The 115,343-nt window shown below is 30.7% G+C and carries 95 protein-coding genes and 1 pseudogene (2 of these 96 running past the window's edge); 51 read left to right on the top strand and 45 right to left on the bottom strand.

Annotated elements, in window-relative coordinates; translation table 11 throughout:
- On the top strand, window positions 1–819 hold the 3' portion of the coding sequence (gene glyA, locus BTO06_RS08110; protein ID WP_100924821.1) for a serine hydroxymethyltransferase. 456 nt of this gene lie to the left of the window's left edge; 819 of the gene's 1,275 nt are visible here — the last part of the coding sequence; its start codon lies beyond the left edge, outside the window; the stop codon is at window positions 817–819.
- Window positions 820–913: 94 nt separating this feature from the next.
- Here the strand turns inward: glyA and BTO06_RS08105 are convergent, their stop codons facing one another.
- The 6 genes from BTO06_RS08105 to rmuC all read right to left on the bottom strand — a co-directional run bounded on the left by BTO06_RS08105 (window position 914) and on the right by rmuC (window position 8,631).
- Window positions 914–3,508, bottom strand: coding sequence for a starch-binding protein (locus BTO06_RS08105; RefSeq protein ID WP_100924820.1), 2,595 nt, complete (start codon window positions 3,506–3,508; stop codon window positions 914–916).
- A 290-nt stretch (window positions 3,509–3,798) separates the two neighbouring features.
- Window positions 3,799–4,107, bottom strand: a complete 309-nt coding sequence (locus tag BTO06_RS08100; RefSeq protein ID WP_100924819.1) for an S-adenosylmethionine decarboxylase — start codon at window positions 4,105–4,107, stop codon at window positions 3,799–3,801.
- Window positions 4,108–4,109: 2 nt separating this feature from the next.
- A complete protein-coding gene (locus BTO06_RS08095; protein ID WP_100924818.1) occupies window positions 4,110–5,669 on the bottom strand; it encodes a polyamine aminopropyltransferase in 1,560 nt (519 codons plus the stop codon).
- 1 nt (window position 5,670) lies between these two features.
- The gene (locus tag BTO06_RS08090) at window positions 5,671–6,570 is read right to left on the bottom strand and encodes a DUF350 domain-containing protein (protein ID WP_100924817.1); all 900 of its coding nucleotides are present in this window, start codon (window positions 6,568–6,570) and stop codon (window positions 5,671–5,673) included.
- 6 nt (window positions 6,571–6,576) lie between these two features.
- Complete coding sequence (locus BTO06_RS08085; RefSeq protein ID WP_100924816.1) at window positions 6,577–7,278, bottom strand: DUF4178 domain-containing protein; 702 nt, start codon at window positions 7,276–7,278, stop codon at window positions 6,577–6,579.
- A gap of 18 nt (window positions 7,279–7,296) precedes the next feature.
- Complete coding sequence (gene rmuC, locus BTO06_RS08080) at window positions 7,297–8,631, bottom strand: DNA recombination protein RmuC (RefSeq protein WP_100924815.1); 1,335 nt, start codon at window positions 8,629–8,631, stop codon at window positions 7,297–7,299.
- Between the two features lie 46 nt (window positions 8,632–8,677).
- Between rmuC and BTO06_RS08075 the strand changes: the two genes are divergently transcribed.
- Window positions 8,678–9,238 carry a 1-acyl-sn-glycerol-3-phosphate acyltransferase gene (locus tag BTO06_RS08075; RefSeq protein ID WP_335755678.1) on the top strand — a complete coding sequence of 187 codons (561 nt, stop codon included), beginning with the start codon at window positions 8,678–8,680 and terminating at the stop codon, window positions 9,236–9,238.
- A 42-nt stretch (window positions 9,239–9,280) separates the two neighbouring features.
- Here the strand turns inward: BTO06_RS08075 and gcvT are convergent, their stop codons facing one another.
- On the bottom strand, window positions 9,281–10,363 hold the full coding sequence (gcvT, locus tag BTO06_RS08070) for a glycine cleavage system aminomethyltransferase GcvT (protein WP_100924814.1): 1,083 nt from the start codon (window positions 10,361–10,363) through the stop codon (window positions 9,281–9,283).
- 183 nt (window positions 10,364–10,546) lie between these two features.
- Between gcvT and BTO06_RS08065 the strand changes: the two genes are divergently transcribed.
- Window positions 10,547–12,190 carry a M1 family metallopeptidase gene (locus BTO06_RS08065; protein WP_100924813.1) on the top strand — a complete coding sequence of 548 codons (1,644 nt, stop codon included), beginning with the start codon at window positions 10,547–10,549 and terminating at the stop codon, window positions 12,188–12,190.
- Window positions 12,191–12,262: 72 nt separating this feature from the next.
- Here the strand turns inward: BTO06_RS08065 and BTO06_RS08060 are convergent, their stop codons facing one another.
- From BTO06_RS08060 to BTO06_RS08045, 4 genes are all read right to left on the bottom strand, one after another.
- Window positions 12,263–14,035, bottom strand: coding sequence for an AMP-dependent synthetase/ligase (locus BTO06_RS08060; protein ID WP_100924812.1), 1,773 nt, complete (start codon window positions 14,033–14,035; stop codon window positions 12,263–12,265).
- 225 nt (window positions 14,036–14,260) lie between these two features.
- Window positions 14,261–15,862, bottom strand: coding sequence for a hypothetical protein (locus tag BTO06_RS08055; RefSeq protein ID WP_157811779.1), 1,602 nt, complete (start codon window positions 15,860–15,862; stop codon window positions 14,261–14,263).
- A 157-nt stretch (window positions 15,863–16,019) separates the two neighbouring features.
- Window positions 16,020–17,201 carry an aspartate aminotransferase family protein gene (locus BTO06_RS08050; RefSeq protein WP_100924810.1) on the bottom strand — a complete coding sequence of 394 codons (1,182 nt, stop codon included), beginning with the start codon at window positions 17,199–17,201 and terminating at the stop codon, window positions 16,020–16,022.
- Entirely contained in the window at window positions 17,201–18,829 is a 1,629-nt protein-coding gene (locus BTO06_RS08045; protein ID WP_100924809.1) for an OstA-like protein, read from the bottom strand. The genes BTO06_RS08050 and BTO06_RS08045 overlap by 1 nt, the downstream gene beginning before the upstream one ends.
- Before the next feature lie 139 nt (window positions 18,830–18,968).
- Here BTO06_RS08045 and BTO06_RS08040 point away from each other — a divergent pair, with 139 nt between their 5' ends.
- Complete coding sequence (locus tag BTO06_RS08040) at window positions 18,969–19,724, top strand: HesA/MoeB/ThiF family protein (protein WP_100924808.1); 756 nt, start codon at window positions 18,969–18,971, stop codon at window positions 19,722–19,724.
- Here BTO06_RS08040 and BTO06_RS08035 read toward each other — a convergent pair.
- Window positions 19,721–20,482: a response regulator transcription factor gene (locus BTO06_RS08035; protein ID WP_100924807.1), complete on the bottom strand. Its 762-nt coding sequence runs from the start codon at window positions 20,480–20,482 to the stop codon at window positions 19,721–19,723. The genes BTO06_RS08040 and BTO06_RS08035 overlap by 4 nt on opposite strands.
- A gap of 217 nt (window positions 20,483–20,699) precedes the next feature.
- On the opposite strand from BTO06_RS08035, the gene BTO06_RS08030 reads away from it, so the two are divergent.
- The 11 genes from BTO06_RS08030 to BTO06_RS07990 all read left to right on the top strand — a co-directional run bounded on the left by BTO06_RS08030 (window position 20,700) and on the right by BTO06_RS07990 (window position 34,969).
- Window positions 20,700–21,302 carry a hypothetical protein gene (locus BTO06_RS08030; protein ID WP_157811778.1) on the top strand — a complete coding sequence of 201 codons (603 nt, stop codon included), beginning with the start codon at window positions 20,700–20,702 and terminating at the stop codon, window positions 21,300–21,302.
- A 43-nt stretch (window positions 21,303–21,345) separates the two neighbouring features.
- A complete protein-coding gene (locus BTO06_RS08025) occupies window positions 21,346–23,748 on the top strand; it encodes an outer membrane beta-barrel family protein (RefSeq protein WP_100924805.1) in 2,403 nt (800 codons plus the stop codon).
- Between the two features lie 94 nt (window positions 23,749–23,842).
- Window positions 23,843–24,001, top strand: a complete 159-nt coding sequence (locus BTO06_RS08020) for a class I lanthipeptide (RefSeq protein ID WP_157811777.1) — start codon at window positions 23,843–23,845, stop codon at window positions 23,999–24,001.
- A gap of 101 nt (window positions 24,002–24,102) precedes the next feature.
- Window positions 24,103–24,261 carry a class I lanthipeptide gene (locus tag BTO06_RS18445; RefSeq protein ID WP_157811776.1) on the top strand — a complete coding sequence of 53 codons (159 nt, stop codon included), beginning with the start codon at window positions 24,103–24,105 and terminating at the stop codon, window positions 24,259–24,261.
- Window positions 24,262–24,366: 105 nt separating this feature from the next.
- Window positions 24,367–24,525 (top strand): class I lanthipeptide, encoded by a 159-nt coding sequence (locus tag BTO06_RS18440; protein ID WP_157811775.1) that lies wholly within the window; start codon window positions 24,367–24,369, stop codon window positions 24,523–24,525.
- Between the two features lie 229 nt (window positions 24,526–24,754).
- Window positions 24,755–25,903 (top strand): lanthionine synthetase LanC family protein, encoded by a 1,149-nt coding sequence (locus BTO06_RS08015; RefSeq protein ID WP_100924803.1) that lies wholly within the window; start codon window positions 24,755–24,757, stop codon window positions 25,901–25,903.
- Window positions 25,897–27,069: a lanthionine synthetase LanC family protein gene (locus BTO06_RS08010; RefSeq protein ID WP_100924802.1), complete on the top strand. Its 1,173-nt coding sequence runs from the start codon at window positions 25,897–25,899 to the stop codon at window positions 27,067–27,069. Before BTO06_RS08015 ends, BTO06_RS08010 begins: the two co-directional genes overlap by 7 nt.
- A 12-nt stretch (window positions 27,070–27,081) precedes the next feature.
- Window positions 27,082–28,035 carry an LLM class flavin-dependent oxidoreductase gene (locus tag BTO06_RS08005; protein WP_100924801.1) on the top strand — a complete coding sequence of 318 codons (954 nt, stop codon included), beginning with the start codon at window positions 27,082–27,084 and terminating at the stop codon, window positions 28,033–28,035.
- A 1-nt stretch (window position 28,036) separates the two neighbouring features.
- On the top strand, window positions 28,037–31,144 hold the full coding sequence (locus BTO06_RS08000) for a lantibiotic dehydratase (RefSeq protein WP_100924800.1): 3,108 nt from the start codon (window positions 28,037–28,039) through the stop codon (window positions 31,142–31,144).
- Window positions 31,141–33,375 carry a peptidase domain-containing ABC transporter gene (locus BTO06_RS07995; RefSeq protein WP_100924799.1) on the top strand — a complete coding sequence of 745 codons (2,235 nt, stop codon included), beginning with the start codon at window positions 31,141–31,143 and terminating at the stop codon, window positions 33,373–33,375. The genes BTO06_RS08000 and BTO06_RS07995 overlap by 4 nt, the downstream gene beginning before the upstream one ends.
- Window positions 33,376–33,526: 151 nt before the next feature.
- Complete coding sequence (locus BTO06_RS07990) at window positions 33,527–34,969, top strand: pyridoxal phosphate-dependent decarboxylase family protein (protein ID WP_100924798.1); 1,443 nt, start codon at window positions 33,527–33,529, stop codon at window positions 34,967–34,969.
- Between the two features lie 65 nt (window positions 34,970–35,034).
- On the opposite strand, the gene BTO06_RS07985 is transcribed toward BTO06_RS07990, so the two are convergent.
- The 7 genes from BTO06_RS07985 to BTO06_RS07955 all read right to left on the bottom strand — a co-directional run bounded on the left by BTO06_RS07985 (window position 35,035) and on the right by BTO06_RS07955 (window position 46,377).
- Window positions 35,035–36,306 carry an adenylosuccinate synthase gene (locus BTO06_RS07985; RefSeq protein ID WP_100924797.1) on the bottom strand — a complete coding sequence of 424 codons (1,272 nt, stop codon included), beginning with the start codon at window positions 36,304–36,306 and terminating at the stop codon, window positions 35,035–35,037.
- A 29-nt stretch (window positions 36,307–36,335) separates the two neighbouring features.
- The gene (locus tag BTO06_RS07980) at window positions 36,336–36,785 is read right to left on the bottom strand and encodes a Fur family transcriptional regulator (RefSeq protein WP_100924796.1); all 450 of its coding nucleotides are present in this window, start codon (window positions 36,783–36,785) and stop codon (window positions 36,336–36,338) included.
- A 74-nt stretch (window positions 36,786–36,859) separates the two neighbouring features.
- Entirely contained in the window at window positions 36,860–39,076 is a 2,217-nt protein-coding gene (locus tag BTO06_RS07975) for a RelA/SpoT family protein (RefSeq protein WP_100924795.1), read from the bottom strand.
- 1,024 nt (window positions 39,077–40,100) lie between these two features.
- A complete protein-coding gene (locus tag BTO06_RS07970) occupies window positions 40,101–40,901 on the bottom strand; it encodes a TrmH family RNA methyltransferase (protein ID WP_100924794.1) in 801 nt (266 codons plus the stop codon).
- A gap of 87 nt (window positions 40,902–40,988) precedes the next feature.
- Complete coding sequence (locus BTO06_RS07965; RefSeq protein WP_100926748.1) at window positions 40,989–42,284, bottom strand: amidohydrolase family protein; 1,296 nt, start codon at window positions 42,282–42,284, stop codon at window positions 40,989–40,991.
- Between the two features lie 19 nt (window positions 42,285–42,303).
- On the bottom strand, window positions 42,304–45,255 hold the full coding sequence (locus tag BTO06_RS07960; RefSeq protein WP_100924793.1) for an amidohydrolase family protein: 2,952 nt from the start codon (window positions 45,253–45,255) through the stop codon (window positions 42,304–42,306).
- 81 nt (window positions 45,256–45,336) lie between these two features.
- Window positions 45,337–46,377: a WD40/YVTN/BNR-like repeat-containing protein gene (locus BTO06_RS07955; RefSeq protein ID WP_100924792.1), complete on the bottom strand. Its 1,041-nt coding sequence runs from the start codon at window positions 46,375–46,377 to the stop codon at window positions 45,337–45,339.
- Window positions 46,378–46,427: 50 nt separating this feature from the next.
- Between BTO06_RS07955 and BTO06_RS07950 the strand changes: the two genes are divergently transcribed.
- Both BTO06_RS07950 and BTO06_RS07945 read left to right on the top strand, forming a co-directional pair.
- Window positions 46,428–47,369 carry a patatin-like phospholipase family protein gene (locus BTO06_RS07950; protein ID WP_100924791.1) on the top strand — a complete coding sequence of 314 codons (942 nt, stop codon included), beginning with the start codon at window positions 46,428–46,430 and terminating at the stop codon, window positions 47,367–47,369.
- On the top strand, window positions 47,366–48,253 hold the full coding sequence (locus tag BTO06_RS07945) for a DUF72 domain-containing protein (RefSeq protein ID WP_100924790.1): 888 nt from the start codon (window positions 47,366–47,368) through the stop codon (window positions 48,251–48,253). The genes BTO06_RS07950 and BTO06_RS07945 overlap by 4 nt, the downstream gene beginning before the upstream one ends.
- 72 nt (window positions 48,254–48,325) lie before the next feature.
- On the opposite strand, the gene BTO06_RS07940 is transcribed toward BTO06_RS07945, so the two are convergent.
- Complete coding sequence (locus tag BTO06_RS07940) at window positions 48,326–49,786, bottom strand: S41 family peptidase (protein WP_100924789.1); 1,461 nt, start codon at window positions 49,784–49,786, stop codon at window positions 48,326–48,328.
- 163 nt (window positions 49,787–49,949) lie between these two features.
- Between BTO06_RS07940 and BTO06_RS07935 the strand changes: the two genes are divergently transcribed.
- From BTO06_RS07935 to BTO06_RS07910, 6 genes are all read left to right on the top strand, one after another.
- Entirely contained in the window at window positions 49,950–50,459 is a 510-nt protein-coding gene (locus tag BTO06_RS07935; RefSeq protein WP_100924788.1) for an RNA polymerase sigma factor, read from the top strand.
- A complete protein-coding gene (locus tag BTO06_RS07930) occupies window positions 50,446–50,922 on the top strand; it encodes a hypothetical protein (protein ID WP_100924787.1) in 477 nt (158 codons plus the stop codon). The genes BTO06_RS07935 and BTO06_RS07930 overlap by 14 nt, the downstream gene beginning before the upstream one ends.
- A 43-nt stretch (window positions 50,923–50,965) precedes the next feature.
- Window positions 50,966–51,469 carry a DUF4252 domain-containing protein gene (locus BTO06_RS07925; RefSeq protein WP_100924786.1) on the top strand — a complete coding sequence of 168 codons (504 nt, stop codon included), beginning with the start codon at window positions 50,966–50,968 and terminating at the stop codon, window positions 51,467–51,469.
- An 84-nt stretch (window positions 51,470–51,553) separates the two neighbouring features.
- Complete coding sequence (locus BTO06_RS07920; RefSeq protein WP_100924785.1) at window positions 51,554–52,129, top strand: DUF4252 domain-containing protein; 576 nt, start codon at window positions 51,554–51,556, stop codon at window positions 52,127–52,129.
- 123 nt (window positions 52,130–52,252) lie between these two features.
- Window positions 52,253–54,694 (top strand): M1 family aminopeptidase, encoded by a 2,442-nt coding sequence (locus tag BTO06_RS07915; protein WP_100924784.1) that lies wholly within the window; start codon window positions 52,253–52,255, stop codon window positions 54,692–54,694.
- Window positions 54,695–55,280: 586 nt separating this feature from the next.
- Window positions 55,281–55,886: an alpha-ketoglutarate-dependent dioxygenase AlkB family protein gene (locus BTO06_RS07910; protein ID WP_100924783.1), complete on the top strand. Its 606-nt coding sequence runs from the start codon at window positions 55,281–55,283 to the stop codon at window positions 55,884–55,886.
- Here the strand turns inward: BTO06_RS07910 and BTO06_RS07905 are convergent.
- The 4 genes from BTO06_RS07905 to BTO06_RS07885 form a co-directional block, all read right to left on the bottom strand.
- Window positions 55,883–56,608: a head GIN domain-containing protein gene (locus BTO06_RS07905; protein WP_100924782.1), complete on the bottom strand. Its 726-nt coding sequence runs from the start codon at window positions 56,606–56,608 to the stop codon at window positions 55,883–55,885. The genes BTO06_RS07910 and BTO06_RS07905 overlap by 4 nt on opposite strands.
- A 703-nt stretch (window positions 56,609–57,311) precedes the next feature.
- Complete coding sequence (locus BTO06_RS07895; RefSeq protein ID WP_100924780.1) at window positions 57,312–58,394, bottom strand: hypothetical protein; 1,083 nt, start codon at window positions 58,392–58,394, stop codon at window positions 57,312–57,314.
- Window positions 58,381–58,911: a hypothetical protein gene (locus BTO06_RS07890; RefSeq protein WP_100924779.1), complete on the bottom strand. Its 531-nt coding sequence runs from the start codon at window positions 58,909–58,911 to the stop codon at window positions 58,381–58,383. Before BTO06_RS07890 ends, BTO06_RS07895 begins: the two co-directional genes overlap by 14 nt.
- Window positions 58,901–59,470 (bottom strand): RNA polymerase sigma factor, encoded by a 570-nt coding sequence (locus BTO06_RS07885; RefSeq protein ID WP_100924778.1) that lies wholly within the window; start codon window positions 59,468–59,470, stop codon window positions 58,901–58,903. Before BTO06_RS07885 ends, BTO06_RS07890 begins: the two co-directional genes overlap by 11 nt.
- 142 nt (window positions 59,471–59,612) lie before the next feature.
- Here BTO06_RS07885 and BTO06_RS07880 point away from each other — a divergent pair, with 142 nt between their 5' ends.
- The 9 genes from BTO06_RS07880 to BTO06_RS07840 all read left to right on the top strand — a co-directional run bounded on the left by BTO06_RS07880 (window position 59,613) and on the right by BTO06_RS07840 (window position 72,021).
- Window positions 59,613–60,485, top strand: coding sequence for a hydroxymethylglutaryl-CoA lyase (locus BTO06_RS07880; protein ID WP_232731536.1), 873 nt, complete (start codon window positions 59,613–59,615; stop codon window positions 60,483–60,485).
- The gene (locus BTO06_RS07875) at window positions 60,485–61,297 is read left to right on the top strand and encodes a hypothetical protein (RefSeq protein ID WP_100924776.1); all 813 of its coding nucleotides are present in this window, start codon (window positions 60,485–60,487) and stop codon (window positions 61,295–61,297) included. The genes BTO06_RS07880 and BTO06_RS07875 overlap by 1 nt, the downstream gene beginning before the upstream one ends.
- Window positions 61,298–62,467: 1,170 nt before the next feature.
- A complete protein-coding gene (locus BTO06_RS07870) occupies window positions 62,468–63,769 on the top strand; it encodes a DUF4856 domain-containing protein (RefSeq protein WP_157811774.1) in 1,302 nt (433 codons plus the stop codon).
- 119 nt (window positions 63,770–63,888) lie between these two features.
- Complete coding sequence (locus tag BTO06_RS07865) at window positions 63,889–65,022, top strand: imelysin family protein (protein ID WP_100924774.1); 1,134 nt, start codon at window positions 63,889–63,891, stop codon at window positions 65,020–65,022.
- Window positions 65,018–66,376 (top strand): HTTM domain-containing protein, encoded by a 1,359-nt coding sequence (locus tag BTO06_RS07860; protein ID WP_443081490.1) that lies wholly within the window; start codon window positions 65,018–65,020, stop codon window positions 66,374–66,376. Before BTO06_RS07865 ends, BTO06_RS07860 begins: the two co-directional genes overlap by 5 nt.
- On the top strand, window positions 66,357–68,864 hold the full coding sequence (locus BTO06_RS07855; protein ID WP_100924772.1) for a TonB-dependent receptor domain-containing protein: 2,508 nt from the start codon (window positions 66,357–66,359) through the stop codon (window positions 68,862–68,864). The genes BTO06_RS07860 and BTO06_RS07855 overlap by 20 nt, the downstream gene beginning before the upstream one ends.
- A gap of 82 nt (window positions 68,865–68,946) precedes the next feature.
- Window positions 68,947–69,669, top strand: a complete 723-nt coding sequence (locus BTO06_RS07850) for a hypothetical protein (RefSeq protein WP_100924771.1) — start codon at window positions 68,947–68,949, stop codon at window positions 69,667–69,669.
- A gap of 139 nt (window positions 69,670–69,808) precedes the next feature.
- Window positions 69,809–70,303, top strand: a complete 495-nt coding sequence (locus BTO06_RS07845) for a hypothetical protein (protein WP_100924770.1) — start codon at window positions 69,809–69,811, stop codon at window positions 70,301–70,303.
- A gap of 206 nt (window positions 70,304–70,509) precedes the next feature.
- Window positions 70,510–72,021 (top strand): tetratricopeptide repeat-containing sensor histidine kinase, encoded by a 1,512-nt coding sequence (locus tag BTO06_RS07840; RefSeq protein WP_157811773.1) that lies wholly within the window; start codon window positions 70,510–70,512, stop codon window positions 72,019–72,021.
- Between the two features lie 58 nt (window positions 72,022–72,079).
- On the opposite strand, the gene BTO06_RS07835 is transcribed toward BTO06_RS07840, so the two are convergent.
- The 3 genes from BTO06_RS07835 to BTO06_RS18985 all read right to left on the bottom strand — a co-directional run bounded on the left by BTO06_RS07835 (window position 72,080) and on the right by BTO06_RS18985 (window position 73,344).
- Complete coding sequence (locus BTO06_RS07835) at window positions 72,080–72,274, bottom strand: hypothetical protein (protein WP_100924768.1); 195 nt, start codon at window positions 72,272–72,274, stop codon at window positions 72,080–72,082.
- A 40-nt stretch (window positions 72,275–72,314) separates the two neighbouring features.
- Window positions 72,315–72,710 carry an ATP-binding cassette domain-containing protein gene (locus BTO06_RS18780; RefSeq protein WP_232731544.1) on the bottom strand — a complete coding sequence of 132 codons (396 nt, stop codon included), beginning with the start codon at window positions 72,708–72,710 and terminating at the stop codon, window positions 72,315–72,317.
- Between the two features lie 520 nt (window positions 72,711–73,230).
- Window positions 73,231–73,344, bottom strand: coding sequence for a cysteine peptidase family C39 domain-containing protein (locus tag BTO06_RS18985; RefSeq protein WP_100926747.1), 114 nt, complete (start codon window positions 73,342–73,344; stop codon window positions 73,231–73,233).
- 135 nt (window positions 73,345–73,479) lie between these two features.
- Between BTO06_RS18985 and BTO06_RS18435 the strand changes: the two genes are divergently transcribed.
- The 3 genes and pseudogenes from BTO06_RS18435 to BTO06_RS07815 all read left to right on the top strand — a co-directional run bounded on the left by BTO06_RS18435 (window position 73,480) and on the right by BTO06_RS07815 (window position 76,127).
- On the top strand, window positions 73,480–73,626 hold the full coding sequence (locus BTO06_RS18435) for a hypothetical protein (protein ID WP_157811772.1): 147 nt from the start codon (window positions 73,480–73,482) through the stop codon (window positions 73,624–73,626).
- Between the two features lies 1 nt (window position 73,627).
- Window positions 73,628–75,337 (top strand): annotated as a pseudogene (locus BTO06_RS07820) (tetratricopeptide repeat-containing sensor histidine kinase).
- A gap of 46 nt (window positions 75,338–75,383) precedes the next feature.
- Window positions 75,384–76,127, top strand: coding sequence for a LytR/AlgR family response regulator transcription factor (locus tag BTO06_RS07815; protein WP_100924765.1), 744 nt, complete (start codon window positions 75,384–75,386; stop codon window positions 76,125–76,127).
- A 66-nt stretch (window positions 76,128–76,193) separates the two neighbouring features.
- On the opposite strand, the gene BTO06_RS07810 is transcribed toward BTO06_RS07815, so the two are convergent.
- On the bottom strand, window positions 76,194–76,598 hold the full coding sequence (locus tag BTO06_RS07810) for a DUF1842 domain-containing protein (protein ID WP_100924764.1): 405 nt from the start codon (window positions 76,596–76,598) through the stop codon (window positions 76,194–76,196).
- A 222-nt stretch (window positions 76,599–76,820) separates the two neighbouring features.
- On the opposite strand from BTO06_RS07810, the gene guaB reads away from it, so the two are divergent.
- From guaB to BTO06_RS07780, 6 genes are all read left to right on the top strand, one after another.
- The gene (gene guaB / locus BTO06_RS07805) at window positions 76,821–78,296 is read left to right on the top strand and encodes an IMP dehydrogenase (RefSeq protein WP_100926746.1); all 1,476 of its coding nucleotides are present in this window, start codon (window positions 76,821–76,823) and stop codon (window positions 78,294–78,296) included.
- A 326-nt stretch (window positions 78,297–78,622) separates the two neighbouring features.
- On the top strand, window positions 78,623–80,482 hold the full coding sequence (locus BTO06_RS07800; RefSeq protein WP_100924763.1) for a DNA topoisomerase IV subunit B: 1,860 nt from the start codon (window positions 78,623–78,625) through the stop codon (window positions 80,480–80,482).
- Between the two features lie 24 nt (window positions 80,483–80,506).
- A complete protein-coding gene (locus tag BTO06_RS07795; protein ID WP_157811770.1) occupies window positions 80,507–81,403 on the top strand; it encodes a hypothetical protein in 897 nt (298 codons plus the stop codon).
- A gap of 3 nt (window positions 81,404–81,406) precedes the next feature.
- On the top strand, window positions 81,407–84,085 hold the full coding sequence (locus BTO06_RS07790) for a DNA gyrase/topoisomerase IV subunit A (RefSeq protein WP_100924761.1): 2,679 nt from the start codon (window positions 81,407–81,409) through the stop codon (window positions 84,083–84,085).
- Complete coding sequence (locus BTO06_RS07785; protein ID WP_100924760.1) at window positions 84,086–84,421, top strand: DUF2834 domain-containing protein; 336 nt, start codon at window positions 84,086–84,088, stop codon at window positions 84,419–84,421.
- Window positions 84,414–85,265, top strand: a complete 852-nt coding sequence (locus tag BTO06_RS07780) for a mechanosensitive ion channel family protein (protein ID WP_100924759.1) — start codon at window positions 84,414–84,416, stop codon at window positions 85,263–85,265. Before BTO06_RS07785 ends, BTO06_RS07780 begins: the two co-directional genes overlap by 8 nt.
- Before the next feature lie 26 nt (window positions 85,266–85,291).
- Here BTO06_RS07780 and BTO06_RS07775 read toward each other — a convergent pair whose 3' ends face one another.
- The 11 genes from BTO06_RS07775 to BTO06_RS07725 form a co-directional block, all read right to left on the bottom strand.
- A complete protein-coding gene (locus BTO06_RS07775) occupies window positions 85,292–85,984 on the bottom strand; it encodes a hypothetical protein (protein WP_100924758.1) in 693 nt (230 codons plus the stop codon).
- Window positions 85,985–86,079: 95 nt separating this feature from the next.
- Window positions 86,080–86,490 carry a hypothetical protein gene (locus BTO06_RS07770; protein ID WP_100924757.1) on the bottom strand — a complete coding sequence of 137 codons (411 nt, stop codon included), beginning with the start codon at window positions 86,488–86,490 and terminating at the stop codon, window positions 86,080–86,082.
- A 19-nt stretch (window positions 86,491–86,509) separates the two neighbouring features.
- Complete coding sequence (locus tag BTO06_RS07765; protein WP_100924756.1) at window positions 86,510–87,391, bottom strand: pirin family protein; 882 nt, start codon at window positions 87,389–87,391, stop codon at window positions 86,510–86,512.
- Window positions 87,392–87,475: 84 nt separating this feature from the next.
- Entirely contained in the window at window positions 87,476–88,762 is a 1,287-nt protein-coding gene (locus BTO06_RS07760; protein ID WP_100924755.1) for a carboxypeptidase-like regulatory domain-containing protein, read from the bottom strand.
- Between the two features lie 20 nt (window positions 88,763–88,782).
- Entirely contained in the window at window positions 88,783–89,997 is a 1,215-nt protein-coding gene (locus tag BTO06_RS07755) for a peroxiredoxin family protein (protein ID WP_100924754.1), read from the bottom strand.
- Window positions 89,998–90,106: 109 nt separating this feature from the next.
- The gene (locus BTO06_RS07750) at window positions 90,107–90,454 is read right to left on the bottom strand and encodes a hypothetical protein (RefSeq protein ID WP_157811769.1); all 348 of its coding nucleotides are present in this window, start codon (window positions 90,452–90,454) and stop codon (window positions 90,107–90,109) included.
- A gap of 48 nt (window positions 90,455–90,502) precedes the next feature.
- Window positions 90,503–91,837 (bottom strand): DUF58 domain-containing protein, encoded by a 1,335-nt coding sequence (locus BTO06_RS07745; RefSeq protein ID WP_100924752.1) that lies wholly within the window; start codon window positions 91,835–91,837, stop codon window positions 90,503–90,505.
- Window positions 91,838–91,853: 16 nt separating this feature from the next.
- Window positions 91,854–92,852, bottom strand: a complete 999-nt coding sequence (locus BTO06_RS07740; protein WP_100924751.1) for an AAA family ATPase — start codon at window positions 92,850–92,852, stop codon at window positions 91,854–91,856.
- A 2-nt stretch (window positions 92,853–92,854) separates the two neighbouring features.
- On the bottom strand, window positions 92,855–94,066 hold the full coding sequence (locus BTO06_RS07735) for a hypothetical protein (RefSeq protein ID WP_100924750.1): 1,212 nt from the start codon (window positions 94,064–94,066) through the stop codon (window positions 92,855–92,857).
- Window positions 94,067–94,069: 3 nt separating this feature from the next.
- Window positions 94,070–94,798, bottom strand: coding sequence for a hypothetical protein (locus BTO06_RS07730; protein WP_100924749.1), 729 nt, complete (start codon window positions 94,796–94,798; stop codon window positions 94,070–94,072).
- On the bottom strand, window positions 94,798–95,763 hold the full coding sequence (locus tag BTO06_RS07725) for a stage II sporulation protein M (RefSeq protein WP_100924748.1): 966 nt from the start codon (window positions 95,761–95,763) through the stop codon (window positions 94,798–94,800). Before BTO06_RS07725 ends, BTO06_RS07730 begins: the two co-directional genes overlap by 1 nt.
- 21 nt (window positions 95,764–95,784) lie before the next feature.
- Between BTO06_RS07725 and BTO06_RS07720 the strand changes: the two genes are divergently transcribed.
- On the top strand, window positions 95,785–96,600 hold the full coding sequence (locus tag BTO06_RS07720; RefSeq protein ID WP_100924747.1) for an RDD family protein: 816 nt from the start codon (window positions 95,785–95,787) through the stop codon (window positions 96,598–96,600).
- Here BTO06_RS07720 and BTO06_RS07715 read toward each other — a convergent pair.
- On the bottom strand, window positions 96,597–97,100 hold the full coding sequence (locus BTO06_RS07715; protein WP_100924746.1) for a phosphoglycerate mutase family protein: 504 nt from the start codon (window positions 97,098–97,100) through the stop codon (window positions 96,597–96,599). The genes BTO06_RS07720 and BTO06_RS07715 overlap by 4 nt on opposite strands.
- Window positions 97,101–97,181: 81 nt before the next feature.
- The gene (gene clpB / locus BTO06_RS07710) at window positions 97,182–99,788 is read right to left on the bottom strand and encodes an ATP-dependent chaperone ClpB (protein WP_100924745.1); all 2,607 of its coding nucleotides are present in this window, start codon (window positions 99,786–99,788) and stop codon (window positions 97,182–97,184) included.
- 156 nt (window positions 99,789–99,944) lie between these two features.
- On the opposite strand from clpB, the gene ytxJ reads away from it, so the two are divergent.
- Both ytxJ and BTO06_RS07700 read left to right on the top strand, forming a co-directional pair.
- Complete coding sequence (gene ytxJ / locus BTO06_RS07705) at window positions 99,945–100,358, top strand: bacillithiol system redox-active protein YtxJ (protein ID WP_100924744.1); 414 nt, start codon at window positions 99,945–99,947, stop codon at window positions 100,356–100,358.
- A gap of 52 nt (window positions 100,359–100,410) precedes the next feature.
- Window positions 100,411–101,964 (top strand): DEAD/DEAH box helicase, encoded by a 1,554-nt coding sequence (locus BTO06_RS07700; protein ID WP_100924743.1) that lies wholly within the window; start codon window positions 100,411–100,413, stop codon window positions 101,962–101,964.
- 74 nt (window positions 101,965–102,038) lie between these two features.
- Here BTO06_RS07700 and fahA read toward each other — a convergent pair whose 3' ends face one another.
- Window positions 102,039–103,322: a fumarylacetoacetase gene (fahA, locus tag BTO06_RS07695; RefSeq protein WP_100924742.1), complete on the bottom strand. Its 1,284-nt coding sequence runs from the start codon at window positions 103,320–103,322 to the stop codon at window positions 102,039–102,041.
- Between the two features lie 173 nt (window positions 103,323–103,495).
- On the opposite strand from fahA, the gene typA reads away from it, so the two are divergent.
- The 4 genes from typA to BTO06_RS07675 all read left to right on the top strand — a co-directional run bounded on the left by typA (window position 103,496) and on the right by BTO06_RS07675 (window position 109,593).
- The gene (typA, locus tag BTO06_RS07690) at window positions 103,496–105,265 is read left to right on the top strand and encodes a translational GTPase TypA (protein WP_100924741.1); all 1,770 of its coding nucleotides are present in this window, start codon (window positions 103,496–103,498) and stop codon (window positions 105,263–105,265) included.
- Between the two features lie 215 nt (window positions 105,266–105,480).
- A complete protein-coding gene (locus BTO06_RS07685) occupies window positions 105,481–106,875 on the top strand; it encodes a fasciclin domain-containing protein (protein WP_157811768.1) in 1,395 nt (464 codons plus the stop codon).
- Window positions 106,876–106,994: 119 nt separating this feature from the next.
- Window positions 106,995–108,425, top strand: coding sequence for an SLC13 family permease (locus BTO06_RS07680; RefSeq protein ID WP_100924740.1), 1,431 nt, complete (start codon window positions 106,995–106,997; stop codon window positions 108,423–108,425).
- 13 nt (window positions 108,426–108,438) lie between these two features.
- On the top strand, window positions 108,439–109,593 hold the full coding sequence (locus BTO06_RS07675) for a class I SAM-dependent methyltransferase (protein ID WP_100924739.1): 1,155 nt from the start codon (window positions 108,439–108,441) through the stop codon (window positions 109,591–109,593).
- Here BTO06_RS07675 and BTO06_RS07670 read toward each other — a convergent pair.
- Genes BTO06_RS07670 through BTO06_RS07660 form a run of 3 tightly spaced genes read right to left on the bottom strand, consistent with a single transcriptional unit; the run spans window position 109,562 to window position 112,422 of the window.
- Complete coding sequence (locus BTO06_RS07670) at window positions 109,562–110,011, bottom strand: hypothetical protein (RefSeq protein WP_100924738.1); 450 nt, start codon at window positions 110,009–110,011, stop codon at window positions 109,562–109,564. The genes BTO06_RS07675 and BTO06_RS07670 overlap by 32 nt on opposite strands.
- A gap of 6 nt (window positions 110,012–110,017) precedes the next feature.
- Window positions 110,018–110,764 carry a protein phosphatase 2C domain-containing protein gene (locus BTO06_RS07665; protein ID WP_100924737.1) on the bottom strand — a complete coding sequence of 249 codons (747 nt, stop codon included), beginning with the start codon at window positions 110,762–110,764 and terminating at the stop codon, window positions 110,018–110,020.
- Between the two features lie 26 nt (window positions 110,765–110,790).
- Complete coding sequence (locus BTO06_RS07660; protein ID WP_100924736.1) at window positions 110,791–112,422, bottom strand: ABC-F family ATP-binding cassette domain-containing protein; 1,632 nt, start codon at window positions 112,420–112,422, stop codon at window positions 110,791–110,793.
- Window positions 112,423–112,898: 476 nt separating this feature from the next.
- Here BTO06_RS07660 and hisG point away from each other — a divergent pair, with 476 nt between their 5' ends.
- The 3 genes from hisG to hisC all read left to right on the top strand — a co-directional run.
- On the top strand, window positions 112,899–113,756 hold the full coding sequence (gene hisG, locus BTO06_RS07655; protein WP_100924735.1) for an ATP phosphoribosyltransferase: 858 nt from the start codon (window positions 112,899–112,901) through the stop codon (window positions 113,754–113,756).
- A 101-nt stretch (window positions 113,757–113,857) separates the two neighbouring features.
- Window positions 113,858–115,147: a histidinol dehydrogenase gene (gene hisD, locus BTO06_RS07650; RefSeq protein WP_100926744.1), complete on the top strand. Its 1,290-nt coding sequence runs from the start codon at window positions 113,858–113,860 to the stop codon at window positions 115,145–115,147.
- On the top strand, window positions 115,140–115,343 hold the 5' portion of the coding sequence (hisC, locus tag BTO06_RS07645) for a histidinol-phosphate transaminase (protein WP_100924734.1). It continues 822 nt past the right edge of the window; 204 of the gene's 1,026 nt are visible here — the first part of the coding sequence; the start codon lies at window positions 115,140–115,142; its stop codon lies beyond the right edge, outside the window. The genes hisD and hisC overlap by 8 nt, the downstream gene beginning before the upstream one ends.

Raw genomic sequence — 115,343 nt, 5'->3', positions numbered from 1 at the left:
GAACAAGCTCAAAAGCATAAACCAAAAATGATTATTGCTGGAGCATCTGCTTATTCAAGAGATATGGATTTTAAACTTATCCGTGAAGTAGCGGATAGTGTTGGAGCTATCTTATTAGCAGACATTTCTCATCCATCAGGTTTAATCGCGAAAGGTATTTTAAATGATCCATTACCACATTGTCATATCGTGACAACAACTACTCACAAGACATTGAGAGGTCCTCGAGGTGGTATGATTATGATTGGGAAAGACTTTGAAAATCCATTTGGACTAAAGTTAAAGAGTGGAAAATTAAAGAAAATGTCTACCTTATTAAACGGAGCGGTTTTTCCTGGAAACCAAGGTGGACCGTTAGAACATGTTATTGCTGCTAAAGCAGTAGCTTTTGGAGAAGCGCTAACAGATGAATTCTTAGAGTATCAAATTCAAGTAAGAGCAAATGCTCAAGCGATGGCAGCGGCTTTTGTAAAAAGAGGATACGATATTATTTCAGGAGGAACAGATAACCATATGATGTTAATAGACCTGAGGAATAAAAATATAACAGGCAAAGATGCTGAAATTGCTTTAGGTAAGGCTGAAATTACGGTTAATAAAAATATGGTGCCGTTTGATACAGAATCTCCATTTGTAACCTCGGGTATTAGAATAGGTACTCCTGCTATCACTACAAGAGGTTTGGTAGAAGAAGATATGGAAGCTGTTGTTAATTTAATTGACGAAGCAATTCAAAATGCTGAAAATGAAGAAAAATTACATGGAATTGGAGAAAAGGTGTATGACTTAATGCACCAAAGAAGACTATTTGTAATGTAATCATAAGCAAGTCTTAAAATATATTTAGTAAAAAACCGGTAGTTTCATAACTACCGGTTTTTCTTTAGGGATTACTTAAATATTAAACGAACTATTACTGTTTAATAATTTTTATAGGCTTCGATATTGGAGCATCATTTAATGTTGTATTAATGATGTAAATACCTTTAGCACCAAAATCTGAATTGGATAATTCAATTCTATGATTTCCTTTTTGTTTTTCACTATTAAAAATAACTTTAGTTTGTCCGAGTATGTTAGAAATACTCACTTTTAAAGTTCCGTTTCGACTAGTAGAAATATAAAGATTTGATTTATTTCTAATAGGGTTTGGAGCAATCGAAACATTGTCTAAAATAGATAATTCGGTTTTTGAATTTGCTGAACTTCTTGAAGAAGTACAGTTTGTAGAGCAATTATCTGTCCATACACCAGTCGATTTTCCATTGCTAGTTCCAGTAATTCTAAACCAACCATCAGTTCCTCTTGTTAAATCAACTGTTTGTTGTCCATTTCCATTATTAAAAACAACACCAATATTATTTGACGAAACTCCACTAGGAACAGTAAATGTATAATTAGACCAGTTTGTTTCGTTATTCATTTGTTGGCCAGGCCATCCTGGAGTACCAGAAAGAGTTGTATTTGAAGCTCTATTAAATAAATATGCGTTCACTGTATTTCCCCAAGAAGAAGTTCTTAAAAAGTTTATTGTAACTGTATTCGTTGGAGGAGGAGGTGTATTGGTACAGTCAGAAGAGCAATTACTTGTCCAAGTTCCCTTATCGTACCAACCATCAGTTCCTCTTGCTAAATCATCTGTTTGATTGGATCCATCATTAAATATTACTCTTATATTATCTGGAGAAGTACCTGAAGGAACATTTAAAGTATATGCGTACCAAGGTGTTCCAGAAATATTTGACATAGTCTGGCCCGGCCATCCCTGAGTTCCAGAAATTGTAGAGTTGCTAGAAGCATCGAAGAAATAAACATTTATATTAGAGCTCCAGTTACTTGGTTTTTTAAATTGATAAGTAACATTTCCTGTAGGCGGCGGCGGAGGAGTACTAGTGCAATCAAGAGGACAATTATTTGTCCAAGTTCCATTATCATACCAACCATCTGTACTTCGACTTAAATCATCTGTTTGGTTACTTCCATCATTAAAAATTACTCGAATATTTTCAGCGGCAACACCTTGAGGAGGACTAACTTGGAATGAGTACCATGGAGTTCCAGCAATATTGGTCATAGATTGTCCAGGCCAAGCAGCTGTTCCTGGAATGATTGCATTGCTAGATGCATCAAATAAATATACATTCACATTATTATTCCAAGAGTTTGGTTTTTTGAAGTTTACCGTAAAAGGATCAACTTGTGTTGGAGGAGGAGGAGGAGTTCCGCCTTGAGTCCAAACTGCATAATCCGTTCCAGATGTTCTTAATATCCATCCAGTTCCGTTTGGAGCCCAGTTTCCACTACCTAATTTCATAGCAATAGTCCCATTTCTTCCGTCTATATAAGCTGCGTATAAATCATTGCGGGCTTCCACAATGTTAATAGATGATCCTGCAAATATCCTTGTGTCTTTTCTAATTGCTATTAAATCTTTAATAGCGTTTCTAACTCCTATCCCAGTATCAAAGTAATGAGTCCAAAATACCATTGGATTTCCTGGATGTGTTAAAATATAAGCGTATCCTTTGCGTAAGTTTGTTTCTCCACCTGGAAAAACATAACCTGGTCCACAACATTGCTGTGCAGCTCCAGTATCATGATTATCTAAAAAAGTAACAGATTTTGCTGGGTTGATACCAATCATACCCGAAGGGTTCCCACCACCATCTCTTAAATAAGAAAGGTTATTATCTCGAAAAGCATTTTGTAATGTAACTTTTGTATTGAAATCAAAAGCAGAAGAAGATTGTTGCGTAAAATTAACCCAATTATTCGTTTGAACTCTACTACTCTCTAGTAATTCTCCTACTGCGAAGTATGGATTTGTAGCATCATTATATTCCTTATTGAATATTGGATCATAACCATGTACAAAGTCATATCTCCAACCATCAAATCCAAGGTCGTTTTTAAGGAAATTCATCCAGTTTTTGATTTCTTGACGAACTGCAGGATTATAATGATCTAAGTCTCTTGCAGGTCCATAGGTTCCGTTAGAGCCATCAGCTTTCAGTGCAGTACCAGGGAAATAATCATTATTTATACTAAATTGCACTGGGAAATTGACAAAGTTTCTACCTTCGTCATCTGCCGTAATGAAAGTAGTTGGCCATGCCGGGTTGGTAAAAGTAACAGCGTCCGCAGTTCCAACACGGTGATTAATAACAATATCTCCGATAACTTTTACGCCAGCGCTATGATAAGTATTAATTAAGTTACGTAGTTGCACCTCCGTACCGTAAGCACTATCAAAGTTGTACAATTCTCGTGGTAGATATCCTTGAGGAGCTCCAGAATCACTGACAGGTGGGAGCCAAATCATATCAAAACCGGCATTGCTAAGCTCATTACTGTTTTGTGTAACAACGTTGAACCATGTTTGACCAGCTGGTTGATTTTGCACATTCCAATCAAAAGCTTGGAAGAGTACATCTTCATCTTGCGCTAAAACATTCAGGGAAAAAATGAATAGCAAAATAAATTGAAAGTTTTTTAGGTTTTTTTTCATTGTAATTAAGTTGTTGTATTTGAAATGTTGATTGGAATAATAATTAACACTTTTATCTTATGATACTTATTGTTTCCAGTGTTAATTGTTGAATTATTCATTATTATATAACGAATTTATTATGAATTACTTAATGAAAAAAAAAGAGCACCTCACTAAATCGATTTCGTGTTGATAACTAAATCGATTTCATGAATTTTTAATGAGAAATAATAAAAAAATGAAGTAATAAAGTAGTATTTCTGTATTTCGAAACCGTTGTCGTTTTTTAATTTTACAATAAAACTCAGTTAATATAAACTTGGTAATTCCTCTTTTAGTATTTGTAGCTTATTATTATTACAACTGCTTATTTGTAGATAGGTTTTTTCTTGGTCTGGAAAGGTATGAATTGCAAGATGACTTTCTGCTAAAAGCCAAACAGCTGTATAACCCTTTATAGGAAAATGATGTTCGATAAAATTTACAATGGTAAACTTACTTTTTTCTAACATTAAAGCAATTTCAGTTTTCAATTTTTCAGGATTTGATTGATTAATCCATAAATCGAAATGAAACATTTGAGCATCTAAGGCTATATATTCTTCTTTTCTTTTCATAATTAATAAATATCCCAGTTTCCTTTGTTATAATAATGATACAATACAGGATTACTGATTTGATTCGTTTCAAGTGAATCTAACTTTGTTTTACTATAAAAACCCTTTCCAAATGACGTTATTAAACTCATACTATCAGAATTCAACCATTTGGTTGAAATTACAGATTCATCAAAATTTCCTAACCTGTTAATCATTTCATCTTTTGAAAGAGGTGCTTTAGTTCCTAAAATCCAACCCCATTCGCCCATAGATAAAATTTGATTATGAATCGGTAAAACACTAAAGTTTGCCTGATTCATTGTTTGTTGAATACATTTAAACGCGTATGGTGTATAATACGGACTTCCTGCTTGTGTAATTAAACCACCGTTTGGAATTAATTTTAACCTACATAACTCATAAAATTCCTTAGAATATAAGCGTGCTAATTCTACATTTCTTGGATCAGGTAGATCAATAATTATCAAATCAAAAAAATATTGAGTTTCACTTACATATTTGAAACCATCTGTATTTATGATTTGTACTTTCGAATTCGTTAATGAGTTATTGTTAATGTTAGTTAGTTCTGGTTCATTAACAAATAGATCAGTTAGTTTCTTGTCTAAATCGACCAAAGTAATCTTATTGATAGATGGATATTTCAAAAGTTCTCTAGCAGCACAACCGTCACCACCACCGAGAATAAGTATGTTCCTCGGTTTATTCAGGATTTGCATTATTGGGTGAACTAACACTTCATGATATAATGGTTCATCAAATGTTGAAAATTGTAAATTATCATTCAAATACAGCCAGTAATCCTTTTTCCATTTGGTGACTACTATTTTTTGATATATGGATTGTTCTTGAAATACAATTTTGTCTTTATATTTTGTTTGTTCTCCGTAAAGAATGATTTTACTAGAAAGTAGAGTACCGATAATTAAAAGAACAACTATAAATCCAGCTGCACTATATAAAGTGTTTTTTTCCTTCTTTTTGAGTTTGTTTTTAAAGATAAAGAGTAATAAAATGGCAACCATTAAATTGATAAAACCAAGTATAAATGGAGTATGAGATAATCCTAAATAGGGTAAACCAATAAAAACAAAAAATAACCCGCCAATTAAACTTCCGTAGTAATCTTTTTCCAAGATATTAGCTACGTTTAATTTTAAAGACTGAAAATCTTTATTAAGCCTCATAGCAAGAGGTAATTCCATTCCTATTAGCATTCCTGTTAGAATAGCCATTGAATAAATGTAAATCGAAATATACTCCACCTGAGTAGCTAAATAATAAGTCGTAACAGCCGAAAAGGAAACCAAGATAGATAATGTAAATTCGGTATAAATGAACAATTTAAATACATTCCCATCGAACGATTTAGTAATTCTACTACCTAATCCCATGCTAAAAAGCATCAATGAAATTATTATAGACCATTGCTTTACTGAATCACCAATAAAATATGTAGATAATGTGGCAAAACAATACTCAGCCACAATCCCAGATAATCCGGTTGCAAAAAGAGCAAGGAATAAAATTCGTTTTTTAAGTTTGGTTGATGATGCCATTTTACATACAGAAACTAATTATTATTGCACTTCCGATATAGGCAAAAGCTTCAAGTATAGCAGCTCCTTTATTTGGGATTTCTTGATTTACAATTTCATCTGTAAGATTACTTTTTGGAAGTATAACCTTTTCAACAAAAAGTCTTGATAATGGCAAAAGAATTATAGCTAAACCAAGATGATACAAAATATCTTCAAGAGTAGTTTCCCATGAATTTATATCTCCTTTTGAAGCAAATGAGTATAAAAAAGCTACTGATATTAAAATACTTGCATATACAATTCCTATGGCATTATTATCTTCTTGAATTTCTTTGATAAAATCATAAGAAACAATTTTTTTGTACACTTTAAGAAATACAAAGATGATTATTTGTCCTAAAGCCCAGAAAAACAAAAGACTTAAAAAATCTGATGCATAATGACCTAATTCTCCATATTCTGGAAATAGATTTATATTCCTTCCAGAGATGGCTCCGAAAATAATTAATCCAGATCCTATAAAGTTTGCAGCTTCAATAAATCCAGTTCCAACGTTTTCATCACGAATAACTTCACGGTAAAATTTGAACTTCTTTCCAAAGACTATTTTTTCATTGATAATAGATGATAAAATCAATAAGAAGTTCCCAAAAATACTGTAGAGCAGTATAAGAATAACATCTGTGAGTAAACCATGAGATTCTCCATGCAAAACACCTAAAAATATAATGGTAGTTCCAATAAAATAGCCTGTAGCTATTACGGCAAAAGCTACATTATCCTTTATGGTAAGTTCGTTTTCAATATTAATTTTTCTATTCTTAAGCTTAAAGAATAATTTGGCAATTACGAACGAAATATAAAATAACGTAACGTAAGTAACTGTATGTGTTAACCAAGTAAGTGTATTTTCTTCCATAATCTTTTATTTTCCGAATCCTCGTGAACTTCTTCCTCTGTAATAATTATTACTATTTCTGTAAACCTTTGTGGAATCATTAGGATCTCTGTTACCATCCCAAGAATTACTAGAACATTTGTTCAGTAAAAATGTCATTAACATGAATAAAGTAAATATTATACCAACAAAATATTTACTTATAAAGTCCCAAACAGAATCACTAGATATGAAGGTAGTTCGTTCTTGAATGTTAGAGATTTGAGATTTTAAAATACTTATTCCTGTAGAAATTTCTATTTCGTCATCCCATAACTGAATAGCGAAGAATTTACTATCGTCGTCATTTGTATAATCAAGAGAATTTACACGTTCAGTTTCATAATCATAATGACATGTACCATCACATCTTTCATCAAAAGTATATGTTACATTCTTGTACTGAAATTGTTTTGGGAATTTTGCACTACCAATAGATACAAAGTCAGCTTCTGTTTTAGAGATTGTTTTTAGAAATTGATTGATATCTGCAATCTTTTCCCAAAATGTAAAGCTTGTTTTTTGTTTACGAACAAACTCTAACATAAGGTAACGTACTTCACCTTTTTTATTCTTTACTTGATATTCTGTAGTTTGAGAGCCATCGTCCCACTTAATCTTATAGATATCAGTAACTTTCCAAGTCTGTTTTTTATAATCAAATAAGTAACCTCTTTTTAACTTTTGCATTTACATTTCAATTTTAGTTTATGAATCGTCACTAGCTCTTTCAATAATACTTTCTGGTAACGCTTTTTTAGCTTTTGCACCCATTTTCTTCAGCTTTTCTACACTAGTAATTAAGTTTCCTCTTCCTTCTACTAATTTATTCATAGCTAAGCTATAATCATTCTTAGTGGCATCAATCTTTTTACCGATGTTGATAAGATCTTTCAAGAGACCTTCAAATTTATCGTAAAGAGCTCCCGCTTGTCTGGCAATTTCAAGAGCATTTCGTTGTTGCTTTTCGTTGTTCCACATCGTATCAATGGTACGTAGAGTAGCCAATAGAGTAGTAGGTGTAACAATTACAATATTCTTTTCGAACGCTTTGTTGTAAAGTGTATTATCTTCATTTAAAGCCACTGCAAAAGCAGGTTCAATAGGAACAAATAACAATACAAAATCTGGTGATTCTATTTTATAAATATCTTCATACTTCTTTTCAGAAAGCTGATCTACGTGTCGTTTTAAAGAATTTGTGTGTTCTTTTAATAAACGTTCTTTTTTGCTATCGTCTTCAGAGTTCACCAATTGTTCATAAGCAGTTAAAGATACCTTACTATCAACAATCATTTTTTTGTTGTCTGGTAAATGAATAACAACATCGGGTAGAATTCGTTTTCCATCATCATTAGTAAAAGATTGCTGAACAAAATACTCACGATCTTTTTCTAAGCCAGATTTTTCAAGAACACGTTCTAAAACTAATTCTCCCCAGTTCCCTTGAGTTTTACTATCTCCTTTTAATGCTTTCGTAAGATTTAAAGTTTCCTTACTCATTTGAGCATTTAACTCTTTTAAACCAAGTATTTGTTGACGTAATGCAGAATGGTAATCAATACTTTCTTTATGAGTTTTATCTACTTTTTCCTCGAAGTCTTTAATTTTCTTTTCTAAAGGATCAAGAATGTTTTTAATATTCTCTTTATTCTGAGCTGTAAATTTGTTCGACTTCTCATCTAATATTTTATTCGCCAGGTTTTCAAATTCTTTAGTAAACTTCTCTTGAAGACCTTCAATTTCCTTTTTATTATCCTCAAGCTTAGCGTTAAGATTTTTCAACTTTACATCCTGTTCCGTATTAACCTTAATTAAGCTTTCTTTTTCAGTTTGAATAAACTTTAGTTCATCTTTAAGCTCGTTAATTGCATTTTCACTTTCCTTTTTACTTTCTTGTAATAAGTTATTTCTTTCTGATAAGCTTGAATTGTTCTTTTCTAAAACGCTTGCTTTGTTTTTTTGAATAATATAACCGACAAGAAATCCTAAGGTAATACTCAGTAAACCAGTAAGTAAAATGTATAGCAGTTGATCTGACATTCGATAAAAAATTAAAACGCTAAATTTACCCTTTTAAAGTCAATTTATGATACATCGCTTATCTAAATTTATCTTCCATAATATTCTTGGTTGGAAGTTAGTTGGTAATTTTCCGAAAGATCTCAAAAAGTACATTGTAATTGGTGCTCCACATACGAGTTGGAAGGATTTTCCTATTGCTATTTTAGCAAGAACGGTTACAAAAATAGAGATCAATTATATTGGAAAGGCAGCTTTGTTTAAACCGCCTTTTGGTTTCATTTTTAGGAAACTTGGAGGAACACCAGTAGACAGAAGTAAGAGTACAAACTTGGTTGATGCTATTGTAAGCATTTTCAATGAAAAGGAGCAGTTTCGTTTAGCCTTGTCTCCTGAAGGAACTAGACAATACACGGATAAATGGAAAACGGGATTCTATTATATTGCTAAAGGAGCGAATGTACCAATTGTTATGTTTGGTTTTGACTTTAAAAACAAACAAATTATAGTTGCAGATCCATACTATTTAACTGATGATATGGAGAAAGATTTCGATCATTTTTTAAATTTTTATAGAGATATTATACCGGCTAAACCTGAGTTGTTTAATAATAAAAACCTACTTTAAAAAGTAGGTTTTTATTATTATATGATATGTAGTTTACTTTTATTATCCTTTGTAAAAAGGCAACTTAACTACTTTAGCAGCTACTTGCTTCTTACGGATTTGAATTTTAATTTCAGAGTCAACTTTTGAATTATCAATAGTAACATATCCTAAACCAATACCTTTTCCTAAACTTGGACTCATTGTTCCTGAAGTAACATTACCAATAACAATCCCATCAGTATCCACTATTTCGTAATCTTTTCTAGGAATTCCTTTTTCAGTCATTTCAAACGCAACTAATTTACGAGAAACACCTTCTTCTTTTTGCTTCTTTAAACCTTCTGCATTTACAAAATCCTTAGTGAATTTTGTAATCCAACTTAAACCAGCTTCGATAGGAGAAGTAGTATCGTCAATATCATTTCCATATAAACAATATCCCATTTCTAAACGTAATGTATCACGTGCAGCTAAACCAATTGGTTTAATTCCCCAGTCAGCTCCAGCTTCAAAAACATTTTTCCAAAGTTGTTCAACATCTTCATTTTTTACATATACCTCAAATCCACCAGATCCAGTATATCCTGTTGCAGAAACTACCACATTAGGAATTCCAGCAAAGTCTGTAATCTCAAATGTATAAAATTTGATTGCTGATAAGTCTACAGAAGTTAATGATTGCATCGCTTCGGCGGCTTTTGGACCTTGAATTGCTAATAATGACCAATCTTCTGAACGGTTTTCCATTTCAACGTTTAAATCGTTGTGTTGTGAAATCCAACTCCAATCTTTTTCAATATTAGAAGCATTTACCACTAACATGTATTCTGTTTCAGAAATCATATAGATAATTAAATCATCTACAATTCCTCCATCACCGTTTGGCATACATGTATATTGAGCTTTTCCTGGAACTAATTTAGAAGCATCATTTGTAGTAATTTTTTGAATTAAAGCCAATGCATTTTCTCCTTTTAAGAAGAATTCCCCCATGTGACTTACATCAAATACACCAACTCCATTTCTTACAGTTTCATGCTCAGCATTTACTCCTTCATATTGAACAGGCATATTGTATCCAGCAAAAGGAACCATTTTAGCACCTAAAGCTTCGTGAACGTGCGTTAAAGCAGTGTTTTTCATTTGATTTGTTTGTTTAATGATAGGTCAAAAATATTGAATCCTTTTGTAAACACCTATAAACTTTGCAAGTATTCTAAGAATAGAATCATAAATGGGATATTATATGTGAAATTAAGTTACTATAGTAGATTATCGATTCTATCAAATGAATTATCTTAGATTTAAATTTAAAATTAACCTAAAATGAAGAAATCAACTTTATTGTTGCTTTTTATGGTTTTAGTAAGTTCAAATATATTCGCGCAAAAGGGATTATTTCAACATACTGAAACATTTACCCATCAAGATTCACTTAGAGGAAGTATTACACCAGAAAGAGTTTGGTGGGATTTAACATATTATCATCTTGATATTTCAGTAAACCCTAATAAAAGATTTATCAAAGGAAAAAATGAGATTAAATATAAGGTTTTAACACCTTCTAATATTCTTCAGGTAGATTTACAAGAACCTATGAAGATTACAAAAGTTACTCAAAATGAAAAAGAACTTATTGTAAAGTCAGAAGGAAATGCACATTTTGTTGAGCTTGAGGAAAAGCAAATAAAAGATAAAGAATACTCCATTATTGTGTATTACGAAGGGTTCCCTAAAGTAGCTAAAAATGCTCCTTGGGATGGCGGTTTTTCATGGAGAAAGGATAGAAATGGAAATCATTTTGTGGCAACGTCTTGTCAAGGATTAGGAGCTAGTGTGTGGTGGCCAAATAAAGACCATATGTATGATGAAGTGGAAAGTATGGATATTAGTGTTCGAGTTCCAAGTAATTTGATGAATGTTTCAAATGGTAGATTACAGAAAGTTGATAAACATGATGATAATACAACCACATATCATTGGGGAGTTAAGAATCCAATTAATAATTACGGAGTAAATGTAAATATTGGAGATTATGTACATTTTGGTGAAAAATATAATGGAGAAGGAGGAAAGTTAGATCTAGATTATTATGTTTTAAGAGATAACCTTGAAAAGGCAAAAGAGCATTTTAAAGATGCTCCTAAAATGATGAAGGCTTTTGAACATTGGTTCGGTAAATATCCGTTTTATGAAGATAGTTTTAAGCTCGTTGAAGTTCCTTATTTAGGAATGGAACACCAAAGTTCTGTTACCTATGGAAATAAATATATGAAAGGATATTTGGGACGAGATTTATCTCGAACTGGTTGGGGACTAAAGTTTGATTTTATCATTATTCACGAAGCAGGTCATGAATGGTTTGCAAATAATATTACGAATAAAGATATAGCCGATATGTGGATTCATGAGAGTTTTACGGCATATTCGGAAAATTTGTTTTTAGATTATTATTACGGAAAAGACGCTTCAGCTGATTATGTTATCGGAACAAGAAGATCGATAGTTAATGATAAGCCAATAATAGGTCAGTATGATGTAAATAATGAGGGTTCTGGTGACATGTATTATAAAGGAGCTAATATGTTACACATAATTCGTCAATTAATAAATAATGATGAAAAGTGGCGAAGTATTTTAAGAGGCTTAAATAAAGACTTCTATCATAAAACAGTAAGTACAGCTGATATTGAGGAATATTTAATTAAAAAATCAAAAATCGATTTATCGAAGATATTTGATCAGTATTTAAGGACAGTCAAAATTCCAGTTTTTGAGTATAAATTCAAAGGGAATAAATTAAAATACCGTTGGAATAATGTAGTAGAAGGATTTAATATGCCTGTAACCATTATAGCTAATAATGAAGAAATTTCCTTGAAACCAACGGAGAATTGGAAAACAAAGAAAATAGGTTCTAAAGAAATTAAAGTTGATAGAAACTTTTACGTGAAATCTATAAAACTCTAAACAGAATAAAATTTAGAATAATAAAAAAGCAGATGGATTTCCATCTGCTTTTTTATTTATTGTATTTATCTTTTAAGCTCTGTCGTACATTTTCTCGTACAGATCAGTATAAATATCTTTAATAATTTGACGTTTCATCTTCATGGTCGGAGTTAGGTGACCACTATCAATAGTCCATTCCTCTGGAGTTAATTCAAAGCGCTTAATTTGTTCCCATTTTCCAAAGTTACAATTACAGTCATCAACCTCCTCTTGAAGTCTAGCGATAACCTTTTCGTTACTTACTAATTTTTTAGCATCAGAGAAGTCAATATCATTTCTTCGAGCCCATTCTGCAATGAAATCAAAACTTGGTTGGATAAGTGCTGTAGGCATTTTTTCACCTTCACCAACTACCATAACTTGCTCGATAAAACGAGATTGCTTCAATTTGTCTTCGAGCAATGTAGGAATTACATATTTACCTCCAGATGTTTTAAACATTTCTTTGATACGTCCTGTGATGCTTAAGAAACCATTTTCCACTTTACCTTTATCACCCGTGTGAAAATATCCATCTTTTATTACCTGTGAAGTTTTTTCAGGGTCTTTGTAATAGCCCATCATAATATTAGGTCCTTTCACTAAAACTTCATCTTGTTCAGAAATCTTAACTTCCACGCCATCTATTATACGTCCAACAGTTCCAATCTTGAATCCGCCATTACGAAGATCATTCACAGAGATTACAGGAGATGTTTCGGTTAAACCGTATCCTTCCATTACGGGCATTCCAGCTGCCGCAAAAACTCTTGCTAATCTCGGTTGTAATGCAGCACTACCAGAAACCATTATTTTTAAGTTTCCTCCTAAAGCAGCTTGCCATTTAGAAAAGATTAATTTTCTAGCAATTGCCAATTGTTTTTCATACAACCAACCATTTGCTCCGTAGGGTTTATATTTTAATCCAAGTTCAATGGCCCAAAAGAATAATTTCTTTTTTATACCGGTTAACTCTGTACCTTTAGCATAAATTTTATCATATATTTTTTCATAAAGTCTAGGAACTGCGGTCATCACATTTGGTTTAACCTCTTGTGCGTTTTCACTTAACTTCTCGATAGATTCAGCAAAATAAATAGAAATTCCACAGAATTGATATAAATATAAAATCATACGCTCAAAAATGTGACATACAGGTAGGAAACTTAAACTAATTCCTTTCCCATCGTCTAAAGGGACGCGCGTTGCACTAGTCAACACATTAGTAACGATGTTGTTATGAGAGAGCATAACACCTTTAGGTTTTCCCGTGGTACCTGAAGTGTAAATTAATGTTGCTAAATCTTCTGGTTTCACAGCATCTTTTCGTGCATCAACCTCATCTTGGTTGCCAGAATCTTTACCAAGTTCTAACACTTCATTCCAGCTTGTTTCACCTTCAATATCATCAAAAGTATAAACTGCCTTTAATTTTGTATTTCCTTTAATCTGATTCAGTTTTTCAATAATTGTAATATCCGATACAAAACAATATGTAGCTTCTGAATGATTTAATACGTATTCGTAATCTTCTTTGGAGATAGTTGGGTAAATAGGAACATTTTGAGCTCCTGTTTGTAAAATACCAATGTCACAAATATTCCATTCTGTGCGGTTGTTGGTAGAAATGATGGCTATTTTATCATTTGGTTGAACACCTAATCTTAATAAACCTCTACTGATTTTATTTGCTCTTTCGATGTATTCTTTAGTAGAAATAGATTCCCAACTTCCGTTGTATTTTGTAGTTAGTGCTTTTTGCAGATTAAACCTTTCCAATTGATAGTATGGAAAATCAAAAAGCCGAGTAATTTCAATCGACATATGTACTTTTAATTTGTGTAGCCCAAATTAATAAAATTACCTTGGTTCTACAAAATTTGTTTTCTGCTGAATTACTGCTTTTTAAAGATGTTTTTTAACATTTTTTCGATATAATTGCTCGGTAAAAGGAAAAATCATAATAAAAACCATAAAAAAATGAGATTACTATTATAGAATAAAACCACTTTGAAAATGAATTTTTCAAAGTGGTTATTTATTTCCAATTTATTGTTCTTTATCAAGCTCTCTAATTAAAGCTTTAATTTTCTTACTCTGAGCTGCAATTAATGCCTGATCAAAAGTTAGATAAGGGTCAGGACGAATAACAGGCTTACCAGCACCACTATCCAGTAAGAAACTAAAATCAGTACCAAACGTTGTTTGCCCTTGTCCATGGCATCCCATACAACCACCCATATTGAACTCTTTTCCTTCGTAAATTGTATTTTTAATTTTCGTATTAAAAGGGTCTCCAAATGATCCATGGAAATTCGTAAGTTTCAAATCAGATTCAATAACATAATTAGCCATAAAGTAGTTGTTGTCACTTGTTCTGTCGTTGTAATCAATGGGAGTTCCTTGAACACCGATTAATTGATAATACTGCCATTTGGAGTTACTACTGTTTTGCGCTATCATATTTTTAACTCTGTTGTTTACTTTTTGTATCGTTTCAGGAATAACTCTTTCTATAGCAGGATTTAATCTATGTGGATCAACATCGCGATATTTTTCTCCATCAACAGTAACTTTGTCAATACCTATAGTTTGAATATCATTATTTCTCTCATCAACCTGCTCCCATGAAGCAAATACAAAAGTTGGGTGATTTTGAGTTTTTCTGATAATGTGCATTCCAATTAAAGCAAATTGTTTCACATAGGCATTAGAATATGTTTTATTTCCAATTACAGAATCTTTAAAGTAAACAGCTTCTTTTATCATATATCTTGATGGTATATCTTTAGAAGGGTCTAACTCTCTAAATGCTAATTTAATTTCTATTGCACCTTCATTGCTTGTATCTTTAGAGCAAGGTAAACAAACATAGCCGTTATTTGTGTTTTCATCAGAATCACACATTTGTTTTTGTGATAATTGTCTCAATCGACTTCTAAAGGCAGTAGTATCGTTACTCTTATCAATTGCCTTATATAAATCTTTATCTGTTGGGAAGTTGTTTTTTAAATAATTATACTCTACTAAATTAGTTTTTGCAGCATATAATACTTCGAATTCATTTTTATGAGCAAAAACATAAGCGGAACCTATTTCATTATCTTCATCTAGTACATTGAAATAATTCTCTAATTTAACAGGGTTTTTTACATTTACTGAAGTTGAATCAACAAAAGTATAAAATGGTTGTCCTTTGCTTAAATCTTTCGTTCTTTTACCATTAGCCGGTCTTAACTCAGATCTATGGATATAGGTTTCCCAAACACTTAAGAAGTTTTCTCCTGTATCGCTGGTGTATTCCCAAGAAGTATCTGGAGTGGTACGTAGATTGTCTTTACCGTAAGATGATTTCCAATTTAGTGCAAAAAATTCTTGCCAAGCAAAAACAGCAAGTTCTTCTTCTGTAGCATCAACTGGAACATCAACGGGTAAAGTATATGAAATCTTTATTTCTTCAATAGGTTTAAAGACAACCGCAGACCCTTTATTTGTAGGTTTACAGCTTGTCAAAAAAACAAGAGTGAATAGCATAGAAAATGGAATCCAAAATTCTAAATTTTGATTTTTACAGGTCATAATTATGTTGATTTTGTAGTTTATAGTCTTAAAATTAGAATAAAAACTTATTCTTTTTACACTCTTTTCCATAAGAGTATGGAATTAAATCATGAAGGAGTATTTAAATGGAATGAAAATAAAGAGACTGGTAAAAAAACAAAAATCGACCAAAGGTTATGTATCTAACCGACTTTAATAGTCAAAATAAAATCTTTATTTAACTATATAAATATGATAAGAACAGATATTAAAGACTGATATTATTTAAAATATTTTTTAATATTTTACATCCTTTAATTAATTCATTATCAGATATGGTTAAAGGAGGTGTAATGCGAACTGCTCTTTTTTCATATAATAACCAAAAGAGAATTAATCCATTTTCCAAAGACTTTAAAACCACATGATCGGCAATTTCCGGAGTTTCCATAATCAAGGCTAGCATTAATCCTCTTCCTCTGATTTCTTTAACTCTTGGATGGTTGAGATGAGCTCGTAAAAGTTGTTCCTTTCTGAGTGCTTCCTTATGCAATTTTTTTGAAAAAATTTCTTCAATGGTTGCATTAGCTGCTGCCGAAATTACTGGATGACCACCAAAAGTTGTAATATGACCTAATTTAGGATTATCTTTTAATGTCGACATAATTTCTTGAGATGAAACAAACGCCCCAATTGGCATTCCACCACCAAGACCTTTTCCTGTTATGAAAATATCGGGAATGACATTATAATTTTGAAATCCCCAAAAAGTTCCAGTCCTTCCAACACCAGTTTGAATTTCATCTAAAATTAATAAAGCTCCTACCTCTTCGCATCTATTTTTTACCTTTTTTAAGAAATCATTCTTTGGCTCGATAAACCCAGCGCCTCCTTGAATAGTTTCTAGAATAACTCCAGCAGTTTTATTGGTGATTTTTTGAATGTCTTCCTCAGAATTAAATTGTAAAAATTTAGTTCCTGGAACTAATGGTCGAAAAGCTCTGTTTTGTTGTTCTGCACCACAAACACTCATGGCACCAGCAGTGTTTCCATGATATGCATTATTCGCCGCTATGATTTCAGACCTGCGGGTAAATCGCTTAGCTAACTTTAAAGCTCCTTCAGTTGCTTCTGTTCCTGAATTTACTAAATAAACTGATGTTAAAGATTCAGGTAAATATTTAGCAATATTTTTACAAAGTTCTAATTGTGGTTTTTGAATAAATTCACCATACACCATGACATGTGTATATTGTTGAATTTGCTTTGTTATAGCTTTATTTACACTTTCATTACAATGTCCAACACTATTGGCTGAAACACCAGCTACAAAGTCTAAATACGCTTTATTATTTTTATCGTAGATATAACTTCCTTGTGCTTTTGAAATTTCAATAGCTAGTGGGTGAGGAGTTGTTTGTGCTTGGTATTTTAAAAAGTCTTCTTTCACTATTTTTCCATATCTAACTTGGACTTCTTTGCTCTTTTCTTGCGTAATTCCTTGTTCAGTTTTGCCTTCGCTCTTTCAACTTCTAATAACTTTTTACGCTCTTTTACTTGCTCTTGCGAATCTTTTATAAAAATATCAGTCATTTTTTTCGGTTGTTCATCTTCTCTCCAGATGAAACCTCTAAACTTTCTGTCTTCTTCAGGAAATTGTGAAGGAGGATAAGTTTTTCCTTCTGTTTCCTTAAAATATTTCGTTTGAACTACCTCATTATTTTCTAGAAGGAATTCAATATCACTAGCAATTTCTTTAGTTATAGTTTCTAACTTTTGAGTTTCGTCATTTCTATTATAGTAAAGAGATTCTGCATTTCCTTTTACCAGCATTACCCTAAGGTCATTATCTTTAAATTTTCCATAGATATTTCTACCTTTTATTTGATTGAAATTCTTAGGATCTAAAGAGTCTTTCTGGATGATAAAAGAATTTCTCAAAACTTTCAGAGAATCCAGAGCGTTAGTGTCTTTACTTGTTTTAAAATGAATACTATCACCGGTAATTTGACTTTTACCTGACCATAAAATTGGATCAACAAACATTTGTGTTAATCCAGTGGTTTGATTTGTATGAATTGAATCGCATTTCCCTTGTAAGTTTTCTTTAAATATTTTTACATTATGATAAGTTCGAATGATTCTATTTTCAGGTTTACCAGTAACAAGAATTGTGTCTCCATGCATATACAGTGAATCTTTTTCCATGATGGAAATAGCAACTGGTTTTTTAATAATAAAAAGAGAATCTTGTAATTCAAAAATTTCGGCGTAATTACCTTTTACAACAAGTTTTTGAATAGTATCAATTACTTTTATTCTATTGGTTGCTGAGGCAAATCCTTTTTTCTTATCGTAGTATAAACTATCGGCTTCAACTGTTTTATCTTTTGAAAACAGTTTCGCATTTTTAACGAAGTATGAAATGTCTGTATTTGTGTCAAAGAACCCTTTTTCTGCATATATTTTTGTGCTATCCTTTCTGTTAAATACAGTGGAAGGTCCATATATGTAGGCTAATTTGGTAGATGTGTAATAATCCAAATGATCAGAATCTAAAATATTATCAGGGTTTACAACATTTACTTTTGTCTTCGCAGAGAATTTTTTATCCTTTAAGAAATAAGTTCCTTTATTACTTTTTAGAGTGTTTATTTTATCTTTTATTACTCCTTTTGTAGGATAGAATAAAATTTGTTCGGTTCTATTAAAATAGAGGGTATCGGTGGAAAGTTTCATTTCTTTATCATTCACTTCTACATTTCCCCAAGATTTAGCAATTTTAGTATTTGCATTATAATTTGCAAAATCAGAATATTGAATGATACTATCTCCTTGTTCAATTACAACTTCTCCGATGGCTTTGAAAATATTTTTCTTTCTGTATAATAAGGCTCTTTTACAATCTAAGGTAGCTCCTTCGTGTGCAACTTTCACATTACCAATTAATATTGTTGCTCCAGGGAATTTTTTTTCATCTGCAGTAGACAATTCAGAAGAAAGGATTTTTATTTTCTTTGTTTGTGAAGAAAGACTAATTCCTATACAGAATGATAAAAAAAGAAATATATTTTTCAAATTTTCGAATTTTATGACACAAAAATAACGAAAAGACTATGCCAAATTCTTAAAATAATATGAAAAAGATTTTTGTAAACTACACTTTAGTTTAGTCGTTACACTATTTAGTCTATGTATTTTTGAAAAAAACTTAGTAATGGAAACAAGGTACATACGTAACAGAATCTATTTGTCACAGGAAGAACAACAACGAATAAAGAATGTTCCAATACTTTTGGGAGGCTCTGGAATTGGAAGTGTTATTGCTGAATGTGCCTTACGTTTGGGTTTTGAAAATATTACGATTATTGATGGAGATCAAGTTGAATTATCAAATTTGAATCGACAGAATTATACCATTGATGATATTAATAAAAATAAAGTACAAGCGCTTCAAGAACGATTGCAACTTATTAATCCGAATGCGAAAATTAATGTGGTAAATGCGTTTTTGACAAACGAGAATATAGAATCTTTTATTAAAGATTATGAGATTGCTATTAATGCGTTAGATTTCACAACTGATATTCCTTTACAATTCGATAAACTTTGTCAGAAAAACGGAATTACAGTTTTACATCCTTATAATATAGGTTGGGGTGGAATTGTAGCCGTTATTACACCCGATGGACTCACACTAGAATCTATTGCAAAACCCAATGAGAAGTTTAATGAAATTCAAATGGTAAAATATATAACCAACTACATGAAATTTTGGGGTGAACCTCAAGAGTGGATTGAAAATGTATTGGAAGAATATTTAAATGAGGAGGAAACATTATCCCCTCCTCAGTTATCTATTGGATCTTGGGTGGTATCAAGCATGTGCGTACACATTATGTTCAATGTTGCAACCAACAAAGAGATTAAAAAGTTTCCAGAGTTTTATTTTTCATCAATTTACAACGACTAAATTAATTTGTTATTCGTTGCAAATACAATTGCCTCAGAAATATTTGCTACTTCCAGCTTTTCAAAAAGTTTCTTTCTATGGAATTTTACAGTGTCGGGTGATACGAAAATAGATTTGGCAATATCGTTAATTGTAAATCCTCTTACCGAGTATCTCAATACTTCTTTTTCTCTTGTTGTAAGACTTATTTTTTCCTCTTCTTTCCAGTAGTTATCCTCTAGATTATATTTAAAAATTTTATTCTCTCCTTTCTTGTAAACTTTAATATTTCCAGAGTTTTGTTCATTTGATAAAGAGATAATACAAATAGCTTTCCAAAGTTTTCCTGTTCTTGTTAAAAATAACGGTGTTAGTTTTTGATTAATAAGAATTTTTTTACCTTCCTTATTCTTTAAATGAAAGTCATAGGAGATTGTGTACTCTAAACGTTCTTCTATGGGTAGTTTTTCATAAAAATCGAATCCGACAGTATTTATCTTTAAAAGTAAGTCTAAATCTTCCTCTATCACATATTTAAAGTAAAAAGCGTATCCCATTTCTTCGACTTCCTCAGGAGTATGTCCAGAGAGAAATAAAGGATTTTCGGAAACATATTCGAATCCCTTTTTTTCGTAATCAATAATATAAATACTTTTATATGTGGTTCTGGCAAACGCTCTAATAGGTGCCAGGTAGTTTTTAGTTTGATTTATGTCCTCTTCAGAAATAGCATTAACGCTATTTTTCAAGGAAAAGAAATCATTGACATTCTTATCCATTTGGCTTTAAAATTTCGGGTGACGACCAAATTTAATGAAACTTCTGTATAAAACAACTAAAAACTACACAAAAGGGTAGAAAACCCTTGAAAGTAAAAGGACTACACTTTTGTGTAATGCTAAAGCTTTGATTCATAAGTAGCTTTGAAAGTGTAAAAATAACACATCAACCATGCTACTAGAAAATAATTTTATTAACCAAGACAGAAACAGAATAATGAGTTTAGTAAAATTCGTTGTTTTAGAAAACTATAAACATCATTCGAACGGAAGTTTACCAATAAATTATCGTGAAAGTATTGACGCTCTATATAATGAAGAAATTGATTACTCAGAAAATTCAGAAGTGTTTATTTCAAGAAATGAAACAGGAGAAATACAAGGAACTATTCGAGTATTAAAATGGAATTATAAAGACGAGCTTCCTATACAGAAGATTTTCGGGATTAATCCTTTGGAGATTACAGGAAATGCCTCTTTAAAATCGATTTGGCACATTGGTCGTTTTGCAATTAAAAAGGAAGTAAGAAATTTGAATCTTCTTAAAAAGCTAATGGTTCAAGCAATTGAACCGATATGTAAAAAGAAAAACTCGATTGCATTTGCAGAATGTGATAATAAGTTATTAAGAATAATGTTAGCTATGGGAATTGAGGCTACAATTATAGGAGAATCAATTAATTATTTAGGTTCTGAGACAATTCCAGTTGCTATGTCTTATGACGGTCTTATAGGTTTTTATAATGCCAATAAATCTTTATTAAAAACTTCAAAAATTAATACGTATCAGTTTGATTTATCTGAAAGACAGACTGCTTAAAAAAAATTACCCCGAAAGTTTAATTACCAAAAGAAACGTACACATGAAAATTGTTCACTTTATAACAGTTTTATTGCTATGCCTAAGTATTACTCAAGCTCAAACTATAGAAGGTAGAGTTGTAGATTCTAACAAAGAACCTATAAGTTTTGCCAATGTTGTTGCTCAGATATCTACAAGTAATAAAATAATTGGAGGTGTAGTTACTGATGAACAAGGAAATTTTAGTTTAAAATTAAATACAGACCAAGAATATTATATAACCATAAGCTTTATAGGTTTTGCCAAGAACACAATACAGTCGAATTCAATTGATGAAAGTAATAATATTGGAACAATAGTTTTAAAAGAACTAGATAATAAACTCGATGAAGTTGTGATTGAAGCCAGAAAAAGGCTCATTACCAGAAAAAGTGATCGCTTGGTTTTTAATGTATCAAAATCATTATCATCAAGTGGAGGAGATATGCTCGATGCGCTTAGAGTAACTCCTGGATTAAAAGTTCAAAATGATGAAATATTTATGATTGGTAAGGACAATATGAGGATTATGATAAATGGTCGACTACTAAAAATTCCTCAACAAGAAGTGTCAAACTTTTTAAGTTCTATATCAGCGGATGATATAAAAAGTATTGAAGTAATTACAAATCCTCCAGCAAAATATGAATCAGAAGGAAACAGTGGATTAATCAACATAATTTATAAAAAGGGAAGAAGAAATTCCTGGAGAAGTAGAATACGTGGAGTGTATACTCAGACAACCTACGCTAAGGGAAGTTTAAGCGGAAACTTTAGTTATCAAAAAGATAAGTTTTCAATGTCGAGTAATTTATACTATACAAATGGATCAAAATTAATCACAGATACAAATAGGTTCTTTTTTACCGATGAAACTTGGGATGGAAACTATCCAAGAAGATATTTTACCGAACCTTCTGTTAGTGCAAGACTATCTTTTGATTATAATTTCAAAGAAGATTTTTTAATCGGAGCTCAATACCTAACAACCTATGGAAGGTTCAGAACAATTAATAGAAATGATCGTGTAAATGTGTTTGATAATACAAATAATACACTTTCGAGAATCATAAGAACAACATCGAATAATTTAGAAGAATCACCAACGCATTCTTTAAATGTTCATACTGAATTTAAGCTCGACAGTGTGAGTAAAATAGAAGTGAATTTAGACTATTTCAATTATTCCAGTGATCAAGACAGAACCTATGATACATTCGGCGAGTCAAACGGTACAATTATTCCGGGAAGTAGAGAAGTGGGAAATAATTTAGGAGATCAAAAGATAGACAATTACTCGATAAGAATGGATATTGAAACTCCAATAAAATGGGCTAGTTTAAGCTACGGAGGTAAACTTTCTTTCACCAAAACAAATAACGCTCTTGCTTTTTTTGATATTACTTCAGGAACACCAGTACAAGATTTAAATAGAACAGATATGTTCACTTACAAGGAGAATACACAAGCATTATATTTTTCACTTGAAAAAATGCTTAGTCAGCAATGGATTGTAAAAGGTGGTTTACGTTTTGAAACTACTCAAACAGAGGGAAACTCAACAAGTTTAAATCAGATTGATATTAACGATTATAGTCGATTATTTCCAACAATAAATGTGAACTATATTGCGAGTCAGAGTAATATCTTCTCTTTAGCTTATAATCAAAGAATCAATAGACCATCATTTGAGTTTTTGAACCCATTTGAGAATGTTCAGAATCCTTTCACAATCATTCGTGGAAATCCATTTTTACAACCATCATTTTCAGATAATTTATCACTAACACATATACACAAGCAAAAATTAGTAAGCTCATTGTATTTCTCAAAAGTCAGCGACGGATTTCAACAATTAGCACAAGTAGATCCTATAACAAATATCCAAGAGATTTCTCCGCAGAATTACTATGAAACTATTAAGATAGGTTTAACTGAATCGTATACATTTTCTAAATGGAAATGGTGGGAAAGTGTAAATGTTCTAGATATCCATTATAGTGACGCAACATCTTTAGTTGATTTCACAAATGCAGGTGAGAGTGGATTTAACACATACATCGCAACAAACAACAGTTTTGTGTTAGACAGTAAAAAAAGAGTAATGGCTAGCGCTAATTTCTGGTACGCCTTTCCTGGAGTGTACGATATCTACACAACATCTGCAACATCCAATCTAGATTTAAGTTTAAAGTTCTTCTTCCTCAATAAAGATTTACAACTTGGATTAAATGCCTACGATGTATTTAGAGGACAAAGAGTTAGAGTAGAAGGAATAACAAATGACGTGAATGTATCCTTCCGTAATTATTATGACACACAAAGCTTTAGAATATCATTATTGTACAAGTTTGGTAACAAGAAAATTCGTGTTGCACGAAAGAAATTTGGGAACCAGGACGAAAAAGATAGAACTAAAGATTAGAAATTATTTAAAATATTGTTTGCAAGCTTAGTCTGAAATGAGTTTAGGACTAAAAATAGGGAACTCAGAATTAATAAATATAAATTTTAACAAAATGAAAAAAATTAAATTAACTAAAGGATTAAAAATCAACAAAGAAGCAATCAGTAAATTACAGGAAGATCAAATGACAGAAGTAAAAGGAGGTAAAGCAGCTTTATCTTGTTTATGGGATTCTTGTAATGGAAGTAGCGAAGAAAAATTAGAGCTATAATAAGCTTTAAGTTAGGGGTAAAGACAACCCATTATATTTATTTCATCCTTTGCCCCTTACACTTTTAAAATCATAAATATTCACACATAAATTTAAATAAAATGAAGAAAATTAAATTAACTAAAGGATTACAAATCAACAAGGAAGCAGTAAGTAAATTACAAGAAGATCAAATGACAGAAGTAAAAGGAGGTAAAGCAGCTTTATCTTGTTTATGGAAGTCTTGTAACAGCAGCAGCGAAGAGTCAATAGAGGCTTAACAGTCTGTTTATTCTCAAAAGGGGAAGAAACCTTGCAAATCAGTTTTTCATTACCCTTTTAGAACTATAATATTAAATAATTATAATCATAAAAAAATCAATAAGATGAATAAAATTAAATTAACTAAAGGATTACAAATCAACAAAGAAGTAGTAAGTAAATTACAAGAAGATCAAATGGCAGATGTAAAAGGTGGTAAAGCAGCTTTATCATGTTTATGGAAATCTTGTAATGGAAGTAAGGAAGATAAGCTAGAGGCTTAATTAATAAAAAAGGGTAAGGACAGGAGACTTTCATCCTTATCCTTTTTTTAAAAACGATGAAGAAAAAAATTAAACAACAAGTTAAATCTTAACAAGGAAGCTTTAGTAAAGTTTCAAGGCTAATTATCAAGTTCTGTTATAGGAATTAAAGGAAAGCCATTATCATGTGTTAGTTTGACAATTAGAGGAAAAGAAAAGTTTGAAAATAAAATATAATTCTAATTCATAGATGGAAACATTACAAAAAATACAAGATTGTTTACAACAAAATACGAATCTGAATGGTATAGGAATAAGTAATGGAGTTTTGGGAAAATCGATGTTCTTTTACTTTAATTATTTGTATACAAATGATGAGAAATGGTTGGAGTTATCTATTTTACTTATCGAAGAATCGCTAGAAAAACTAACGGATACGTACACAAGTATTTCACCTCAAAATGATGTCATTGAAGCAGGTATTTATTTGAACACTCTTTATAAAAATAATGTTTTATCAAAAGATGTAGAATTTATTTTAAACGAATTTAAAGATTTAATTGACGAGATTTTTTTTACTCGATTAAAGGAAGAGGATTTAGATAATATAACAGGGATTTTTGCACCGTTACAATATTACCTTTCTACAGAAACTGTGGAGAAGGAAAAATTAAACCAAGTTTTAGATTTAGTAAAAGTAAAGGCTATAGAAAATGAAAATCAAGCATATTGGTTGTTCAATTTAAGATCACCAGATAAGGCATATGTAGAATTAGGCTATAATCATGGAGTAGCCGGAGTGATCTCCTTTTTAAATGATTGCTATTTACACAATGTACAAAAAAAGGAATGTGAAGTTCTTATTACAAAAGGGCTAAATTTTTTAGAAAAACATCTTGACAGAGATAGTATTTGTTGGTTTCCACAAACAACCGATAAAAATAATCGTTTATACTATCATAATTTATCATATGGGGATTTAGGAATTGGTTTTACGTATTATAAAGCAGGAGAAGTATTAAAGAATTCATACTGGAGTTCATTAGGATTAGATATTCTCGAAAACGCTGCACAATACACCGATGAAAATGAAAAGTACATTAGAGATGCAAATATGATTTATGGAGCTTCTGGTATGTATTCATTTTTTGATATGATGTATCGATTCACAAATAAAACTAGTTTTAAAAAATCAAAAGATTACTGGTACTCAAAAATACTAGAAAAAGGAAATAATAGTACACAATGGGCAGGCTATAATACCTATTATAATGGTATTTATGACTTTGCTCAATTAGGAATGTCACAAGGAATTTTGGGAATAGGATTAACACTTCTATGTAAAGAGCTAGACGTAACAAACGAATATCTAAACTTTTTAAACTTTAGAAAATGGTAACACAAGAAACACTTACGATAAACGAAATTATAAATGAGTATAACTCAAAAATATTATCCTATCCAATAGATCAATTATCGGAAGGACTTACTCAAGGAAAATTAGGGGTTTTATACTATTTCATGTTTTTGTATATCGACACTAAAAAAACAATTTATTTAGATAAGATCACCGATATTCTAATGAATGTTTTTAATTCTTTACAAAACCCTAAAGGAAATGAATTATTAAATGATTCATCTTATGCAGAAGGAATTTCAGGATTAGGTTTCGTTATTGATGATTTAATTAATCATGATTTACTAGACGATGAGTATGGCGAACAAATTCCTGTGCTATGTCAAATAGCATATGAATATTCGAAAAAAATGATACAAAAAGATAATTACGACTTTATGAATGGTTCAACAGGAGTATTATGGTTCTTGTTGAAGGTTAAAAATCGTGAATTATTTAATGGTATTGTCGAAAAGTTATATGAGAAGGCGAATACAGCTGATTATCTTTTTAGTACTGTTTCAGACAATCCATATATAAGTGATATGAACTTTGGCTTTCCACATGGGTATCTTTCAATTGTAAAAGTATTAAACGATGCAAAGAAAGTCTTCGGAGCTAATGAAATGTATGATCAAATTTCAGAGAAATGTATGACAACAATCATAAGTAATTTGAATAAGGATTATACAGTGGACGGGATTCATATTTACAAACCACATAAGTTATACCTAAAAGAAGGGAGGCTTACAGAGCATCAAAATAACAGATTAGCATGGTGTAATAGCGATCTAAGTTTAGCTTTCCTTCTTTATAAAATTAACGCAAATTCAGTTTATTCTGAGATTTTAATGAATATTGGTGAAAATTTAGTGAAAAGAAAAGAGATGAATGTTACAGGTGTTGAAAATCACCATTTTTGTCACGGTTCGTCTGGAATTGCACAATTATTTTTAGAGCTATATCATCTGTCCAAAGAAGAAAAATATTTAGATGCTCATCAATATTGGTTGGCTCGTACCGTAAGTTATTTATGTCAAGATTTATCTAAAGAACTTACTGAGAGAGATATGTCATTATTTTATGGCAAGTTAGGAGCATTACTTGTTTTGAACTCGTCACAAAATGGAACTAATAAAGGCTGGAAACAAGCTTTTTTAATCAATTAAACACAATATAAAATGGAAAATATAAAAATAGGTCTTATTGATTTAGGACAAAGAGATGATTCTACAAGTTTAGAAATTATAGAGCAAATGATTGAATACGCAGTAGAGGCAGATTCTGCAGGTTTTAGTAGATTTTGGTTAGCCGAACATCACTATGCACACATAAAAAATCATCCGTATACAAATCCAGATATATTGTTACCAATTTTAGCTGGAATGACAGATCAAATTAAGGTGGGTTCAGCAGGAATTTCTTTGTCACTATACTCTCCTTATTCTGTAACATGTAATTATAAATTGTTATCAAATTTATATCCAAATAGAGTTGATTTAGGTTTATCTAAAGGATTACCCGATAGCAAGAAAATTGCCGAGTTAGCTCACCCAGAGCTTTCCAGGAAAACAAACCGTGATATTTTTAATAACAATCTTGAGATTATTTCTGATTTGTTGGAAAATGAAGATGCTAATTTAAATAACAATCAAATTCTAATTCCACCATTTAAAGGAGCCAAACCAGAATTATGGTATTTATCTACTTCTTTCAAGAGTTATAAAGAGGCAATTAAGTATGGTACAAATTATTGTGTATCACTTTTTCATAATTTCGGTCAATCTAAAGATTTTAATAAAGAGGAAATAGAACAATTCAAAAAAGAGTTTTATGATGCTCATGGTCGTTATCCGAAAATTGTTATTTCTCTTGCTTTTTATATGGCTCATACGATTGAAGAAGCTGAGTTAAAGGTTAACGAAATGACAGAATATGCCAGAAGTCTTTCTGCAGAAGCATTTATAATAGAGCCAGTAACAGCAGATATATTGCATGAAATTACTCAAAGATATTATGATGAATATGGTTTGGATGAGTTTGTGTTTTACGATGTAGCAGGAACACATAACGAGAAGTTAGAAAATCTTCATGCTATTGCAGAGAAATTTCAAATGTTAACACCAGCTTATTAAAATGAAATCAGAAAACTTCAATCATATCAATCGTTTTATTATTCGATCACCTTATAATAGTGTGAATCATTTTGCAGATATTCCCAATTCAACAGAGGAAGTAATACAATTTGTGAAAGAGTTGTTCAATGATGAGGTTTTCAAAGAATCAATTTTTTTAGCATCTCCAGAATTGTATTATGAGTGGAAGAGATGTAATAATGATGTTAATGTATCTTCAGAGAAACTTGAAAAGTTAGCTTCTTCAGTTATTAAGTATTATATACGATCAGCAACAAGGTGTACACCATTTGGTTTGTTTTCGGGATATGCTGAAATTCAACATAACAAGGAAACTGTTAAACCTAGATATGAACGTTTCACTGGCTTAGATTTAGATTTTTTATATTCTTTATTATATGATTTAAATAAAAAAGAAAATATTAGAGGTCTAGTAAAATTCTCGCCCAATACTTCAATCTATAAACTTGGAAGTAGTTTTAGATATGCAGAATATAAAATTTTAAAGAATAACAGATCTTTTACTTTAGTTGAAGTTGAAATCGACGAGGTTATAGAATTAATATATAATGTAACTAGAAAAGAAGAACAAAGCTTAGCAGAATTAATAGAGTTGTTGGTGTATTCAATTGAAAATATCTCTGAAGAGGAAGTAACAGCTTACATAAACTCTCTAATTGATGCTCAATTTTTAGTAAGTGATCTGGATGTATGTATTAATGGAGATGTTCCTTTAGATCAAATAATAAATTATTTTGAAGAGTTTTTTATTACCAATTCTGCAAGTAGTGAAATTCAACATTATTATCAGCTTCTAATTCAGTTTAAACAAGAACTATCAAAAATCGATAAACAAATTCTTGGAAATCCAATTGAGGAATACGAACGTATTTTTAAGATAGCCCGTGATTTTGGTATTTCTTTCGACAAAAAGTATTTAATCAATACAAATTTGAAGAATAATTTACCTCAAAGTGAGTACGATTTATCATCTCAGGAAATTTCAAATATTAAGAGAGCCATAACAACATTATCTAGATTCAGTAAAATGCCAGAAAATGCAAATCTTACTGAGTTTAAGAAAGCTTTCTATGAGAGATATGAGGACCAGGAAGTTCCATTATGTATTGCTTTAGATAATGAAATTGGAGTCGGTTTTATTCAGGATCATGCCGATGCAAGTAATTTTTCAGCTGTTATTGATGATATAAAGATTAAGGGATATGAGCCGGAAGAGTCAAAGATAAAATATCATCAGAAGATTCATAAGTTTTGGACAAATCAACTAATAAAGGCAAAAGAAGAGAGTCAATCTATAATTGATTTAAAAGAACTCGATCTTACAAGTTTTCCAATAAACACATCTCAATTATCGCAGTCATTTTATGCAATGATTAATAAGTACAATGATAATATCTCTATAGAAGTAGCAGGAGGAACAGGCGCATTGAATTTATTAGGGAGATTTTCAACTGCGGATAACTCTTTAAAAGAAATGTTTTCCGTTGCGAAGGATAAAGAATGCAGAGGAGAAGAGGAATTACTGGTAGAACTTTTACATGTTCCAGATAATAGAGCAGGAAATATTTTGATAAGAAATATAGATAGAGATCATGAAATTTCGTTTCTAACGAAAGGTAACAAAGAGAAGAATCAGATTTCACTAGATGATATTTACATAAGTATTAAGAATAATAAAATTGTATTACGAAGTAAAAGTTTGAATAAAAGAATTAGAGTGGTAAATACAACTGCTCATAATTTTCAATACAATGCTTTACCCGTTTACCAGTTTTTAGGAGAGTTACAAATGCAAAATTGTAATCCTGCACTTGGCTTGAATCTTGGAAGTGTGAACTATAAAACCTTCAAATCAAGACCACGAATTTCATATGGAAACATTGTATTGTCTCCTGCAAAATGGAATTTCACAAAAAAAGAATTATCAGAATGTTTTAACAATAACAAATTAATTAGAGAGAAATTAAGAAACTTTTTAAAACAAAAAGGTGTTCCTAGATATGTGTGCATGAGAGAGCAGCAAGATCATACTTTGTGGATTGATTTAGAAAAAGATTATATGTATTCTTTTTTGAATGAATCCTTAAAGAAAAAAGAGCAACTTGTTTTAGAAGAGTTATTGGTCGATACGATTAATTCTAAAACCAAATCTTATAATACGGAATATATCATTCCATTTTTTAAAGAAACGAAAAACGCTAGAAAAACAATTCATCAAGAAATATTTGAAAAAAGAAGTTTTATTCCTGGAGAAGAATGGCTGTATTTTAAACTTTACACTGGAACGAAGACCGCTAGTAAAATTTTGTTAGATGTAATCCAGCCTTTGGTATATGAATTAAAAGAAAATAATTTAATTGATAAATGGCACTTTATCAGATTTAGAGATCCGGACTTTCATATTCGTTTACGTTTTTTAATTAAAGACAAGAATAATTCGCAAGTTATTGAAAGATTAAACTGTGCCATAAAATCCCACGTAAATAATTATGCAATTTGGAAAGTTGAATTATCTACATATAACCGAGAATTAGAAAGATATGGAAATGATTTAATAATTCCATCAGAAACTCTGTTTGAAAAAGATAGTAGTTTAATACTTCAAATATTACAACTATCTAAATCAATCAAAACAGAAGTTTCATGGTTACCAGTGTTGAAAACTATCGATAATTTATATGAGATTCATCGATTCTCTTTAACTGAAAAAGCAAAACATGTAAATGAATTATATGAGGCATTCTTGCATGAGTTTAACGGAGACAAGCAGTTAAAAAAGCAAATAGAATCAAAGTTCAGAAAATATAAAGGCAAGATTAATATTCTTTTAGAAGATTCAAAAAGCGAAGTTTTTTCAATTATTGAAAATCATAATCAAGAGTTATTTGAAAACCTTGGGGATGACCGAAATCGAATTATCAATAGAATGAAATCCAACGTAACAAGTTACATCCATATGCACGTTAATAGGTTTTCCATTACAAATCCTAGAATGCACGAGTTAGTACTATACGGATTGTTATCAAAATATTATAAAATGAAGCTAGGAAGAGAAAAGCATGTTCAATCAAAAGCAGTAGCAATATGAAATTTATACCTCAACACGATCAAATGGATTGTGGTCCTGCTTGCATAGCAATGATCACAAAAATGTACGGTAAAGATTATTCTTTACAGTATTTAAGAGATATTTCTCATATCTCAAAAGAAGGAGTTAGTTTAATGAGTATTTCTGATGCTGCAGAAAAAATAGGTTTCGAAACTTACCCAAGTTTATTATCTATTGATGTGTTATTAGAAGAAGGAACGTTGCCTTGTATTCTTCATTGGAATAAGAATCATTTTGTTATTCTTTATGATGTGAAGAAGAATATATTTACGGGTAAAAACCGATTTAAAATTGCAGATCCTTCTCATGGATTAATCACACTTTCTGAAGAAGAATTCAAAAAATCGTGGTGTTCACAAGAAGAAAAAGGAATTGTGTTGTTCTTATCACCAACTGATAAGTTTGAAGAAGTTGAACCACCTAAGACAAATAAGTTAACTGTTTCTTATTTACTAAACTATTTAAAACCTTTTAAAAAGCAAGTTGCTTTTATGTTTAGCATGCTTTTATTGGGGAGTATGTTAACGTTAGTTTTTCCATTTTTAACTCAAAATTTGATTGATAAAGGCGTCACTGTTGGTGATATGAACATGATCACACTGATTTTATTAGCTCAATTAGGCTTGTTTTTAGGTGCCATAACAATTCAAATTATACGAAATTCACTTACACTGTATGTAGGTACTAAACTGAGTATTAACATTATCTCAGATTTTTTAAAGAAAACTCTTCAACTACCCATTAAATTTTTTGATTCAAAAATGGTAGGCGATTTTAACCAAAGAATAAATGATAATGAGCGTATTGAAGAGTTTCTTACCTCCCAAAGTTTAGTTACTGTTTTTTCAATAATGACCTTTTCTGTATTCTTCGGAGTTCTATGGTATTACGATTTTACAATATTAGCAGTGTATCTGGCTTTAACGGTATTTTCAATTAGCTGGTCTTATTATTTCTTAAAGAAAAGACGCATGCTTGATTACTTTAAATTTCAACAAAGAGCAGAAAATCAGGACTCAATTTTAGAAATTATTAATGGAGTTTCTGAAATGAAGTTGAACCAATTCGAAGAGTTTAAGCGTAAAGCATGGGTGAAAATTCAAAATAAATTATTTAAAACAAATCTTAGAATATTAAAGATCGATCAAATTCAAGTTTCTGGATATGAATTCTTAAATCAGTTGAAGAACATTTTGGTTACTTTTTTAGCTGCTACATATGTAGTAAAAGGACAAATGACAATTGGTGAACTTTTAAGTATTTCATATATCATTGGTCAAATGAATTCACCAGTAAACCAATTAATTGATTTCTTTAGGTCGTTACAAGATGCTAAATTGAGTTTAGAACGTTTAAATGAGGTGCAAAATCATCCAGAGGAAGAATCTAAATATATCAATGATAATGGAGAAAAAGTAACTCTTAAAAACCTGGAGATAGGAGAAAATATATTTGTAAATAATGGAATTCAGAAAGGAATTCGATTTAAAAATCTTTCTTTTCAATATGAAGGTCCAAAATCACCCTTTATTCTGAAAGATATTAGTATGTTAATTCCAGAAGGAAAAGTAACTGCAATAGTAGGAGCGAGTGGAAGTGGTAAAACTACTTTACTTAAATTATTACTTCGTTTTTATGATCCAACACTAGGTTCTATTCATTACAACTACGATGATTTAGTAAGCTTGTCTCCAAAGAGTATTCGTGAAAAGTGTGGAGTTGTCATGCAAGATGGATATATTTTTTCTGATACAATTGAAAGAAATATTGCAACAGGAGATGAGGATATTGATTACGATAAATTGATTAATGCCATTAGAATTGCAAATATTGAAGACTTTATTTTATCGTTACCACTACAGTTAAAAACAAAAATAGGAGCGGCTGGTAACGGTATTTCAGGAGGACAGCGTCAGCGAATTTTAATTGCAAGAGCTGTTTATAAGAACCCACATTATATTTTCTTCGATGAAGCAACAAGTGCATTAGATGCAGAGAATGAAAAAATTATTCATGATAATTTACAAGAATTTTTTAAAGATAGAACAGCAGTTGTTATTGCTCATAGATTATCTACTGTAAAAAATGCAGATCAAATTATTGTACTTAAAAATGGAGAAATTGTAGAACACGGTTCACATAAAGCGTTAGTAGAAAATAAGGCCGATTATTTTAATTTGGTAAAGAACCAGTTAGAATTGGGTGATTAAAGATAGTAGCAGGTAAAAATTTTGAAATTGAAAAAGAAGGCGGGGCGAGAGCCTCGCTTTTTCAATTTATTCATTTTTTAAAATAAATAAATGAGATTTATATTTTCTGATTTTTAAAAAGGAGGTAATTTTGTGAGCAAATAGTAAAATTATGAAAAATAACTTCGATATGTCTCTCGAAGACATGAAGTCATATGGATATAAAATAGTTGATTTAATTGCCGAACATTGGAATTCAATTGAACAAAAAAAACCGCTTGCAGAACCTAAAACAAGAAGTGATTTAGATCAAATTTTCTTGCAGGAAGCTCCAGAAGAACCAATGCATTATAATAAAGTTTTAGATTTTATTGTTGAAAATGTTATTCCTAATAGCACATGTACACTACATCCCAAATTTTATTCGTTTGTACCAGGTCCAAGTAATTTTATAAGTACAATGGCTGATACTTTAGCAACGGGATTTAATATATTTTCTGGAGGCTGGCTTGTGTCTTCAGCTGCTGCTGAGCTCGAAATTGTTACAGTTAACTGGTTATTGAATATGTATAGCTTTCCTGTTAAACAGGGAGGAGGTATTTTTACTAGCGGAGGTTCTATGGCAAATTTGACTGCATTAGTTACAGCTCGTAGAATTAAATGTGGTGACGATTTTTCAAAAGCAGTTATCTATTTATCCGATCAGGCGCACTCCTCTAACATTAAAGCTATTCGTATTTTAGGTTTTAAAAAAGAGCAGATTAGAATTATTCCAACTGATTTCGAGTTTAGAATTGGTATCAATAAATTAAAAAATGCAATTGCTAAAGATAAACTAGAAGGATTACAACCTTTCTGTTTTATAGCAAATGCAGGAACAACCAATACAGGAACTGTAGATCCTCTTCATGAAATTGCTGATATTTGTGAAGATGAGAATATTTGGTTACATATTGATGGTGCTTATGGAGGAGCAGCAATTTTAGCTAAAAAAGGAGAAAGAATGCTACGTGGAATTGAACGCGCTGACTCTTTAACAGTTGATCCTCATAAATGGTTTTTTCAACCTTACGAAATAGGATGTTTATTGGTAAAAGATGCTTCTTGGTTAAGTGGAACATTTAGTGAAAAACCAGAATATTTACGTGATGTAGAAGGAAATGAATCCGAAATTAATTTTTATGATTATGGAGTTCAGTTAACAAGAAGATTAAGAGCTTTAAAGTTTTATACTTCTATAAAAACGTATGGTTTAGAAACTTTTAGAAATGCGATTACGTATAATATTGATTTAACGGAACAGGTTGAGGATTATTTACGTAATAGTAAAGTTTGGGAGGTAGTTTCTCCTGCGACCTTAGCCGTAATTAATTTTCGATACCATCCAATAAGTGAAAAATTAGAAGAAGCTGTAATCGATGAATTGAATCAAAAGATTTCACAACGTGTCATGGAATCGAGAGATGCAGTTTTTGTTACTACGATATTAAACAAACAAATAGTATTACGTATGTGTTTAATAAATCCTAAAACAACTATGGATGATGTATTAGATACTTTGAATACTTGTGAAGAGTACGGAGCTGAAATTTTAAAAGATTTAAAATCTAAGTAATTTCATTATAAACAAAAAAAACTGCAAATCTTGCAGTTTTTTTGTTTATAAAAATAATAATGATATTACATCATAATAGTTTGTTTTCTATCTGGTCCAACAGAAACAATCTTCACGGGAACTTCAGTTTCCTTTTCTATAAACTTAATGTAATTTACTAAGTTTTCAGGCAACGTTTCCTTGTCAGTCATTCCAGTCAAATCTGCTTCCCAACCCTTAAATTCTGTGTAAACTGATTCAATATTTTCTGGTTCAATATTATAAGGTAAATGTTCAATAGTTTCACCTTTATATTTATAACCTGTACAAACCTTCAAGGTATCAAATCCAGATAAAACATCACCTTTCATCATCATTAATTGAGTTACACCATTTACTTGAACTGCGTATTTTAAAGCGACGATATCTAACCAACCACAGCGACGAGGTCGCCCTGTAGTTGCTCCAAATTCGTGACCAACTCTTCCCATAGTTTCTCCAACCTCATCAAATAATTCAGTTGGAAAAGGACCAGAACCAACTCTTGTTGTGTAAGCTTTAAAAATTCCAAATACGTCTTTAATTCTGTTTGGAGCGATTCCTAATCCTGTACAAGCCCCAGCAGCAGTTGTATTACTTGAAGTTACAAATGGATACGTTCCAAAGTCTATATCTAATAAAGATCCTTGTGCTCCTTCTGCAAGAATGGTTTTTCCTTCTTTAATAGCCCTGTTTAAGAACTCTTCAGAGTCTATAAATTGTAATGTTCTTAATTTTTCAATTCCTTTGCAGAATTCTTCTTCTAACTCATCTAAATCAAACTGAATATCCACATCGAAAAAATCAAGCATTTTAATGTGCTTTTCCGTAAGAGTTTTGTAACGATCTTTCCAGTCATCTAGTTCTAAATCACCAACGCGCATTCCGTTTCTACCCGTTTTATCCATGTAAGTTGGACCAATACCTTTTAATGTAGAACCAATTTTTGCTTTTCCTTTTGCTGTTTCAGAGGCTGCATCTAATAAACGATGAGTTGGTAAAATTAAATGAGCTTTTCTTGAGATTAGTAATTTATCTGTGTAATTGATGTTGTGATCGTCTAAATTCTCTAATTCCTTCTTAAAAATTACAGGATCAATAACTACTCCGTTTCCAACGACATTTAACGCTGTTTTATGGAAAATTCCAGAAGGAATAGTATGTAAGACGTATTTGTGACCATCAAATACTAAGGTATGACCAGCATTTGGTCCACCTTGAAAGCGAGCAATGATATCATAATTTTGGGTAAGAACATCAACAATTTTTCCTTTTCCTTCATCTCCCCATTGCAAGCCGAGTAATAAATCTACCGCCATTATTTAGTGTGTTGTTATGTGTGTTAAGTTTATTTTGAGTTTCGTTTTGTTCCGTAGAAGTATAATGAGTGGTTATGAATATCGATATCAAACACTTCCTCAATTGTTTTCTTGATAATTTGAATTCTTGGATCGCAAAACTCTTTTACTTCCCCAGAATCAGTAAGAATAACATGGTCGTGATTTTTGTCGAAATAACTTTTTTCGTAACGAGCCATTGATTGACCATCAAATTGATGTTTACGCACCAAACCACATTCTAATAATAAATCTATCGTATTGTAAAGTGTAGCTCTACTTACACGATAGTTTTTATTTTTCATTTTGATATATAAAGATTCAATGTCAAAATGTTCATCAGCGTCATATATTTCTTGTAAAATAGCGTATCGTTCAGGAGTTTTACGATGCTTGTTTTCTTCCAGGAAAGAAGTAAATACTTTTTTTACGATTTCTTGATTTTCAGCTATGTTACTCATATCGGTTGAATTTTACCAAAAAACAAATTTACGCTTATTTATGAATAAAAAAAGTTATGAGCTAAAGAATATATTTATAAACTATTCACACGTGTGACTTTTTGAACCCCTTCTACTTTTTTTATACTGTTGATTAGCTTTGTTAATTGATTTTTATTTTTAACAGTCAGTGAAATTTTTCCTTCAAATATTCCAGCATTTCCAGAAATATTTATACTGTTAATAAAGACATCCATGTTACTAGAAATAATTCTTGTAATATTATTAACAATTCCTTTGTTATCAACGCCACTAACCATTAAAATAGCAGAAAATTCTTGTTTTGTAGAATCAATCCATTTTGCTTTAATAATTCTGTAAGCGAAATTTGATTGTAAAGAAATGGCATTCGGACAATTATTTTTGTGGACTTTAATTCCGTCATTAATTGTTACAAATCCAAAAACAGCATCACCAGGTATAGGTTTACAACAAACAGATAAAGAATACTCTAATTTCTCTTCTTCTTGTCCGAAAACTAAAGCGTCGTACTTATTAGTTACTTCCTCGGTATCGGTAATATTTTTATGTGAATTTCTCTTAAAAGGATTTTTAAGGAAAGTCATAATTGGACTGGATCTTTGACTAACAAATTCCTTTAATAAAGTGTTATCAATAGCTCCATTTCCTATTCGGTAAAACAGGTCAAAACTAGTCTGAAGATTGAAATAACTAGCGATTTCATGAATTAATTTTTCATCATAGTTAATTTTCAAATGACGTAATTTTCGAGCTAAAATTGCCTTTCCTTCTTCCGCAATTTTCTTTTCATCGGCTTTTAAAGCTGATTTAATTTTTGTTCTCGCTCTGGCAGTCATTACAAAATCTAGCCAGCGAGAATTTGGTTTATTAGTTGACGATGTTAAAATATCTACCTGGTCACCGCTTTTTAATTCATAACTTAAAGGAACTAGTTTACCATTAACTTTAGCACCCCTTGTTTTTAATCCAACATCTGTATGAATTGAAAAGGCAAAATCTAATGCTGAGGCACCTTTAGGTAAAGACTTTAAATCACCTTTTGGAGTAAAAACATAAATCTCCTTAGCATATAAATTTAGTTTAAAATCTTCAACAAAGTCAACTGCGTTTAAGGTGTTGTTTTCTAATGTTTCTTTTAGTCTATTTAACCAATCGTCCAATCCGTTTTCATTCTCATTACCTTGTTTGTACTTGAAATGTGCAGCATATCCTTTTTCTGCAATTTCATCCATTCTTTCTGAACGAATTTGTACTTCAACCCATTTAGCATCAGGTCCAACTACGGTTATATGTAAGGCTTCATAACCGGTAGATTTAGGTTGAGAAATCCAATCTCTTAATCGGGCTGGATTAGGTTTATAGAAATCAGTTACAATTGAATATATTTTCCAAGCATCAAATTTCTCATCATCCGATGTTGGTTCATAAATAATTCTAATGGCGAATTTATCATAAACCTCATCAAAGGTTACGTTTTGCTTACGCATTTTCCTTCTAATCGAATAGATAGATTTAAATCTACCTTTTATTTGATAGTTAAATCCTACTTGATCTAGCGCTTCTCTAATTTTAGAATTAAATAAGTCAATGTAATGTTGTTGATCTTCTTTATTCTCCTTGATTTTTAATAAAATATCATTGTAAACTTCAGGTTCAGTGTATTTTAGACCTAAATCTTCAAGTTCTGTCTTTATATTGTATAAACCTAAGCGATGTGCCAAAGGAGCGTATATGTATAATGTCTCAGATGCAATTTTTACCTGCTTATGAGGTGGCATTGCATCCATGGTTTGCATATTATGGAGACGATCGGCAATTTTTATTAAAATTACACGAACATCGTCATGCAAAGTCAGTAACATTTTTCTGAAATTCTCTGCTTGTATTGAGTAGTCTTGGTCTTGTTTTAAACGAGAAATTTTTGTCAATCCACTTACAATTCTAGCTACTGTTTCCCCAAACAACTGTTGCATATCTTCAACAGTGTATTGGGTATCCTCAACAACATCATGTAGTAAAGCAGCCGCAATGGAGGTGGCTCCTAATCCAATTTCGTAAGCAACAATTTTTGCTACAGCAATTGGATGAAAAATATAAGGTTCACCAGATTTTCTTCGTTGACTTGAGTGAGCTTCAACGGCAACTTCAAAAGCTTTACGAATAAGCCTTTTGTCATCTTCAGATAAAGTTTGATAAGTCCCTTTCAACAAATCCTTGTAGCGATTTGCTATTTCCTTGTTCTCTTCTTCTATCGTTGCTGTGTACTCCATCATTACAGGGGATTGGTTAATCTACTCACATTATTAAGTGAAAATAATATAAAGATTTGTAATGAACAAGTTTTTATTATTTCAATAAACGATGTTAACCTTAATCAATTTACGGTTGATAATAGAACAAAAAATCTCTAATTGATAAAAAAAACACTTTTTCTTCCCATTATGATTTTACAGATTGGTTCAATTGGATACCTACCAAAAGCAGTAAGCTGGTCTTCTCATTTAAATTATTCATAAAAAACAACATAATTAACTTTACTGTATTGTCTTTCATCGCATACTTTATAACATTACTAAAGCATTTAAAGTAACATATTTTAAAGTAGTTCTAAAGTCTACTAATTGCTGTACGAAATAATGTTGTATTAAATGGGCTTTGGGATTTATTAGTCTGAACTAAATAACCAACTTAACCTAAATTAAGCCTCTTGAACAAATTATAATATAATTTATTTGACTGAAATTAGAATTAAATTCAGCTACTTGGAAAAAGTAAGCTTTTTTGTTTAAATAACAGGAATATTTTTGAATACCATGAAAACATGAATACGATGAGACTTCCATTACTTAGTTTCAAGGATTGTAATATTATAAATAATTTTTTTAGGTTGTTAAATGAAATGAACAGGTCATTTAAAATCTGAACTTTTTCCTCATCTAAACATAGTAATCCATTCTTCGGAAGGAGGTGCATTTTGATTAGTAGTGAGTTCAATTTCTCTAATATAAATTTTATTTCTAATTGATTTTAAATTTTAGATTGAATTTCACGAAGCCATTTCTAAGTATTCCTAAAAATTAACCACTTATCAAAACATAGTAGTCTTGTTCAGTAAAGAAACTATTTTTTCGAATTCAATTAAAGCTAATTTTTTTTCTCATTAAAAAATAGGAAATGATATTTTGAAGAGTAAAAGAAGATTTCGACTCTGAATCATTATCCGATGATCAAGGCATCTCTTGGGATAAAAAATAAAAAAATCTTGATTAATGAGGATTGCAGATTTCTTTAGATTTATATCATAAAGTTACGTTGTCGTTTGGCTTCAAAAATTATAATGGCGCAGGCGACAGATACATTCATAGAATCTATTTCGCCTTGCATAGGAATATTTATGTTCTGTGTTGCTCTTTCTCTCCAAATTTCTGATAAACCAGTTGCTTCTGTACCAACAACAATTGCACTTGCTTTAGTATAATCTTCTTTAAAATATTCATTAGAGTTTTGAAGAGTAGCACTATAAATATTTATGTTTTCCTTTTTTAAGAAATTGATAATGTTTTCGGAAGAGTCTGTAGCGATTTGATTGGTAAATACGCAGCCAACACTTGACCGAATAATATTTGGATTAAACATATCCGTTTTGGGATCAGCAATAAACACAGCATCTACATTTGCTGCGTCTGCAGTTCTTAGCATTGCACCGATATTTCCTGGTTTTTCAATGCCTTCCATAATCATAATTAAAGGAGTTTTGGATTGGAATTTTAAACTAGCAAGAGAGAAATTTTTGGTTTTTACCACGGCCAAAATTCCTTCAGTAGATTCACGATAAGCTAATTTTTGATATACTTCTTTTGTGATTTGAATTAAATCAACATCCTTTGGAAGTTCCTCTAAAATATCCTCATTGTTTAAATGGTTCTCATTAACAAAAAGAACAGTTTCGATGAGATAATCGCTTTTTAAAACAAGTGATATCTCTCTTTTCCCTTCAACAAGAAAACGTTGTTTTTTTCGGCGTTCTCTTGATTTTTCTTGAAGTTTTATTAGTTCTTTAATAAATGGATTTTGAATGCTAGATATATTTTTCATCCTGACAAAAATACTTAAACTTGTGCTATTTGAAAGCATAAAAAAAGCTCGGAATTACCGAGCTTTTTATAAAGTGAAAAATCTTTTTTATTGATTTTTGTATTTGTTTTCATAACGTTTCCAAAGTTTAGTTTGATGAGTTTCTAAACTAATTTTACGTCCTTGAATAAATGCATTTAAAATGATGTTAGTTCTCATGTCTAAAGCGTCTCCTTCAGAAATAAATAGCGTTGCATCTTTGCCAGTTGCAATAGTTCCAACTTTATCATCAATTCCTAAAATTTTAGCAGCATTAGAAGTGATAAGTTTTACAGCTTCTTCTTTACCTAATCCATAAGCAGCACAGGTTCCTGCATAAAAAGGAAGATTACGAGTATTCATTCTTTCCATTTCACCTTCCATTCCTAAAGCAACAACAATTCCATTTTCAGTTAATAATTGTGCCATTCTAAAAGGTAAATCATAGTCTTCGTCATCACTATTTGGTAGTCTATGTGATCTCCTAAGAATTACTCCAACATTATTGTCTTTTAATAATTGAGTTACCTTTTGAGCACCTTCTGCATTCACTAAAACTAAATTTTTAATACCCAGTTTCTTAAAAGTATTTACAACATCAGTAATTGATTTTTCTCCTGAAACATGAACAAATAATTTCTGATTTCCATGAAACAGTTTATCCATAGCTTCAAAAGGTAAATCTTTAGGACTTCTGTTACCGGATAAATATTTCTTTGCTCGTTTTATGTAAGACTTAATTCGGTCAACTGATTTTGCATAGTTTTTATTTGGTTTCAAAGCTGGATCTTCTCCTAACCACCAACGACCTCTTGATAAACTTGAAGGCCAATTTACATGGATTCCATCATCAACTTTTAAAATCGCGTCTTCCCAGTTCCAAGCATCGAATTGTACAATTGAAGATGTTCCAGAAATAGTTCCACCTCGAGGAGCAACTTGAGCCATTAAAACCCCGTTCGGACGCATAGATTCTACAACTTTACTTTCTGCATTATACGCAATAATACTTCTAATATGAGGCAAGTAACCTCCAACTTCGTCAAAATCACGAGTAGCTCTAACTGCATCAATTTCTGCTAAACCAAGAGAAGTATTTGCAGCAATAAAACCAGGGTAAACGTGTTTACCATTATAATTCATTACTTCACCTTCAGGTGATTTGTCATAAGATTTTCCCACGAAAGTTATTTTTCCATTTTCAAATTCAATTAATGAGTTTTCAATTACACTTCCGTTTCCTATGTGTGCTGTCGCTCCAACTATCGATATTTTTTTAGATTGTTTTGGAGCAGGTGTTTGTTGTGCACTAAGATTTCCTATGAATAAGAAACTTAGCAACATGTATATAAATTGTTTTTTCATTTTGTCTCTTTTTAAGTTCTTATTCAGTATCACAGTGGAATAATTTCTTTTGTTTTTTAACTGGTGCTTGTGTTGGAGCTCCACCAAGTTTCTCTTTTAACATCATTTCAATCAACTTAGCTTTTTCAGCTTTGATATCCTTTCTTTTTTGAAGATCTTTTTCAATATCAAAATAGATAGTTCCGTCAATAATTGTTTTTTCTGCTTTACTGTAAACTGATAATGGGTTATCACTCCATAAAACTAAGTCTGCATCTTTACCAACTTTAATACTTCCTGTTCTGTCGTCAAGATGTAAAAGTTTAGCCGGATTAATCGTTACAGTACTCCAAGCTTCTTGCTCCGTTAAACCACCATACTTAACTGTTTTTGCAGCTTCTTGATTTAACCTTCTTGACATTTCAGCATCATCCGAGTTAATTGCAACAGTAACGCCTTGTTTGTGCATAATTGCAGAGTTATAGGGAATTGCATCATTAACTTCGTATTTGTAAGCCCACCAATCTGCAAAAGTAGATCCCCCAGCTCCATGTTCTTTCATTTTATCCGCAACTTTGTAACCTTCTAAAATATGAGTAAATGTATTTACATTAAAATTAAACTGTTCCGTAACTTTCATTAACATATTAATTTCCGACTGTACATATGAGTGACACGAAATAAAACGTTCTTTATTAATGATTTCTGCGATTGCTTCTAACTCAATATCTTTTCTGTAAGGTTTTCCGCTTCTCTTCTTTTCATCGTATTCCTTAGCTCTTTGGAAATAATCAATGAAAACTTGCTCAACTCCCATACGAGTTTGCGGAAAACGAATTGTTTGACGATCTCCCCAATTTGATTGCTTTACATTTTCACCTAAGGCAAATTTGATGAACTTTGGAGAGTTTTTGTAAATCATGTTTTTAGCATTTTCTCCCCATTTTAATTTGATAATTGCAGATCTACCTCCAATTGGGTTTGCAGAACCATGTAAAACCTGAATAGAAGTTACACCTCCTGCGATATTTCTATAAATATTAATATCATCTGGATCAACAACGTCTTCTATTGTTACTTCTGCAGTAGAGTTATGTCCTGCTTCATTTACTGCTGAAGTCGCAATATGGGAATGTTCGTCAATGATACCTGCGGTTAAATACTTTCCTGTTCCATCAATAACTTTAGCTTTACCGGCTGATAAGTTTTTGCCAATTTTACTGATTTTTCCATCTTTAACTAAAACATCCGTATCGTTTAAAACTTGACCATTCTCACTTGTCCAAACTGTAGCATTTTTAATTAAAATAGTTTGTTTAGAAGGTCTATATGCATTTCCAAAACCAACATTAGGATAGCTCACAGCAACTACTTCAGGAGCATCTTCATTTGATTTTTTCTTTGATTTTTTCTTGTCTTTAGACTTTTTAACTTGTTTTGATGCACTCCAAGTAACATCATTCCCATAATGATCTGTTCCAGTACCTTCCATACCGTTTAAATCATTTATAATAGTTCCTGCTAAACGAACATATTTTCCGTCGTTATTAATCGCTAATTGGATCCAATTATCTTTAAAAGAGAAAGTAGACTTAAGCTTTTTATCTCCTAATTTAACAGATCCTTTTTGTTTTGCACCTTTACCTGTAATTGTTAAATCATAAGTGGTACCATTAACATTTACCATGTAAGTTCCAGCTAAATCAGGAATAGACATGTCGTTGATAACATTTTTGTTTCCTTGAACCCAGTTTTCGTAAACAATTGTTTTTGAGTCAAAAATATCACCAGAAGTAATTAAGAAATTAGCATAACTCCCTGAATTTAAATTACCAATTTTTGAATTATTTAAAATTCCAGCAGGAACAGTAGTTAATGCCTCTAAAGCTTTTGTTTTATCTAAACCGTATTTAATAGCTTTTTGAAGATTCTTATTGAATTCTTTTGGTGACTTTAGTTTATGTGTAGTTAAAGCGAAGTTTATTCCGTTTTTAGCTAACATTGCCGGATTTGAAGGTTCTTGATTCCATTTACGCATGTCACGTAAAGAAATAACTTCTGCTAAAAATTTGTTACTCACATCATAGGCCTTTCTGAAGTTAATAGGAATAATAAAAGTAGCATTAGTATTTTTTATATCAGGAATTCTTTCGAATTCATCACCACCTCCTAAAATTGTGTATTGCACTCCAAACTCATCTCCGACTTTATCTGCTCTTAAAGCATTGATAGCATCACCTGCATTAAAAATTTGAGGTAAACTTTTGTTTTTATTTACTGCTTCTAAAGATAAATCTGAATTTTTTGAATATCCATTTGCATACCAATCAGCGTCCAAATAAACTTGTCTTATTAAGGCCATAGCACCCATTCTTGATGTTGGATAAGATTGACGAGACTTTCTACTTTTTGAAAAAGATAAATGATTTGATGTTTTCTGATCTAATATTCTGTAAGCATTAGAAGCATCTGAATTTAAAGCAACTAAAACTCCGTTACCTTGCATGATTCCATCCTCTAAGTGAGAATTAACAACACCGAAACCAGCATCAATTAAAACTTTAGCTTTTTTCGCATCAAACGAAAATGATGTTAATGGATCTGTTTCTGGTCTAATATGATCATTCCAGTAATATCCTTTCCTATTCGCGTCGTATTGTGGACCTCCATTACCTCCAGAACTTCTTTTAATATCTGGAATCCCAAAGCTTGAATAAATATCAATAAAAGAAGGATAAATATATTTTCCTTTTGAATCGACAATTTTGGCTTCTTTGGGAATACTTATGTTTTTACCAACATTTAATACTTTACCATCTTTAATTAGTAAAGTTCCTTTTTTAATTTTATTTGTTGGGCTTAAATAAATGGTTGCATTAGTAAAAGCAACAGTAGTGTTTTTTGTGGTTTTCACTCCTGTGTTTGTAGGAAAGTATTCTTGTGAGAAACTAACGGAAACACAGAAGAGAAATAGTAGGACTATTTTCTTCATTGTTGAATTAATTGATTGAAATAACAATTAAAAGTATTCAATTAATTTCACAATGAATTTGCTTTAACATAAAATTAAGAATTACCGAATCATCATTTTTGCGATTTTTTCATGACCAGATAACCAAGCAAATTGTTCATTTACGAATTGAATTGAATAAAAATCTTCATCTGAGAGTTTTTTCCAAGTATTCCCCGCATCGTTAGAATATGAAATTCCTGTCTTTCCTACAGCGAAAATTTCTTTTCCTTTTCCATTAGGAATATACTGAACACAGCTTTTATAATTTGGATTTTTATTATCAGCTACAATTTTCCAAGTTTCTCCACCATCTTTTGTAACAGCCTTATTTTTAAAATTTTCATTTGCTTTAGAATAATCTCCCCCGATGATGAAACCATTATTTTCATCATAAAAATCTATAGAATAAATTCCTTGTGGACCATTTCCTTGAATTATCGGAGTTTCGATTACTTTCCATGTATTTCCTCTATCAGTTGATTTAATTATTCTAGATTTGGCTCCTCCAGAGGCAATCCAAACTGTATTGTTAATAATTTCAATATTTGTATTGCTAGCAGCAAAAAATGCTTCGCCTTCTTCAAAATTTGGAAGTTGATCACAAGAAAGCTTCTTCCAAGTATCACCGCCGTCATGCGTCATTATAATTGAAGGACAATTATCAACTGGATCTCCAACAGCAATTCCATCTAAACCATTACTAAAGAATTTCATTGAATCATAAAATACTTTTTCATGATTTTCAGTGTAGACTATTTCGTTAGTATTGGTAATTTTATACAATAGGGCGGGATTGGCAATTGATAGAGCGAAGTAAGCATTTTTATTTTTTGCAATACTTCTAAAGTTTGGATTTATAGAATCTTGATAAACTATGGTTTGAATATCCCAAGTTTTTCCGCTATCCAATGTTCTACCCGTTTTTCCATTTGAACCAGCGAAGAACAAAATATTTTTATCAATAACTTCTATAGCTCTTATACTAATACTGTCCATTTTAAAAATTTCAAGATCTATATTAGTAATTTCTCGATTGGCTTGTTCCTGTTTACATGAAAGGAAAATAAATGTTAATGAAATTATTATAAGGTAGCGTTTCATTTTTTCTCTATTTTTATGCGACTAAAAATAGAGAAAATCATTTCATATTTATGAAGAAAGCATTAGTAATTTCTGGAGGTGGTAGCAAAGGCGCATTCGCGGGTGGTGTTGTGGAGTTTTTAATGAAGGAAAAAAAGAAAAATTATGATTTGTTTTTAGGAACTTCTACAGGAAGTTTAATGGTGTCTCATTTGGCTAAAGGAATGGTAGACGAGTTAAAGATGCTTTATACAAATGTCAATCAACGTAGTATTTTTAGTAATAATCCTTTTCGTGTTAAAAATGTTCATGGAGTAAAAGTGATTTCTATTAAACATAGTAATACATTTTGGAACTTCTTGAACGGTAGAAAAACCTTTGGAGAAAGTAAAAATCTACGAAAATTAATTGGAGAGAATGTTACAAAAGAAATGTATCATTCAATAAGAAAGGATAATAAAGAAGTAGTGGTTACAGTATCTAACTTAACTGCGAATGAAATAGAATACAAATCTATCCTTGATTGTTCTTATGAAGATTTTTGTGATTGGATTTGGGGTTCTTGTAATTATGTTCCTTTTATGAGTCTCTTAGAGAAAAATTCCTGTCAATATGCCGATGGAGGTTTTGGCTGTTTAGTTCCTATTCGAGAAGCGATACAAAGAGGAGCAAAGGAGGTAGATGCTATTATATTAGAGACAGAGGTAAATCAAATTAATAGAATTCCGGCAAAAAATCCGTTTTCACTAATGCTTGATGTTTTTGGTTTTATGCTGGAACATGTTGAAAAACACAATGTTACTATTGGGAAATTATCAGCAAGATATCAGGATGTACAACTCAATTTATATTATACACCAACGGTTTTAACTACAAATTCTTTAATTTTTGATAAAAAACAAATGTCTTCTTGGTGGAGACAAGGTTATGAATATGCCAAGCAGAAAGATTTATCATTGATGAATGATTTTAGACCAGATTTAATTGATAAAAATACGAAAGACGCTTCATGAAGTTTGGAAAGGTAGAGCAGCCAGAATTAGTAGATTTTTCATTTCCGGAAACAAATAAACGAACAACAAAATTATTATCAACTTTAGATAAGAAAAAACCTTTGTCAGTTTATGTGGGGTGTACAAAATGGAATAAAGCTGATTTAAAAGGTTTTTATCCAAGGGGAACAAAAGATGAATTAGTTTATTATTCATCACAGTTCAATTCGATAGAGTTAAATGCAACTTTTTATCGTCAGTTTCCTCCTGAACAATTTGAGAAATGGAAGAATAAAACTCCAGACGGATTTAAGTTTTTTCCAAAACTAACCCAAGAAATTAGTCATTGGAATAGATTAAAAGGTGTATCTGATTTAGTGAATTATTATTTAGACGCAGCAACTAGGCTAGAGAAGAAGTTAGGTACAATTTTTCTTCAGTTACATTCAAACTTTGGGCCTAAGAATTTTGATAGACTCAAAAATTTCGTTGAAGGCTGGCCAAAAGACATTCCTTTAAGTGTTGAGTGTAGGCATACAAATTGGTTTACTGATGAAACGGTTGCTTTTGAATTTTATGAACTTTTAGAAAGTAATGGAGTTTCAAATACCATTGTTGACACTGCAGGAAGACGTGATATGATGCATATGCGATTAACGAATAATGAAGCTTTTATTAGATTTGTAGGAGCGAATCATTCTTTGGATTATGCTAGATTAGATGATTGGGTTGAACGACTTTCTGAATGGGTAAATTTAGGCTTACGAAATATTCATTTTTTTGTTCATCAAAGTTTAGAAATTGGTTCTCCATTATTAGCTTCATATTTTATTAAAAAAATAAATTCAGCATTAGATGTTAATTTAAAAATACCTAAAGAAGAAGAACAGCAAACATTATTTTAAATGTAATTTTAAGTAGAATAAAAAAGCGAGCTAAAAAATTAGCTCGCTTTTTTTATTTCTCTTTTTTAGAATCTATCTTATATCTACATACATGTTATTAAAGTCAATATTTCTCTTTTGTGAATTCCAAAATGGTTTTATTGATTCTTTATGATATGAGAAATTAGAACCTTTTGATCCAGTGGTAATATATTGAAGAGCTCGAGACAATAAAGGCTCATTCGGGTCTCCTAAAACTCCCAAATTGCTGTAATCTTCTGCTATTTGAACTTCGGCTGTAAATCCGTTTGGTTCATTTTGCCCATCTTTATTTCGAATTTCCAAAACAATAGGTTGCATAGCCCAAGTATGCGAATTATTAAAATTTGCTCCATTTCGGGTGTAATCATCTGAATCATACAAAGTAATTGAAGCTACTTGCTTTCCAACTGTTTCTGTACCAATTAACTTAACATTAATGTATGGTCTTAAACCGTTTATTATGAGTTCAGAGGCAGATGCGGTTTGATCGCTAACTATTACATATAAGTTTGTTAAGTTTAAATTGTTGATAGCTTCGTCTAAAATTATATTTCCGCTAGAATCTCTTTTTACCAATCTATCTGTAAAGCGATCTATAAAACTTTCACTACTAAAACTAGCCATTACCTTTTCATTCCATATTTTATTTGCAAAGACTTCTCCTGTAAATTGACCAGTTATCATGCTAGATAAATAAATTGCCGAAGTTACTGACCCACCGCCATTATATCTTAAATCTAAAACTAAATCTGTAATTCCACCAATGCGGAAGTCTGCGAAAGCCTGATTCAATTGTGCGTCAAAATCAGATGAAAATTGATTGTACATTAAATAACCGATTCTGTTAGCTCCTTCATTTATAATAGTTGCAATCTTAACAGGATTTTCTGTGACCTCTGTCTTTACAATAGAAATACTTATTCCGTTTGGAGTAGGATTCCCACCATTATAATCTGCTAAACTTACTGTAAAACTATTAGGAGCAAACAATTGATTTACGTTCCCAGTTGTAATTTGTGTTCCATTTACCTCAGAAATTATCATTCCTCTTTTAATTCCTTTATTATCTGCATCTGATCCATTAATCACATCTCTAACAACTACATATGCATTTCCAGAATTATTTGCATATTCAATCCCTACTAATTTTAATCCGCTTGTTAAACGAAGACCTTGAAAAGAGTTTTCCAAAGCAACGTAATCATCAGTAATCCAAGAAAAAATACGGTTTGGATCTTTAGGGAATTCGTTTGGGTATGATATTAAACTATTAAATAACTCACCTGGTTCACTGAATCCATTTAAATAGCTATTTAATTGTTCTCTAGTTGAAAATTTACTGTCAGATAAGTCTGGAATTAATCCTTGCCATTTGTAATATGCATTCATGCCTCCCCAAACAAAATTATTAACTTCTATATTTTGGGGAATATCATCTGTTTTTGAACAGTTAGCAAAAGTTAAAGCGAAAACAAGTAAAAAAAGTTTGTTAAGGCGGAAATATTTCTTCATTAATAAATGTTTAATCCTAGTAGTAACGCAATTTATATAAAAGTTAGTACTTTTTTTAACTTTCTTTGTAACAAAATAAATTCTGCGTCGTCGTAAGGGTGTAAAATTGATAAATAAGACGTAAAAAAAATCAATTAATTACAACTAAATCAATAACCAAAAAATGAAACAGTCGGACTTTTTAAAAGTTGTATTACCATTCAAAGATAAAGTTTTTCGTTTAGCCAAGCGTTTGCTTGTGTCAACAGAAGAAGCAGAGGATGCAACACAGGAACTGTATTTTAAGCTTTGGAGAAACAAAGAAAAGTTGGCTGATTATAAAAACATAGAAGCGTTTGCTATGACAATGACGAAGAATTATTGTTTCGACAGATTAAAATCTAAACAAGCAAATAATTTAACATTAGTTCATAGTAATTATAAAGAAAAGGATACTTCTTTAGAAAAGAAGATTGAATATAAGGATAGCGTGAATAATGTTCACAAACTGATTGAAAATTTACCAGAACAACAAAAAATCATTATCCAACTTAGAGATATCGAACAGTATGATTTTGATGAGATTTGTGAAATGGTAGATATGAAACCAACAGCAGTGAGAGTATCATTATCAAGAGCACGTAAAACAATTAGAGAAGCATTAATTAAACAACATAATTATGGAGTTAGTTAACATAGAAAAGTTGATCGAAAAATACTTTGAGGCTGAAACATCATTACAAGAAGAAAATACACTTCGTGAGTATTTCACTTCAGGAAACGTAGCTCCTCATTTACAGGATTACTCAATTATGTTTGGGTATTTTAAGCAGAACCAAAGTGAAACCTTCACAAAGACCATTAAGTTAAAACCTGAGATTAAAAGAAAAAAGAACTTTAAATGGTTATCAGTTGCAGCGTCATTCGCTTTGTTAGTAAGTGCCTACTTAGGTAAAGTAGAATACGATAAGTACCAACAGCGAATGTACTTTGCTCAAGTAAAAGAAGCACTTCAAAAAGTTTCATTTCATCTAAATAAAGGAAACGATGCATTATATGCTGTTTCAAGTAACATTAATAAAGGAAGTGAAGCCATGAATTCTTTGAAAATCTATGAGAACACTGCAAATACTGTTCTTAAACAAGTTAATCGTTAAAAAAATTAAAGTAAAACCAAGTATTAAGTAAATTAAGTAAATCATGAAGAAAATAATATTATTAGTAGCAATGGTATTTATGTCACAAATAACTTTTGCTCAAGGGATGTTCGATTCGTTAGAAGATTTAGATGATGTATCAACAGTAGTTGTAACAAAAGCAGCATTTGAATTATTAAAAAAGTTTCCAGATGCTAAGTCTGATGACATGAAAGTATTCAACACAGCTAAAGGATTAGAGGAGTTAAAAGTGTTTTCAACTGAGGATGCATCAATCGCTTCAAAAATGGAAACAATGGCAAATTTAGCCATTAAAAAAGGAAACATGACGCAATTAATGCGTGTGAAGGATAAAGGATCTAGAGTGAAAATTTATATCAAGTCTACAAAAAATAAAGATATCGTAAGTGAAGTATTAATGTTTGTAAAAAGTAAAGATGGAAAAGACGAAAAGCCAAGTTCAACAATTATTTCTTTAATCGGAGAAATTAACATGAACGAATTAGCTGAAATTGCTAAGGACTATGATAAAAATTCTGATGAATAAATTAGACCTTATAAATTAAATAAAAAAACATAGCCTATTTTTAGGCTATGTTTAATAGGAAATAAACCTTTAATTTAATGTACTATGAAAAAACTATTTACATTTGCTATTATTTGTATAGCAATAATATTTACTTCTTGTAAAAAGCAAGAAAGTTTACAGAGTTATTTAATTCAAACAGATGAAAATCAAAATTATGTGCGTTTTGATTTTTCAACAAGTATGCTAGGTTCATTTTTTGAAGATATTTCTGAGGAAGATCAGAAAACTTTTGAAAGCATAAGAAAAATGAATATTGCATTTTTACCAGTACATAAGACTAATGAAGAAGAATTTGGTGTAGAGAGAAAGAAAATTAAAGAAATTATGAAAAATACGAATTACAAATCATTGATTCGTGTAAATGATAAAAGAGGAAAAGGTACTGTATATTATAATGGAGAGGCCGATGCTATCGACGAAATTGTAGCAGTTATTTATGCTAAAGATTTCGGATTTGGAGTTGCAAGAATTTTGGGAAATGATATGAATATTGAAAAAATCATGAAAATGGTTCAAAGTACAAACATGGAAGATAAAGGCGTGGGACTAGAAAAAATTAAAGATATTTTTGGTGGGCAATTCCAAACTGAAAAACTTTATGCAGAGCCAATTCAATAGTAACATAAATCAACATATTTAGAAGAAACCTCAATGTAAATATTGAGGTTTTTTTGTTTTAACTCGTCATTAACAAGTCCAAATGTTAAAATTCTTATTTTTGGCTAAATATCTAATGAATTTATGAGGAAAGTTTTATTGATTTTATTCGCGTATATTTCTACGCAATTGTTTGCGCAGAACATAACTGAATATAGAGGAGAAAGAGATAAAATTCACAATTTAGTTCACACAAAATTAAAAGTAGATTTTAATTTTGATAAGCAAACAATGAATGGAGAAGCATGGATTACCGCTAAATCTCATTTTTACGAAACAGATAGATTGGTTTTAGATGCTAAGGGTATGATCATTCATGCTACAACAATGGATAATAAGTCGTTAAATTTTAATTATAATGACTATCAAATCACAATTAATTTACCGAAAGCTTTTAAGCGAGATGAACAGTTTACAGTTTACATAAAATACACTTCCCAACCAGAAAAAGTAAAACAAAAAGGAAGTAAAGCTATTACATCGGCTAAAGGATTGTACTTCATAAATTCAAAAGGTTTAGATAAAAATAAACCAACTCAAATTTGGACTCAAGGTGAAACTGAGGCCAGTAGTTGTTGGTTTCCAACAATTGACGCTCCAAATCAAAAGACTTCACAGGAAATATATATAACTGTTCCGAATAAATATGTAACACTTTCCAATGGAAAGTTAGAAAGTCAAAAAGAAAATAAAAATGGTACTAGGACAGATTATTGGAATTTTACTCAAAAACATGCACCATATTTATTTTTCATGGGAATAGGTGAGTATGAAATCATAAAAGATTCCTATAAAAATATACCAGTAAACTATTATGTGGAAAAAGAATATGCTCCATATGCAAAAGAAATATTTGGAAAAACCCCTGAAATGTTGGAGTTTTTTTCAAAAATTACAGGTGTAGAATATCCGTGGAATAAATATGCTCAAATTGTAGGAAGAGACTATGTGAGTGGAGCTATGGAAAATACAACTGCAGTAATTCATGGAGAGCAAGCTTATCAAACACCAGGTGAGTTAATCGATGGGAATAGACAAGAAAATACAATTGCTCACGAAGCTTTTCATCACTGGTTTGGTGATTTGGTCACAACTGAGAGTTGGAGTAATTTAACATTAAATGAAAGTTTTGCCAATTATAGTGAGTATTTATGGAGAAAATATAAATATGGAAAAGATGATGCTGATGCTCATTTGTTTACAAATGTTGAAGGTTATAAAAACGGACAGAATTATGACAAACATTTAGTACGCTTTTATTATGATAATAAAGAAGATATGTTTGATGCGGTTAGTTATAACAAAGGAGGCGCAATCTTACATATGTTGAAAAATTATCTTGGAGATAAAGCGTTTTATGAAGGATTAAATAAATACTTAACAAAATTTAAATATCAAGCTGCTGAAGTTCATCAATTACGTCTTGTTTTTGAAGAGGTTACTGGAAAAGATTTAAATTGGTTTTTCAATCAATGGTATTTTGGTAATGGGCATCCAAAACTTGATATTTCTTATGATTACAATGAATTAAGAAAAACAGTTACAGTAAACGTTTTTCAAACTCAAACGGAGGATTTTAAATTTCCTTTAGCAATAGATGTTTTTGAAGGGAATAAAGTTACTCGTCACACGGTTTTTGTAAATAGAAAAGAATCATCATTTACTTTGCCTTTTACAAAGCAGCCAAAATTAATCCAGATAAATGCTGATGGTGTTTTACTTTGTGATATTAATGAAAATAAAGTCTTAAGTGATTATATTTTTCAATTAAAAAATGCAAGAAGTTATATCCACAAGAGAGAAGCATTGTTAGAGGTTGCAAAGAAACAGGATGATAAAAAGGCATTTGATGCTATATCAAATGCTTTAAATGATGACTTTTATTTGATTAGAAAAATGGCGTTAGAGAATATTAATCTTATTAATAAATTTTCGAAACGTCAAACCATTGAGAAGATTAAACAAATGGCTAATAATGATCCTAAAACCGTCGTACAGGCTGCCGCAGTTGAAACTTTAGGGAAACTTACGGATCCAGAATTAAAATCAATATTTGTAAAAAGTTTAGAAAGTAAATCTTATTCAGTAATTGGAAAATCTTTAGTAGCTATGTACTATGTAGATAAATCACTTGCTATTAGTAAATCTAAAGAGTTGCCAATTGAAGTTAAAAGAATAATTGCAACACCGTTAACTAGAATTTATTTGGAAGAAAACGACGAGGATGAGTTAGCTTTTATTGCAGGAAATGTTATTTCTGGTATGTACTTAAGTACAGATAAGAAAGTACAACGATTGTATAAAAAAGCCTACGATAAAATTGCAAAAGGAAATAATTCAGAAGCAATACAAAATTTGGTGAATGATATTGTAATTAAAGGAAAACAATATAAACAATATGGCTTTAATAATGTTGGTGTTGATTTGATGCGTCAAATGGTGAAAACTCAAAAATCAGCTAATAAATCTAACGAAATAAAGAATATTGCTATAATTCAAGATGCAATGAGAAGATTATTAGAATAAACTAATATCAATTATTAATTTTGTAATGTATTTATGATAATATTTTAGAAACTAAATTTATTGATTTAGCAATACTTGCTTATTGATCACTGTACATTTTTTTAACTTCATGTAGGAGTATGAAGTAAACACAAGAAGCAATTAATTCCACCTCATTTAAAGGTAGATTTTTTTAGTAATTTATATGCTAAGAGTTAAATTATTTTTGAAGTGTTTATCATTCTCGAAAAATGTACAGATTGAAGTACTATTTTGATTTAGAATTAAATTTTAGAAGAATTATTGTGTTGCCCGAACAAATAATAGAAAAAAAAGTTATTCGAGATAAAAATGTGGGCAGTTGTTAAGTTTATTGATAATAGAAATAATCAATTAAGAATTAATTTCCTTGAGCAAGTTAATCTGTTTTTGATCATAGTTATAGAGTTTATTACGTTTCTAAAAGAGATTTAAACGACTCATAATTGCATTTAATACTATGTAGGCAATTGCTTTCCCATCAAATCAGCAAATGCTTTTAGAGACAAAAACGATTATAAAAGAAAACCTTAAAAGAATTATCAAAAGAAATAAATTTAGACATTAGATGGATTTATTCAATCAGTTTAATAAAGATGTAAATTTACTCCCAGAAGGAGGAGTAGTAAATTATTATGGTTGTGTATTCTCCAAAATTGAGGCAGATAGAATGTTTAATTACTTATTCAATGAAATTGAATGGAAGAATGACCAGATATATATATTTGGTAAATTAATCACTACTAAAAGAAAAGTAGCTTGGTATGCTGATGAATCTTTTGAATACTCTTACTCAAATATCACCAAAGTAGCACTAAAATTTACCGATGAGCTCTTGCAAATTAAAAAACTTGTAGAAGAACAAACAAATGAAACTTATAATTCATGTTTGCTTAATTTATACCATGAAGGAGCAGAAGGAATGGGATGGCATAGTGATGGAGAAAAGGAATTGAAAAAGAACGGAGCTATAGCATCAGTTAGTTTTGGAGCTGAACGTAAATTTGTACTTAAAAATAAACGAACCAAGGAAGTAGTTTCATTAGTGCTTCAGCATGGTTCGTTATTAGTTATGAAAGGAGAAACTCAAACGAATTGGTTACATCGATTGCCTCCTACAAAAAAGATAAATCGTCCAAGGATTAATTTAACTTTTAGAACTATAGTTTCTTAATCTTTTCGAACAACATCTCCTGACCCTACAGAATCTGTGTCAATATATTTAGCATCTCCTTTGTAATAAACACTACCAGAGCCTGCAATACTTGCCTTTATTCTTTCAGATACAGTTGCTTCTATGTCACCTGAACCAGCAACACTAACCGATAAATTGTTTACATCTAGGTTATAGGCTCGAATATTTCCTGATCCCGCGATTGAACATTTAAGATCTTTCCCATTTCCTTTTAAATCGATATTACCAGATCCACCGATTGATGCTTCTATTTTTTTTGCATTAACAGGTGCTTTTATATTTCCAGAGCCACCTATTGAGAAGCTAACATTATTGCCTCGAATAGTATTTTTAGCAATAATATTACCTGAACCTTCAAGAGCAACGCCATCAATATCTTCAAAAGGAACAGTTACAGTTAATTTTCTGCGTGTTTTAATGTTTGTATTTCTCTTTACTTTAACAATAAGAGTTCCATTTTTAACTTCAGTTATAATATATGGTAATATATTTTCTTCTCCTTCAAGTGTAATTTTTCCTTCTTTACCACTAACTAGAATAACATTAAAAGAACCGCTTAAACCTACCTTATCAAATGATCCTACATTTCTTTTATCAATAATTACATTTCCGTTTCCTTTAATTTTTTTTGAATTCCACCAACTTTGAGCGAAAATGGCGGTGCTATTTAAAATAAATAGTGCTAATAATAGTTTTTTCATTTTTTATCTTAATTTTAAGTTTAATTAATATTTTTTTGAATTCCCAAATTATAAATACTAAAATCACAAGGTTTTTAAAGTTTCTTTATATAACAACCGCCATTCTTGTGGGATATGCGTTAGCTGTAGAGAACATTAATTTAGAATTTGCGATTAAGCTTGTTGCATTATTTTCTTTGGCGTTTCTATACCTCGAAACTACGCTCAAAGTAAATCATTGGTACATAATGATATTGTTATTTTCAATTATATCAGATTCCTTGTTTATTTTTGATGAATTTTATTTTCCGGCATTGGCTTTTCTGATTTTGAATAGGTTCATATATATAATTATTATTCGAAGGACCTTTTTTCCATATTCACCAGGTATTTTATTTCTTTATTCGATTCCTTTTCTTCTTACGTTTTTTATGGTTTACTTCTTGATTTATCAATACTTAATTGATATACAGGTGTTAGCGTTTATTTTAGGGGTTGTTTCAGTGTTTCTGATGTTATGTACCTATTTAAACTTTTTGAAGAAAAATAATAAAAGAGCAAAATATTATTTTTTTGGTACTACTTTAATGCCTTTTGCTGATATATTAATGGCTATTTCGAATTACATAGATGATCACTTTATTTACATTGTAATTTATCACCTAATGTATTATGTGGCACGTTTTTATATTTACAAAGCCATGGTTATGCATCGAAATAAATATTAATCAGTAAGCTTTAAAGAAACACCACCATAACTAGATCTTATTTTTACAACCGATTTCGCTTTTCCTTTTCCAAAAACACCTTCGTAATATTTTTTCGTAGATTTTTTTATAGATTTAAATGTCTCTGTATTTGCTTCAGGATAATTGAAACTAGCGTAACCTACATCCACCGTGAAGTTAAAATTATTATCAGATGCAGTTCCTAGTTTGATACCTGCATAACTACCATCAATAATAGCGTTACTGAAACCTTTTACTAATTCTTCAACTCTTAAACTCCCATAGTCCGTATCAATGTTTAAACTTTCTCTAAGTTTACCAATTCGCATCCCAGCATAATCTGAATTTCCATCAACTGTATATGCGTCTGTTATAGAAATACTTCCGTAGTCACAATTAAAATCTACCGTATCAGCATTTCCAATTTTAATTCCGCTATAATCTGCATTTACTCGCACTTTATCAGTCCTATCTATAGTTAACTTTGAGTAATCTGCATTTACACTTCCTGATTTCATGTAATTTACATTAGCATTACTACAATAATCAAGTTCTATTGTGTTGTTTGAATTTGATAATTTATCTACTTGAATAGAACCATAATCACAATTAATATTTGCCTTTCCTTCTAAAATGTCCAAATCAATATTTCCATATTTATTATTTAAATCCGCATTATTGGTAATTGGCATTTTTATATAATAATTGATTTTATAGTTTAAGTTATTACTGTTGCTGCCCCACCAGCTCCAACTAGATTTAATGCTTTCAATGGTTGTTCTAGCTTCTACCAAGTTTTCAGTTGATTCAAATTCAATATTGATGGCATTTAATTTTTCATTTACCTTATCCTCATTTTTCCCCTTGACAGTAATTTTTACATCAATCTCTACACTGTTTTTATCCCAAGTTGTAACGTTAACATTTCCATACTTGTTCTTAATGTATACTGTGGCGTTTTTATTAACATTAAATTTCTTACTGATTGTTTTGGTTTTTTCATGCTTCTTTATTGGTGCTCCAAATAAAAATAATGGAGATAAAAAAGAGACCATGATTAATTTACTAAATTGTTTCATTAAACTCTATATTTTGATTGGTTGGTTTTTTTAATCTTTCTATTAAAGACTGTAAGTTTTGAAGAACTTTTAAGCGTTGTTGGTAATTAGTCACCATTGCTTGGATAACTTGTTGTTCATTTCCTTTAAACCTTAAGTCTTTTACGTAATTTTGATAATGTTCTTCTAATTCTTCAATGTCATCAAGAGCATCTTCAATAATTGTTTCTGTATCAAGTGTTCTATACTTTTCAATTTCTCTTAATTCTTGATTAATTGCATTCACAAAGAACATTTGTGTTTCTCCCATTTCAGGATTTATATCCTCAATATTAATACGATCATTAGCTTTAAATTGTGCCCCAAAATAAAATCCGATTAATAAAACCACAGACGCTGCAACTGATAACCATTTGAAAGAAATACCTTTTGCTTTTGATTGTTCTAACTTTCTTAAAAAACGATCTTCATGGCCAAAGTGTGGCTCAAAAATGTCCAAATCATTATTTGATAAGAACTCCTTCATTTTATCTTCCATACATACTTACTTTTGGGTTCTCTGAGAGTAACATTTGTTGTAATTTCTTTTTTGCTCTAGAAATAGTTGTTCTAACATTTACATTTGAATAATTTAGAATAGTAGCTATTTCTTCATAGTCATAACCTTCGATTAAATTAAGGTTCAAAATAATCCTGTAATTATCTTTCAAACCATTAATTGTTTTAAGAATGTTTTCAACACCTAAAAGTTCATGGTTTAAATTCATTCCAGTATCTATGGCGTCATCAGAAACAACTTCCATTTTAACCTCGGAATATCTGTTGTTTTTTTTCAACTGAGTTAAACTTTTATTAATGACTATCCTTTTTAACCATGCTCCAAATGCAACTTCTCCTCTAAACGTGTTAAGTTTATTAAAAGCGGTTAAAAAAGCTTCTTGCATTAAGTCTTCTGCTTCAAATTCATCTCTTAAGATTCTAAAGGCAGTATTGTACATAGCTTTGTAATATTGCCTATACAATTGAATTTGAGCTGACTTATCTCTTCTTCTGCAGCGTTCGATTAGTTGGTTAATATTTAGTTTTTCAGCGTTCAAAAAATATCTTTTCTATGGTAAAGACACATCATATTTTTTCTTGTTACAGTTTTTTTAAAAATTAATTAAAAATGTTTAAAAAAATGTTTGTAAACATATGAATCAATAATCTAAAATTATTAAAATATCTTCTATATTTGACATGATGATTGAAGAAGTTAAGTTAATAGAATGTCCTAGAGATGCAATGCAAGGAATAAAAAGTCATTTTATTCCTACGGAACTTAAAGTAAAATATATCAATTCGCTATTGAAAGTAGGTTTTGATACAATTGATTTTGGGAGTTTTGTGTCGCCAAAAGCAATTCCTCAAATGAGAGATACTGACAAAGTTTTAAAATTACTTGATCTTTCTTCAACTAGAAGTAAACTATTAGCTATCGTCGCTAACGTGAGAGGAGCAAATGATGCTTGTGCTTTTGAAGAAATTAATTATTTGGGATATCCATTTTCAATTTCTGAGAATTTTCAAATGCGAAATACTCACAAAACAATTTCAGAATCTATTGATGTTTTAAAAGATATTTTAAATATTGCTACAAGAAATAACAAAGAAGTAGTTGCCTATCTTTCAATGGGCTTTGGAAATCCTTATGGAGATCCCTGGAATGTTGAAATTGTTGCAGAATGGACAGAAAAACTTGCAAATTTTGGTGTTAAAATTGTATCTTTGTCGGATACTGTAGGTAGTTCAACACCCGACGTTATTGATTATTTGTTCTCTAATTTAATTTCTCAGTACCCGCAAATTGAGTTTGGAGCACATCTTCATACCACTCCTCACAAGTGGTTTGAAAAAGTGGATAGTGCTTTTAAGGCAGGTTGCAGGAGATTTGATGGAGCAATTAAAGGATATGGAGGTTGTCCTATGGCAAAGGATGAATTAACTGGTAATATGCCGATGGAAAAAATGTTGTCTTACTTTACCACAAATAAGGTCAACACAAATACAAAACCAATGAGTTTTGAAAGTGCTTATAATAAAGCTCTAGATGTTTTTAATTTTATTGGATAATGAAAATTAAATTTTTAACACTTTTCTTCTTTGGTGCTTCATTTTTCTCGGGATTGAATGAGGATAATGATGTTACATTAGGTTCGTGGGAAATTAAAAATGGTATTTTTATTGAAACAAATGACGAGGAAACCAATATAGCACGTTATAATTGGAACATATTCTACAACATGTTTCCGAAAAGAATTACCCAACGTTACATCAAGAAATTAGTTTTAATGACCGATGGAGAAGATGAAAAAACCGGCGCTTTAGGAGCTTTGAATGAAAACAATAATGAATGGCAACTCGTTTTAGATCCGATCGATGTAGATTTTACAAGCCAAGATAACACAAGAGTTTCCCAATCTATCTATACATTAGTACATGAGTTTGGACATTTATTAACTTTAAACCATACTCAAATTAAACCTGCCAAAAGAATAAGCCAAGAAAGTGGAGATCCATATGTAACCATTGAGGGTGTGGCAACTAAGGAGAGTTACATTAATAAATTTGTTGAAGAATTCTGGGGTGGCGGGCTTTTAACGGAATGGGATAATATCCAAAAGAATTTCTGTATGACTGAGCAAAAAAGTTGTTTAGAAAAGCTTTACGGACTTTACAAAGATAATTACACAGATTTTCTAACAGATTATGCAGCGGAAAGTCCGGAAGAGGACATTGCAGAAAGTTGGACGGCTTTTGTTTTAGGTGAGAAGTATGAGAATCCCCAAACAATCGCAGAAAAAAAGGTGAATTTCTTTTATCAGTTCGAAGAGCTTGTTTATTATCGAAAGGTTATCAAAAAAAATATTCGAAAATATCAATAATAGTCGTTCAATATGACTAACTAAGAAAGTCTTTTCCATTTATCCATTCTTTTTTGACAGAAATTAGAGATGCATGTAAAGTACATTTTGCTAAACTTTATTTTATTCTAATTCAATCAATTATTTTTCGAGATTTCCTAAATAAATGAAGGAAAATTTGGATGTATAGTTGGTGTTGCGGCTTTATAAAAAGTGAAAAGAGAAAGAATCTTAAATCGTAATATTTTTAGCCAGAATTTTTTTATTCAACTCTTCTTTTTTAGAAAAAGTCAAAGAAATATAAGAAAGGATTTGAGGAAAACACATGGTTGAAATTTTGAGGCTGTGTATTTTGATCATATGGTCAATGGAAATCATGAGTTTGATTTAAACTATGATAATTTACACCAAAGAATTAATCAGCGTAATTTTTATGGTAACTCTTCAAATTTATTTATCATGTCAAATGGAAATTAAGAGGAATTTTACAAAGAAGTAGGCTCTATTAGTAAATACAATAGTTAGACTTACATGAAAAGGATTCTCTTATTCAGATAAAAAATTAATAGGATTTTATGAGTGTTTGCATTGTTTCAAACATTGGAGACTATGTTAGTTTGATGTAGCTCAAAAAGTATTTGATGAAGTAAATTCAAAAGTTGATGCTATGGTCGACTCACGATAATGTAGTGCATTACATAAAATTACTAAGAACATTATCAAATACTCCCTTAATAATGAATTGGATTCCAAACTTGTTCATGATCAATTTATTACGAATTGTTTGGTGATTTCATGGCTTAATTTTTAGGATAAAACTGCAAGTATAATTATTTTAAGAATATTAGATTTAGAAGAAAATATTTGTGGTAGGAGTTTTTTTAGCTTTATAATACTTAATGAGAACTCAATATATTGATAGTCCAAAAATCGATAATAACTAATTATAAAACTAATATTGCTGTATTTCCTTTTTGCTTATGAGAGTATACTAAAATTCCTTGCTTTATATTTTAAAAGATTATTTCTGATATGTTACCACAAAAGAAATAAAAGTGTAGACTAAAGATATTAGAAACGTTTAAGTTGTACATCTCAACAAAAAATTATTTTAATTTATTCTAAATAAACTTGGGTGGTTCTAGATCATTTTATATTTTTGCTGCATTATTTGAAATTAATCTTAATAAAATGAAAAAAAATATTTTAAGTCTATTTGTATTAGGTTTAGCATTCGTTTCATGTTCTGATGATGACAACAACGAACCTCCAGGACCAGTACTTAATATACCAACTGTAAATCAAGTGATTACAGGAAATGACTTTTCTCGAGGAAGTAATGGAGATTATAATAATAACTACATTAGTAATTATTCGACTCTATTTACAAGAGATGGAAGTTCTACCGTTAGTTTTGGTGGACAAACTACACGTTTAAAGCAGGCTAAAGAAATTGGAGGGAATCTGAAAACTCAAACTTCTGTTGCTGATATCAGATTAAAATTTGAAGGACAAGATGGTGAGAGTGCTGGATTTTCAGATGCTAGTTTAAATGGAACAACTAAAATCGTAAGATCAAAAACTTCTTCATCAATTGATTTGTTCAACGGAACAAATGCTTCAGGTCAGGGACAAACTAATGTAAGTGCTATTGACGCATTTATCACAGGACACCAGACAGTGTTGGATAATTGGACGACTACTGCAGCGTCTGGACAAGCAGGTACTTTCGAAGATAGTGATGGATCAACTAGATATGTTGATGCGAAAGGACGTGAATTAGATCAATTATTTACTAAAACATTGTCGGGAGCCTTAGCTTATGACCAGTCTGTGAATCATTACTTGAATCGTTTAGATAGTGAGAATGGAAATACAGCAGATGGTAAAGACTACCGTGCATTAAATGACGCCGGAACTGTAGCAGATGGAAAAAGCTACACAACAATGGAACATCACTGGGATGAATCTTTTGGGTATATTTTCGGGAATACTTCTGGTCAGAATTTAATTTACAAATACATTGACAACGTTGATGGTTTATCGAAATTTGCAGGTACTGAAAGGCAAATTTTTGAAGCTTTTGTAGTAGGAAGAATCGCTATTGCAAACAAAGATTATTCATCTAGAGATGCGCAAATTGGTGTTTTACGTGAAAAATTAGGTTTAATCATAGCGGTAAGAGCGGTGCATTATCTTAGTGGAGGAGCAAAAATTATTGACGCCGCTGGGTCAGGAACTTCAGGGAAGAGAGAAGATGCTTTCCATGATTTATGTGAGGGATACGGTTTCGTAAATAGTTTGCGTTATGTTGTAAACTCTGGAGGAGCAAGATATTTTACAGATTCTGAAGTTGACGGTTTCTTGGCAACTTTAGATGCAAACAATGGATTATGGGATGTTACCTCAACTCAATTAAGAGATATTGCTGATTCTATCGCGGCTAAAAGTGTTGGTGGATTATCTTGGACTTTAGATGATGTAAATCCTTAAACTAAGGAACAGAAAGTATATGAAAAAAGTATACATATAATTATATTTGCACAGAGGGAAGTTTTCATTCCCTTTGTGTTTTTTTATTTAATTTAAACAAACTACAATAATCTTATTTTATGAAGAAACTGATTTATGTAATACCAATACTATCTCTTGTTTATTTGTTATCATGTTCTAGTGATGATAACTCAGGTGGTGGTGGAATAGATGATAATTTTGATAGAGTTAGTTTAACAACAAGTTGGGTTAATAATTTATTATTACCAGCAACTAATGACTTAAAAGGAAAATTAGAAACTTTAAATACTTCTGTAGTATCATTTACTGATAATCCTGATGAGAGTAAGCTTGAAAAAGTAAGAACAGATTTATTGGAAGCGTATAAAGTTTATCAGCATGTAGAAATGTTTTTTTACGCGACAGGGTATTCATTAGATATGAATTCTTATCCTACAGATGTTACTAAAATTACTGAAAATATTAACAGTTCTACACCAGTTGACTTAAATAGAACGGTTTTAAATCCAACCCAGGGTTTACCTGCGGTGGATTATTTAATTAACGGTTTGGAGACAACCCAAAGTGACTTTATCACGCGATATCAAGAAGCTAAATATGCGAATTATTTAAAATTATTGTCTTCCCGTATGGTTTCTATAACAACAACTGTATTAAATGAGTTTGAATCGGTAAAGGATGCGAATATTAATAAAGTTGATAATTCAATTGGTTCTTACTTTAGTATACAGGTAAATGATTTTGTGCAGTATACAGAAAAATCTTTCAGAGAGGCGAAAATAGCAACTCCTTCTGGTACCAGAAATAGAGATATATTTCCAACGATTTCAGTTTCGGTAAGTCCAGATTTTGTTGAATCACGTTATAGTCCTGAAAATTCAAAAGTTTTATATCTTGAAGCCTATGATGCAATCCAAGACTTTTATTACGGAAGAAGTTATTCAAATAATACTAATACTGTAGGTTTACAAGAGTATTTACAATCTTTAGGAACAACAATAATGATTGATGGAGTAGATCAGTCACTAGACAGTTATATTGTTAGTTTATTCGATAACATTGATACTGTAAACAATAACATCACAGATAATTTTTATCAACAAACACAAGATTACAATCCAAATTTTGATGCAGTATTCGATGCTATTCAAGAATATGTGGTTGCTGTAAAAACAAATGCAATTAATGCGTTTAACCTTACAATTGATTTTGTAGATAGTGATGGTGATTAGTCAGAGAATTAATACATATCTAAATAAAAAATCAAGAGCGGCTACACTAGCCGCTTTTCGTATATTATTTGGGGTGTTAATGCTGATGAGTCTTATTCGATTTTTATTAAAAGGTTGGGTATATAAATTCTATATAGAACCCAGCTTTCATTTTAAATATTACGGATTTTCTTGGGTTACTACTTGGGGAGAATACACTTATATTTTATTTATTATAGCAATTTTCTCGTGTTTAGGTATAATTCTAGGTTATAAATACAGATTATCAATTATCCTATTTTTCTTGTCTTTTACCTATATTGAATTAATAGATAAAACGACGTACTTAAATCACTACTATTTTATAAGTGTTTTAAGTTTATTATTATGTTTTTTACCATTAAACAAAACCTTCTCACTAGATTCATACAAGAACAAAATAGGCTATACTTATGTACCAAGATGGACGGTTGATTCAATTAAGGTTTTAATAGGAATTGTTTATTTCTATGCTGGGTTAGCAAAATTAAATTCAGATTGGTTATTGCGGGCTCAACCTTTAAAAATATGGCTTTCTTCTAAAACTGATTTTCCAATTATTGGAAGATTTATGAATGACACATGGTTTCATTATTTGATGAGTTGGGGAGGAACAATTTATGATTTAACAATACCATTTTTATTAATAATTGGTAAAACTAGACCATTTGCTTTTATTCTAGTTGTAATTTTTCACGTATTTACGCGGGTCTTATTTCCAATTGGAGTTTTTCCATACGTAATGATTTGTGTAACGCTGATATTTTTTAGTGGAGATGTTCATCAAAAGTTCATTGATTTACTGCAAAATTTATTCAAAATTAAATCTAAAATCATTGACAGAAGAGACTTATATTTACCTTCTTATAATAGAGTAATTGGGTATATAGTTGTATTGTTTTTAGGTGTTCAGCTACTATTACCTTTTCGCTATTTATGTTATCCAGGTGAATTGTTCTGGACGGAGGAAGGTTATCGTTTTTCATGGAGGGTTATGTTAATGGAAAAAGCAGGTTATACAAATTTTAGAATTTTAAAGTATGATACAGGTAATAGTTTTTCTGTTACTAATGAGTATTTTTTGAATCCTTTTCAAAGCAAACAAATGTCTACTCAGCCAGATTTCATTTTGGAGTTTGCACATTTTTTAGGAGAGCACTATAAAAAGGAGTTGAAAAATGAAAATATTGGTGTTTTTGTGGAAGGCTATATAAGTCTAAATGGAAGAAAAAGTCAGCCATATATTAACCCAAGAATTGATTTATTAAAAGTTAAAGAAGGATTCGCTCATAAAACATGGATCCTACCATTTGAAGATGAAATTAAAGGATTATAGTTTTTTACTGCTATTTTTTATATCAGTAACAGTAAACGCTTTTCAAGATACAAGCGTAAAAGTAGTTGATGCAGGAACAAAAAAGCCAATTGAAGGTGTTCAAGTATATACAAAGTCTGGGCGATTAATTGGTGAAACAAATAGTTCAGGAAATCTATCTTTATCATCAATAAATAAAAGTTATAATGCAACATTAATATTCTTTGAGTACAATTACAAAACGCAAGAACTCGATGTTAATCTTAAAGATAAAAGAAACATTACTGTTGAGTTAGTTCCACTTACCAATGTACTTTCAGAAGTTGTATTAAACTACCGAAAAAAACAAATTTTTGGCTTACGAACATTAAAACCTGTAGAGGGAACTCATATATATGCAGGAAAAAAATCTGAAGTTGTTTTATTAGATCAAGATCTTACGAATAAAGCAACAAATAATGCACGTCAAATTTATGCCAAAGTTGCAGGACTTAACATTTACGATAATGGAGACGGAGGATTACAACTAAATATTGGAGGAAGAGGACTAGATCCAAATCGTACAGCCAATTTTAATACAAGACAAAACGATTATGATATTAGTGCCGATGTACTAGGTTATCCTGAAAGTTATTATACACCACCTACTGAAGGATTGGAACAAATTCAAGTAATTCGTGGAGCTGCTTCTCTGCAATATGGAACTCAATTTGGAGGTTTGGTAAATTTTGTGGTGAGAAAACCAAACCTCAACACATCTCTAGAAATTGTGACTAGAAATACATTAGGAAGTTTTAATTTGTTTACAAATTTCACAAGTATTGGAGGAACCTCAGGTAAGGTAAGCTATTACGGTTATTATAATTATAAACAGGGAGATAGCTTTAGACCAAATTCTGAATTTGATTCTAAAAACGCGTATGCACATATTGGTTATGAGTTTAATGAAAATACAAAAATAGAAGCGGAAGTAACTCATTTAAGCTATTTGGCTCAACAAGCAGGTGGACTTTCCGATGTTCAATTTTTAGAAGATCCAAGACAAAGTAATAGAACTAGAAACTGGTTTGCTGTAAATTGGAATTTATTCAACTTAAAATTAAACCATAAATTTTCAGATAATGTAAATGGAACATTAAGCTTTTTTGGACTTGATGCTTCTAGAAAAGCTATTGGTTTTAGAAGAGCAGAATCATTTGTTAACGGAGATGGAAATATCGTTCTAAATGAAAATCCTGATGTTTTTGGACCAGATGAAACCGATCAGTTTGGAAACTTTGATTTTGAAAGAGATTTGTTAGTTGGAACGTTTAAGAATTTTGGGGCAGAAGCAAGAGTTATTACCAATTATACTATAAAGGAACAGCCTTCTGTGTTATTATTGGGAGCAAAATTTTATAAAGCGAATAATACTTCACAGCAAGGTCCAGGGAGTAAAGGTAAGGATGCTGATTTTACATTTCAAACTCAAGACTTTCCATTTTATCCAAATCAGAATAATTTTAAGTATCCCAATTTAAATTTAGCATTTTTTGGTGAAAATATATTTAATATAACAGATCATTTTTCTATAACTCCTGGATTTAGATTCGAATATATTAGAACGGAATCTATTGGTGAATTTTTAAATAGACCAAGTATTCAAGGAAGTAATCCCTCAATAATTTTTACTCCTGATAATGACGTGAGAGAAAGAAATCTTTTATTGTTAGGTGTCGGATTGAGTTATAAACCTAAGACATATTTTGAATCTTATTTCAATTTTTCTCAAAATTACAGATCAGTTACATTTTCTGATATACGAACTGTAAATCCATCTTTTGCCGTCGATCCGAATATTCAGGACGAAACTGGATATACTATTGATTTAGGAGTAAGAGGAACATTCAAAAAACAAGTATCTTATGATGTAAACTTATTTTCACTTCTGTATGATAATAGGTTAGGTCAGGCATTTCGTAACGATCCACCTTTTAGAGCACAATGGGTAAGAGGTAATATAGGAAAAGCAACAATAGTTGGTTTGGAATCATTAATCCAATGGAATATGAAGGAATCTTTTTTCAAAGGAAATGATAACTTAAAGTTGGATGTGTTTTCAAATTTGGCGCTTACAACATCCGAATATACAAGCAGCATAAGAACTAGTGTAAATGGAAACAAAGTGGAGTTTATTCCAGAAGTGAATTTGAAGACAGGTGTTTCTTTTGGGTATAAAAACTTTTTAACTTCATTACAATACACCTATTTGTCAGAACAATTTACAGATGCTACTAATTCAGAATATAATCCGCAAAATAGTGAACGAGTAGATGGGGCAATTCCGTCTTATGATATTTTAGATTTTTCTGCATCCTATACATTTTCTAGTAATATCAAGTTGGAAGCAGGAGTTAATAATCTATTGAACAATAGCTACTTTACTAGAAGAGCTACTGGTTATCCTGGGCCTGGAATAATTCCATCTGCCCCAAGAAATTGGTATACAACGTTGCAGTTCTCTTTTTAGAATAATTCTAAATAATGAGTTGTTTAAATGTGTTTTTTTTGTGCTACTATTTTATCGTATTTTTAAACAAAAGACTTTTAATATGTTAGGTGCAGCAAATCTTCAGGAAGAACTAGTAAAAAATAGGGCGAAAGAATTAAGAGGCAAGAGTGTTATAAATTGGGTGAATGAACTTTTAAAAGAAGTTGATGATAAGCATAATCGTATTGAAAATACTCTTCAAACATCAAATTCTACGAATAAGGTTAATAAGTTCGATTTAGAAAAAATCGACAATAATAGGATATTTCATATTTCTCAAATAAGGAATATTTGCATGCAATATCGATTAAAGTTTTTGGACACATCTTTCTTTAAAGGAGATTATCCAAGCGAAACGATTAGTAAAATTAACGAGCTTGAGCGAAATCACGATATAGAAATTCAAGGTTATAAGATTATCGCTCCTTCCATTTTATTTAAATTGAAAAAAGCAGATGATCCATTATTATTCGCACCAATTGGTAATAACTTATATTATCTAATAGATAAATGGGGAAATGATATTAATGCTACTAGAAAAATTAAATATTGGCCAGTACGTACTTTTGATAACTTTGCATTTACTTTATTACTTACCACAATATTATTAACTGCTCTTTGCCATCAATTATTTTTTGGTGTGGAAGGTACAGTAGCACATTTCTTTATTGTTTTTCTTTTCTTTTTAAAAGGTGTTATTGGAATGGCTCTTTTCTTTGGTGTCTCATTAGGAAAAAATTTTACAGAATATTCATGGCAAAGTGAGCATGACAAGATTCAGTAGTATTCCCTACATTATTGGAATAACCAATAACTGAATGCTTAGGTTAGATCATACCCTTGGAGAGTAATCTTCAAGGGTATATTTTTATTCTTATAAATTTTGTTGTACATTTAATCAAACTAAATTTAACTATAAAACTATGGGTAATCCTGTAACTGTTAATGGAGTAACATTAACATTAAAACAATTCTTTAAATTTGATATAAATATTCCAGCCGCAAATAAACCTAAGGGTCCATTAGTTAATATTTCAGATAGTGAAGGTGCAAATAGTACTCCCTACACTGTGACAGTTTTGGCATACTTACCTAATAACCCATTAAATAAAGTTACTAACACCTCAGGTTTGCAACTTCAAGGTAATGAGATTTATTTGAACTATTATGGTATAAACTCTGTTGAAATGTTAAACAAGGATGGTAATTTTGAAACGAAACAAGGTAGAGAATTTCACGTAGAGTTTAATTGTACTGAACAAGTAACTCAATTCGATTTATATTACATTCAATTTACTTACGAAGTTCAACAAGGTCAACCTTCAGCTGATGTTGTTTGGGTGAGAGATGAAGATGAAGATCCAGAAACAGATAGAGGTACTGTAACTACACCTTCTACACCACCACCAACAATTTAATCTTAAAGAAATTGAGATATCTTTCTTCTTTTTTCATTTTGCTTTTAATATCAATTGAAACCCTCACAGCTCAAAAAAAAAATTATTTAACGAGAAAGGGAGATTCAATATGTATAAATTCAAATAATACTATTTTCTGTAAAGCTGTTAAGTTTTATAGAAGTCAACAATATGACTCTTGCTATACTTATAGTAACAGAGCCTTAATGATGACAAATGATCAAGAGGAGAAAGATTTTTTTCATTGCATTCATGGATATAGCGCTTATACCAAGGGACTGTACAAAAAAGCATTACTAAGCTTCAATAGTATTTCTAGATCACAGAATTACAAACAAATAAAAAACTATTTATTAGGTAATGTTCATTTCAGTTTAAAAGGGTATGATAAGTCTGTCGAGCATTACAAAGATTGGATTAAAGAGATTCAGGGTTCTAATAAAGTTATAACTAGCGCAGTATATAGGAATTTAGGTTTGTCATATTTACATCTTAAAGAGTATGTTAAAGCAAAGGATTATTTCGAAAAAGAATTTTCTTTAATATCAAATTCAGATACATTAGCAATTATTAAAGCTAAAATGTCTCTTGCCAATGTTTATTATAATCAATACTTAGATGATGATGCAATCCCATTGTTTAAGGAAGCTTATGACTTAGCAAAAGTTTATTCTGATGTCGAGCTTAAACAAAATTCTTCACTGAATATGGCAGTGGTCGAACGAAATAGAAAAAAGTATAAAGAGAGCGTAGAATATTACCGTGAGTTTATCAGATGGAAAGACTCATTATTCAATAAAGATAAGATTTGGGAGCTTACCGAAAAAGACAAACAGTTTGCTGTCGCTCAAAAAGAAAATGAAATAGCAATTCAAGATGAGAAACTTAAGACTCAAAAAGTAGTGCAACGTGCATTAATTTTTGGAGCTTCAGGATTATTAATTTTTCTTGCTTTGTTAGGATTTTTCTATAAAAAACTTCAAAAACAAAACTCTTTAATTACGCAGCAGAAAGAAGATTTAGCAATTGCTAATAAGACTAAAAACTACCTATTCTCAGTTGTTTCTCACGATTTGCGTTCACCAATGAATACAATCAAACATCAGCACTTACAACTTAAAAAACATATTGCTGATAATAATTTAGAAGGAATTAAAGAAGCTAATAATTCTGCAATTACTGTTACAGAAAGTACGAGTCATTTACTGAATAATGTATTGCATTGGTCTCTCGAACAAAACAATCAAATGGTTTTTGAGAAAAAGGAATATCCTTTTAAGCCAATAGTTGAACACGTTTTGTATGATTATGAAAATTTAATTGAAGCAAACGACGTTAAAATAAAAACCAATTATATTAAAAACTCTTTAATTAAAGCCGATAGAGAATCATTAAAAATCGTTCTTCGAAACCTTTTAGATAACTCTGTAAAATATATGAACGGGAAAGGAGAAATTTCCATTGAAATGGGGGTTGATTCCGAGAATTACGCATATGTTTCAATTCAAGATACAGGAATTGGAATAACAGCTGAGAGATTAGCTAAAATTAATCGCTTGAAAGATGTAAGTATTGATAAAATCAACCGTTCTGAAGGTGTAGGATTGGGACTTATTTTATGTCAGACTTTAGTTAAAAAAAACGATGGCATTATAACCTTTGATAGTGAAGAAGGAAAAGGAACAAAAGTTACGATACAATTACCAATTTTTAATTAATAAATAATTTGTATAATTTTCAAATTTAGTTGTTTATTTTTCAATTGAAAGTGAATGATTAGGTATTTAATAATTGATTTTGAACCAAAGTATAATAATGTCCTTTTAATTTCATTAACTCTTGATGATTTCCTTTTTCAATAATCTTACCATCGTTCATAACAACAATTTGATCCATATGTTTTATTGTACTTAATCTATTCGCAATAGCAATTACAGTTTTGTTTTGTAAATAATTTTCAAGTTTGGTCATTATAGCCTTTTCATTAACAGAATCAAGGTCTGATGAAGCTTCATCTAAAAAAAAAATCAGGATCTTTATATAAAGCTCGAGCTATCAAAATTCGCTGCATTTCACCGGCACTTAACTGCAGTCCAATTCTTCCTCCAATGATAGTATTAAATCCTAAAGGAAATTTTGAAATAAAATCAAAACAATTAGTTATTTCGCTAACATGTCGAAGTTTCTCTTTATCACTTACAGAAGAACCCAGCGTAATATTTTTAGCTATTGTACCATCAAAAATAACACCATCTTGTAATACGGCTCCAGAAATTGAACGCCAAGCTGATGCAGAGATATTATGTAAATTTTGATTACCTAGTAACACACTACCTTCATATGTATCATAATGTTTCAATAGAATTTTAAACAAAGTACTTTTTCCACTTCCACTTAATCCTACTATTGCAGTTTGTTTTCCAACTGGTATTTCTAAATCAATATTTTTTAGTACAGGTTCTGGAGTTCCTCTATATCTAAAGGATAAATTCTTAACACGAATTGTATTAAATCTTTGTATATCGGATATTTGTACATTATCTTCTTCCTCAGGTAAAATATGAACATCTTTTATACGCTCAAAACTAATTAGAGCGTCTTGTGCACTATTAATAAAATCGATAAATTAAAATAAAGCTACTTAATTGTCCAATTATATATTGTATCGTAATTAGGGCACCTAAAGAGATTACTCCGTTTATAGTTAGTGTGGCTGCGTATAAAGTCAATGAAATATCTCTAATATTGCTAATTAATTTTGCTCCTGCTTCTTAATAGTTTTGTAAGCTTAAGTTTTTAACATCTATTTTAAATATTTTAGCTTGTAAATATTCCCATTCCCATCGTATTAATAATTCCGCATTGTTCTGTTTAATTTCTTTCATTCCTAAAATAAGTTCAATCGCCTTTGCTTGTTCTTCAGAGAGTTAACGGATATATTCAATTGAAGTTCCTTTCCGGTAATATTTTAAAATAATTTTTAAACTACTAGGGCCGCAATCCTTTTGATTACGTTGCCTGAAAGTAGGGAGACTAAGTATATTTTTTTAGCTGTTTTAATTTCATTCTGTGAAGATCATTAATTCAATGTTAAGTATTTTGATAATTATCAAATAAAAAACTAAATTGTTACATTATTAAATAATCACAGAGCATAATTTAAATTTAACAGACACTTGAAAACAAAAAAACAAAACAAGAAAGAGTTACACTTATCAAAGTTTGTAATTAAAAAAAAGGAAGCACTACAATTAGAAGGCGGTCCGGAAACAGATAGAGGTACAGTAACTGTTCCTGCAAAACTAGTTAAGCCTACAGCCTAGTATGTTAAGAACTGTCTTTGTTTTTCTTTTACTAGGTTCAAGTGTCTTATATTCTCAAAAAAATAAAGATATAATTTACGAAATAGGGAAATCTATTTGTAATGAATCAAAAACGGAGAGCCTTTATAAGGCTCTTACGTTTTATAAAAACAATCAGTTTGATTCTTGTTATGTCTACAGTAGTGTAGCACTAAGTGAATCAAAATCTATCGAAGAACGAAATTTTGTTAATTATATAAAAGGTGTAAGTGCATTTCAAAAGGATCTTTTAAAACAAGCAAAAACAAATTTTGCCAAAATTGATAGTAGTGATAACATAATAAATAATCTCAAAAACCTTAAACTAGGTCAAGTTTGTTTATCTCTTAAACAATACAATGAAGCTCTTAGTTATTATACAAAATGGGAGGCTGAAAGTGGAAATACAAATAGAGAATTTAAGAAAAATGCATTCCATAATATTGGTTTATGTTTTATTCATAAGAAGAATTATGAGAAGGCAGAAGAATATTTCGAAAAAGAGCTTTCCCTAATTAAAAAGAATGATACGTCTTCTTTGATTAGAACAAAAATGGACTTAGCCAATATATATTACAATGAATATCTAGATGATGATGCAATTCCTTTATTTAAAGAAGCTTATGATTTAGCTCAAATGTTTTCAGATGTAGAACTAAAAAAATTTACGACGCAAAACATGGCTGTTATTGAACGTAACCGAAAAGGTTATAAAGAAAGTGTTAATTATTACATAGAATATGTCCAATTGAAAGATTCTATATGGAATAGAGATAAAATTATTGATCTTGCTAATAGAGATAAAGAGATTTTATTTACGCAAAAAGAAAATGAAATAAAGATTCAAGAAGAGAAAATAGAAGCTCATAAAGTGGTGCAGAAAGGTTTAATTTTCGGAGCTTCTGGTTTATTAGTTTTTCTTGGGTTTTGGGCTTTTTATTACAATAAATTAAAGGAGAAAAACTCATTAATAACAAAACAGAAAGAAGATTTATCATTTGCTGATAAGACTAAAAACTACCTATTAGCGGAAGTTTCTCATGATTTGCGTTCACCGATGAATACAATCAAACACCAGCATTTACAACTTAAAAAATATATTGATGATAATAATTTAGAAGGAATTAAAGAAGCTAATAATTCTGCTATTACGGTTACCGAAAGCACTAGTCATTTATTAAATAATTTACTGCACTGGTCATTAGAACAAAATAATCAAATGGTTTTTGATCAAAAGGAATATCCATTTAAGCCAATAGTTGAGCACGTTTTGTATGATTATGAAAATTTAATTGAAGCAAACGACGTTAAAATAAAAACCAATTATATTAAAAACTCTTTAATTAAAGTTGATAGAGAATCATTAAAAATCGTTCTTCGAAACCTACTAGATAACTCTGTAAAATATATGAACGGAGAAGGAGAGATTTCCATTGAAATGGGGGTTGATTCCGAGAATTACGCATATGTTTCAATTCAAGATACAGGAATTGGAATAACAGCTGAGAGATTAGCTAAAATTAATCGTTTAAAAGATGTTAGTATTGATAAAATTAACCGTTCTTGAGGTGTAGGATTGGGACTTATTTTATGCCAGACTTTAGTTAAAAAAAACGATGGAATTATAACCTTTGATAGTGAAGAAGGAAAAGGAACAAAAGTTACGATACAATTACTTAGAAGTGTAGAGTAGGTGTCACTACTTTTTTTATATATTTACTGTATCAAACCAACTATAGATGAAAAACCTTCGATTACTTTTATTAGAAGATTTAGATGAAGAAGCAAAAGAAATCGTTTCATTTCTTGAAGAAAATGAATATGAGGTAATTAGAGTTCGTAATATCAGTGAGGCGGAAAAAGAAATAAAAAATAGATTTTTTGATTTGGTCATTCTTGATATTATGATTGATGGAAAACCAGAGGGGATTACTTTCGCTCAAAGAATAAATAAAGAAGGAGTTGATGTTCCTTTTTTATTCCTTACAAGTATGCAAAGCCGAGCACTTTTTGAAGAAGCAAAATTAACGAATCCACTTGTATATCTATTAAAACCATTCAATAAATTAGAGTTACTGTACACCCTAGAATTGGCTATAGAATCATGTTATGACCAAAATAACAGTATTAGTTATGATGATGAAAATGCTGTTTTAAGTCCAAAGTTTTTATTTATAAAACACAAGCGAAGTGTTGTTAAAGTTGATGTAGATTCCATAGATTATGTAGATGTAAAAGAAAAATACTGTAACTTACAATGTGGAGAAAGTAGATATTTAGTGAAATTATCATTAGTACGGTTAAAAGAAATACTCAATAATGATAATTTTAGACAAGTACATAGAAATTACTTGGTGAATATGAAAAGCATTAAAGAAATTTATCTTGAAGACAACTTAATTATTTTAAATAACTTAGAGAAGATTCCTTTTAGTGAGAGATACAAGAACGCATTCGTTAGAGATAATACTATTTTTAGATAAAAAAGGTAGCAGTCATTATACTCACTCGTGCTACCTTTATCGCTATAATCCCCTAAAGCTTTTATTTTATTGTTCTGATGTTACTGGAACATCAGTTATTTTTTGATTTCCGTAAGTGAATCCACCTGTACCTTTCCATTCATCATTAATGTCCATGTATGCAGTAAACTTTTGTAAGTAACTACCAATTGCTGGTGTTGGCACAGATACGATATACTCACCAGTTAAATTAGCAATTTTAGTTACTTTACCATATCCAGTAGATCTGACATTTCCTGTGACTTTCACTTCAATTGAAGGTCTATCAATAGCTTGGGTAATTTCTGCCATTCCGCTTACAGTTCCAGTCGTAGCATTTACTACTAAAGAAAAATGCGCAATTGGTGCACCAGGCATCCCAACGTTTCCGATAGTTCCTTTAATTAAATATGCCGAGTCAATTAATGTTTTTGGTTCTTTTAAAATAGCCATATAATTTTAGTTTTTAATAATTAGTATAAATTTCGGGGTCGTAAGTGCTTCAAATATATTACAGGAAACAATGAATCAAGAAAATAAATCCTTGAACGTATTGATATCGGTCATAAGCGTTTTCCTTCATAAAAAGCTCTTAACAATAATATAAACTTATATTTCCGATAAAAGCAGTATATTTGCATGCAATTAATAAAGAAACCTAATATTGATTGCAATATGAACGCCCACGCATCTAAATTTGTAGGAGAAGGATTAACATACGATGATGTTCTTTTAGTACCAGCCTACTCAGAAATACTTCCAAGAGAAGTAAGCATTCAAACAAATTTTACTAGAAATATCAAAATTAACGTTCCTATTGTATCGGCTGCAATGGATACAGTAACCGAAAGTTCCATGGCAATTGCTATTGCTCGTGAAGGAGGAATAGGAGTGTTACATAAAAATATGACCATTGAGCAGCAAGCAAATGAAGTTAGAAAGGTAAAAAGAGCGGAAAGTGGAATGATTATCGATCCGATTACTTTACCACTGGACGCTGTTGTTTTAGATGCAAAAAAAGCAATGAAAGAACACAAAATTGGTGGTATTCCTGTTGTAGATGATGAGAAGAAATTAGTTGGAATTGTAACGAATAGAGATTTACGTTTTGAAAAAGAAAACGAACGTGCGATAACTGAGGTGATGACGTCTGAAAACTTAATTACTGTCGCAGAAGGAACTTCATTACAACAAGCAGAAATCATTCTTCAAAGTAATAAAATCGAAAAATTGCCTGTTGTAAATGACAATTACAAATTAGTCGGATTAATTACCTTTAGAGATATTACCAAAACTACACAAAAACCAATTGCAAATAAGGATAGTTTAGGAAGATTAAGAGTTGCAGCTGCTTTAGGTGTAACTTTTGACGCAGTTGATCGTGCAGAAGCATTGGTGAATGCTGGCGTTGATGCCGTTATTATTGATACAGCCCATGGTCATACAAAAGGAGTTGTTACAGTATTAAAAAGTGTAAAAGAGAAGTTTCCAAAATTAGATGTTGTAGTGGGAAATATTGCAACACCTGAAGCTGCAAAATATTTAGTAGAAGCAGGTGCAGATGCTGTAAAGGTTGGAATTGGCCCAGGTTCTATATGTACGACTAGAGTTGTTGCTGGTGTTGGATTTCCTCAGTTTTCGGCAGTTCTAGAAGTGGCTGCAGCAATTAAAGGAAGTGGAGTTCCTGTAATCGCTGATGGTGGAATTCGTTATACAGGAGATATTCCTAAAGCAATCGCGGCTGGTGCAGATTGTGTTATGTTAGGTTCGTTATTAGCAGGAACAAAAGAAAGTCCTGGAGAAACAATTATTTACGAAGGAAGAAAGTTTAAATCTTATCGTGGAATGGGATCTGTTGAGGCAATGAAAAAAGGTTCAAAAGATCGTTATTTTCAAGATGTGGAAGATGATATTAAAAAATTAGTTCCAGAAGGAATAGTAGGACGTGTGCCTTACAAAGGCGAACTATTTGAAAGTATTCATCAATTTGTAGGAGGTTTAAGAGCGGGAATGGGATATTGTGGAGCAAAAGATATAGAAACATTGAAAGCTACTGGAAAGTTTGTTCGAATAACAGCAAGTGGTATTAACGAAAGTCATCCACATGATGTTGCCATTACTAAAGAAGCTCCAAATTATAGTAGAAGATAATTTATAATTTCTAATCAATAATATAATTCCATTAATAGCAATGTTAATGGAATTTTTATTTCGAATGGTTTTCGATCTAGTTTTTTAAAGAAACGTTCCTTTTTAATCGAGAGTTTTATTTCATAAAAATTAGTTTATGAATATTTAGATTCAAATTTTTCTAGTGGTTTTTAGTTGATATTACTGAATTTTCGCATAGGAATTCCTCAAAATTGATCTGTTTTAATCAAAATATTGATTTTGTGTTAATAACTATATGAATAGAGTTTTTTGTTTTTTCTGGGTAAAGCTTATTTTAGCGGACACTTCATTATTTACTCATTTTTATGACGCAAGAAACAAAATATACCGAAGATAATATACGTTCACTCGACTGGAAAGAGCATATCCGTATGCGACCGGGAATGTATATTGGTAAATTAGGAGATGGTTCATCACCTGACGATGGTATTTACATCTTAGTGAAAGAGGTGCTCGATAATTCCATTGACGAGTTTGTGATGGGTACAGGTAAAACCATTGAAGTTTCTATTCAAGGAAATAAAGTAGTTGTTCGAGATTATGGACGTGGTATTCCATTAGGAAAAGTTGTAGATGTAGTTTCTAAAATGAATACTGGAGGTAAATATGATTCTAGAGCTTTTAAGAAATCAGTTGGTTTAAATGGAGTTGGTACGAAGGCAGTAAACGCACTTTCAACATATTTTAAAGTTGAAAGTACTCGCGATGGAAAATCTGCATCAGCAGAGTTTGAAAAAGGAAATCTTACTAGTCAAGAAACCCTAGAGGAAACAACAAGAAGAAGAGGAACGAAGGTAACTTTTGTTGCTGATGATGCAATTTTTAAAAATTATAAGTATCGCCCAGAGTATGTAATTCGTTTACTTAAAAATTACGTATACCTGAATCCAGGTTTAACAATAGTATTCAACGGAGAAAAGTATTATTCTAAGAATGGATTAAAAGATTTATTGGAAGACAACAATAATAAAGAAGATATGTTGTATCCAATCATTCATTTAAAAGGAGATGATATTGAAGTTGCTATGACACATAGTAAAACTCAATATTCTGAAGAATATCATTCCTTTGTAAATGGACAAAACACAACCCAAGGAGGAACACATCAAGCAGCTTTTCGAGAAGCTGTTGTAAAAACAATTCGTGATTTTTATGGTAAAAATTTTGATGCTTCTGATGTTCGTAAATCCATTATAGCAGCTATTTCTATAAAAGTAATGGAACCTGTTTTTGAAAGTCAAACAAAAACAAAATTGGGTTCTACAGAAATGGGAGGAGATTTACCAACTGTTAGGACCTATATCAACGATTTTATAAAAACAAAGCTGGATAATTTCTTACATAAGAACCAAGAAATTGCTGAGATTCTTCAAAAGAAAATTATACAAGCTGAAAAAGAACGTAAAGAATTATCTGGTATTCGAAAACTGGCAAGAGATAGAGCTAAGAAAGCTAGTTTACACAATAAAAAACTTCGAGATTGCAGAATTCATTTTGGAGATACTAAAAAAGAAGACTATTTAAACACAACTTTATTTATTACCGAGGGTGATTCTGCATCTGGGTCTATTACCAAGTCAAGAAATGTTAATACTCAAGCTGTTTTTAGTTTGAAGGGAAAACCTTTAAATTCATACGGATTAACAAAAAAGATTGTGTATGAAAATGAAGAGTTTAATTTATTGCAAGCTGCTTTAAATATCGAAGATGGCTTAGAAGGTTTACGATATAATAATATTGTAATTGCTACCGATGCCGATGTCGATGGAATGCACATCCGTTTATTATTAATTACATTCTTTTTACAATTCTTTCCTGAAGTAATTAAAGAAGGACATTTATATATTTTGGAAACTCCATTATTTAGAGTTCGAAATAAAAAAGAAACTCATTACTGTTATTCTGAGACAGAGAAGCAGGAAGCAATACAAAAATTAAGAGGAAAGCCTGAAATTACGCGATTTAAAGGTTTAGGGGAGATTTCTCCAAACGAATTCGTTCACTTTATTGGGGAAGATATGCGTTTGGATCCTGTCATGTTAGATAAAGAAATGTCTATTGAACAGATGTTACAGTTTTACATGGGAAAAAACACACCAGATCGTCAAAAATTTATCATTCAAAATTTAAAAGTAGAACAGGATTTGGTTTCTACTGATAATTAATTATTTTAAGAAAATTAATTTTTGATGAAAAAAATATTTATATGTCTGTTTTTTCTATCAATTGGAATTACTGGAAACTGTCAATTTAAAAGAATAGACACATTAAACTTCAATAAAAAGTTTAGGGAGCTTTTAACGGACTTTTCTCTTATGTCTTTTGATTTATGTAATAAAGGAGATTTTTTTCAATTAAATAATACTTATTCGGAAAAAGGTTTCAGAGAACGTTATACAAAAGAACATGTTATAAAAGTTTGTAAATGGTATCAGGAAAGGTATGGTAAGATAAATAGTATCAAACTTAAAGAAGTTTTAGGAGATAAAGTTAAGATCTTTAGATATAAAGTCCATCGAGATAAATCCGATTTTCCGCAAGAAATAAGGATTCATTTGAATTCAGTTGATCAAGTTTATCATGTTTCTAGTAAAATATTTTGGTCGGATCATTATTATAAAAGAAATGAATATGCAGAACTTTCTATTCGAAGTAAAAGTGATATATCTGATAAGAGAAAGAAGGAATTAGAATTATTTGCGTTAAAATCAGATGATAAATGTGAAAGAAAATCCATGCCAATAATTAATGAAGAGAATACAGAATATCGTTCATTTAGAAAAGGTTGGATTCCATTAATGCTGACTGAATGTGATTCCATTAAAGAAAAAAATGGAAAAATTAGAAAATTGAGGTTTGAGCAATATTTATCTGATGATGTATATGGAAGAGTCTATCGTTTTCTTGCTTATTTTGAAAATTTAACTAAACCTTCAGAAATAAGAATTTACGCTTCTATTAAAGATAAATACAGAGGTATATTTGTTGTGGATAGATGGTATTCGAGATATTTAGAATTTGAAAAAGCGAAAAAAAGATCAGAGAAAGATTTAAAAAACAAACTCAAAACGGTTAAACGTTTATAATACATGAGCGAAGAAAATAGTAATTACGAACACGAAGAAGAATTAACAAACGAAAATCAAGCTGATCCTACAGAGTCCATAACTAAGGTGACAGGAATGTATAAAGATTGGTTTTTAGACTATGCTTCTTATGTAATTTTAGAACGTGCTGTTCCCTCTATCGAAGATGGTTTTAAACCTGTACAAAGAAGGATTATGCATTCCATGAAGGATTTAGATGATGGTCGTTATAACAAAGTAGCGAATATTGTTGGTCATACGATGCAATATCATCCACATGGAGATGCTTCTATAGCTGATGCTATGGTACAAATGGGACAAAAAGAGTTGTTAATTGACATGCAAGGGAACTGGGGAAATATCTTAACAGGAGATAGAGCCGCAGCTTCACGTTATATTGAAGCACGTTTGTCTAAATTCGCATTAGATGTTGTTTTCAATGCAAAGACAACAGAATGGCAGCTTTCTTATGATGGAAGAAAAAATGAACCTGTGAATCTTCCCGTGAAGTTTCCATTACTTTTAGCACAAGGAGCAGAAGGAATTGCAGTTGGTTTGTCTACAAAAATTTTACCACACAATTTTAATGAATTAATTGATGCTTCTATCAAATATTTAAAAGGTCGCAGTTTCACGCTAGTTCCAGATTTTTTAACTGGTGGAATTGCTGATGTTTCAAATTATAACGATGGTAAAAGAGGAGGGAAGGTTCGTGTAAGAGCAAAAATTTCTCAATTAGACAAAAAAACGTTGGTAATTACAGAAGTTCCTTTCGGAACAACAACTTCTTCTTTAATTGATAGCATCCTAAAAGCTAATGATAAAGGGAAGATCAAAATTAAAAAGATTGAAGATAATACGGCTGCTAACGTAGAAATTTTAGTCCATTTACCACCAAATATATCACCAGATAAAACAATAGATGCATTATACGCTTTTACAAGTTGTGAAAGTTCAATCTCACCATTATCCTGTATTATTGAAGATAATAAACCAATTTTCATAGGAGTTTCGGAAGTTCTTAAAAAATCTACTGATTTTACGGTAGAACTATTAAAGCGTGAGTTAGAAATCCAGTTAAATGAATTAGAAGAACAATGGCATTTTTCATCTTTAGAACGAATTTTTATTGAGAATAGAATTTATCGTGATATTGAGGAGCAAGAAACTTGGGAAGGTGTAATTAAGGCTATCGATTTAGGTTTAAAACCCCATACAAAGCACTTAAAAAGAGCCGTTACAGAGGAGGATATTGTAAAATTAACAGAAATCAGAATAAAAAAGATCTCTAAGTTTGATATCGATAAAGCGAAGCAATTCATTGAAAGTTTAGAAGAGAAAATAGCAGAAGTAAAGCATCATTTAGACACTCTTATTGATTTTGCAATTGATTATTTCAAAGAATTAAAAGCTAAATATGGCAAAGGAAAAGAGCGTAAAACCGAAATCAGAATTTTTGATGACATCGTTGCAACGAAAGTTGTAATGCGAAATTCAAAACTTTATGTAAATCGGGAAGAGGGTTTTATTGGAACTTCTCTGCGTAAAGATGAGTTTGTTGCAGATTGTGCTGATATTGATGATATCATTGTTTTCAAAGAAGATGGTTCTATGGTTGTTACGAAAGTTGATTCTAAAACTTTTGTAGGAAAAGGAATCATCCATGTAGCTGTATTCAAGAAAAAGGATAAACGAACAGTTTATAATCTCATTTATAAAGATGGAACTCGTGGACCAAGTTACATGAAACGTTTTAATGTAACTTCTGTGACTAGAGATAAAGAATACGATTTAACCAATGGCAGTAAAGGCTCTAAAGTGTTGTACTTTTCAGCAAACCCAAATGGTGAAGCAGAATTAGTAACAGTGTTATTAAGGGCAGTTGGAAGTATTAAGAAACTAAAATGGGATTTAGATTTTGCTGATTTAGCAATAAAAGGTAGATCTGTTCGTGGAAATTTAGTTTCCAAACATAGTATAAAGAAAATTGAATTTAAGGAAGCAGGAGTTTCTACATTAAAACCACGTAAAATTTGGTTTGATGATGCAGTTCAACGTTTAAATGTTGATGAACGAGGTGAGTTGCTTGGCGAATTTAGAGCAGAGGACAAGATTTTAATAATAAATCAATCGGGAAAAATAAAAGCTGTTACTCCAGATTTAGCGATGCATTTCGATAACGGTATGATTGTTTTAGAAAAATGGAAACCCAAAAAACCTATTTCTGTAATTTATTATGACGGATATAAAGAGCGCTATTTTGTAAAACGATTCTTGCTTGAAAATTCAGATAAAGAGGAAATCTTTATCACAGATCATGAAAAGACACAGTTACAAATAGTCGCTACTGATTACAGACCAGTGGCTGAAATCATATTTTCGAAACGTAGCCTACCAAAAATGGAGGTAAATTTTGAAGAATTTATTTCTATCAAAGGAATTAAAGCAACGGGAAATCAGTTAACACAAGCGAAAATTAGAACTGTAAATTTATTAGATCCATTACCCTTTGAGGAACCAGAAGAAAAGATTGAAGAAATCGAAGTAAATGAAGAAGAAACAATGGAGTCTTCAGATGAAATTAATAAACTCAAGGAAAATAAATCTAATAAAGCTTTACAAGCAGCAATAAAAAAGAAAAAAGATAGTAACGACGAGGAAAATCAAACAGCATTATTTTAAATGAAATTAAAGTATTTGTATTTGGCATTAGCGATTGTAGGAATTTGTTATACTTGGTATTATAATATTCAATATTTTCAGTATGCCGAAGATCCATCCCTTGCTAATTTTTTTGCAGATGCTAAAATTAATTTTGCTGGCAAATCTTTAAGTGCAGATTTACTTGTAGTGGTTCTTACTTTTTTCGCTTTTTATATTCCTGATGCTATTAAGTTAAAAATTAGATACTGGTGGATTTTAATTCCATTTACTTTTATTATCGCCGTGGCATTCACTTTTCCATTGTATTTATACATGCGATGTAATGCTTTAGAAAAACAAAAAACGAGTGAATAATCTATTTCCTTTTATAGTTGATTTGAAAAGTCCAACAGGAATACTTGCTTATATTTTATTAGTAGTACTCGTTTCTTGGTTAATTTCTAGGATTATACGTTACTGTATTTTATTGTTTATTAACTCAAAACAATCGGATCGTTTTGGTAGAACCAGTATTCAATTTTTAAGAAATTCAGTAAAGTTTTTTGTTGGATTAGTTGCTTTAGTAGTTGTTGTAATGACAATTCCATCCTTAAGAAGTAAAGCAACATTGATATTTTCAGGAGCTGGAATTATTGCAGCGATTATAGGTTTCGCTGCACAAGCCGCTTTATCCAACTTAATTGCTGGTGCGTTTATTGTAATTTTTAAACCTTTTCGTGTAGGTGATTATATTAAATTAGATGATACAAGAGTTGGTATTGTTGAAGATATCACACTTCGCCATACCGTAATTAATAATTTTGAAAATAAGAGGTTAATTATTCCTAATTCGGTGATTAGTACAGATTCTGTTTTAAATCACACGATTCAAGATTCCAATGTTTTAAGTTTCAATAATTTTAAATTAGGATTGCGCGCTGATATTGATTTAGCTAGATTGATTATTCAAGAAGAAGCAATAAAATTACCTATGGTAATGGATGATGATGCTTCAACTATCGATGTTCGAGTTATTGATATTCACGAGAGTTTTATTCACATGAGAGCTTATGTATGGATGAATGAACCATTTCAAGAATTTCGAGGAAAATGTGCGTTGAAAGAGGCTGTACATAAACGATTTATCAGCGAAGGTGTAGATTTACCTATACCTATAAGTAAAATAGAAAAAATAGGAGATAATATTAATAACGACTGATCTTCTTACGTATTTTTTGAAATTAATTATCTTGACTTTTCTGCTAATACTCTCTTGATATCAGAGGGCATTTTCCAACTATATTCTGATATCAGTGTTAAATAAACTTCTTTCCATTGTGAGGAATTTGGATTTTGTAAGGCAGACTGATATCGTTTCAAATAAAGTGCAATCTCATAAACCTGATGAAAAGAATTATATGAGTTTTCGCTGTTTTCAAAAGCAAGTATTGCACCGTCGATATTTTTATTTAATAATGCTCGAAATCCTTTTGTTTCCCATTCTAATGCAGCCTTAGCATTTTTCTTGGAGATAATTGGATTTACAACTCCAACATTTTCCAACATTTCTTTCATTTCAACAGCTTTGTCGTATTTTATTTTTCCTTGGTAAGTAGCTGTATCGGCTGTTTTAATTGTGTATTTGCTTTCTTTAAGTCTGTTTAAATATTGTTTGTTTAAAGTATCGTAATATTCTTTCCAGCCTTCTTTTAATTTTGGTGAAGGTGTAACATAAGAGAAAAATTCGGCAAGTAGTCTCCTTTCTGCTAAACCATTAACATTGGTTACTAATTCAACATATTTATCATATGTTTTAATTTCTTCTATTCCTTGTTTTCTTTCTTGCAAAATCCAGTTAAAAAAGAAGGTAAGTAAGCCAATTACAATTGTGTTTATAATCCATTTAATGAAATCTACTTTTTTATCTATATTGTCCATTTTAGTTTTTGGTTGGTTAATTTATGGAGCAATATAAAGTTTGTTGTTGATTATTAGATGAAAAATAACTGTTTTTAAGTGAAGCATGAATGTATTTATTCTTTGTAGGTGGCTATAAAGTAAAAAAGCAAAATCATAAGTGCCCAAAAAATTAAACCAAATAATTTAGTTTGTTGTGCCTGTTTTAATTTCTTTTGATAACCGTACTTTTTGAATCGTTCTATTTCAGATTCAGAAAAATTTTCATTTTCCCAAAGAGTTTTTTTCGAAGAAAAAAATGAAAAAAGAAAAAACGTAAGCCATTCGTGGTAAGTGAGCGAGTCATTCTGGCGTTTCAGTTTATAGTTCTTATATTTTTGGTAGTTTAATTCAACTCTTTGTAATTCTTCTTTACTCAGGTTTCTCGAATTTAATAGTTGTTTAGCTTTTGAAATGGTATTCTCGTCTGCGCTTGTTTTAATAATTTCCAAGAGTTCAACATTAGAGTAGCTTACTTTATCTTTCATTCAACAATAATCTTTTTCATTACCTCTTAATTTCAGGAATTGGTATATATGTTCGATCTCCAGGAACTTTAGGGAATTCCTTGTTTTTCCATTGTTGTTTAGCTTCTTGAAGTCTATCTTTACTGTGTGAAACAAAATTCCATAATAAAAATCGTTCTTCAGGTAGAGGTTCACCTCCAAATAATAATATTTGAGAATTAGCATCTAAGCAGATTTCACATTCATCATCCGTTTTACTAATTAACATTTGTCCAGCTTCCACTTTTTGATCTTCATTTAATATAGCTCCTTTTACAACAACAAAGGCAATTTCCCCTTTCACTTGACCTTTTAAATTTAGCGTAGTTCTTTCTTTTGCAAATATATCAACCATAAATAGTGGAGAGTATCCTTGTAGCGGAGCCGATTGCCCGAATGCATTACCAGCTACAACTTTAATTGTTAAGTGTCCAGAAATATGTTGAGGGATTTCGGAACTAGGAAAATAATCAAATCTTGGATTCATTTCTTCCATTTCTTTTGGTAAGGCAACCCAAATCTGATAACCATGCATTAAAAACTCTTCTCCATTTCTTTTGTTTTGTGGAGTTCTTTCTGTGTGTGTTACACCTTTTCCCGCAGTCATAAACCCAACGTCACCAGGATAAATTATTTGATCGCTTCCAGTGCTGTCTTTGTGTTCAATCTCCCCTTCAAAAAGATAAGTTAACGTACTTAGTCCAATATGTGGATGCTGATCTACATCCATGTAATTTCCTTTACCAATTGTTGAAGGTCCCATATGATCAATAAAAGTAAATGGCCCAACTTGTCTTTTTTGTCTGAAGGGAAGTAATCTTCCAACGATAAAATTACCAAGATCTGTTTGACGTTCTTCTACTATAAGTTTATTGTTAGCCATGAGAATTTAGGTGAAAAGTTTAATTACTATAAAATTAGTCATTTGTTTTTATTCATGAATTTTTTAAGAAATATTAATTAAAATCTAAAAGTTGTTTTTCAGATTTTTAATCAGAATTATAGCTTTCTCATTCTTTGAAGTTTTCTTTGAATACCATTTATCAGAGCTTTTTTTAAATTGTTCATATAAATTATGACCATTTTGTTGAAAGTCATTCTGTATTATTTCATAATTAGAATGTGGAGTGATTTTCAATTCACTCCATTGTTCAGGATTATATTTTATAAATGGGTTTGTATCGTAGTTATTTAGAGCCCAATAATCTTCATTTGTTAAATTGAAATTATTAAACTTTTGAATTAAGATCTCGAGATTGTTGGTGTAATTTAATTTTTTGTGCGAAAAGTCAGTTATGATTTCTGTAATAAAAGGACTGTCTTGAAAGTATTTAAAATTTATAAGTGTGTTCGCTTTAACTCTTTTATTAAATGCAGTACTCCAATATTTTGAGGTCACACATTTTATCTTTAAAATTTCCCTGTTGTGCTTATAAATGTGAATATTTCCTTCATCTATTTTATTCTTGAAATGAATTATATAAACTAAGTTTTCATTTTTATAGTAAGAAGAATCTTTAGTAAACTTATATTTTTTAAATAGACTTTCTGACAATATTCCTTTTGTTTCAAAATATCTTAATAAGTTCAAATTGCTGCTACCACCTGGTAAAATATTATCAGCGTTTTCAATTTTTACATACCTTTTAAATTTTTTCCATTCCTTATGTTGGTTAGCGATTTTTGAATTTTCAGGAAAAAATTTATAGTTTGAATAAGAAGTTGCATTTAATTTATTTCCAAGGAATAGAGAATAACCAATACTTTCCATATACATAATATAGTTACCTCCTTTTTTAGCTGTTTCTGTGTAATGTGCTAATGCAATATGAGGATTGATTCGTTTGTGTTGGTTGTATTTTTTTACAGCTTCTGTAATAAAATTTTTTTGATTGAACTCTTTTGAGGAGATGATGACTTCTTTTAGTTCATTGTTTTTTGAAGATAATTTGATTATTTCATCCTTTTTAAAAAGATTCAATTTTAGTCGTACTTCTGAATATCCTAAATGAGAAATAACTATATGATCCTTGTTAGTTATTTCACTTAAATTAATAGAAAATTTACCGTTTTCATCGGAATAAGTTCCTAATGAAAGTTTAGGAAAATAAATAGTTGCTCCTTCTAAAGTATGTTTTGATTCAGAATCAATTATTGTTCCTGATATTATATCAACATTATTTGTTTGTGAAAAACAAATATTTAAAAATGAAAAGAATAATAGTGTAGAAAAAACTAATTTATTTAAAGTCATAGCAATTATTAAAAATATCGTTACTCAGTCAGCAAAGTATTTACAAAAGCTTCAAACTCTTTTTTGAACTCTAAATAGTTCTCACCAGTTGCAGGACCATTAAATCCAGTATGAATTTTTCGAACTTTTCCCTTTTTATCAATAAAAATTGAAGTAGGATAGGAGAGTACATGATTTAGCATTGGTATTTTTTTTTGTGCATCAATTTTACTTGATGTTCCATATTGTGCTAAAAGAACTGGATAATTAATTCCAGTTTGTTCTTTTAAACGTTTAATAAGTTTAAATCCTTCTTCCTTGGTTTTAGCAACTTCAAAAGCTAAAGCAACAAATTCAATGTCCTTTGATTTGTTTTGGTTGTAATAGTCAGCATAGTATTTACTTTCGTCTAAACAATTAGGACACCAAGTTCCCATAATTTGAACAATAGTAACTTTGTTTTTAAAACGAGTATCAATTAAAGATATATTTTGTCCGTTTTCATCAGGGAAAGAGAATTCAATACTATCGTAGCCATCTTTTAACTGAGTTAAAGTTTCTGCACCCGGAAGTTCATAATTGCTATTTAATTTTGCTGTGAAAGGTTCTTTCCAATGGTTTCCAGAATAAAAATTCCCGTTGATAAGAGAGTCTGAAACTTTAGCGATAAATAAGAAAGCATGAGCTCCATCAAAAGTTGATAATTTTAAAGAATCACCATCAATAATACCTTCTAAATAGCGATAATCTCCAGTTTTAGTTCTGAATGTTCCAATTACATTGTTTCCTTTTTGATTGAAAATTCCTTTAGCAATATATGTATCTTCTTCTGAATCTGGACTGAATACTGTTTCCCAGTTCCCAGTAATATTGTGTTTGGCTTTTCCTTCGTTTTTAAATCGAGGAGCATTGGGAATTGCTTTAAATGGCACAGTTCTATTTAAACTTGCGTTTGTAAATCGACCGTTGATTTCATTATCATTTATTTTGGCTCTTATGAATCCTTCAAAATATGGAAGTTGAATATTTACAGAATCGTTTACATAAGAAATTTCATAAACTGAAATGACTTCATCCGCATTATAAATATTTAACTTTTGATCATTTAAAACATCAAATGTAAAAGGAATTTCTTCGTTGTCCTGAATTAATAAAGAAGCTTTATAACTTCCGATTTCAAGTTTATTTATTTTTTCTTTTGTTGAACAAGAAAGTATGAATAAACAAAGAAATAAGAATGCAAAAACAGGCTTCATTTGATAAGAATTTTAAATAGCTATTGGTTCGATTTATCTCTTGCAACTTACAAAAAAAATCATCTAACAAACGCTAGATGATTTTTGTACATATTTTACATGGTAGAGTTTAAATGTTTCTTCCAATCATTGAAATATCTTCTGATTCACTTACCTTATCAAAATCGATAATCAATCCATCAGTTTTCTTTAAGATAAAGTTCAGTAATAAAGTGCCTAGAATTCCAATAACAAAACCAATTACGAAATAGAAAATAGGTAAGAAGATCATCATTAAAATACCACTACCGGCCATGGCTCCGAAAGCACCCATTTCCCCTGTTGCAGCTCCAAATACGCTTCCAAACAACATGAAGAAAAACGCAACGAATAATCCTCCAAGTCCCATTAATGCTCCATAAATAACACCAGATTTTACAGGGTCAATTTTCTTCAGTTTAAGTTTTAAGTTAGTCATAGTTTTGAACAATTTTTAATTATTAATTTGAGTGTAAAAAGTATTGAATTAAAATAAACCTCGCAATTTCAATTCTAAATATTTATTAATCGTGTCACCAGTTAAGTTTTGCGGTTTTGTTAAAACTGACTGGATTCCGTATTTTTTTAATTCGTTAGCTATTTGTTTTTTCTCATACATGAACTTTTCTGCAATGATTTTATCATATACATTTTCAACGGTTATGGCTTTTTTATCGGCAATTTTATTCAATTCTGTATTTTCGAAAAAAACAACCAATAATAAATGATTCTTTGCAATGGCTCTCAAATAGGGTAGTTGCCTCTTTAAGGAATCTAATGTTTCAAAATTCGTATACAAAATCAGTAAACTTCTGCTAGGAATTTTACGTTTAATTCCGGCATATAGTAAACTATAATCAGATTCTTCGAAATCTGTTTTAATATTATACAGAGCATCAGAGATTAAACTCATTTGTGAGTTTCGTTGTTCGGCAACAATAATGTTATCAATTTTCTTGGAAAACGAAAACATTCCAGCTTTATCTTGTTTTCTCAATATCGTATTACTAACCGCTAGGGTGGCATTTATTGCATAATCGAGTAAGGTTAAATTTTCAAAATGCAATTGCATCTGTCTTCCTTTATCAATAACAGAGTAAATAGGTTGCGATTTCTCTTCTACATATTGATTCACCATTAATTGGTTTCTTTTAGCAGTGGCTTTCCAGTTTAAAGTTCTAATATCATCGCCATTAACATATTCTTTAATCTGTTCGAACTCCATAGAATTACCAATTCTTCGAATCTTTTTGTTACCCTGAGCATGAAGATTATTAGAAATGGCTTTTATGTTTAGTTCATTTATTTTCAAGAAAGAAGGATAACATTTAACAACTTTAGTTTCGCTAGAAATATATTTTCTTGTAGCTAATTGAAGCATAGAAGAAACATAAATATTTGTATTTCCAAAATCATAATCTCCTCTTTTAAAAGGTATAACTTTATAGACAAGTTCAACTTCTTCTTGTGGAGATAATTGCTGAAATAATCGAAAATTTCTGTTTTGAAGTTGAAAAGGAAGCTCTTCTAAAATACTATTCTTAGTGACTATTCTATAATTACTTATTATGTTTAAAGATATACGATTTTCATCTCCATTTGATAGTCGTTCTGGAACAGTTCTTACCGTAGTAACTCCGTTTTTGACTGAAAAGAGTAGTATGACATCAATAACTGTGATTAAAAGCCAAGAAAATAAAAGAACTTTCGAAAATCCAAAAAATACAGGAATAAAGAATCCAACTATGAATAACATGGTAATAACACCAATTCCATAGTAAAATCGATCGTTTAGAAAAAAAGATTTTATGAAGTTCTTCATGTATAAAATTGACTGTTTACCTAGGAATTTCTACTGATTCAATAATTTGCTCAATGATTTGTTTACTTGTCACGCCTTCCATTTCGCGTTCTGGAGTAACAATTACACGATGTTCTAATACGGGGATTGCTGCATTTTTAATATCCTCAGGTGTGACAAAGTCTTTTCCATTGATTGCAGCAAATGCTTTTGCAGCTTTTAAAATTGAAATAGATGCTCTTGGAGATGCTCCTAAAAATAAAAATGAATTTGATCGAGTGTTTACAACAATATTAGCAATATATTCTAGTAAGTTTTTCTCTACTTTAATTTGTCTTATTAAGTTTTTAAACTTGATAATTTCTTCACCTGTAATCACCTTTTCAACTTCATCTAGTTTAGTGTTTTTTTCTAAAGCTTGTTCTCTTGAAATAATTTCTAATTCTTCTGCAGCTGATGGATATTCAACATTAATTTTAAAAATAAAACGATCTAATTGGGCTTCAGGAAGTCTGTATGTTCCTTCTTGTTCAATTGGATTTTGAGTCGCCAATACAATAAACGGAGCATTCATTTGATAGCGAGTTCCGTCCATAGTTATTTGCTTTTCTTCCATTACCTCGAATAATGCAGCTTGTGTTTTAGCAGGAGCACGATTAATTTCATCAATTAAAACCATATTCGAGAATATCGGTCCTTTCTTAAATTCAAACTCAGATGTTTTTACATTAAACACAGAAGTACCTAAAATATCAGAAGGCATTAAATCTGGAGTAAATTGAATTCTACTAAAATCAATATCCATTGCTCTCGATAAAAGTTTTGTAGTCATGGTTTTTGCAACGCCAGGAACTCCTTCAATTAAAGCATGTCCATCAGAAAATATTGCAACGATTAACAAGTCAACCATTTCTTTTTGACCTACAATTACTTTGCTTAACTGTGTTTTTATTTTATTAACACTTTCCTGTAATTCTGATAAGTCAATTCTATTTTCAAACTCTAAATTCTCGTTTTCTTGTCTTGTTTCTTCCATAATTACTTATTTACTAAAAAGTTTTCTATCAATGTATTTAAACGAACTAATTCGTCTTGGGTACAGACAGATTTTTTGTTTAATGCGATGATGGTATTTACCAAATATTTTGTTGTATGTTCTGTATTCCCTGTTTTTGCAGCAAGTCTCTCAATAAAATTGCTGTTTAAATTTGTGGTATCTAAATGATATTTAGATCTTATTTTTTCTAAAAAGTACTTTATTTTCTTTGAAACTATGTTTTTATGATTTTCTTCTTTTAAATACAAATTAGCAATGGTATGAGTAAAGTCTTGCGTTGAATTCTTTAATTGTTTTACTTCTGGAATCGCTCGTTGTTTTCTTCTAGCATTTAAGAACATAAATAGAAAAAGTCCGATAAAAGCTATATACAAAGACCATTTTAGTGAAGGATGTTGCATGAAAAAACTTAAAGCAGAAGTTTTATCGTCGCTACCTCTTATTTTACTCTGTCTTCTCAACGGATCCCAAATAACCATTCTATTCGGTAAATATGAAAATACATTTTCAACATATTCTTGGTTTCCATTAATTAAGAAGTAATTTGTAAAGGCAATAGGTTGTGTATGTAGAAATACATTTCCTTTTTGATATTGAATTTTTATGAAATTAGGACGAATGGTATCGTTGATTTCATGCGTTCCTAAAATAGTTGTTCTACTCTCATTATAAGAAGAGAAATAATTTCTTCTAAGATTTCTGTCATACGTAAAACTTGTATTATCGAAATTATCGTTAACAAGATTAATAGTTCCTTTTAACGCTTTTAGTTCTTCAATAGTGTAGGCATCAGTATCAAGATTTTTCGTTTCAAATTCAAGTTCTTCTTCTAATTTTGAGTTAAAGAAATTCAAAGAAAGAAAAATATCGTTTCCAGCTCCAGCGAAACGTAATAATTTGTCAATACTACTGTTTCCTAATCGATAAGCAAATGGTTTAATACACACATAATTACCTAAAAAAGAATCGTAGTAATAATTTTCTTCAATAAAATAATCTTCAATGTGTCTTTTTAGGAATAAAATTTCTTCATCTGGAAATAATTGCTGCATCTCTTCCTTAACAATGTAAGTTCCGAAAGGTTCCGTTGAACGCTCTCTGAAATTTTCTCTCCAATTTGTTTTCTTGCAGCTTGTCAATAAAATAATGAGTATTAAAAAAGCTAAAAATGGTATGTTAGATGTAATCTTCATGAATTAAAGCTTTTTAAAAAATGATTGATACTCATTCTCTATAGTAGAGAAGTTTTTTAAATCTACTTGAAACTCTCCATACCAAACATAATCGTAAATATATAATAGATAAGAAAAGTGTTTTCTCAATTCTGTTTTCTTTAATTCAAAAACATACTCAGAGTTAGTTTTGTCTTTATCGTACGTAATTAGTTCTTTCTCATTTAGTTTTTTCAAAAGCAACAAGTAATAATAACGAGTAGCTTTTCGAAATTCTCCATTTTGAATGGCTAATTTTAATAACGTATCATAATCGGTATCTTCAATATTTTCTTCCTCTTCTTGAGTTATAACTAAGGGAGACTTTTCAATTTTTTTCTTATTGAATCGCCAAAAATCTGTATTTCCAGCAAGTATGCTTTTCACAACTATAAAAATGATTATAACAGCGAGAATATATGGGAAATAAGTTCCTAGAAATTCAGCAAGTGCCTTGAAGAAACCTAAACTCACTGTGTCTTTTTTCTTTTCTCTTACTTTCTTTTTTTCTTCTTCTTTATACTTAAATTCGGGTCTATCGTATTTCGATTTTAGGTCTTCATCGAAGTTACGGTTTTCACTAATGTTAGTTCCGTAATCTTCATATTCATAAACTTCCTCTGTGGTTTCTTCTACTTCATAAAAAGTATCTTCTTGGGCAGAAGTTGAATATATTAAAAACAGGAAGAAGAAAAACGTAATTTTTTTAATCATTATCTAACTTTGTTTTGAGTAGCCACCTTATATGGAAAAATTAAATAATAATAACTGATACTAAATAAGGAAATAGCGATAATTAAAATGCAAACAATAGTTGGAACCTGATTATAATATCGTGTAACATAACCCTCTAAAAATGCAGCAATAAACGTAAATGGAATGGTGCTTAAGAAAATAAAGAATGCTTCTCGTAATCCTTTTTTAAAAGATTCAATTCTTTTCAGAGCTCCAGGAAACAAAATGCTTGCTCCAATAATATAACCACATGCAGCTTCAATTACCATAGCAAATATTTCAAAAGTTCCATGAATCCAAATACCTTTTAAACTATCAAATAAACTATTGTTTTGATAGAAAAACGCTTGGAATACTGCAACCATAATTCCGTTATGTATAATATAATATCCTGAACCAATTCCTAAAAATATACCAGAGAGAAACATGTTTAAACCTACACGTAAATTGTTGTTTAAAATACCAATAAAACTTCCCCAGTTACTACCGTTTTTATATATAGCTAGCGCGTCGCCACTTTCTATATTTTCTAATGTTTCATCTACATAACTATTTCCAAGTATTTGACGAGCGAAATTTTCATCATTAAAAGTGGATAATAATCCGATAAAAAAACAAACGAAAAAGAAAATAAACGATAAGTAAATGTACTTACGGTATTTATAAGATAGGAGAGGAACCGTTTCCAGAAAAAATGCAACTAAAGTATTTTTATCCTGCCTTTTAGTGTGGTATATTTTACCATAACTTTTTTTAGCTAATTTATTTAGATAAGGTACTACGTTGCTTTTCGGGTAAAAGGTTTGAGCATATGATAAATCGTTCATGATTTTAACATGCAAGTCAGCAATTTCATCGGGAGTTTTTTCAATATTATTTGAAATTACCTCATCTAATTCAAGCCATTTTTCTTTATTTTGCTTTATAAAAGCGATCTCTCTCATAGAGACAAATGTAAAAATTGTATGAAAACGCTACAAGTAAATACGACACAAAATGTTATGATTAATTTTGAATTGGCAAATGTAGGTCAACGATTATTAGCATTTATCATAGATAATGTCGTTAAGTTTGGTTATCTCTACTTTATTTTAGAGGTTTTTGATTTTAATTTGATAAAAGATGCAACTGAAGGTGATTACTGGTCGGCTAAAGCAATTGATATTCTGATGATCCTACCAATTACTTTTTATTCTTTATACTCTGAAATTCTGATGAATGGTCAAACTTTAGGGAAACGAATATTAGGTATACGTGTAATAAATATTGAAGGTTTTAGACCTTCAATTGGAGATTATATTATTCGTTGGTTTATGAGAATGGTAGATTTCAATCTCTTTATTCTTCTATTTGTCTATTTTTACTCTACAGGATATGGTATTCAATTACTTGGTTTTATTTATATTATTTTAATTATAGGAAAATGTGTTGGTTTTTTTATGATTGTTTTTACAAATAAGAATCAAAGAGTCGGGGATATTTCCGCAAATACAGTAGTTGTAGCATTAAAAGATAGAGCTAGTTTTTCTAAAACTATTTTAGAAGATATTAAAGAGGATTATAAGCCTGTTTTTGCTAACGTGATAAAGCTTTCAGATAATGATGCTCGAATTATTAAAGATACTTACACTAGGGCAAAAAACAAAAATGACTTTAACACTTTAATTAAGTTACGAAGTAAAATTGAAGAAGTTACTGATATCAGAAAACCAAAAGGTATTTCTGATATTGACTTTATTGGAACGGTTTTAAAAGATTTTAATTATTACACAAAGGATTAATCTCCAATGTGTAATAATGTACTTGTTTTACTTGCTTTATTAATATGAACGATATAAAGATTAGTATAATTACTTTCGTCTATTTCTTCATATTTTGATTTTCCTAAAATAGTATTAACAAAAGTTGGAGAACTATTGCTATGACCAACAATTAAAACAGTTTTTCCTTTAGTGTCGTTTTGAAACTTTTTATCAAAAGGTTTCTTTGGATTGTAAATTTTTAATTCGATATCGTTAGCTTTAGCTGTTGGTCTTGCTGTTTCAATTGTTCTTTTATAGTTTGAACTGTATACAATATCAAATTTCACATCAGAAAGAACTTTGGCCCAATTTTGAGCTCTAGCATATCCTTTTTTGGTTAAATCTGGATCTCTATCTTTTTTATTCGTTAATACTTTATCTGCATGTCTGATAAAATAGTAAGTAGTAGTTTCAGATTGTGCTGTTACAGTTTGGATTCCGAATAGGAATAATAATGTTAAAAAGATATTTTTCATCATATTTGATTTTTCACGAAAGTAATAAAAACTAAAGGATGCTTAATTACTAAGCATCCTTTTTAACCTAACTTAAAATTACTATTATGAATTTACTACTAATTCCGATTGATTTCTAAAGACCAATTTATCGTCAAAAGCATCTAAAAGAATAATACTATCAGTGGTAACTTTTCCTGATAAAATTTCTTTAGATAGTTTATTTAAAACGTCTTTCTGAATAACTCTTTTTACCGGTCTTGCTCCATATTCTGGCTGGTAACCTTTTAAAGCCAAATAATTGATAGCTTCATCCGTAGCGTCTAAAACAATGTTTTGCTTTGCAACTGTTCGTTTTACACTGTTTAACTGTATCTCTACAATATTTCGGATATGATCAGAGGTAAGCGGTGTAAACATAACGATATCATCAATTCTATTTAAAAATTCTGGTCTTACACTTTGTTTTAGTAATCCTACAACTTCATCTTTTGCTAATTCCATTGCAGAATGAATTTCACCTTTCATTGTTTCAAATTTTTCCTGAATAATATGACTACCCATGTTTGATGTCATTATTATAATGGCATTTTTGAAATCTGCGATACGACCTTTATTATCTGTTAATCTGCCTTCGTCCAAAACTTGTAATAGAATATTGAAAGTATCAGGGTGCGCTTTTTCAATTTCATCTAAAAGAATAACTGAATAGGGTTTTCTTCTTACTGCTTCAGTCAATTGTCCACCTTCGTCATATCCAACATAACCTGGAGGAGCACCAACCAATCTACTTACTGAATGACGCTCTTGGTATTCACTCATATCGATTCTAGTCATTGCATTTTCGTCATCAAACAAGTAATCTGCTAATGCTTTAGCTAGTTCAGTTTTACCAACTCCAGTTGTCCCAAGAAAAAGAAATGATCCAACAGGTTTGTTTGGGTTTTGTAGACCAGCTCTTGATCTTCTAACAGCGTCAGAAACAGCTTCAATAGCTTCTTCTTGACCTACCACTCTTTTATGTAATTCGTCTTCAAGTTTTAATAATTTTTCTCGTTCAGATTGAATCATTTTAGTCACAGGAATTCCTGTCCATTTCGCTACAACTTCAGCAATGTTATCATAAGTAACTTCTTCTTTAATTAAAGCATTACCTTCCTGCTCAGCTAATACCTTTTGTTGTTGTTCTAATTCCTCTTGAAGCTCCTTTATTATTCCATATCGTAATTCAGCAACTCTACCGTAATCACCGTTACGTTCCGCTTTTTCTGCCTCAAGTTTTGATTCTTCAATTGAAGTTTTTAGAGATTGAATGCTATCAACAACTGATTTTTCGGATTGCCATTTAGCATTGATTTCATTTCGCTCTTCTTTTAAATTGGCCAAATCTGCATTTAGTATTTTTAATTTGGCGTCATCATTTTCACGTTTTATAGCTTCAATTTCAATTTCCAGTTGCATTATTTTACGATCAAGAATGTCTAATTCTTCTGGTTTAGAATTAATTTCCATGCGTAATTTTGCAGCAGCTTCATCCATTAAGTCAATCGCTTTATCTGGCAAAAAACGACTTGTTATATATCTTTGAGACAATTCTACAGCACTAATAATTGCTTCGTCTTTAATGCGAACTTTGTGATGTGTTTCATATTTTTCTTTGATTCCTCTTAAGATTGAAATAGCACTTTCAGTATCTGGCTCATCAACTACCACTTTTTGAAATCTACGTTCTAAGGCTTTATCTTTTTCGAAATATTTCTGATATTCATCTAACGTGGTTGCACCAATGGCTCTTAATTCTCCACGTGCTAAAGCCGGTTTTAAAATATTAGCAGCATCCATTGCTCCTTGTCCACCTCCAGCACCAACTAAAGTGTGAATTTCATCAATGAATAAAACAATATCACCTTCTGATGATGTTACTTCTTTAATAACCGATTTTAATCGTTCTTCAAATTCTCCTTTAAATTTTGCTCCTGCTATTAATGCTCCCATATCTAAAGAAAAGATTAATTTATTTTTCAAATTTTCTGGAACATCCCCACGAATAATTCGGTGGGCTAAGCCTTCAGCAATTGCAGTTTTACCAGTTCCTGGCTCTCCAACCAAAATTGGGTTGTTTTTTGTTCTGCGTGATAAAATTTGAAGTAGTCTTCTGATTTCTTCATCTCTTCCGATTACAGGATCGAGTTTTCCATCTTGTGCTAATTGATTTAGATTTTTAGCATATTTATTTAAAGAATTGTAAGATTCTTCTGCAGTTTGTGATGTAACTCTGTTTCCTTTGCGTAACGCTTCGATAGCTGCTTTTAAACCTTTTTCACTTACACCTTGATCTCTTAAAAACTGAGCAATTTGACTTTTAGATTTAACAATAGCTAATATTAAATGCTCAATTGAAACATACTCATCATTCATCTTTTTAGCAATGATTGATGCTTCATTTAATGTTTTTCCTGCTTCTTGTGAAAGTAAAATATTTGCTCCACTGACTTTAGAAAAACTATTTAATTGTTGATCTAATACATTTTGAACCAACCCAACATTAAGATTAAGTTTTTTCAACATGAAAGGAAGCACATTTTCGTCAACTTGAAACATTGCTTTAAAAATGTGTTCATTCTCTATTTGATTATGATTGAACTCTTGAGCTATCTGTTGTGATAACTGAATAGTTTCTTGTGATTTTATAGTATAATTATTGAAATTCATTTTTATTTTTTCATTACTTTGTACAAAACCAATACCAATGGAGTTTTTGTTGGTTTTTAAGACAGTTTGTCTTTTTTTAGCGGGTTTTATGTGACTTTTTGACGGTTTTAACAGAGATTAGTTCAAATAACGTTAGTTAATTAAAAATAAAATAGAATGGGATTATTGGGAAATATATTTAATAAATCAGAAAAGAACCAAAACAGAGAAAAGCAAGAAGCGAAAACCAATATTAATTGGATACCATTAACTTCTGTTTCTCAGTTTACAGAAATAAGAGAAAAATCGAAATTGAAAATGGTTGGAATATTCAAACACTCTACGAGATGTATAATTAGTAGAACAGTTTTGAAAAGTTTTGATCAAGATTTTCCTAAAAGTGTTTCTGATAAAATAGACATGTACTATTTAGATCTTTTAAATTTTAGAGATGTCTCAAACGAAATAGGATACGAGTTTCAAGTAATGCATCAATCCCCACAATTGTTATTAATTCATAAAGGAGTAACTACTTTGCATGCTTCACATTACGATATTACTCAGATAAATCTTGAAAAAATTGTCAAATAAGACTGGGGTTTTAGCAAATAGGTTGTATTTTTGAAACTTAAAAAAAATACCTTTGAGTACTACAGAAACTAAAAATAAAGTGGGTAAAAGTCTTTACGATTACCAGAAAGAGGCACTGTTTAAAATATTTAAAAGTTTCGAAAACGCCCCTGAAAATTATCATTTACTTTACCAATTGCCAACTGGTGGGGGAAAAACGGTAATTTTCTCAGAGATTACTCGTCAATATTTAAAGCATTACAAGAAAAAAGTGCTGATTATGACTCACCGTATTGAGTTATGTAAGCAAACGGCAAGAATGTTAGGAGAGTTTGATGTCGAGAATAAAATCATCGATAGTAAGGCAAGTTTAGACGATCAGGATGAATTTGATTGCTTTGTTGCAATGGTTGAAACCTTAAATAACAGATTAAATGATGATATTCTAGATATTTCAGATGTAGGTTTGGTCATTATAGATGAGGCGCATTATAATTCTTTTACGAAATTATTTAAATTCTTTAATAAGTCTTTCATCTTAGGTGTTACGGCAACACCTTTGAGTTCAAATATTAAAATGCCAATGAAGGATAACTACGATGAGTTAATCGTAGGAGAAAGCATTGCAGCATTGATTAATAATGAATATTTAGCCAAAGCAAATGTTTATTCCTACAACGTTGGTTTAACCTCTCTTGAGGTTGGCGCTAACGGAGATTATACAGTTAAATCTTCAGAAGATTTATATACAAATACAAATATGCTTTCTAAGCTTTTACAAGCTTATGAAGAAAGAGCGAAAGGAACTAAGACGCTAATATTTAATAATGGTATAAATACATCTTTATATGTTTATGATACTTTTAAGCGAGCTGGATATCCGATTGCACATTTAGATAATACAAATACGAAGAAAGAGCGTGATGCTATATTAAAATGGTTTAATCAAACCCCAAATGCAATTATTACTTCTGTAAGTATCCTAACAACTGGATTTGATGAACCTTCTGTTCAATCTATTATTTTGAACAGAGCAACAAAATCGTTAACGTTATATTATCAAATGATTGGTCGTGGTTCTAGAATTATACCTGGAAAATCTACGTTTAATGTAATTGATTTAGGTAACAATTTCCACAGATTTGGACCATGGGGTGCTGATTTAGATTGGCAAAAAATGTTTAGAGCTCCTAACTTTTATTTAGATAATTTATTGACTGATGAAGATATTGAGAGTAGCTTTAGATATGAGCTACCTGAAGCCGTTAGAGAGGAGTTTGCAAATACTAAAGATGAAGATTTATATTTTGATGTTAAAAGGGTCTATGTAGATACAATTCAATCAGGACAAAGTTCAAAGAAAGTGTTAGAAAAATCTATTGAGCATCATGCAAGAATGTGTGTTCAAAATAGTGAAGATGTATTTGATGCTTTGTTACTAGCCAAAAAGTTAGGAGGAGATATAGATGATAGAATTCATAGATACTCGAAATGTATTTGTAAATCTACTCACAATTTTATTGACTGGTTACAAGATGATTACAGAAAGAAACTAAATTCATATTTAAGAGCTAATTTTGATGAAGTTTATGAGGATATTTTTGGTCATCCACCACCAGAAGAATAAGGTATAAAAAAGTTAAACAATAAAAAAATCCATTTCAAGCGAAATGGATTTTTTCTATTATAATGATTATCGAATTAAAGTGGTTTTGAAGGTAATACTTTTCCAGAACATTCACCGAAACCGATTTTTACATCATCGTTTTTAGCAAAACCTCTCATAATAACAGTGTCGTTATCATTAATAAATTTGCGTTCACTACCGTCATTCATTTTAATAGGATTTTGTCCTCTCCAAGTTAATTCTAACATGGATCCAAAACTATCTTGTGTAGGCCCAGAAATGGTTCCACTTCCCATCATATCACCAGCTTCTACAGGACAACCATTAACGGTATGATGAGCCAGTTGTTGCGCCATCGTCCAGTACATATATTTAAAGTTTGAATTACAAACAACAGTTTCCTCATTATTTTCAGGTTGAATGGCCATTTGTAAATTTATATCAAAACTATGCTTACCTTCATGCTGTAAATAAGGTAAAGGAGTTGGTTCTTGCTTTGGATTATCTACCCTAAAAGGTTCTAAAGCATCTAAAGTTACTATCCAAGGAGAAATTGTTGAAGCAAAATTCTTTCCTAAGAAAGGACCTAAAGGTTGGTATTCCCAGGCTTGAATATCTCTTGCTGACCAGTCGTTAAATAAAACTAAACCAAAAATATAGTCTTCTGCTTCAGTTACAGAAATGCGATCTCCTAAATCATTAGAAACCGTTGTGATGAATGCCATTTCTAATTCAAAGTCTAATAGCTTAGAAGGTCCAAAACCTGGAGCTCCGCCTTCTTCTGTTGGTCTTGATTGTCCGATAGGTCTGTGAATAGGTGTACCTGAAGGAATGATTGAAGAGCTTCTTCCGTGATATCCAATAGGAATATGTAACCAATTTGGCATTAAGGCATTTTTCGGATCTCTAAAAAGACTTCCTACATTAGTAGCATGTTCCTTACTTGCATAAAAATCAGTATAATCTCCAACTTGTACAGGTAAAAGCATTTCAACTTCGTCCATTCTGAAAATAATCTTGTCTTTGTGCTCAGCGTGATCCCTTAATTTTCCATTTTTAACATCAAATATTTCAGCAATTCTATTTCTTACTAAACGCCATGTCTTTCTTCCATCTGCTATGAAATCATTTAAAGTATCTTGTAAAAAAATGTCGTCGGTTAAAGGAATTCCTTCGAAATATCCTAATTGATGTAATGCACCTAAATCAATGGCATAGTCACCGATACGAGTACCGATAGTGATAATATCATCACGAGTTAAAAAAACTCCAAAAGGTATATTTTGAATTGGAAAATCTGAATTTTCATCAACTTTCAGCCACGATTTTCTATTCGGATTATTAGCTGTTATTTCCATTTGTATTTTTAGTTAATTGTTTCATCAAACCTACATATTTTTTCAATTCACCACAAACTTTAGAGTATAAAAAAGAAGATATTCTCTCTTTTTTTTATGATAACAAATATGCGCTTCATTATTAGCGCAATTCAAAGTGAAATACTACTTTTGCGCCAAATTAATGTAGCATTATGCAACCGATAAGAAATATAGCAATTATTGCGCACGTAGATCATGGTAAAACTACCTTGGTAGATAAGATTATTGATCAAGCGAAAATTTTAGATGAGCGTAAGGAACGTACAGATTTACTATTAGATAATAACGATCTAGAAAGAGAAAGAGGAATTACGATCTTATCTAAGAATGTATCTGTTAATTATAAAGGTGTTAAGATTAACGTAATCGATACTCCAGGTCACGCTGACTTTGGTGGAGAAGTAGAGCGTGTATTAAAAATGGCAGATGGTGTTTTATTATTGGTTGATGCCTTTGAAGGTCCCATGCCACAAACTCGTTTTGTTTTAGGGAAAGCCTTGGAATTAGGTTTAACTCCGATTGTAGTAGTAAACAAAGTAGATAAAGAAAACTGTACTCCAGATTTAGTTCACGAGAAGGTTTTTGATTTAATGTTTGCACTAGATGCTACAGAAGAGCAATTAGAATATAAAACTATTTATGGTTCTGCTAAGAATGGCTGGATGAGTGAAGACTGGCAAGAACAGACAGATAGTATTGTACCATTGTTAGATGCTGTGATAGAAACCATTCCAGAAGCTCCTTATAGAGAAGGATCTCCACAGATGCAAATTACTTCATTAGATTATTCATCTTTTAAAGGAAGAATTGCTATTGGGAGAGTGTATCGTGGGGATTTAGAGAAGAATAAAGAGTACATGCTTTGTAAAGCAGATGGTTCTACAAAAAAAGTAAGAATTAAAGAATTACACGTATTTGAAGGAATGGGTAAGGCAGAAACTGACAAAGTAAGAAGTGGAGATATTTGTGCTGTTACTGGTATTGACGATTTCGAGATTGGTGACACTATTGCAGATTTAGAAAACCCAGAAGCATTAGGTAGAATTGAAGTGGATAAACCTACAATGAGTATGTTATTTACGATTAATAATTCTCCATTTTATGGAAAAGAAGGGAAATATGTAACTTCTCGTCATTTACGTGATCGATTATACAAAGAAACTGAGAAAAATTTGGCCTTAAGAATAGAAGATACAGATACTGAGGATAAGTTTAATGTATTCGGTCGTGGAATTCTTCACTTATCAGTTTTAATTGAAACAATGAGAAGAGAAGGTTATGAGTTACAAGTTGGTCGTCCACAAGTTATAATCAAGGAGGTTGATGGTGTGAAGTGTGAGCCTTATGAAACATTGGTAATTGATGTACCAGAGGAACTAGCGTCTAAGGCAATTAACTTGGTTACAATGCGTAAAGGAGATTTGTTGGTAATGGAACCAAAAGGCGATTTACAACACTTAGAGTTTGATATTCCTTCTCGTGGATTAATAGGTTTAAGAAATAAATTATTAACAGCAACTCAGGGAGAAGCTATTATTAACCATAGATTAAGAGGTTATGATAATTATAAAGGAGAGTTTAGCGACTTAGTAAATGGAGCTATAGTTTCTTCAGAGACTGGAAAGGCAACCGCTTATGCAATTGATCGTTTACAAGATAGAGGTAAATTTTTTATTGACCCGAACCAAGAGATTTACAAAGGCCAAGTTGTTGGAGAGAATGCAAAACAAGATGATTTAGCTGTAAATTTAATAAAAGGAAAGAAATTGACGAATGTTCGTGCCTCTGGTTCTGACGATGGTGTTAAAATAGCACCAAAGATTAATATGTCATTAGAAGAGTGCATGGAATACATCAAAGACGATGAATATTTGGAAGTTACTCCTGAGAGCTTAAGAATGAGAAAAATTAGCTTTAGATAACCAGACTCTTAATAAAATGTTAAAGAACATCCAATAAGGATGTTTTTTTGTGAAAAGATGTTAATTGTTTAACTAAAACAAGAATAAGTTAAACAAAAATAATATATTTGACTTATCATGATTCATTATTCATGATACTTTTTGGCCAAATCATTTATTGTTAATCAAACTATGAAAATCATAAAAATTTTTACTAACCTTAAAGCAATCAAGTAATGTTATTTAAATCAATCAAAAAATTATTTTTCTTAGGATTATTCTTAGGTTTCGGTTTCCTTACTTCTTGTGACGACGATGATACTAATGTTATTGAAGATAATATTGTAGATATCGCTTCATCAGATAGTAATTTTTCAATCTTAGTACAAGCACTGCAGAAAGCTGATTTAGTTTCAGCACTCCAGGAGGACGGTGCTTTAACTGTGTTCGCCCCAACAAATGACGCTTTTCTAGCTCTATTAGACAAAAAAGCTGCATGGACTTCTTTAGATGATATCCCAGTAGAGACATTGCGTAGCGTATTATTGTATCATGTCTTACCAGTTTATGCTCCTTCTCAAAATTTAAGTGATAACCAAGTTGTTTCAACTTTAAATGGAGCAAATATCACTATTGACTTATCAAGTGGCGTTAAAATTGAAAGTACTTCTGGTCAATCGGTTTCAGTAACACAAACAGATATATTAGCTAAAAATGGAGTTATTCATGTTATTGATGAAGTTCTATTGCCAACTGAATTACCACAGGATATTACTGATTTAGCAATCGCTACTCCAGATTTAAGTATTTTGGTACAGGCATTACAAAGAGCAAATTTAGTAGGTGCTTTACAGGCTGAAGGTCCATACACAGTATTTGCTCCAACCAATACAGCCTTCCAAGCATTATTGGATTCTAATCCAGATTGGAATTCTTTAGAGGATATTCCAGTGGATGTGCTAACGAATGTCTTGTTATTTCATGTGATTAATGGAAATGTAACTTCTGATATGTTATCAGATACTTATGTAAACACTCTTGCGACAGGTCCAAACAGTGAACCATTATCGTTACAGATAGAAGTAACTGGTGGGATTGAATTTAATGGAGATGCAAACCCTATTTCAGGATCTATTGATATAGCTGCTTCAAATGGAACAATTCATTTAATAGATAAAGTTATGTTACCACCAAACGTGGTTACATTAGCGTTAAACAATTCTGGATTTACTTCATTAGTTGCTGCTCTAACAGATTCAAGACATACAACGGATTTTGTTTCAATTTTAAGCGGAGAGGGACCATTTACAATTTTCGCTCCAACAAATTCGGCATTTCAAGCTCTATTAGATTCTAATGACTCATGGAACAGTTTAGCAGATATTCCGATTGCTACTTTAGATGCAGTTTTAAAGTATCATGTAGTGAATGGTGCAAACGTTCAAGCAGATCAATTAACAAACGGAGACGTAACAACCTTAGGAGGAACAATCACAATAGATTTAACTTCTGGAGCACAGATAAAAACATCAAGCATGCAAACAGTTAATATTTTAGTGGGTGCTGCTACCAATGATGTTCAAGGTACTAATGGTGTTATCCATGCAGTAGATGCGGTGTTATTACCATAGTTATTTAAACATTTGTTATTAGTATTAACCACTCGAAAGAGTGGTTTTTTTATGTTCCTTATTAATGTAGTTTATAGCGTCTTTTTATTAGATTTGATTTTTTTTAATGTAATTCACAAATGATACTATCAAAAAGTATAGGTTTAATCTTAGCGCCTTTAGTATTTTCATTTTTTATTTTTTTTCCTTTTACTATTATTTCAGAAGCTGCCGATGCAGTTATTGCGGTTGCAATTTGGATGATTATTTGGTGGATAACAGAGGCTGTTCATATTGCGGTGACTTCACTTTTACCATTAATTCTTTTTCCCCTTTTAAAGGTTATGTCAATAGGAGAGGTAGGAGCGAATTATGGGAGTCCAATTATATTTTTATTCTTCGGAGGTTTTATTTTAGCTTTAGCATTGGAGAAAGTTAATTTACACAAACGAGTTGCATTAAGTATTGTAAAACTGACAGGCACAACACCGAATAAGGTTATTTTAGGATTCATGATTGCCACTGCTTTTATGAGTATGTGGATTAGCAATACTGCAAGTACCGTAGTTATGTTACCTATAGCATTATCAGTAGTTAAATTATTAATTAAAGATGCAAACGGATTTACAAAGAAAGATCGAAACTTCGCCTTAAACATCATGTTAGGAATTGCGTTTTCTGCAAATGCAGGAGGAATTGCTACAGTTATTGGAACTCCGCCAAATTCTGTTTTAATTGGATTATTAGAAAATGAATATAATATCCAGATTTCATTTATGAAATGGATGATAATGGGATTACCATTTTCTATATCAATGATTTGGTTTTCTTACGTCATATTAACAAAATTGATTTTTCCTTGTAATACAATTAATTTTTCTCAAACTGAAAATGTTATTATTGACGAATTGAAAAAGTTAGGTGAAATTTCAAAAGAAGAAAAACGAGTTTTACTAGTCTTTGGAATTACTGTTTTTTTATGGATTACAAGAACACTAATTAATGAAATCTTTCCAGGATTAAAGTTATCGGATACTATTATTAGTTTAGTAGGAGCAATATCATTATTTGTGATTCCTATGAATGTGAAAACAGGAAACTTCGTTCTAGAATGGAAGGATACCGAGAAATTAGCTTGGGGAATCTTAATTTTATTTGGAGGAGGATTATCTCTGGCCAAAGGAATGGCTTCAAGTGGTGTGGTAGATGTAATTACAGATTTGATTCAAAATAGTGGATTTAATCCATTTATAGTAATTAGTTTACTAATAGTTTTAATGTTATTCATGACAGAATTAATGAGTAATGTTGCGTTAGTTGCAGTTTTAGCACCAGTGATTGCAGGAATTGCAATTGGTTTTGGTGTACCGTTATTGTATGTTTTAATTCCCGTAACAATGGCTTCAAGTTGTGCATTTATGTTACCCATGGCTACACCACCAAATGCTATTGTATTTGCGAGTGGATATATTAAAGTGAAACAAATGGTAAGAGCAGGAGTTTTATTAAATATCATTGCTGTATTACTGTTAATTTTATACTACAAATTCATCATTCCATTAATATTCTAAATATCTTTGCGCCATGATAAATTTAGAACAGTTTTTTAAAGAGTTAAATAGTAGTATTACAGATGATAATTTTGTCAAAATTACATTGAGTAAACCAATTAGTAAGAGTTTTGGTTTACCAAATGTTTATGTACGTTTAGTTCTTATTAAAAATGAACAACAACTTCAATTTACGTATAGATACAATACCAATGATCAAACAAAGAACTTTAGTTTAGAAGATGGAATTGAAGAGATTTCTATTTTACTAGATGAAAAGTTTCGAGCGGTTACATTGTTTACTTTAGAAAATGATGTAATGGTTATGATCTCGAAAAAGAAGAAAGTATCTATTAGAAAAGCAGCTCCAAGTTTTAAAAACAAATTACCAGAAGTTCATGATAAGCCAAAAACCAAAAGAATATTACTTGAAAGCAAGTATTTACAATATTTAGGTATCACGGATAAAAACCATAAAATAATTCCGAAAATGGCGGATAAGTACCGTCAAATCAATAAATATCTTGAAATTATTGAGAATTTATTAGTTTCGGTGAATACAAATAAACAATTACACATTGTAGATATGGGATCTGGTAAAGGTTATTTAACTTTTGCTTTGTATGACTATTTAATTAACATTAGAAATTATAATGTTTCTATTACAGGTATAGAATTACGTGACTATTTAGTTGAATTCTGTAATGATGTTGCTCAAAAATGTGAATTCACCAAACTAAATTTTGTCGAGCAAAGAATTCAAGAATACGACAACAATAAAATTGATATTTTAATTGCTTTACATGCATGTGATACAGCAACAGATGATGCCATTTATAAAGGTTTAATGGCAAATGCAGAGTTAATAGTTTGTGCTCCATGCTGTCATAAACAAGTTCGTCAACAAGTAAAGGGAATAGAGCAGGAGAGTCCGTTATTAAAATATGGCATTTTCAAGGAGCGCCAGTTCGAAATGGTTACGGATACCATTAGAGCTTTACTTTTAGAAAAACATCAATACAACACTAAAGTATTTGAATTTATTAGTAGTGAACATACACATAAGAATGTGATGTTAGTTGGAAGTAAGTCGAGCAAGAAAAAAGATACCGAATCAATTGATAAAAAGATTGAAGATTTAAAAGCGTTATATCATATTAAGAGTCATTATCTGGAGACATTGCTTTAAGAATATCCTTATCAATATCTTTTTCAAATCTCCATATGGCAACTTTTTGTATTCTTAACATTCTTTCAGATAATTCTCGGTTGTAAGTATTTCGAGAAGGTTGAAAACCTATCCAATTAGGAAAGTATTTCTTCGCTAATTTATAGATACTCCTATCAAATTTTTCTGATCTTAAGTAGCCGTGCTCATTATTGTTTGGTCCAACTACCAAACTTGTTCGATAAGAAATAGCAAATTTGAATCCAGAGACAAGAGGAAATTTTGTTTCTAGTAAACCTTCATCGTCCCAGTAAAAACTTAATGACCATCCATCAATTTCCATTTTTGGATTTTCAATATCTGAATAGGTTGGTAAACAATTTTTATAACGGAAAAAAATGAACCAAATCTTGATATATAAATATAAATTTATAAGCATAGCTATTTATTGATAATTATCATTTTTAATTCTAATGATAGCTAAATCGTCTGTTACTAAATGATTCCATTGTTCTCTTAAAACTTTAATTTTTCTATCTAGAAAATTATCAAATTCAGCATATTGATTATCTACTAACAAATATTTGATAATATCATTTTCAGGTTTCTGTTTGGATTTATTTTCTAGATTTTTAAACGTAAAAATTCCGTCTGTACAGATGGATAAATCCTTAAAGTTTGAAACCGTTAATTTTTGATTTTGATTATTGAACCAATTCTCAAAATCATCAGCGAGATGATATCCAAGATAGTCTGGTTTATCATTCTGCTCATATTCAATAAATTCACCATCCTTACAAATTAACCCATCTCCAACTGTTAAAAATTCTGCTTTGGATTCTTTTGTTTCGATAATTCCGATTATTAAGGTTGATAGTAATTCATTAGTTTCAAGTCCAAGTTGATTTTTAAGTGTTTTAATTTCATCAATCAATGTTTTTACTACCTCTTTAAGTTTACTTTTAAGTTGTAAAGAATTATCCTTTACAAATTCTTCGTAGAACTTCTTCTTTGCAATATTTCGTAAAACTTTTCCAAACAGAATCGAAGCAAAAACTGATTCTGTCCCCATAGTACAACCGTCAAGTACGGCTATTAATATTTGGTTTGCACCAATTTGTTCATGTATTAAGAAGTCTTCGCAATGATTTGTATGGAATTCTCCAATGTGTAGTGTTTTATATACCTTCATTCAGTTTACAAAGGTAAATAAACACTTTACAAATCAATCTCTTTTAAAGCATTGATATTGTTTCTTTCTAAAAAGGCATCAATAGTTTCAAAGTGTTCAATTACTCGTTTATCTTTAAATTCAAATACTTTTTCAGATAAACCTTGTAAAAAGTCACGATCGTGCGATACTAAAATCAAAGTCCCATCAAAATTCAAAAGCGCTTCTTTAATAACATCTTTAGATTTTAAATCTAAGTGATTCGTTGGCTCATCTAATATTAAAAGATTCACAGGTTCTAGCAGTAATTTAACCATTGCTAAACGAGTTTTCTCACCTCCAGAAAGCACTTTTACTTTTTTTTCAAGATCATCTCCACTGAACATAAAACGACCTAAAATATTCTTTATTTGAATTCGAATATCGCCTTCTGCAACCTCATCAACAGTTTGAAAAATAGTTAATTCTGGATCTAATAACGAAGCTTGATTTTGAGCAAAATATCCAACTTTTGCATTGTGACCTAAACCGCATTCTCCTTTAAAATCAATTTCACCCATAATGGCTTTTATCATAGTAGATTTTCCTTCACCATTTCGTCCAACAAAAGAAACTTTCTCTCCACGAGCAATAGAGAAACTAGCGTCTTTAAATACAGTAAGATCTCCATATGTTTTAGTCAATTCATTCACTTTTACAGGATAATCTCCAGATCTTGGAGAAGGAGGAAAGCGAAGTTTTAAAGCAGAATTATCTACTTCATCAATTTCAACTGGAACTAATTTTTCAAGCATTCGTTCTCTAGAAGCAACTTGATTTGTTTTTGAATAAGTTCCTTTAAATCGTTCAATAAATGCTTTGGTATCTGCAATAAATTTTTGCTGTTCTTGATATGCTTTTAATTGATGAACTCTTCTTTCTTTTCGTAATTCTAAGTAATGAGAATAATTCGCTTTATAATCGTGAATTGTTCCCATAGTTACTTCAATAGTTCTATTGGTGATATTGTCAATGAATGCTTTGTCGTGAGAAATAACAACAACAGCTTTTGCCTTGTTTAATAGGAAGTTTTCTAACCAAATTACAGATTCAATATCAACGTGGTTTGTTGGCTCATCTAATAAAATTAAATCAGGCTTTTGAAGTAAAATTTTCGCCAATTCAATTCTCATTCGCCACCCTCCACTAAATTCAGAAGTAGCTCTTTCAAAATCTTCTTGCTTAAAACCTAAACCTTTTAATGCTTTTTCAACCTCAGCTTCATAATTAACTTCCTCTAAAGCATAATATTTCTCTCCTAAATCAGAAACACGTTCAATAATTTTCATGTACGCGTCAGATTCATAATCTGTTCTTGTTTCTAATTGTTTATTTAAATCATCCATTTCAGCTTTCATATCAAAAATAGCTTGAAATGCCTTTGAAGCTTCTTCTTTAACCGTACAATTATCTTCAATCAATAAATGTTGAGGAAGATATGCGATAACTGTATCTTTTGGACAACGAACACCACCTTTAGTAGGAGAGTTTAGTCCAGCAATAATCTTCATCATTGTTGATTTTCCTGCTCCGTTTTTACCCATTAATGCAATTTTATCATTTTCATTAATTACAAATGAAACATCACTAAATAAGGCTTTACCATTAAATTCAACGGTTAATTGATCTACAGATATCATAATTCATGATTTAATGGCGCGAAAATAGTAATTTATGTTCTTAGAGCTAAATCTTACCTTGTGTCTTTTATTGTCATTGCGATTGAAACGCAGTTTAAAGAAGCAATCTTTTTATTGATTAGTAGAGATCACTTCACTTAGTACACTCCGTTCGTAATGACTTTTTTATCCAAATCATAAATAACAAAAATCAAAAATGAAATCATTTCTTGTTAAAAAAAAATATTTTAAAGAAATAGTTGCATATTAAAATAAATATCATGTAAATTTGCGATTGTAAAACTATTACAATGACATTTATTCAATTACATCATCATCATCATCATATTTGCACTCAAGCGAATTGATAATGATATGTACGTAATTAACAACATAAAATTTAAAATCCGTTTGAGTAAATCAAACGGATTTTTTAATTCTACACAGTTCAGAATTAGATTCCTAAGGTTTGCTCAAACAACAACACAAATACTAAAATGGGTAAACTAAGATTAGCAGTTCAAAAATCAGGAAGACTTAACGAAGATTCTTTAAAACTTTTAAAAGCCATTGGAATTTCAATTGATAATGGGAAAGATCAATTAAAAGCTTCAGCTCGTAATTTTCCATTAGAAGTTTTCTTTCTAAGAAATGGTGATATTCCTCAATACTTAAGAGACGGAGTAGTGGATATTGCAATCATCGGCGAAAACTTAATCATTGAAAAAGGAAATAATATTGAAGTAGTAGAGAAATTAGGATTTTCTAAATGTCGAGTTTCTATTGCCGTTCCTAAAACTTCTGAAGCCAAGAGTTTAGGAGATTTAGCTGGCAAAAAGATTGCAACTTCTTATCCAAAAACAGTTGAAAAATTCTTAGCAAAAGCAGGAGTTGAAGCAAATTTACACATCATTAATGGTTCTGTTGAAATTGCTCCAAATATTGGTTTGGCTGACGCAGTTTGTGATATTGTTTCTAGTGGAAGTACGTTATTCAAAAACAATTTAAAGGAAATTGAAGTTTTAGTGAAATCAGAAGCTGTTTTAGTAAAATCTCCACAGATTACTGCTGAAAATCAAGCTGTATTAGATAAAATACAGTTCCGTTTACAATCTGTTTTAGCAGCAAGAATGAATAAATACGTATTGCTAAACGCACCAAATAATAAAGTAGACGATATCATAAATATTCTTCCAGGGATTAAAAGTCCAACTATTTTACCTTTAGCTCAAGAAGGTTGGAGTTCTGTGCACTCAGTTATTAACAAAAACGATTTTTGGGATATAATAGATGAACTTCGTGCAGTAGGTGCAGAAGGAATTTTAGTTTGTCCAATTGAAAATATGATTCAGTAAAAATTATAACGTCATTACGAAAGGATAATGAGTGAAGGAATCTAATTTTTGAGATCGAGATTGCTTCTTTTCAATCGAAATGACAAAAAATGAATATTAGAATGAAAGTTTATACAAATCCGGACAAAAGTACTTGGAATGAGCTTTGTAAAAGAGCTCAGTTTGATAAATCTGAACTTAATGATATTGTAACGGCTATTCTAGAGAACGTTCAGAAAAATAAGGATCAAGCTTTATATGAATATGCCGAGAAGTTTGATAATACAAAGTTATCTAGCTTAGAAGTTTCTCAGGGAGAAATTGAAGCGGCAAAAAATGAAGTTTCAGAAGAATTGAAGCAGGCTATTGAACAAGCTAAAAATAATATTGAAGTTTTTCACAATTCTCAAAAAGAGACTCCAAAAGTAATTGAAACTACTAAAGGTGTTCAATGTTGGAGAAAATCTGTAGGAATTGAAAAAGTTGGTTTATATATTCCAGGAGGAACAGCGCCATTATTTTCAACAATTTTAATGCTAGCTGTACCAGCGAAAGTTGCTGGTTGTAAAGAAATTGTATTGTGTACACCTCCAAATAAGGAAGGAAAGGTTGATCCTGTAATTTTATATACAGCAAATCTTGTTGGAGTAACCAAAATATTTAAAGTTGGTGGAGCACAAGCCGTTGGAGCTATGACGTTTGGTACAGAAACTATTCCACAAGTTTATAAAATATTCGGACCAGGAAATCAATTTGTGACTAAAGCAAAAGAATTGGTTCAGGAATATGGAGTTGCGATTGATATGCCAGCTGGACCAAGTGAAGTTTTAGTGATTGCAGATGAAACTTCAAACCCAGGTTTTGTGGCTTCTGATTTATTATCACAAGCTGAACACGGAACAGATAGTCAGGTGATTTTAGTTTCAAATAATAAAGCAAGTATTGGAGAAATTGAAAATCAATTGGAAAGACAGTTAAATGAATTACCGAGAAAAGAGATTGCTGAGAAAGCGCTTCAGAACAGCAGGACAATTTACTTTGATTCTATTGAAGAAGGAATTGATTTTAGTAATGAGTATGCTCCTGAACACTTAATTATTGCTTCAGAAAGCGCAGATAATTTTATTGAAAAAATTACCAATGCTGGTTCTGTTTTCTTAGGGAATTATAGTTGTGAAAGTGCAGGAGATTATGCTTCAGGAACAAATCACACGTTGCCAACTTATGGTTATGCGAAGAACTACAGTGGTGTTTCTTTAGATAGTTTTGTGAAGAAAATTACCTTCCAGAAATTATCAAAAGAAGGAATTAAAAATATTGGAAATACTATTGAGTTAATGGCTGAAGCTGAAGGATTACAAGCCCACAAAAATGCAGTTACATTACGTTTAAAAAGTTTAACAGATGTTTAGTTTAGAAAAAATAGTTAGGAAAAATATATGGAATTTAACTCCGTATTCTTCTGCGAGAGATGAATTTAAAGGAACCGCAGATGTTTTTTTAGATGCAAATGAAAACCCTTACGGAAACTTAAATCGTTATCCAGATCCGCAACAAAGTAAAATCAAGGAGAAGTTAGCAAAGATTAAAAATGTTAATACAGATCAG

This window comes from Tenacibaculum sp. SZ-18, from assembly GCF_002813915.1.
Classification (GTDB): domain Bacteria; phylum Bacteroidota; class Bacteroidia; order Flavobacteriales; family Flavobacteriaceae; genus Polaribacter.
The sequence above is the reverse complement of the archived record's forward strand: the minus strand, read 5'-3'. Positions and strand labels throughout refer to the sequence as shown.

Bases quoted from the DNA above. Each gene is read 5' to 3' on its own strand.
- BTO06_RS08105 (WP_100924820.1), bottom strand. From the start codon at position 3,508: ATGAAAAAAAACCTAAAAAACTTTCAATTTATTTTGCTATTCATTTTT.
- BTO06_RS08100 (WP_100924819.1), bottom strand. From the start codon at position 4,107: ATGAAAAGAAAAGAAGAATATATAGCCTTAGATGCTCAAATGTTTCAT.
- BTO06_RS08095 (WP_100924818.1), bottom strand. From the start codon at position 5,669: ATGGCATCATCAACCAAACTTAAAAAACGAATTTTATTCCTTGCTCTT.
- BTO06_RS08090 (WP_100924817.1), bottom strand. From the start codon at position 6,570: ATGGAAGAAAATACACTTACTTGGTTAACACATACAGTTACTTACGTT.
- BTO06_RS08085 (WP_100924816.1), bottom strand. From the start codon at position 7,278: ATGCAAAAGTTAAAAAGAGGTTACTTATTTGATTATAAAAAACAGACT.
- rmuC (WP_100924815.1), bottom strand. From the start codon at position 8,631: ATGTCAGATCAACTGCTATACATTTTACTTACTGGTTTACTGAGTATT.
- BTO06_RS08075 (WP_335755678.1), top strand. From the start codon at position 8,678: ATGATACATCGCTTATCTAAATTTATCTTCCATAATATTCTTGGTTGG.
- gcvT (WP_100924814.1), bottom strand. From the start codon at position 10,363: ATGAAAAACACTGCTTTAACGCACGTTCACGAAGCTTTAGGTGCTAAA.
- BTO06_RS08065 (WP_100924813.1), top strand. From the start codon at position 10,547: ATGAAGAAATCAACTTTATTGTTGCTTTTTATGGTTTTAGTAAGTTCA.
- BTO06_RS08060 (WP_100924812.1), bottom strand. From the start codon at position 14,035: ATGTCGATTGAAATTACTCGGCTTTTTGATTTTCCATACTATCAATTG.
- BTO06_RS08055 (WP_157811779.1), bottom strand. From the start codon at position 15,862: ATGGAAAAGAGTGTAAAAAGAATAAGTTTTTATTCTAATTTTAAGACT.
- BTO06_RS08040 (WP_100924808.1), top strand. From the start codon at position 18,969: ATGGAAACAAGGTACATACGTAACAGAATCTATTTGTCACAGGAAGAA.
- BTO06_RS08035 (WP_100924807.1), bottom strand. From the start codon at position 20,482: ATGGATAAGAATGTCAATGATTTCTTTTCCTTGAAAAATAGCGTTAAT.
- BTO06_RS08030 (WP_157811778.1), top strand. From the start codon at position 20,700: ATGAGTTTAGTAAAATTCGTTGTTTTAGAAAACTATAAACATCATTCG.
- BTO06_RS08025 (WP_100924805.1), top strand. From the start codon at position 21,346: ATGAAAATTGTTCACTTTATAACAGTTTTATTGCTATGCCTAAGTATT.
- BTO06_RS08020 (WP_157811777.1), top strand. From the start codon at position 23,843: ATGAAAAAAATTAAATTAACTAAAGGATTAAAAATCAACAAAGAAGCA.
- BTO06_RS18445 (WP_157811776.1), top strand. From the start codon at position 24,103: ATGAAGAAAATTAAATTAACTAAAGGATTACAAATCAACAAGGAAGCA.
- BTO06_RS18440 (WP_157811775.1), top strand. From the start codon at position 24,367: ATGAATAAAATTAAATTAACTAAAGGATTACAAATCAACAAAGAAGTA.
- BTO06_RS08015 (WP_100924803.1), top strand. From the start codon at position 24,755: ATGGAAACATTACAAAAAATACAAGATTGTTTACAACAAAATACGAAT.
- BTO06_RS08010 (WP_100924802.1), top strand. From the start codon at position 25,897: ATGGTAACACAAGAAACACTTACGATAAACGAAATTATAAATGAGTAT.
- BTO06_RS08005 (WP_100924801.1), top strand. From the start codon at position 27,082: ATGGAAAATATAAAAATAGGTCTTATTGATTTAGGACAAAGAGATGAT.
- BTO06_RS08000 (WP_100924800.1), top strand. From the start codon at position 28,037: ATGAAATCAGAAAACTTCAATCATATCAATCGTTTTATTATTCGATCA.
- BTO06_RS07995 (WP_100924799.1), top strand. From the start codon at position 31,141: ATGAAATTTATACCTCAACACGATCAAATGGATTGTGGTCCTGCTTGC.
- BTO06_RS07990 (WP_100924798.1), top strand. From the start codon at position 33,527: ATGAAAAATAACTTCGATATGTCTCTCGAAGACATGAAGTCATATGGA.
- BTO06_RS07985 (WP_100924797.1), bottom strand. From the start codon at position 36,306: ATGGCGGTAGATTTATTACTCGGCTTGCAATGGGGAGATGAAGGAAAA.
- BTO06_RS07980 (WP_100924796.1), bottom strand. From the start codon at position 36,785: ATGAGTAACATAGCTGAAAATCAAGAAATCGTAAAAAAAGTATTTACT.
- BTO06_RS07975 (WP_100924795.1), bottom strand. From the start codon at position 39,076: ATGGAGTACACAGCAACGATAGAAGAAGAGAACAAGGAAATAGCAAAT.
- BTO06_RS07970 (WP_100924794.1), bottom strand. From the start codon at position 40,901: ATGAAAAATATATCTAGCATTCAAAATCCATTTATTAAAGAACTAATA.
- BTO06_RS07965 (WP_100926748.1), bottom strand. From the start codon at position 42,284: ATGAAAAAACAATTTATATACATGTTGCTAAGTTTCTTATTCATAGGA.
- BTO06_RS07960 (WP_100924793.1), bottom strand. From the start codon at position 45,255: ATGAAGAAAATAGTCCTACTATTTCTCTTCTGTGTTTCCGTTAGTTTC.
- BTO06_RS07955 (WP_100924792.1), bottom strand. From the start codon at position 46,377: ATGAAACGCTACCTTATAATAATTTCATTAACATTTATTTTCCTTTCA.
- BTO06_RS07950 (WP_100924791.1), top strand. From the start codon at position 46,428: ATGAAGAAAGCATTAGTAATTTCTGGAGGTGGTAGCAAAGGCGCATTC.
- BTO06_RS07945 (WP_100924790.1), top strand. From the start codon at position 47,366: ATGAAGTTTGGAAAGGTAGAGCAGCCAGAATTAGTAGATTTTTCATTT.
- BTO06_RS07940 (WP_100924789.1), bottom strand. From the start codon at position 49,786: ATGAAGAAATATTTCCGCCTTAACAAACTTTTTTTACTTGTTTTCGCT.
- BTO06_RS07935 (WP_100924788.1), top strand. From the start codon at position 49,950: ATGAAACAGTCGGACTTTTTAAAAGTTGTATTACCATTCAAAGATAAA.
- BTO06_RS07930 (WP_100924787.1), top strand. From the start codon at position 50,446: ATGGAGTTAGTTAACATAGAAAAGTTGATCGAAAAATACTTTGAGGCT.
- BTO06_RS07925 (WP_100924786.1), top strand. From the start codon at position 50,966: ATGAAGAAAATAATATTATTAGTAGCAATGGTATTTATGTCACAAATA.
- BTO06_RS07920 (WP_100924785.1), top strand. From the start codon at position 51,554: ATGAAAAAACTATTTACATTTGCTATTATTTGTATAGCAATAATATTT.
- BTO06_RS07915 (WP_100924784.1), top strand. From the start codon at position 52,253: ATGAGGAAAGTTTTATTGATTTTATTCGCGTATATTTCTACGCAATTG.
- BTO06_RS07910 (WP_100924783.1), top strand. From the start codon at position 55,281: ATGGATTTATTCAATCAGTTTAATAAAGATGTAAATTTACTCCCAGAA.
- BTO06_RS07905 (WP_100924782.1), bottom strand. From the start codon at position 56,608: ATGAAAAAACTATTATTAGCACTATTTATTTTAAATAGCACCGCCATT.
- BTO06_RS07895 (WP_100924780.1), bottom strand. From the start codon at position 58,394: ATGAAACAATTTAGTAAATTAATCATGGTCTCTTTTTTATCTCCATTA.
- BTO06_RS07890 (WP_100924779.1), bottom strand. From the start codon at position 58,911: ATGGAAGATAAAATGAAGGAGTTCTTATCAAATAATGATTTGGACATT.
- BTO06_RS07880 (WP_232731536.1), top strand. From the start codon at position 59,613: ATGATGATTGAAGAAGTTAAGTTAATAGAATGTCCTAGAGATGCAATG.
- BTO06_RS07875 (WP_100924776.1), top strand. From the start codon at position 60,485: ATGAAAATTAAATTTTTAACACTTTTCTTCTTTGGTGCTTCATTTTTC.
- BTO06_RS07870 (WP_157811774.1), top strand. From the start codon at position 62,468: ATGAAAAAAAATATTTTAAGTCTATTTGTATTAGGTTTAGCATTCGTT.
- BTO06_RS07865 (WP_100924774.1), top strand. From the start codon at position 63,889: ATGAAGAAACTGATTTATGTAATACCAATACTATCTCTTGTTTATTTG.
- BTO06_RS07855 (WP_100924772.1), top strand. From the start codon at position 66,357: ATGAAATTAAAGGATTATAGTTTTTTACTGCTATTTTTTATATCAGTA.
- BTO06_RS07850 (WP_100924771.1), top strand. From the start codon at position 68,947: ATGTTAGGTGCAGCAAATCTTCAGGAAGAACTAGTAAAAAATAGGGCG.
- BTO06_RS07845 (WP_100924770.1), top strand. From the start codon at position 69,809: ATGGGTAATCCTGTAACTGTTAATGGAGTAACATTAACATTAAAACAA.
- BTO06_RS07840 (WP_157811773.1), top strand. From the start codon at position 70,510: ATGATGACAAATGATCAAGAGGAGAAAGATTTTTTTCATTGCATTCAT.
- BTO06_RS07835 (WP_100924768.1), bottom strand. From the start codon at position 72,274: ATGACCAAACTTGAAAATTATTTACAAAACAAAACTGTAATTGCTATT.
- BTO06_RS07815 (WP_100924765.1), top strand. From the start codon at position 75,384: ATGAAAAACCTTCGATTACTTTTATTAGAAGATTTAGATGAAGAAGCA.
- BTO06_RS07810 (WP_100924764.1), bottom strand. From the start codon at position 76,598: ATGGCTATTTTAAAAGAACCAAAAACATTAATTGACTCGGCATATTTA.
- guaB (WP_100926746.1), top strand. From the start codon at position 76,821: ATGAACGCCCACGCATCTAAATTTGTAGGAGAAGGATTAACATACGAT.
- BTO06_RS07800 (WP_100924763.1), top strand. From the start codon at position 78,623: ATGACGCAAGAAACAAAATATACCGAAGATAATATACGTTCACTCGAC.
- BTO06_RS07795 (WP_157811770.1), top strand. From the start codon at position 80,507: ATGAAAAAAATATTTATATGTCTGTTTTTTCTATCAATTGGAATTACT.
- BTO06_RS07790 (WP_100924761.1), top strand. From the start codon at position 81,407: ATGAGCGAAGAAAATAGTAATTACGAACACGAAGAAGAATTAACAAAC.
- BTO06_RS07785 (WP_100924760.1), top strand. From the start codon at position 84,086: ATGAAATTAAAGTATTTGTATTTGGCATTAGCGATTGTAGGAATTTGT.
- BTO06_RS07775 (WP_100924758.1), bottom strand. From the start codon at position 85,984: ATGGACAATATAGATAAAAAAGTAGATTTCATTAAATGGATTATAAAC.
- BTO06_RS07770 (WP_100924757.1), bottom strand. From the start codon at position 86,490: ATGAAAGATAAAGTAAGCTACTCTAATGTTGAACTCTTGGAAATTATT.
- BTO06_RS07765 (WP_100924756.1), bottom strand. From the start codon at position 87,391: ATGGCTAACAATAAACTTATAGTAGAAGAACGTCAAACAGATCTTGGT.
- BTO06_RS07760 (WP_100924755.1), bottom strand. From the start codon at position 88,762: ATGACTTTAAATAAATTAGTTTTTTCTACACTATTATTCTTTTCATTT.
- BTO06_RS07755 (WP_100924754.1), bottom strand. From the start codon at position 89,997: ATGAAGCCTGTTTTTGCATTCTTATTTCTTTGTTTATTCATACTTTCT.
- BTO06_RS07750 (WP_157811769.1), bottom strand. From the start codon at position 90,454: ATGACTAACTTAAAACTTAAACTGAAGAAAATTGACCCTGTAAAATCT.
- BTO06_RS07745 (WP_100924752.1), bottom strand. From the start codon at position 91,837: ATGAAGAACTTCATAAAATCTTTTTTTCTAAACGATCGATTTTACTAT.
- BTO06_RS07740 (WP_100924751.1), bottom strand. From the start codon at position 92,852: ATGGAAGAAACAAGACAAGAAAACGAGAATTTAGAGTTTGAAAATAGA.
- BTO06_RS07735 (WP_100924750.1), bottom strand. From the start codon at position 94,066: ATGAAGATTACATCTAACATACCATTTTTAGCTTTTTTAATACTCATT.
- BTO06_RS07730 (WP_100924749.1), bottom strand. From the start codon at position 94,798: ATGATTAAAAAAATTACGTTTTTCTTCTTCCTGTTTTTAATATATTCA.
- BTO06_RS07725 (WP_100924748.1), bottom strand. From the start codon at position 95,763: ATGAGAGAGATCGCTTTTATAAAGCAAAATAAAGAAAAATGGCTTGAA.
- BTO06_RS07720 (WP_100924747.1), top strand. From the start codon at position 95,785: ATGAAAACGCTACAAGTAAATACGACACAAAATGTTATGATTAATTTT.
- BTO06_RS07715 (WP_100924746.1), bottom strand. From the start codon at position 97,100: ATGATGAAAAATATCTTTTTAACATTATTATTCCTATTCGGAATCCAA.
- clpB (WP_100924745.1), bottom strand. From the start codon at position 99,788: ATGAATTTCAATAATTATACTATAAAATCACAAGAAACTATTCAGTTA.
- ytxJ (WP_100924744.1), top strand. From the start codon at position 99,945: ATGGGATTATTGGGAAATATATTTAATAAATCAGAAAAGAACCAAAAC.
- fahA (WP_100924742.1), bottom strand. From the start codon at position 103,322: ATGGAAATAACAGCTAATAATCCGAATAGAAAATCGTGGCTGAAAGTT.
- typA (WP_100924741.1), top strand. From the start codon at position 103,496: ATGCAACCGATAAGAAATATAGCAATTATTGCGCACGTAGATCATGGT.
- BTO06_RS07685 (WP_157811768.1), top strand. From the start codon at position 105,481: ATGTTATTTAAATCAATCAAAAAATTATTTTTCTTAGGATTATTCTTA.
- BTO06_RS07680 (WP_100924740.1), top strand. From the start codon at position 106,995: ATGATACTATCAAAAAGTATAGGTTTAATCTTAGCGCCTTTAGTATTT.
- BTO06_RS07675 (WP_100924739.1), top strand. From the start codon at position 108,439: ATGATAAATTTAGAACAGTTTTTTAAAGAGTTAAATAGTAGTATTACA.
- BTO06_RS07670 (WP_100924738.1), bottom strand. From the start codon at position 110,011: ATGCTTATAAATTTATATTTATATATCAAGATTTGGTTCATTTTTTTC.
- BTO06_RS07665 (WP_100924737.1), bottom strand. From the start codon at position 110,764: ATGAAGGTATATAAAACACTACACATTGGAGAATTCCATACAAATCAT.
- BTO06_RS07660 (WP_100924736.1), bottom strand. From the start codon at position 112,422: ATGATATCTGTAGATCAATTAACCGTTGAATTTAATGGTAAAGCCTTA.
- hisG (WP_100924735.1), top strand. From the start codon at position 112,899: ATGGGTAAACTAAGATTAGCAGTTCAAAAATCAGGAAGACTTAACGAA.
- hisD (WP_100926744.1), top strand. From the start codon at position 113,858: ATGAAAGTTTATACAAATCCGGACAAAAGTACTTGGAATGAGCTTTGT.